Genomic DNA, 112915 nt, shown 5'->3' with positions numbered 1-112915 from the left:
CGGCTCCTGTTTCGGCGGGCTCGGCGACTCCGGGTGGTCACGACTCCCCGCTCAGTTCGCCCGAGCGGTCGTGAAGTGTCGGTTGCCCGTGCTCGAGCCGACGGATCGTGACCGGTCGGCGTGGTGCGGGCGGGGTGTTGTGACCGCGGTCTCGGCTCCGGCAGCCTGGCAGCCCCGCCGTCCGGCAGCCCGTGGTGGTCGGGACCCACCGCTCAGTTCTGCCGAGGAGGCGGGAACTGTCGGCCGGGCGGGCACGGTTCGGGGGCGGGGCCGCGGCGCGGGTAGCATTTCCCCCGACCCCCACGACCATCGGAGCCGCACCCGCATGACCGACGAGACCGTCACCCCCGACACCGCGATCGCCGACGCCGCCGCACTGGCCGAGCAGGAGACCAGCGAGCAGCGACAGGTCCGGCTCGACAAGCGGGCGAAGCTGCTGGAGTCGGGCATCGAGGCGTACCCCGCCGAGCTCCCCATCACCACGACGATCCCGGCCGTGCGCGAGCAGTACGCGCACCTGGAGACCGGCGAGGAGACCCAGGACGTCGTGGGCATCGCGGGTCGTGTGGTGTTCTCGCGCAACACCGGCAAGCTCTGCTTCGCGTCCCTGCAGTCGGGCGACGGCTCGCGCATCCAGGCGATGGTCTCCCTGGCCGAGGTGGGCGACGAGTCCCTCGCCCGCTGGAAGGAGTTCGTCGACCTGGGCGACCACGTGTTCGTGCACGGCCGCGTGATCTCCTCGCGCCGCGGCGAGCTGTCGATCATGGTCGACGACTGGGCGATCGCGGCGAAGGCGATCCTGCCGCTGCCGAACCTGCACAACGAGCTCAACGAGGAGACGCGGGTCCGCCAGCGCTACCTCGACCTCATCGTCCGCGACGAGGCCCGCGCCACCGTGCGTGCCCGCGCTGCCGTGATGGCCTCGCTCCGCCAGACCTTCACCGCGCACGAGTACCTCGAGGTCGAGACCCCGATGCTGCAGACCCAGCACGGCGGCGCCTCGGCCCGACCGTTCGTCACGCACTCGAACGCCTTCGACACCGAGCTGTTCCTGCGCATCGCACCCGAGCTGTTCCTGAAGCGCGCCGTCGTCGGTGGCATCGACCGGGTGTTCGAGATCAACCGGAACTTCCGGAACGAGGGCGCCGACTCGTCGCACTCGCCCGAGTTCGCGATGGTCGAGGCGTACCAGGCGTACGGCAACTACGAGCAGATGGCCGACCTGACGCAGGAGCTCGTGCAGAACGCGACCCGCGCGGTCACCGGTGGTGCGCTCGAGGTCACCCTGCCCGACGGCAGCACCTACGACCTGGGTGGCGAGTGGCCCCGCATCGACATGTACGGCTCGCTGTCCGAGGCCGCGGGGCGCGAGATCACTCCGGAGACCCCGCTGTCCGAGCTGCAGGCGCTCGCCGAGGCCGAGGGCGTCGAGGTCGCCCACGCCACGCACGGCAAGTACGTCGAGGAGCTCTGGGAGCACTTCGTCATCGACTCGCTCGACCGCCCGACCTTCGTGATGAACTTCCCGGTCGACACCTCGCCGCTCACCCGGCAGCACCGAACCCGTCCGGGCGTCGTCGAGAAGTGGGACCTGTACGTCCGCGGCTTCGAGCTCGGCACGGCGTACTCCGAGCTCGTCGACCCGGTCGTGCAGCGGGAGCGGTTCGTCGAGCAGGCGAAGCTCGCGGCCGGCGGTGACCTCGAGGCCATGCGCGTCGACGAGGACTTCCTGCGGGCCCTGGAACACGCGATGCCCCCGTCGGGCGGCATGGGCATGGGGATCGACCGCCTGCTCATGGCCATCACGGGCCTGGGCATCCGCGAGACGATCCTGTTCCCGCTGGTCAAGGGCGCTGGAGCTTAGGGCAGCGCGCCAGCGCTGCGCGACGCCAGCCCCGGACGAGCTTGCGAGTCCGGTCGGAACAGATAGTCGGGGTACGATGCTCGGGTGCCTGAAGGAGTCGTAAGCGGGATCGTCTTCGCCCTGACGCCGACCATCGTCGTCGGCCTGATCTTCTGGTTCGTGATGCGCGCGATCATGCGTGCCGACCGGACCGAGCGTGCCGCGTACGCGAAGGTCGAGGCCGAAGAGCGCGCCCGCTTCGAACGTGAGCACGGTCGCCCTGCGCCGACTCCGACGTCGGCCGAGTAGTCGCAGCCGCAGCACCCTGCACCGCGCGCTGCCCGGCGCGCACGTCCCCGCGCTGACTTCACCCGGCGTTCACCGCGCGGTGTGACGCTGTCGCGCATGCCGACCTTCCCGGAACCCGTCGAGGACCTCGACGACCTCGACGTGGAGGACGCCTTCGGGCACCCGGTGTCCGGCACGTCCGGCCTGCCTGACGGTGCCGATCGAACCGACCGCGGAGCCGACGGCGCACCCCTCGACGACGAGGGCGACGTCGACGACCTCGACGTCTGAGCGCCGACGGACCGTCACGCACCGTTCACCTCGCCGACGCGTGCCGGGGTGAGCATCGTCCGCATGGCAACCACCGCACATCCCTTCACGGGCCGCAGCCTCGTCGGTGACATCGAGAGCGAGTACGACGAGTTCGACCGAGACGCAGACCTCGAGGTCTCCAAGCGCCGGGACGGGTGGCTCGAACCCTCCTGGTGACCCCCACCCATTCGGTATTCGGGGTACGACGACCAGATCGCACTGATCCGGTCGGACGTACCCCTTTTGCATGTCCGGAGTACGCAGTCGCCTGGGGTACACGATCGGAAACGCTGGTGAAACACGCCTGCAACGCCGGAAACACGGCGTTATCCGCTTGATCCAGGGCCGATTGGGGGACCAGACTGGCGGTGGGCTGTACCCCGCGGGGGACGCTTTCGATGACGAAGCACGGAGAACCCTGAGAATCGCTCCGAACGATTTGTGGGGTACACCTCCGGGCCGCTTTACTCATCAGCACCCCCCGGCAACGCCCCACGAAGCCATCACCGTCGAACGCAGGGAGAAACACCATGACGATCGCAACGGCTGCACCCAGCACCACCCGCCGCACCGCCACCAAGAAGGCATCGGCATCGAAGACCGCGACCGCCGAGTCCGCCACCACCTCCCTCGACACCGAGGTCGAGGCCGACGAGCAGCTCGCCGGTGTCCGCGGTGCCTCGGTCGACCAGGTCGGCGACTACCTCCGTCACATCGGCCGTCTCTCGCTCCTCACCGCCGAGGAAGAAGCGCAGATCGCACGCCGCATCGAGGTCGGGCTCTTCGCCGAAGAGAAGCTCGCCACCGAGAAGGGTCTCGCGAAGACCCTGCAGCGTGAACTCCGCTGGCTCGTCCGTGACGGTGAGCGCGCCAAGGAGCGCATGATCACCTCGAACCTCCGCCTCGTCGTGAGCATCGCCAAGCGGTACTCGCAGCGCGGCCTGCCCTTCATGGACGTCATCCAGGAAGGCAACCTCGGCCTGGTCCGTGCGGTCGAGAAGTTCGACTTCACGCAGGGCTACAAGTTCTCGACCTACGCCACCTGGTGGATCCGCCAGGCCATCTCGCGTGGTCTCGCCGACAAGGCACGCACGATCCGCATCCCGGTGCACACCGTCGAGCTCATCAACAAGATCTCGCGCACCGAGCGTGACCTGACCGTCGACCTCGGCCGTGCGCCGATGCCGGAAGAGGTCGCCGCTGAACTCAGCATGAGCGTCGAGGAACTCGTCGACCTCAAGGGCCGCTCGCACGAGCCGGTCTCGATCCACACCGTGGTCGGCGACTCCGACGACAGCGAGCTCGGTGACTTCATCGAGGACGAGGACGCCGCGAGCCCGAACGAGCTCACCGAGACGACGCTGCTGCACCGCGACATCCGCTCCATCGTCGCCGAGCTGCCCAGCGACGAGGCGAACGTCATCCGCATGCGCTACGGCCTGGACGACGACAAGCCGATGACCCTCGACGAGATCTCGAAGATCGTCCACACGACCCGTCAGGCCGTCAGCCGCGTGGAGTCGCGCGCGAAGCTGCGTCTGTTCGCCAAGGCGGTCTCGCAGGACATGCAGCTGTACCTGACCGACTAGGTCAGTGGACTTCGGCCGGCACGTTCACCCGTGCCGGCGCGGGGAAACCGGGTCGTTCTGTGGGAAGACGATCCGGTGGGGTGATGGGACGGCCCGCTCGAGCACTGCTCGAGCGGGCCATTCACGTTCCCGGGGCAGGACCAGGGCCAGGACCAGGCCCAGGACCAGGACCAGGACCGGGCCCAGGACCGGGGTCAGGGCCAGCGCCGACGCGGCGTCAGTCGTCGATCTCGCGCCGGAGCTTCTGCCGCAGGTCGCTCGGGATGAGTTCGACCAGCTGGTCGGGCCGCACCGGCAGGTCGAGCAGGCTGAGCTTCACACGTCCGGTCCGCCCGTGCCGCTCGGCGTCCAGGCGCACCACGCTTCCGGCGTCCTTGCGGAGCCGCATGTCGATCTGCGCCCCGGTGGCCACCTCGCCGACCACGAGCCCGTCGACCTCGAGCGCTGCGCTCCTGGTGCCCTCGGCGATGTCGAACCGGTAGCGCTCCCGCGCGGCGAGCACCACGGAGCGGTCGATCCCGGCCATCGGCGCGACCGGCGTCACCACGGAGCCGGACAGCGCGGGGGAGAGCACCGGCCCACCGGCGGCGTAGTTGTACGCGGTGGAGCCGGCGGGTGTCGCGGCCACGATGGCGTCGGCCCGGTAGTACCCGTAGCCGAGGCCCCCGACGCTGAGGTCGGCCGAGACCTGCCCGGCGCCGGGCCGCCGCACGATGGTCAGGTCGTTGAACGCCAGGTAGTCGGTGCGGGCGCCGCCCCAGGACAACCGGGCCTCGAGCGCGTGGTGCGGCTCGAGCTGGTACTCGCCGGCGGATAGCCGTTCCAGCGCGCTCTCGAGCTCGGGCGGCTCGATCTCGACCAGGAACCCGACGTTGCCGTAGTTCACGCCGAGGACGGGCACCGGGCGCTTCGCCACGAGCCGCATCGCGCCGAGCATGGTGCCGTCACCGCCGAGGGCCACGACCAGGTCGACGCGGTCGGTGAAGTCGTCGTCGTCGACCACGTCGACCCCGCCGCCGATGCGCTGGGCGTCCGCGCGCCGGGCGAGCAGCTCGCCCTGGCCGGACGCGTTCCAGCGCTGCAGGGTCGTCACGGACTCCTGCACGTTCTTGGTCGGGTGGACGACGAGGCCGACGACGGGCTGCTCCATGAGCGGATCGTACCGAGCGGACCTCCGATGCGGGCTGGTCGTTCGCAGAGGTATGCGATATTCCGAATACATGCAGACCGCTCAACTCTCCGTCGCCCTCCCTTCCGTCCGGCACGGCCGCGAGATCGTGCTGCTCGCCGACCTCGAATCCCACGAGTCCGGCTTCGGCTTCGTCGACGCCGAACACCTGCTGCTGGCAGCCGTCACGCTCTGCGCCGGCATGCCCCGCTTCCGGCCCGTCCTCGACGCCCACCGGATCACCCCCGAAGCCGTCCGCTCCGGCATCCGCGCCTTCGTCGGCGCACACAGCACCTGCCCCGGCGAACACGACCGTGTCGCGTGCACGCCCGCTGCGATGCGCGTGCTCGCCCGCGCCGCGACGATCGCCGGGCGTTCGGAGCGCATCCGACCGCCGCACGTCGTCCTCGCCGTGCTCGACTCGGTCGACGATCCGCTCGCCGGATCCGGGCACGACGTCCTCGACGCCCTCGGCGTCGACGCGCGCCGCTTCCGACGCGACCTGCGTCGTGCGGTGCGGCGCTCCTGACCCAGCGCAACCGACAAGCGGACCGGAGGCCCGTGGCGATCCCGCCACGGGCCTCTCCCACCGGCACGGCCGAACCGCCGCTGGCGCGTCGGTCCGGTACCGGCGGCGGGGCCCAGTCCGTCTCGTCCGTCTCGTCGTTCGCTCACTGCGCACAAGACGCACCCTGGTCACGCCCACGGCGAACAGGGGCAGCCCCCGGGGGGAGCGCTGGTTACTCTCGAAGTACTTGGCCGGACTCACACGAGACCGGCACAGCGTCGGCTCCGCTCATCAGGGGCCAAGGGAGAGCACATGTTCGAGAGATTCACCGACCGGGCCCGTCGTGTTGTCGTCCTCGCTCAAGAAGAAGCGAAGATGCTCAACCACAACTACATCGGCACCGAGCACATCCTCCTCGGCCTCATCCATGAGGGCGAGGGCGTCGCCGCCAAGGCGCTGGAGTCGCTGGGCATCTCGCTCGACGCCGTGCGCGAGCAGGTCCAGGACATCATCGGGCAGGGCCAGCAGCAGCCGACCGGGCACATCCCGTTCACGCCGCGCGCCAAGAAGGTGCTCGAGCTGTCCCTGCGCGAGGCGCTGCAGCTCGGCCACAACTACATCGGCACGGAGCACATCCTGCTCGGCCTGATCCGCGAGGGCGAGGGTGTCGCAGCCCAGGTCCTCGTGAAGCTCGGCGCCGACCTGAACCGGGTGCGCCAGCAGGTCATCCAGCTCCTGTCCGGCTACCAGGGCAAGGAAGCGGTCGCCGTCGGCGGCGAGCAGCAGCAGAACGCGCAGCAGGGTTCGCAGGTCCTCGACCAGTTCGGTCGGAACCTCACCCAGGCCGCGCGTGACGGCAAGCTCGACCCCGTCATCGGGCGCGAGAAGGAGATGGAGCGGGTCATGCAGATCCTCTCCCGCCGCTCCAAGAACAACCCCGTCCTGATCGGTGAGCCCGGCGTCGGCAAGACCGCCGTGGTCGAGGGCCTCGCCCAGGCGATCGTCAAGGGCGACGTGCCCGAGACGCTGAAGGACAAGCAGCTCTACTCGCTCGACCTCGGGTCGCTCATCGCCGGGTCCCGCTACCGCGGTGACTTCGAGGAGCGCCTGAAGAAGGTCACGAAGGAGATCCGCACCCGCGGCGACATCATCGTCTTCATCGACGAGATCCACACGCTCGTCGGTGCCGGTGCAGCCGAGGGTGCGATCGACGCGGCCTCGATCCTCAAGCCGCTCCTCGCCCGAGGTGAGCTCCAGACCATCGGTGCCACCACGCTCGACGAGTACCGCAAGCACTTCGAGAAGGACGCCGCACTCGAGCGTCGCTTCCAGCCGGTGCAGGTCAACGAGCCGTCGCTGCCCCACGCGATCAACATCCTCAAGGGTCTGCGCGACAAGTACGAGGCGTTCCACAAGGTGTCCATCACCGACGGTGCGATCGTCGCCGCGGCGAACCTGGCGGACCGCTACGTGCAGGACCGCTTCCTGCCGGACAAGGCCATCGACCTGATCGATGAGGCCGGCGCTCGACTGCGTCTGTCGATCCTGTCGGCGCCGCCGGAGCTCCGCGAGTTCGACGAGAAGATCTCGACGGTCCGTGGGTCGAAGGAAGCCGCCATCGAGGAGCAGGACTTCGAGAAGGCCGCGAGCCTGCGCGACGAGGAGAAGAAGCTCCTCGGCGAGCGTCTCCGCCTCGAGAAGCAGTGGCGTGCGGGTGACGTCGCCGCGTCCGGCACCGTCGACGAGGGCATCATCGCCGAGGTCCTGGCCCAGGCCACGGGCATCCCGGTGTTCAAGCTCACCGAAGAGGAGACCTCGCGTCTCGTCTTCATGGAGAAGGCACTGCACGAGCGCGTCATCGGTCAGGAAGAAGCCATCTCGGCCCTGTCCAAGACCATCCGCCGTACCCGTGCCGGCCTGAAGGACCCGAACCGTCCCTCCGGCTCGTTCATCTTCGCCGGCCCCACGGGCGTCGGGAAGACCGAGCTCGCCAAGGCCCTCGCCGAGTTCCTGTTCGACGACGAGGGTGCGCTGATCTCCCTCGACATGTCGGAGTTCGGTGAGAAGCACACCGTGTCCCGCCTGTTCGGTGCCCCTCCCGGGTTCGTCGGGTTCGAGGAGGGCGGCCAACTCACCGAGAAGGTGCGCCGCAAGCCGTTCTCCGTGGTCCTGTTCGACGAGATCGAGAAGGCCCACCCGGACATCTTCAACTCGCTGCTGCAGGTGCTCGAGGAAGGCCGTCTCACCGACGGTCAGGGCCGCGTGGTCGACTTCAAGAACACCGTCATCATCATGACCACGAACCTCGGTTCGCAGGGCATCGCCGGTGGCCCGGTGGGCTTCCAGGTCGAGGGTGACTCGGCCGTCGGCTACGACCGCATGCGCGGCAAGGTCAACGAGGAGCTCAAGAAGCACTTCAAGCCCGAGTTCCTGAACCGTGTCGACGACACGATCGTGTTCCCGCAGCTGTCGCAGCCCGAGCTGCTGCAGATCGTGGACCTGTTCGTGAAGCGTCTGGCCGACCGCCTGCTCGACCGCGACATGACCGTCGAGCTCACGCTGCCGGCCAAGGAGCAGCTCATCAAGGTCGGGTTCGACCCGTCCCTTGGTGCACGGCCCCTGCGTCGCGCGATGCAGCACGAGGTCGAGGACCAGCTGTCCGAGCACATCCTGCAGGGTGAGCTCAACGCCGGTGACCACGTGAAGGTCGACTTCGTCGACGGTGCGTTCCACTTCGAGACCGGGCGTCAGCCGGGCCGCGAAGAGGTCCTCGCCGGTGCAGCCGCGGTCGAGGCCGCGACCGACACGCCCCAGGGCGAGATCGAGTCCTAGGACCTGACACCCCACGGACAGGAGGCTCGGTGCCAGCTGGCACCGGGCCTCCTGTCCGTTCTCGGGTCGCGTTCAGATCCCGCATCGCCGATCTGCGCGTCCTTCCGGCCACGGACCCCCGTCCGGGGGTACTGTGATGACAACGCGCGAGACGTTCCCCCCAACTCCTCGCGCGTCGCGCTCGATCGGTTCCCCCCAACGGATCGAGACGCAGCCGGCCCCGGTCTGTTCGCAGACCGGGGCCGTTGCACGTCCGGGGGTGGTGCCGGTCGGCGGTGCGGGCGGGTGCCCGCGGCGTCAGGCGGCGTCAGGCAGCTGTGCGGCGAAGTCGCGGACGGCGCGCTCCCAGCGCTCCGGGTCCTCGTTCCACTCGAGCGTGTGCGGTGCCGTGCGGAACGTGACCGTGGTGGCGCCCTGCCGCGCGGCGTCGGCGACGTCGTCGGCCGCGACCAGGGCGTCGGCCTCGGAATGGATCAGCAGCGTCGGCGTCGACGAGTCCTGCCACGTGGTCGTCGTCACGGGGGTCGGGGCCCCGGCGAGCCGTGACAGCACGTTCGTGGTCGCGATGCGGGCGGCGACCGTGCCGACGAACGCGGGCAGGTGCGCGCCACGGACGGCCCCGCGGAGTGCCGAGGTGACGTCGAGCAGGGGTGAGACGGCCACGATTCCGTCGACGTCGACGCGTGCGGCGGCGACGGAGCAGGCGAGCGCGCCGGCGGACCAGCCCTGCAGCACGACGCGCTGTGCACCACGGGCTCGGGCGGCGCGGACGGCGGCGACGATGCGGTCCGCTGCACCGGCGTCGAGGGAGCGGAGCGGGAGGTCGGTGGTGTCGACGACCTCGGACGAGGCGCCGAGCGCACGCCAGACCCCGACACCGCGCAGGACCTGGCGCGGGCCGAGGGACTGCCCGTGCACGTGGACCACGTGGGTCGTGGCGGCCTCGGGCTCGGTGCCGGGCACGTCGTCCGGTCCGTCGTACCGCAGGGCGTCCCAGGCCCACTCACCGGTCGCCACGGGGGCGGTGAAGCTGCGGCGCACGGTGTCACCGTCGCTGCCGGCCCCGGTCTCCGTGCTCGCGGTGGTGATCGCGCCGACCTGCACCCGGGTGTCGTCGCGCTGCAGGTCGTAGGTGCCCGGCAGGCGGGTGTCGCGGGTGGCGGTCAGCTCGACCTCGGTGTCGGTGGCGCTGCGGACCGTGGCGGTCGCCGTGTACGGCGTCGGGAACAGCAGCCGTCGTGCGACGAAGGCGCCGAGTCCGAGCGTGCCGACCGCTCCTGCCGCGGTGCCGAGTGCCGTGATACGTGCGCCGGTCATGTGATCTCCCTGAGTCGTGCCGTGGTGAGCGTCGCAGCGGCCGGAACGTCCTGCCCGGCCTCGCGCGCGCGGTCTTCGATCTCGACGGACAGTCGGTGCTGCCGACTCCGCCACTGGCGACGCTGCCACACGATCGTGAAGTAGAGCCCGGTGTTGCCCGATGCCGTCTCGAGTCGCCGGAGCTCCGGTTCGAGCACGCGGAACCGGCGTCGGGCGGCCCGCCAGTCGCGGAACTCCCGTGCGGCATCGGGCAGGACGCCGCCGGCCGCGCCGATCGCGAGCAGGACCATCGAGCCGAGGAACACCGGGGTGTAGAGCTTCGACAGGACCCCGACCGCACCGTCCGCGCCGGCGACGTGCACGGCGTCGAGGGCGATCGCGATGCCGGCGAGCAGCACGAGGCCGGCGGCACCGACGACGAAGAGCCGGTACAGGCGGCCGAGCCCGTCACCGCTCCGGAACCCGCGCAGCACGGCGACGGCCGACCGGGCGATCACGATGGCGATGTAGGTCATCTCCACCGCCGAGTACAGCGCGGTCGGCAGCTGGTCACCGTAGGCCACCATGAACTGCGCCGTCGGGGTCGGTGCGTCGATGAGGCTGAACAGCACGACCAGGGCGACGAGCACGAGCACGCAGCCGATGATGCGGCTGGCGCGCAGGAGCTTGGCGGATCGTGCCGCGGCCTCGACCGACTGCGCGAGGGCGAACATGCCGCACACCATCAGACAGCGGCCGATCAGGTCGGCGATGTTGGGCACGTGCGTCACACCGGCGAGGAACGTCGTGACGTCGGGCTGGTTGATCGTGAGTCCGACGGCGACGCAGCTGCAGCAGACCATCAGCCAGGTGACGCTGGCCGACTGGGTGCGCACCAGGAGCAGCCGGGCGACCAGCACCGCCAGGATGAGCCAGACCGGGATCGACCCCCAGACGTGCAGCGTCACCGCGTCACCGGAAGATCCCGGGCTGGCCCTCGGGGTCGAGCAGCCCGATCCGCAGCGCGAGCTGGTCGGCGACGAGTTCGACGGCCTGCTCGTGCGGGGTGTCGAGCGAGCGGGTGAACGCCGTCCGGCCGCTGAGCAGCCCCGTGTACGCCTGGTGGTCGCAGCCGGTGTCGTCCATGAACACGTGGGCGAGCTCGTGCAGCACGCACGCCACCCGGGAGCGCTCGGACAGCCCGGGGCGGGTCTCGAGCAGGGCGTGGTCGGCGCGCTGGATCAGCCGCGCGGACAGGTCGCCCGGCAGCTCCGTGGTGCGCACGTGGATCGGCTTGCCGAGCGCCGCCTCGGCGCGGGCGGTCAGCTCCGGCAGGGACAGCCGACGGGGGAGCCCGAGGCGCTGCACGCGGCGACGGGCCTCGGTCTGCCGACGCAGGGCGTCGAAGCGGTCGCGGTAGCCGCTCACGGGGCGCCGCCCGACTCGTCCAGGCGACGCAGGTGGTCGGTGAAGTCGCGGATCTCGTCCGCCGAGGCGAACTCGCCCAGACGCCGGGTCGCGAACGCCACGACCTCGCGCTTGCGGAGTTCGAGCACGAGCTCCAGCTGCGCCTGCACCCGCTCCGGCACGTCCGTGTTGCCGGCCGCGTCGGTCAGGTACTCCGCCGGGACGCCGAAGTAGGTCGCCAGGGCCGCCAGGAGTCGCTGGTCGCGGACGGCCGGACCGTTGCCGCCGAGCATGTAGCCCCAGCGCGGTCGACTCATCGACGCACCCTGCGCCTCGATCTCGGCGGCGATCTCCTTGTACGGGGGTCGCTGGCCCGAGTTGGCCTCGACGACGTCCATCAGGAGCTGCAGTTTGCGCGACAGTTCCCGACGGTGTGCGTCGTCGTCGTTGTACTCGATCACGTGTCCCCACTCTCACATCTGTCTCAGACATGATAAAACTGATCCAGCGCATCGGCCGGTGTCACCACTCTGCCAGGCTCGCGCTCGCTCGTCAGGTCGGCATTTCGATGGGGGGATGCCGAACGGGGGACGAACGAACGGGAGGCGCGGTGCCAGCTGGCACCGCGCCTCCCGTCCGTCGTGTGGTGCGGACTACGCCTGCACGTCGCCGCGCCAGCCCGGCTGGGTCGGTGCGTTCTCGACGCGTTCCTTGTAGTTCTGCAGGTCCTTCTTGACGGCGTGGCCACCGACGCCCACGGCGGAGCCGAGCTTCTCGAGGATGCCGGAGGGCTCCCAGTCGATCTGCACGGTGACGCGGGTCTCGGCGTCGGAGAGCTTGTGGAAGGTGACGACACCGGCGTGGTCGGTCTCGCCGTCCTTCACGGTCCAGGCGACACGCTCGTCGGGGTGCTGCTCCGTGATGAGGGCCCGGAACTCGCGCTCCTGGCCGGCGATCTTCACGGTCCAGTCGGTGGTCTTGTCGTCCACCTGGACGATCTTCTCGACCTCGTCGAGGAAGTGCGGGAACTCCTCGAAACGGGTCCACTGGTCGTAGGCCTGGCGGACGGGGACGTTGACGTCGACGGTTTCGATGATCTGAGGCATGCACCGGACGGTAGGCCGATCGACCTGGGCGGCACTCAGCAGGGCTGTCCCCCTGCGACCCCGGTAGTGTGAGGCGGATGACAGAGCACGGCAAGCACGCGTTCCACGAGCGCGACGACCACGGGATCCTCGTGCGTCCGGCGCTCGCCTCGGACGTCCCGCACATCCAGCGGCTCATCGCCCCCTACGTCGACCGGCGCATCCTGCTCGGCAAGGAGAACGTCGCCCTGTACGGCTCGATCCAGCAGTTCCGGATCGCCGAAGGGCCCGACGGCACCCCCATCGGGTGCGGCGCGCTCGCCGTCTTCTGGGACGACATCGCCGAGGTGCGCACCCTCGCCCTCGACGAGCAGTGGATCCACAAGCGCGTCGGGCACCGGATGCTCGAGGCCCTCGAGCACGACGCCCGCGAACTCGGCGTCGCCCGGATCTTCTGCCTGACCTTCGAGGTCGACTTCTTCGCGAAGCACGGGTACCTGGAGATCGGCGAGAGCGTCGTCTCACCGGACGTCTACGCCGAACTGGTCCGCTCGTCGGACGAAGGGGTCGCCGAGTTCCTCGACCTCGCACGGGTCAAGCCGAACACCCTCGGCAACACCCGCATGCTGAAGAACCTCTGACGCTTTCCCGTGCCGCCCGGCGGGGTGGCCGGGTGCAGCACGCGCCGTTGTCTACCCTGTGCGCATGTCGTCGTTGCGTCACCCCGTCGGGCCCGAGAAGCCGGTCGTCTACTGGCGCCGCCGGGCGCTCGTGCTCGGGGCGCTGCTGGTCGTCGTCCTGGTGGTCGTGCTCATCGTCGTCGGGCGGGGGAGCGGGGCCACGTCGGCGGCGCCGAGTGCGTCGGCCTCTGCTGGTGCAGGGTCCGCTGCCGGTGCATCGTCCGACGGGTCCACGGCCGGTTCCGGGTCCTCGCGGTCCGCTGCGCCGAAGCCGTCGGCTTCCGCCTCGGCTTCTGCGTCGAAGCCCGCTGCCGCCGACGGCTCGACCTGCACGAAGGACCAGATCGTCCTGACCCCCGTGCTCGACAAGTCGGCCTACGGCCCCACCGAGGACCCGAAGATCGCGATGTCGATCAAGAACTCCGGCACGAACTCCTGCCACCTGGACCTCGGATCGGCGCAGCAGGTGCTGACGATCAGCTCCGGCCAGGAGCAGTACTGGTCGTCGAAGGACTGCCAGACCGGCGGCACGAACCAGGACGTCACGATCAAGTCCGGTCAGACGCTCACGACCCCGGCGATCGCCTGGGACCGGACCCGCTCGTCCACGTCGACGTGTGACTCGTCACGGCCGGCGGTCACCGCGGGAGGGGCGAGCTACCACCTGCAGGTCGCCGTCGGGAATCTCGAGTCGAAGAGCTCGGTGCAGTTCATCCTGCAGTAGGCGGCGGCGGCGGGTTCGCGGTTCGCGGTACGCGGTACGCGGTTCCGATCCGTTCCGCACAACCGAAGTGCATTCGCGCCAGGCGCTCGCGTGGTTCGGCGTGGCTTTGGTTGTGCGAGATGCCGAGCAGCGCGCCAGGAACAGCAACAGGCCCCGTCGTCCGAAGACGACGGGGCCTGTTCAAGCTGATGTGATCAGCCGAGGACGGTGATGTTCTCCGCCTGCGGGCCCTTGCGGCCCTCGGTGATGTCGAACTCCACCTTCTGGTTCTCCTCGAGCGACTTGTAGCCGTTGCCAGCAATCGCAGAGAAGTGCGCGAAGACGTCAGCGCTGCCGTCGTCCGGGGCGATGAAGCCGAAGCCCTTTTCGTTGTTGAACCACTTGACGGTACCGGTAGATGCCATGATGGCGTTTCCTTAGCTTTCTTGCTTCCGCCAAGGTGCAGATGCACCGACGGAGACCCCGACGTACGTCGACGGGGGTAATGCGCCACGCGGGCAGGTGCCGGCGGGACGGGTTCGGGGTCAGGCCTGTCGGCCAGTGACCCTGGGGCCCGGGTTGAGGGGCAAACCACCTCGCCCGGACGTTGAGCGCCGCCGAAGCGGTCCCATCAGGCTAGCGTGCTCTGGGCCGACTGGCTACCCGTGCGTCACGGAACGACGAAAATCTGGTGGAATTGAGCTGATGGCAGACAAGGAACAGCGCTTCCGGAGCGAACAGCTCGAGGAAGCCCTCGCGAAGCAGGACGTCGCTGCTGTGGCGTTCGCGCTCCGCCACGACATCGTGATCGTCCCCCGACTCGTCACCGGCAAGAAGGACATGCAGGTGCGGGTGTTCGGCCGTGAGGGGTCGGACAAGCGCATCCTGCTGCTGTTCTCGTCGGCGGACGCCTACACGGCGATGGTGCCGGACGAGAAGATCCGGCAGGTCATGGTCTACGACGGGCCGCGGCTCGAGGAGTTCCTGGCCGCCCACCTCGACATGCTCGAGGGCGTGTTCTTCGACATCGCCGGCCCGCACACCATGCAGGCCGCGCCGGCGGACCTGCTGGCCGCTTTGCGCGCGTAGCGCCTCAGAACGCGCGGTCGAGCTCGCGTTCGCGCGGCGACTGCGTCATCGAGAACGCCACACGCAGGGCTTCGCGCAGGTGCCCGGAGTCCGAGCCGAGCACCGTCGTGAACCCGAGGCGGGTGGCCTCGTTCACGCGCTGCTTCGTGCCCGTGGCCGGACGGATCTCGCCGGCGAGGCTGATCTCGCCGACGGCCGCGAGCGTGTGCGGGTACGGACGGTCACGTGCGGCGCTCGCGAGGGCCAGTGCGATCGCCAGGTCGGCGCCGGGCTCCGTGAGCTTCATGCCGCCCACCGTGGACACGTAGACGTCGGCGTCGGACAGCTTGAGGCCGGCGCGGCGTTCGAGCACCGCGAGCAGCATCGCCACGCGTGACGCGTCGACACCGTTCACGACCCGGCGTGGCTGCGGCGCCGAGCTCGGGACGATGAGGGCCTGCACCTCGACCGGCAGCGCTCGGCGCCCCTCGAGTGCGACGGTGACGCACGTGCCGGACACCGGGGTGGCGTTCTTCGACATGAAGAGGCCGCTCGGGTCCGGGACCTCGTGGATGCCGTCGCCACCCATGTCGAAGCACCCGACCTCGTCGGTGGGGCCGAAGCGGTTCTTGAGCGCCCGGACGAAGCGCAGCGCGGTCTGCCGGTCGCCCTCGAAGTGGCAGACGACGTCGACCAGGTGCTCCAGGAGCCGCGGGCCGGCGATCGTGCCGTCCTTCGTGACGTGCCCGACGATGAGGACGGGCAGGGCGCGGTCCTTCGCGATGCGGATCAGGGTCGAGGCGACCTCGCGCACCTGGGACGTGCCGCCCGCGATGCCGTCGATCGAGCTCGACGAGATGGTCTGCACGGAGTCGGCGATGAGCAGGTCGGGCTGGACCTGGTCGATCTGGCCGATGATGACGCCGAGGTCGACCTCGCTCGCCAGGTACAGGTCGTCGTGCATCGCCCCGGTGCGTTCGGCACGGAGTCGGACCTGGTCGACGGACTCTTCGGCGCTGACGTAGAGGACGCGCTTGCCCGAGGCTGCGGCTCGCGAAGCGACCTCGAGCAGGAGGGTCGACTTGCCGACACCCGGCTCGCCGCTCAGCAGGACCGCGGCGCCCGGCACCACGCCGCCGCCGAGGACGCGGTCGAACTCGCCGATGCCGGTCTGCCAGCGCTGCACGGAGGTGCCGCGGGCTTCGGTGATCGGTCGCGCGGCCCGGGCGCCGGTGACGGCAACAGCCGAGGTACCCCGGGTGCTCGCCGACGCCGCAGAGCTGTCTTCGACGGTGCCCCAGGTCTGGCACTCACCGCACCGGCCGACCCACTTGATGCTGGTCCAGCCGCACTCGGTGCAACGGTAGAGGGACTGCGGGCGCGCCATGTCGTCGAGGCTAGGCCGTACGGCCGACATCACCGGCGTGGTCGCCCGGCTCGTCCGACTGGTCCCGTTCTTCGGGCACTGCGATCGAACCGGTCATCCGGTGGCGCAGGCGCTCGACCGGCCCCGGACCCTGGCGCGAGGCGTGGTCGAGTGCCTCGGCACCGTCGGTGTCCTGCTCGGCGCGGGCGTTCGCCACCGCCCCGGCTTCGCGACCGAGGTTCTCGGCCTCACGCACGGACAGGTAGTGCCGGATCGCCGCCACGGTGTCGACCCGGGCGTCGACCGCCGGCTCGAACGCGCTCGCCCAGACCTCGTAGCCGCGGTCGTTCGGGTGGAACAGGTCGCCGTAGCTGTTGAAGAAGGTGCGGCGGACCCCGACGCGCTTCGTGATCGTGTGCAGCGGCGCCACCGTCAGCCCGAACTCGTCGGCCACCCGGTGCACGATCTCGTTCGCCACCGCCACCTTGCGCTCCCGGTCCGGCACGAACATGCACGGCAGCTCGGCCACCACGGCGTGCGACGGCACCGCGCCGTAGATCGCCCGGATGTTCCGCTCGAACTTGTCCGGATCGAAGTCGGCGATGTCGTTCGCCCCGATCGACACCGTGCAGACGTCGGGCGCGTAGTGCCGGAGCTTCGGCAGCTGATCACGCTTCGCGCCCCACGTGGTCGAGCCGGAGACGCTGAGGTTCACCACGCGCACCGACATGTGGGAACGGTGCCGGATGCGCCGTGCGAGCAGCCCCACGTAGCCACGCCCGGGTGCGGTCGCACCGACGCCCTGCGCTGCCGAGTCACCGATCGCCACGTAGAGCAGCTGCCCCTCGTGCTGCTGTCGTTCCCGCCACCAGTCGGCGTGGATCGGGAGCATGTCGACGACCCGTTGCGCCGCTGCCCGTTGGCCCTTCACGCCGGCGCGGGCGCCGACGGCTGCGGCACCGACGACGCCGAGGCTGCCGACGACGGAGGTGAGGAGTGCGATGAGCGTGCGGGATCTCATGCCGTGGACGGTACGCCCGCCGGTCTTGCCGGAGACGAGGAGGACCTGTGGGTGTGGGGAGAGCCCTGCAGGGGACCGCCTGTGGAGGGGGAGCCGACCCGGGGTGTCATCACGGGCCTCCCGGATCGTGTAAACTCTTTCCCGGTACCGTGTCCGAGCGGCCGAAGGATCATGTCTCGAAAACATGTGTGGGGGCAACTCCACCGTGGGTTCAAATCCCACCGGTACCGCCAACAACACGACGAAGAGCCCCCGGTTTCGACCGGGGGCTCTTCTCGTGTCCGGCAGCTGTTTCGCGCTGGTCTCCACGCCGAGGGGTCACCCCGCTGTGCGCCACACCACTGCTCGAACGGATCGTCGCGTCGGATGCAAGAACGAACGTGCCGACCTCAACGCCGCGGAGACAGCGTCAACTTCTGATGTCGCACACTCGCTTCCGGTAAAGGAATCGCTCTCACCGCAACCCTCATCCGCCCGTTGGCTGATCTCGTTCACCGTCGGCGTATGCGTAAGTACCCTGGTTCATCAAGAGGCGAAGCTGACCCGTGGTCGCGATGCCCTGCGTGATGCTGACGTCAGCGATGTCACCATCGAACACGTCTGAAGGTCCACCACTGGAGAGAGCGCCGCCGACACGCAGGCCCCCCGAGACCGCAGCTTCGCCGGTGCCGAGGCTGTGTGCAACGCTGTGTGACCCGCCGGGAGAGGCGTTCATGTAGATGCGGACTTCCTGGTTCGCCGCGTCCCAGACGCCTGTGACGAAGTACCAAGCACCGTCGGTGGGCGCTGTCGTGTAAACCGTCCCAGTGGGAGAGGCACAGTCAGTCTTCGGAGCGTCTATTTGCTGCTTGACGCAGAATCGGAAGTTCCCATCGCCGTACTGGAGGTAGAACGCTGACGTTGCTTCCCCGTCGATGGAAACCGCTGTGTTGTAGTGGCTGGAGGCTCCACTTGTGAGGTGCATGAAGGCGGACACGGTGTAGCTCTTCGTCGTGTCGATCGGTGCAGCGCTCGTCCGCGTGGCACCGACGAGGGCGAAGTAGCCGAGGTCGTTCTTCACGGTCTTGCCTTCGCACGCTGACTGGGTCGAGTCGAAGTACTCCGACCCGGTCCAGCACGACCAAATGTGTCGCGCAGTCGTGCCGGCGGGAACATCATCGGCGGACGCCCACCCGTATCCGAGCAACTGGCTGGTGTCGGTGCCGGTCGGACAAGAGGAGCCGATGAGGGTGCGGTCCCCCCAATCGCCACGACAGGACCAGATTCTGTTGGTCCCGGCCGGTTGGTCGGCCTCAGAACTGACGAGTTCACCGAGAGTGACCTCGAAATGGGCCCCAGACGGGGCACCGCCGGCGATGGATGCGCGGTGTCCGTCCAGGCCGTTGAACCGGTTGATGCGCACAAGGTCGCCGAGATGCATGATCGTCGACGGGTACTTCAGTTTGTCCGGGTACGAGTCCGGTTCCGCCGTGTTGACGCTCGGGTCGACCGTCAACGGCAGCGGCGCGGACGATCCGGTGCTGCCGGATGCGCGGTCGTCGGCTATGACGGTTGGTGAGGCGGGGGTACCAGCACCCGTGACGGAGCCGTCGCTGATCCCGGTCCAGACGTGGCCGGTGGTGCCGGAAGTGGATCCAACCCGCGGATCCGCGTCGGCGATGATCGCAGCGCCTCCATCCGTGTTGGCGGAGCCGCCGACCTTCCCGGGCGCGGACACGTTGCCAGAGCGGTCAATCGCCCACACCCAGAGCGTGTTCGCGGTGTCGACCGGAGCGAAAGTCAGCGTTGCGGCGTGCGACGAGTTCGCGCATACGTAGGTGACGCGGCCGTCACTGAACGCGCAACTGGCGTAGCCGGTTGAGGTGTCCACCGCGTCGGAGAGCGGCTGCGTCAGAGTCCCGCTGCCGCTCGGAGCGACCCAGTACGAGAAGCCGCGCACGTCGGAGTCGGACGCCGTCACTGTGACTGTCATGTTCGTCCCGACGGTGTGCGAGCCGCTCGGAACGGCGACGGATGGTGAGGTCGGTGCGTGCGAGTCGGACGCGAAGTAGCACCAGCTGCTCCATCCACTCCACTCTGTCCGATCCCACGTCTTGGCGCGGAACATGTAGTTCCCGTCCGACAGCGTGCCAGCAGGAACCTCAGCTGTTTGTACGCCCCCATGCGCGTCCGAACTGGCCTTCGAGAAGACCGCGGTGTCCGCGTCCGTCGTGCGCATGACCTGGTAGGTGATGTGGGTCGTGTCGTTGTCGGCGTCGCTCGTCTTGGAAGAGAGGACGAGGTCTTGGGCTTTGTTGTTGACGCCTGCCGCGTTGGACGTCGATGTTCCGCAGGATCGCTGCGGTGACGCGATCGCGGCACCGCTGGGGGCGCTCGGTGGCGTGTTGTACGACACGGTCAGGGAAGCGTGCTGGTTGAAGTGCTTGCGGCTGATGCTGCCTTCGGTCGCGGAACGCAAGCCGATCTGCAGGGTGCCGCCGTTCACGGCGTCCACCGCTCGCGCGACGTCCCAACCGACTGCCTTGCCCGCCATCGCGCAGCCGCTGACTGCTGGAATGGATGCATCCGAGACGTGGTCACGCCACTGGCCCTGATTGCCCTGGTCCCAGTTCCAGTTCTGTCCTGCTCCGACGACGCCGTAGCGCCATGCCTGCACCGTCGCGTTGCCGCAGCTGTACGTGGCGACCGCGTTGAAGTGCGCGTCCACGATGTGCTTGCCGGCGAGACCGGCCGTGTCGAACTGCCAAAAGGCCCGAGAGACGTAGGTGTAGCCGTCTTGCTGCGCGTAGCCGACGCTCTGGTAGCCAGCTGAGTACTGCCCGTTCAGGTAGGACTGTGTTGGATACGCCGCGTCGTCGAACCAGAAGGCGCTGTCACCCGCAGACCAGTCGGGGTCGACGTAGAGCGGGTACTTCGGGGCATGAGCGGTGATCTCTGCGACATCGAGGGTGACGCCGTCGCTGGTGGTGGTGTGTGTCACCGGGCGGGGGCTGCCGTCGCCGCCGGGTCCGTCCGAATCGCCGCCATGGGACGAGTCCCACCAGGTGGGCGAAGCAGCCGACAGGGAGGAGCCGTCCGCCGTTGTCGCCGTCGACCCGGTCTGGGTGGCCGTGACCTTCGCGCCGTCGAGCTGGAGTTCGACTTCTCGGAGCTCCGGACTTGCCGCGGCTTCCGCGGTCTTCACGACGAGGACCTCTGACATCCCGGACGGAGTTGCCGTCAGCTGCAGGTCGACGTTCGGAGCCACGTCCGGGTAGACAGCGGTGGAGCCGTCGACGTCCGGAGGCGGCAAGGAGCCGCCGTCCGGCCAGGATTCCGAGACCCATGCACCCGTCTCCGTCTGCACCTGCGCGAGCGTGTCCGAACCACCTCGGGAGAACCGGACGTGCGTGTCGGTGGCGGAAGGAGTCAGCCACGTTCCGTCTGTCGCGAGGGAGGTGTCGACGGGCACCCAAGTGCCGTCCTGCTGGGTCCGCACTGGGACTGTGTCCTCGGTGCGCTCGAGCGTGCCGTCTGGCTTTGCCACCACCGACACCGTCGGGGTCAGCGAGGAGGAGACGATGACGTCATGGTCGTACGTCTCCGCCACCTCCTCAGCAGCGCTCGCATCGTCAACGGCCTGAACGTCGGCTACCGACGCCGGCTTGGCAGCCGCGTCCTCACCGTCCGCTGCCGCGCCAGCGCTGATGCTGGTGACGGATCCCAGGACGAGCACGGACGTGAGAATTGAGATGAGCGCTGATCTCCCGACCGGCATAAGACCCCCTAAGTCATTGCTGAAGCGCTCCCGCGCCGCCGTCACGTTAGCGACGATCGCGGAAGCCATACGGTGAGCGTCCATTCAGCATTCGACATCAGAAGCGCGATTTTCCGGGCAATTCGCTGCAATGCGCCCCGAATGGGGGGTCCATTCTTATGCATTCGCTCTCGGTACGATCCCGAAGCCGTGAAAGTCCGTTCGGACGCTTGACATGGTCAAAACTCCAGGGGGACCAGTGCGCGCTCGCACGTCACACGTCACGACTGCTGCTGCTGGGAGTGGCGAATGAGCCGGCATCGCAAGCACCTTCGTCCGTCAACTGCTCGACGGACACAGATGGTGATCGCCGCTGCGACGATCGCGGCCGTCGCGGTCGGATCGTTGGTGTTCGTTCAATCGCGCGACATCGCCGTCGTCGCCGACCTCGGTCGTTCAGTATCCGGCACCGCGGCATCGAGCGTGTCGAGTGCTGTCCGACCGGCATCATCGAAGTCAGTGCACACGCCGACGGCGCACCTGAAGAAGGGCAATTGGCACGTCGATCTTGCCGCTCGTAGCAGTCTCGGGCAGAGCAACGGACGAGCGGACAGTGCAGCAACGGTCGGAAGCGCTTCGACCGTCGCTGGGAAGTGGACGGCCGTCGGGAACACACCGATTGGTGTGGCCCCGGTGGATTCAGCGGGTCGAGTGACCTCGGCCTCTGTGCAGGGCCTCACCGTCGGGGTCCGCTCGCAAGCCGCAGCCTCCAAGCAGGGGCTGAGCGGTGTCGTGCTCACCCTTGCCCGCGATGACGGACGAACCGGGAAAGCCCCTGTGGCGGTCCGAGTGCCGACTTCGCTCCTCCGTCAACAGTTCGGAGCTGACTACGCCGCTCGCGTCCGATGGGTGCAACTCGATGGGGCACGCAAGTACTCGGCGACCGCCGCGACTCCTGTCGCGACGACCTCGACTGCCGACAATCTCGTGATGACGCCGATGGTCAGTAGCCGCATGGTGACCCTCGCGGCGACCAGTTCTCCGGTGTCGACGTCGGGGACTGGTTCGTTCTCGGCATCGACGCTGAAAGAAGCCGGTTCGTGGGATGTGTCGGCGCAGACCGGGGACTTCTCATGGCAGTACCCGATGACGGTCCCGCCGGCGGCTGCGGGCCCGGTGCCCTCGATCGGACTGTCGTACGATTCGCAGTCGATCGACGGCGAGACCGGGTCGACGAACAACCAGCCGTCGGCGATCGGTGACGGCTGGGACCTGAACGGTGGCGGGTTCATCGAACGTCAGTACGTTTCGTGTTCGCAAGACGACGGGGCCTCCGGCGCGGTCAAGACGTCCGGTGACCAGTGTTGGAAGACGGACAACGCGACGCTCTCCCTCGGCGGTCACAGCTCGGCGCTCGTGCGCGACTCAGCGACCGGCGACTGGAAGATGCAATCCGACGACGGATCACGGATCGAGCACCTGGTCGGCACCGCCGCAGGGTGTTCACCGAACGGCACCTACGACACCGACTGCTGGCGCGTCACCACGACGGACGGCACGCAGTACTACTTCGGCAAGAACCAACTCCCCGGATGGTCCACGGGGAAAGGGACGACGAACTCAGCGTGGACCGTTCCGGTGTTCGGCAACGACACCGGCGAGCCGTGCCATGCGTCGACATTCGCAGCGTCGTCCTGTGTCCAAGCGTGGCGGTGGAACCTCGACTACGTCGTCGACGTCCACGCCAACGCGGAAGCGTTCTACTACACAGCCGAGACGAACAGCTACGGCAAGAACGGTAGCGGCGCCACCGCCTACGTCCGCGGTGGGCAGCTCGACCACGTCGACTACGGGCTGACCAGCGCTTCGGTGTACGCCGCCAACGCTGCAACCGGTCGAGTCACCTTCGGCTATGACGCATACGGCCGTTGCAGCGACACGACCCACGCGAATTGCACGAAGGAGACCATCAGCGCCGCGGCGACGAAACCGGCCAAGCCAGCCTCCTACCCGGACGTGCCCTGGGATCAGTTCTGCACGACTGCGTGCACGGCGAACGCGGTCCCCTCCTTCTGGACAGACGGCATGCTCGACACCGTCACCACCGCCGTGAAGTCCGGAACCGCATACGCGACGGTCGACAAGTGGACGCTGTCGCACTCCTTCCCGAGCCCCGGCGACGGAACCACCGCCGCCCTCTGGCTGACGCAGGTCCAGCACACCGGCTACACGGGCAGCACCGGCGTCAATGAGCCGGCGGTGAAGTTCAGCGGCGTCCGCATGCAGAACCGCGTCTGGGCCGTCGACGGACTCGCTCCGCTCGACAAGCTCCGCATCGCATCGATCACCGCCGAAACGGGCGCGGTGACGTCCATCAACTACTCGGTGCAGGACTGCACCGCCGCCGAAGCCTCCGCGATCGAGGCTGCGGCGGCCACGAACTCCCGCCGCTGCTACCCGCAATGGTGGACACCGTCGATCACGCCGGCGCAAGAGCCGAAGCTGGACCTCTTCCACAAGTACGTGGTGACGAGCGTTCTCGACGACCCGAAAACCGGAGGGGCCACTGATCGCCCCCAGCAGACGTCGTACGTCTATACCGGCACGCCGGCGTGGAAGTACAACACTGCGACGTTCATGCCCGACAAGCGGCGCACCTGGTCGGTCTTCGCCGGGTACGACACCGTCGAGGTGCGGGACGGTGACGCGTCGGATCCGAAGTCGGTGAAGACGACGGCCTACACGTTCTACCGCGGCTTGAATGGCGACCGCGCCGGCACGAATGGTGGAGTGAAGTCCGTCAACGTGTCGGGGACGTCGAGCGTGACCGATGTCAGTTGGCTGGCCGGGCAGATCCGAGAGTCAGTCGTCCGGGCAGGCGTCGGCGGACCAGTCGTCTCGGACACGGTCAGCACGCCGTGGGCTTCCGGCGTGGAGGCGAACGACGGTGTGAACGCCGCTCGGCGTGTCGGCGACGGATCCACGCGGATGACAGAGCCGACGGCAGCGGGAACCGACCGGACCTCGGAGACGAACACGACGTACAACTCCGACGGGCTCCCGAGTACGGTTTCCCGCTCCGCGTCAGACGCAGCCGATACGTGCACGACGACGACGTACGCGTCGGCGAACCGCACCGCATGGCTGATCGGCCTCCCGGCTGAGCAGCGAGTCGTGAACGTGGGCTGCGGCAGCGAGCCGACTCTGCCGCGTGATGCCATCTCTGACGTTCGCACCTCCTACGACTCCGCTGCGGTCGGCGCAACGCCGACGAAGGGAGACACCACCAAGGTTGAGACGGTCACCTCTTACTCCGGGTCGAACCCGGTTTGGACGACGACCGCGACGAGCGCGTTCGACACTGTCGGGCGGGAGACCTCGAGCACAGACGAACTGGGCCGCACCACCAAGACTGCGTACACGCCGGCGACCGGTGGACCCGTCACCGGGGTGACGACGACGAACCCGAAGGGCTGGAAGGCAAGTCAGACACTCGACCCCGCACGTGGTGTCGTCCTGTCCGAAACGGCCGTCGACGGCGGAGTCACCAGTGCGACGTACGACCCGCTCGGGCGACGGACTGCAGTCTGGATGCCCGGTCGAGCAAAAGCCGACTACCCGTCAGCGCCCGACACCGCCTATGCGTACACCGAGTCGCAGACCGGCCCGCTCGCCGTTGCCACGACGACCCTCAACTGGGGCGGCACCATCACGAGGTACGACCTCTACGACGGTCTCGGTCGGGTCGTGCAGACGCAGGACCCCTCATCGAACAGCGGAAGTGTCATCACTGACACCGCGTACGACGAGCAGGGCCGGACGAGCTTGAAGAACAACTCCTACTGGGCCAGCGGGACGAAACCATCGGCCTCGTTGTTCGTCCCGGTCAGCCAGCAGCAGATCCAGTCGAGCACGGAGTTCGAATACGACGCCGTCGGGCGAACGACAGCGACCGTGGCGAACTCGTACGGCAAGGAGCAGTACCGGACGACGAACCGGTACGTCGGGGCCGACGAGGTCGACACCACACCGCCACAGGGGGGAACACCCAACACGACGTTCACGAACTCCCTCGGGCAGAAGACCCTGCTGAGGCAGTACCTCGCGGCGTCACCGACCGGAACCCATCAGGACACGCGGTACACGTACGACGGCCGGGGCGACATGGCGTCGATGACGGACCCCGCCGGGAACCGCTGGACATGGACGTTCGATCCGGTCGGCAACAAGACTTCCGCAACCGACCCGGACACCGGGACGACGACGTACACCTACGACAACGCAGGGAATGTGCTCTCTTCCAAGGACGCACGTGGGGTCGTCATCAGTGACGTCTACGACGTACTCGACCGGAAGACCGCCGAATACTCCGGCGGGACGGACGGCGCCCTCCTCAGCTCGTGGACGTACGACACTGTTCGCACCGGGGCGCTCACCGCCTCGAGCAGCTACGTCGGCTCGGCGCCCGGCGCTCCCGGAGCCGCCTACACAACCGCAGTGACCAGCTACGACACCGCCGGACGGCCCACAGAGCAGACCACCACGATCCCTGCGACCGCTTCGGCCTTCGGCGGAACCACCTACAGCACCAAGCAGACCTACAACCAGGACGGTTCGCCCTCAGCGACGACGATGCCGGCAGTCGGCGGTCTCGCAGCGGAACGCGTGACGACGACGTACGACGCGCTCGGCTTGCCGAGCAGCCTCTCCGGCACGAAGAGCTACGCCGGCGTCGTCTACGACGGGCTCAACCGCGTCGCGCAGGTGAACCGTGACGGCACCGTCGCAAACGTCTCGGCATACACGCGAGACGCAGTCACCGGGAACATCTCCGGGATCGAAGACCGAACCGGTACCGGCTCGAGCTCCGTCGTGCAAGCGAAACGGACCTACAATCGGAACGACGCCGGCGTGATCACATCGGCGACGACAACCGGGGCTGCCGGCAGCGAGACGCAGTGCTACAACTACGACGCGTTGCAGGAGCTCACCGAGGCGTGGACCCCCACGTCGGGAGCCTGCAGCAGCGCACCAGGCACATCTCTCGGCGGGCCGGCTCCGTACTGGTCGAGCTACACCTACGACACCGCAACCGGGAACCGGAAAACCGCCACCCAGCATGCGACAGCTGGTGGCACCGACCAGGTGACCTCGTACACGTACCCGGGCGCCGGCGCCCCTCACCCGCACGCGGTGCAGAGCACGTCGACGAGTACCGGCGACGAGGACTCGTCCAACGCGTTCACGTACGACGACGACGGAAACACGACCCAGTCCGGAGAGACGGCCCTCGCTTACGACGAGCACGGCAGGATCCTGTCAGCCACGGTCGGGCCGCAGCGACAGAGCAACGTCTACGACGCCGACGGCAACCTCCTCCTGCAAACCGACCCGAAGAACGGCGCGACGCTCTACCTCGGCGACACCGAACTCCACGTCGATGCAGGTGCATCCACGACCACGGCGACCCGGACCTACGCGCTCGCGGGTGTCACAGTCGCAGAACGAAACACCTCGACCGGTACGAGCACCGTCTCCGCTATCGACACGGACATCGACGGCAACGCCGATCTCGCAACCGACGTGCTCACCGGAGCCGTGACGCGACGCTGGTTCGACCCGTTCGGCAACCAGCGGGGAGGAGCGTCGAACTGGATCTCCGCGCACGGCTTCCTCGACAAGGCAACGTCTTCGTTCAGCGGCCTGACCCAACTCGGCGCACGCGCGTACGACGCAACGCTCGGACGGTTCCTCTCTGCAGATCCGGTCTTGAATCCTGACTCACCCCAACAGGTAAACGGATACGCCTACAGCGGTAACAACCCCCTCGCCAACGCCGACCCCACCGGACTCTGCCCACCGAGCCAATGCGCGATCGACGGGGGCAGCCGCCCCAAGCCAATGCCAGGGCCGGTGCCCTTCCCGTGGAAGGGCGCAACCACCGCACCGTCAACACACGCCCATCACGCCACACCGGTGCAGCCATACGGGCACGGCGGCAGCAAGAGCGCCAACTACCCCAGCGTCAAGAAGCAAGCGCAGACGTGGAAGGCGATCAGACACTGGGCGCCGGTGATCTTGCTCACTGCCCTCGACATCGCACTCACAGCCGGAGTCATCGCCTGCACGGTCGCTACCGCAGGCATCTGCGCCGTCGCCGGCGGCGGAGAACTCGAAGCGGCAGGGCTCGCCGCCGACGCCGACGCCATCGGAAGCACGATTGCTGCGGAGAGCGCGGAGCAAACGGCCGCAGCGGAGGCGGAACGACTCACGGCCAACCGGATTCCGGCGGGCGTCCGGGCAGCAGCCGAAGAGGCTGACGGCGTGCGCTTCGGGAAAACCGACAATCAGATCTTCCATGCCTTCCGGCATACGGACAAGGCTGGTCTCGACAGCGAGGACGTGGCATCAGCGGTGCGCTCTAAGCTCAACTCTGCACCCTTCAAGGAGGGGCAGCAAACGATCGAAGTTCGTGTTGGCGGCAAGCAAGTACAAGCGTCGGCCTTCGGAAGAAACGGTGCCTACAACGTGGGGCGACTTGTCATAAAGGGAGACGAGGGTTGACATCGAGAGCACTCAGCGCAGCAGAGTCGGAGTTGATCCGACGGTTGCTAGCGGACCACATGCCGCGAGGGGCCAAGCCGGTAGAAACCGACCTGTCCGCTGTGCTCGTCGATCGATACGACGAATCGGAGTGTCTCCGTTTCGTGGAGCCCGCTCCGTCAGATGAAGTTGGATTCAACTCGGACATGTACACGTTCGAGGACCGGGACGGCGTGCCGATCACCGCTTTCCTCATCTTTGATCCGCGGGGTATTATGCAGGAACTAGACCTCTGGAAGGCCGATGACTCCCCAATAGTCGGGCTACGCGATTCCTTCAGCTGAGTCGCTGCCTCAATCCTCGACGTTCACTAGAGGCCAGTGTGGGTAGGTCGTATTTTGGGCTTCCGGAATCGCTGAGGCGATTGTCGACCAGCAATGCAAGACGAGCGCAACCGCAACCGCAGAGGCAACTACCCGATCGACACCGGTACGACCCTCGTCCCGTCCTCGTCCCGCCAGCCGTCGGGTTCCGGGCGGACACCCCAACCGGTGAGGTGCATCGTCACGCGGAGCTCATCGTCCGGGTCGCGGATGTTCCCGCTGAACCCGATGAGGTCACCAGCATTGTCGCCGTCGCCCGTCGCGTCGGGGTCGAGGCGGAGGCGCCAGGCGCGGAGGTGGCGTTCGTAGTTGATGCGGGCGAGGCGGACGGTCATGATGTGGCTCCTGGTGTCATGGCCATGGGGTACTCGACCCCGCACGTGTACTTAGCGACCGCGAACGGCTCGGACTATTCCGCCGGGACTTTTCCGGAGGAAAGGCTCGCGTCGGGCATCGCCTTCGCCTGCGGGAACCCGCGGCGGTCATCAAGCTGTCGCAACCCTTGAAGGACGCAATTAGCAATCCGGCGAACAATTTCAATGTGAGATACATACCATGACGAACAACTCTGAAGAATCAACGCAGGAGTTTCTCGAACGGCTCGAAGCTAACCCTGTCCGCGTCGCAGCGAGAGCTGAGTTTGAACGGGCAGCTCAAACGCGCGTTGCCGCTGAACGAGCCGCTTCCAGCTCGATACTGAAAGACTTGGCTGATGTGGGACTGCACCTTTCGTCGATATGGGAGCTTGTGAATACAAGCGAGCCCTACCCGGAGGCTCTTCCGATCTTGATGGCGCACCTCGAGCAGGGCGGGTACCCCTCGCGAGTGATGGAAGGAATTGGCCGAGCGCTCGCGGTGAAGCCGGCCGTGAAATACTGGGACCGGCTGGTGGCGTCCTATCGAAATGCGACCGATGAGGGGGCACGCGAGGGGGCGGCGGTCGCGTTGGCTGCCTGCGTCACAAAGCAGCATATCGGCGACCTCATCGCTTTGACCCGCGAGCGCGGCGAGTTCGATGAAGATCCGATTTACTTTCTCAAGAGGATCATGCGGCTCGGCGGAGACGAAGGCCGTGATTTCGTCGCTTCGCTGGTTGATGATCGTCGGCTTGGGAAAGAGGTGACCGCATTGACAAAGCGGGCGCGAAAAGGGGTCGAAGAGCCCCCGAGGACTTGAGTAGAGTCCCGACAGTGCGACGAAGCCGCACGGAGTTCTAGTGAACACATCATTCTACTCTTCCCCTGAATGTCGGCGGCGCGGCGAACGGGATATATTCGGCGGGGTCCCGCGAGCGGGAGTTCGCGTTCCGCAATCTGGTCAGCATGTCTGCGACCGGATCGGTCATTCTTCATCGTCCACGGGCGAGATCTTCCCGCCGTGCGAGAGGTACAGACGTTCGTGGCACGCGACACCGGGATCTTTCCCGTCTCCCTTGCCGACGAACCCGGCCGCGGTGAGACGATCATTGCTGAGTGACCGCCTGCTTGACGATGTGCTTGGCGAGTCGCGCGGTTTCAGTGATTGCCGGGTAGATCGTGTCTTCGGCGATCTTGGGCTCGCTGTGCAGCCGCTGCAGTAGCCCACGCTTCCATTCCGCGGGGACCCTGATCACCCACCCTGCTCCACCCCACTCGTGACCGGTCTTCCCGGGGTGTTGCAGCAGAAGGTTCAACGCGAGATTCGACACGCCTGAGGGCGTGTCCGCCGGAACTGGACCTCATCGGTGTGGAACACCAGTCCGGGGTAGGGCCGGTACAGACCGCAAGCAGGGAACGTTCCGTTCTGGGCGCGCATCCGCGGGTCGAGTGCATCGTGCTGCAACGCAGCGGCGTTGTTGCCTCACGGCCTCGCCGGAGGCAGCTGGAGCGCAGGCGTCGCTTCCGAGGCTGCCGTCCATTCGTCCTTGACAACCTGGTGATGTGTGAAGGTAGGCTTCACATGTGTCCGACGACCTATACGAACTCGCCACCAAGCTGTACCGGGATGTCGGCGGGATCATCGCATCTCCCGTGCTGCAGGAAGCCGATCAGCCGCTCGACCGGATCGCCGCGGTTCGGGCGCTCGGCGACCAGACCACGGCTATGTTGTCCGCCGCGGTCGTGGCCGCGCGGCAGTCCGGAGTCACCTGGCAGCAGGTCGGAGAGGTCTTGGGAGTCAGCCGACAGGCGGCGTTCCAACGGTTCGGTCGGCCCGAGCCGGTGTCGGGACACGAAGCGGAGCCGCCGGCCGCTGCCGAAGGAGCGGCGGTCGAGCGTGCGACCGCCGTCGTCGACGAACTGGCCCACGGTTCCTGGCAGGCCGTCGTCGATCGGTTCGACGACGCGATGCGCGCCCGCCTCTCGGTGGACGGCCTTTCTGCGGCGTGGTCGCAGGTCGTGGCCGCTATCGGTGCGTTCGACCACCGTGGTGAAACTCAGGTGTCGCGCGCTTCCGGGTTCGCGATCACGACCACGCCGCTTCGGTTCGAGCAGGACGAGTGCACCGCCCGGATCAGCTTCTGGGACGACGGGCGCATCTCGGGGCTGTTCATCCTGGCGGGATCGCCGTCGTGACCGATCCGCAGCGCATTCCGGGAGAGCCGATGATTGACATCGACCGAGTCGCGGTCGCCGTGGACGACATGGTCCTGCTGCCGCCGACCAGTGCGTCCGTCCGTGCGGGGGAAGTGCTGGTGGTGCGAGGGCAAAACGGGGCGGGAAAGTCGACGCTGCTCAAGGTGCTCGCTGGAGTCCGCATGCCCACGGGAGGATCGGTGGCGATCGGCGGAGAACCGGTGAACCGCCGGGACCGGACCTTCCGCCGGCGGGTCGCGTCACTCCTCGGGCTGCCACCGACCGCGCCGGACCTGACCGTCGAGGACCACGTGCGTCTCGTCGCGGCGACGTGGTTCCGCGAGCGGGACGTCGCCGAGGAGACTGCTCTCGGTGTGCTGACAGAACTGGGGTTGAACGGGCTCCTCCGTCGGTTCCCGCATGAGCTCTCGTCGGGGCAGCAGCAGCTCTTCGCACTTGCGCTCGTGCTCGCGCGACCGTTCGACGTCCTCGTCCTCGACGAACCGGAGCAGCGACTCGACGACGAGCGCGTCGGGGTGGTCGGCGACGTGCTCGCCCGCCGGCGGTCGGGTGGCGCTGCGATCGTCGTCGCGACGCACAGCTCGGCCCTGATGGAGCGCCTCGCCGACCGCGTGCTCGAGCTGGACCGAGCATCGTGAACCCGCGTCTGCGAGCGGCGACGGCGATCTGGCGCGGGCGACAGCAACGAGCGGCCGGTGACCGGGCTTTCATTGCGTACTCGCTCGTCCTGTTCGCCCTCATCGTCGGCGCACCGGTGCTGCGAGCCGCCTGGTTGGCGGTCACTGCGCGGACCACCGCGGTCGCGATGACCGAACCGATCGCCGCGGTCACCGCAGCGGTGGTCGTGCTCGCGGTCTGGGCGACTGCACTGATGGTGGGCAGGAATCGCGGCCCCGCGGTCGCAGCGCCGTTCCTCGCCCACGTGCTGACGTCGAGTGACCTCCCCGGGCGGACCACATTCGGCCGCCAGACCCTGGTCGGGGTCGCAACTCTGGCGGCCGTGGGTGGCGGCGCGGCGACGTTCCTCGGGACAGCCTTGGTGTTCGTCGGCCTGGTGCCCGTTGGGAGCGCGATCGGCTTCGCGGTGCGTGGTTTGCTCATCGGCGTGCTGACCGGACTGTGCTGGCTCCTCGGACAGGCAACCCCGCGTGCGGCAGCGGTCCTCGCCGCAGTTCTCGTGGTCGGGGCTGCCGTGCTCGCGTTCCTCGGCACAAACGCTGCACCGAGCGCCTGGGCATGGGCCACCCCGACGGTCGACGTCCCGGGGATCGTCGTCCTTGGAGCGGTGGCGGTCGTCGGTGTCGTGGTGATGCCGTGGCTGCTCGACAGAGTCCGCGGGGCGACCATCACCGCGCAGTCGGCGCAGTGGGACGTCGCGATCGCCCACGCGGTCAGCCTCGACTTCGCTGCCGCTTCCGGGTCGTACGAAGCGGTCCCGACGGCGGGACGTCGCTTGCGCGCGGTCCGCGACGGCGCGCTGCCCGTGGTGATGGTGTTGGTCCGCGACGCCGTCGGCGCGGTACGAACCCCGGCTCGACTTGTCGGCGGTGTGCTCACGATCACTGCTGCCGGTCTGGCTCTCGTCCTCGCGGCGCAGAGCGCGACGGCAGCGCCCCTCCTCGGAGCGGTCGCCGCCGCCCTGGTGTACGTCGGGGCTGGCGCCTCGACCCGGGGTATCCAGCACGTCGCACAGGTCTCACGCGACCAGCCGTTGTACGGCTTCAGCGACGGTTCATTGCTCCTCCTGCACAGCATCTTCCCCGTCGCGTTCAGCGTCGTCATCACACTTGCGTCAACGGTCGTCGTCGGCACCGTCGTCGCTGCCAGCCCCGTTGCTGCGCCGATCTGGGGGGCGCTCGTGCTCCCGACGGTCGTGGTCTCGGCGCGGGTCAGCAATGCCCTCCGGGGCCCCTCGCCGGTCTTCTTGATGACACCGGCACCTTCCGCGGTCGGCGATCCGATGCCGTTGCTCCGGATCCTCTGGGCGCTCGATGCCCCGCTCCTCGCGGTCCTGGCGGGCTCGTCGACGGGGGCGGGATCCCTGCCGGCGCTCACGGCGGTCGCCGTGGTCATCGCTCTCTTCCTGCTCGTCCGGTGGGCACGCCGAGGTTGACCCTTCCGCGAGGTGGACAGGTCGTTCTTCGTCTGTTAGCGTCCCCGTGACGGCACCCTTTCGAGGGGGGAGTGGTGCCGAAGGCGCGAGACTTGTGGACCATGGCGGTCCACGGCCCGAAGCCTGGAACATGTCGATCGAGGGGGGCTTCGAGTGTTGTTCAGTACCGAGCGGTCTCAGCTGCCGCCGCTCTCATCGGAGCCGCGCGTGCTCGCCGTCTCGCACCCCGTCACGTCGAGCGTTGAACTGCAACGCCTGACGTTCCGTCGCACCCGCACCATCCGCGTCGCTGCCTGCCGCGCGCCCGGATGCCGGTCGATGCACGCAACGTGCTCCGACTGCGAGGCGCTTCGCCACTGCCACCTCCTCACGAGGTGCACCATGCCGGGACGGCCGTTCCGGCACACGAGAAAGGGAATCCGATGAACAGTGAAGTCCTCGAAGTCCAGGCGTTCGCGAACGCGGCGCTGTCGTCCGCAGAAGCAGGCGCACGCGCTGATGCCTCCATCCCGGCCATGACGACCCCGACGATCGTCGCCGCGGCCGAGTTCGTGGTCGCGGGCAGCACCATCTGCCTCATCTGCTAGGACTCGCGGCTCCCCGCTCGGCGACGAGCGGGGAGTTCCCCTCCTCGTCCGCACCCTCCGGAGGCCACTGTCTTGCTGCTGCACCGCATCCGTTCACCCCGCCGATCCGGCGACGACCCACGGCAACGCGCGATCAAAGCCACCATGGCACCGATCGCCGTCGGCCAGATCCTCAGCTCGGTCGAGGCGCTCACCATCGGACCCCTCTACCGGCGTGATGGGCTCCTCCGAGGAGTGTCCGCGCGGGGCACGGTTCCCGGGACGCTGCGGCACCGGCTGGCGACCGCCCTCGACGCCCCTGCCACCCCGAAGGTGCTGGCGGCAGTCAACTTGGCGGCGTCCGTCGTGCTCCTGTTCGGCCGGAACCGTCGCCCTGTGCAGATCGCCGCCTCGGCGGCGATCGGTGCATGCAACCGTTTGAACGAGGTGCGCACTCCGTACGGCCGGGACGGCGCTGACCAGATGACCGCCGTCATCACGCAGTACCGGACCGTCTCCGCGCTCATCCCGGACGCCGAGCGCTCGGACGACCTGTTCCTTCGTGCAGTGAACCTGCAGGCCGGGTTGAGCTACTTCGTCTCCGGGTTCGCGAAGTTGTTCGGGTCGAGCTGGGTGCAAGGCGATGCGCTCGGCGAGGTCGTGCAGACCCAGGCGTACGGCAGCGGTCCCGCAGCGAAGTTCCTCAAGTCACGACCCCGGCTGACCCGGGCGCTGACCTGGGCGACGCCGATCTGGGAGATCGCGTTCCCGGTCGTGTACGCCGTCCCCGAGCGGTGGGGCAACGTTCTGCTCGTTGGCGTCAAGGGCTTTCACGTCGCCGTCGCCGCGGTCATGGAGCTTCCGCGTTTCATCTGGGGCTTCACTGGTTCGCACGGGGCCGTCCAGTACGTGGTCGGTCGGCATGCGCTGCCTTCTTCCAAGCTCGAGCGTCTCGTCCTGACGGCTGCGGTCGCGATCACCGCGACGACGGCGACGTACGCGGCCGGACAACGGGCGATCGACGTCGAGCGGCGGCGTGGTCTGAAGGGGACGGCGCTGCTCCAGGTCGGCGACGGCGACGTCGAGTACCTGCACACCCCGCCGACGGCGGCCGGCACCGACCCAACGACGGCACCCGTCGTGATACTCGAAGCCGGCCTCGGCAACCCGCTTGACGCCTGGGACTGGGTGTCCGCGATGACCCGGTCCGACTTCCACCTGGTCGCGTACCACCGTCGAGGGTACGGTCAGACGACCTCGTCGGCGGATCCGCACACGGCCGTCGATGCGCTCGTTCGGCACACCGGGTCGTCCGGTCCGCTCGTCGCGGTGTCCCACTCGATTGGCGTGCTGGCGCTCGCCGGCTACGCCGACCGTGAGGTGGCCGGCCGGAGGATCACATCAGCGGTCGTGATCGACGGGACCGATCCCGACCTCTTCGCGACCGACCGACGAGACCGCAAGCGGGTCGGATCGTTCCTGCAGTCGCAGTTGCGCAGCATGTTCGCTGCGCTCACGGGAATCTACAACTTCGCCCCGCACGCCGTGGACCGCCAGTCCCGGTACGAACCGGACCAGCAGATGGGCACGGTGCAGTTCGTGTTCGGTCCGCGCAACATCTACCGCGCGACCCGCGAGTACTTCGAGTTCGACACGGATCGGGCACTCGACGTCCTCCGGGCCATTCCGAACCGGTACCTCGTCGCGTCACAGGAGAACGCTACGCAGCAGGCGGAACTCGCCCGAAAGCTCGGCGCGGGACACCGACTCGTCGCGGACTCGTCGCACCGATCGGTCATCGGGTACCGTCAAAACGCCAAACAGGTGGCAGCGGTCGTCGAGGAGGCCGTCGATGCCGCTGGATAAGGTTCGCGGAGCGATCGGTGCGGTGGCCGCCGGCGCGCTCACGGCACATCTCATCGCGACGACGTTGTTCAACACTCCGGACTCGTTCAACCTCGACCTCCGGCGGTACGTCGGTGGATGGACGCTGCCCGGCTGGCGGTTCTTCGCTCCGAACCCCGGCGTGCAGAACGTCCACCTCCTCGTCCGGACCGGGGACGGTGACACGACGGGGACGCCGTCCGAGTGGCAGGACATCACGCCGACGATCGGTCACCACATCACGAACGTCGTCTTCCACCCGCGGAGCCGCGGGCCGAAGGCGCTCTTCGACGCCATGCAACAGCTGTCCGTGATGAAGGCCAACTACTCACGGTTCGACTGGATCGTGTCGAGCACGCCGTACGAGCTCGTCACCGATGCCGCGCGCGCTCTACTCCCGATGCGCACGGACGAGCGCTTCCAGTTCCTGCTCGTCAATTTCTTCCCTTCCGCGGTCGGTGACCAGCGGGTACAGCCGATCCTGGTCTCCGAGTGGGAACACGTCCGGCCCTGGGGGTGCAATTGACCGTGCAGCCGACGCTCACGCCCTTTGCCGGCCAGGAGCTGCACCTGCACGTGTCGGGCTCGATCTCGGCCTCGCTCGTCCCCTGGTGGGTCAACTGGCTGCGCTTCACCACCCCGGACGTCGTCGTGAACGTGTCGGTCTCGTCCCGCGCGACGGCGTTCGTGTCGGTCGACGCGCTCCGAGCCCTCGCCAACGGCCAGGTCTGGCTCGATGAATGGGACGAGCCGTCGGTCCCGCACTCGTGGCGAGACGGACGAAGCGGTGCCTCGGAGTGCTTCGTGGTGTTCCCGGCGACGCTCGACACCGTGATGCGCCTGGCTCAAGGACGCGCTGATTCTCCAGCCCACATGATGCTGCAGATCACTGATCTGCCCATCGTCCTCGCCGACGTCTTCCCCGCTGAGAACGAGGTCATCGAACACTGGCGCGCGGTCCTGCTCAAGCGGACGAATGTGTCCTTCGCCCCACGCATCGAGACTCCTCGCGCGACCGATCGGTCGACCACCTTGAGCGGTTTCAACCTCCCCGGCGCGCTGGCGCTCGCGAACCGAGCCATCGCAGATCGTCGGGGGTGACGGCGCCACACACCTGAACATGACGACTGCGGACGTCAGGCGCGACGGCAAGGCTGACCGATTCCGACCAGGGCGAGTCAGCCCCGGTCAACACCGATGAGACGAGTGACTCAAGTCACCCGCGAGCATGGCGACGTCAATCTGCTGTGGAGTCACCGTCGGGCCTGCTCTTCGTCTCGCCTTCGCAGCGCTTCCTCTCCTACCTGCCGTGATGCCGGGAGTTGGCGATCTTCCCGCCGTCGAGCAGCAGCGACGAGCCGACCGCCTTCGAGGACTGCAGCCCAGGAGCGTTGCCATCCCCGATGGGTGAAACCGCCAGATCGTCATCCTGCTCAACAGGGGCTACACGGGGGCCGCCGAGATCGCAGGCCAGCTCCTACAGCGCGGTTCGAGGCGGCTCGCGAGGATGCGGGCCGATGCCGAGTAGTTCATCGGCGTGTAGTTCACACCCTTCCCGAGCGGGGCTTGTCCGAAGAAGGGGAAAATCCGAGTCAGCCCAGGGGAAACTCAGCCAGCGTTGCCGGGCGAGGGTGCCGAGATAGCAGATTGTTTGTCGTCGCAAGGGTCCCCCAAAGAGTTGCGATCGTCAGAACTGCCGGTTCGCCACATCCGCCCGGTGCGACACCGCCAGTATGTCTCGCAGCCGCTCGGCGGGCAATGGTGCTCCCTGATCCGCCAGGTAGTCCGCCGCGAACCCCTCGGCACTCGCCGCGTAGATCCCCGTGTAGGCCCCGGACTCCGGCTCGAAGCGCCACGAGTCGGCCAGGGTGCCGGCGTCCACGGTGTCGAACCCGAGCAGCTGCACGAGCTCGGCGACCACGGCCTTGGCCTGCTCGTCGTCGCCCGCGATCGGCAGCGCCGTGCGGGGAGTGGAGTCGGCGAGGTTCGGGATGTGGTGCGCGACGATGTTGTTGAACGCCTTGACGATCCGGGTGCCGGGCAGGAGCGTCTGCTCGTACTCCGCCGTGGTCGTCGCGAGGGTGTCGAGCTGCTCGATCCTGCCGTCGCGACCGGGGTAGTAGTTGCCCGTCGACAGCACGGTCCGCCCGGCGAAGGCGTCGAGGTCGGGGGCGAGCGCCGGGTAGGCGGTGAGCGGGATCGCGAGGACGGGCACATCGCCGAACTCGACGGCCTGCCGCACGGTGCCGGCCTGGGCGTGCGGGCCGAGCTCGGCGACGAGGTCCTGCAGCGACTCGGGGCCGCGCGAGTTCGCGATGAGGACGTCGAGTTCGGCGGCGACGGCCAGGCGTGCGATCGCGGTGCCGATGGCTCCGCTGCCGATGATGCCGATGCGGTTCATGTGGTGCCCTTTCAACAGTGGTGAAGGTCAGGGGAGAGCAGGGGCTTCCCAACCGCGCCGCGACAGGGCGGAGAGCGCGGCGGAGGACGAGTCGTCGGCCATCGCGGCACCCCGGACCCAGCTGGTCGCCAGCGCGGCGAGGAACAGGTCCCGCGCGCGGACGTCGGCACGCGCACGACCGGCACGCTGGGCGGCGCGGAGGAACTCGTCCGTGGTGGCGATGAACCCCTGGCACGTCAGGGCGAGCGGCGACGAGTCGGACGACGCGGCGGCGCGGAGCGGCTCGGGCAGTCCGTCGAACGTGCCAGCCCACTCGGTGACCGCGTCGAGCCAGCCGTGCAGGGCGTCGCCGGTGTCCACGGAGCCGTCGCGCAGCGCTTCGCGACGCGCCACCAGGTGCTCGTCGCGCGCGGCCAGGAGCTCGGCGAGCAGGGCCTCGCGCGTGGGGAAGTGCCGGTACAGGGTGCCGGCGCCGACGCCGGCCTGCTTGGCGATCGCGTCGAGCGAGCCGGTCACGCCGTGCTCGGCGAACGAGCGCTCGGCGACCCGCAGGATGTGGTCCCGGTTCCGCAGCGCGTCAGCGCGCGCGGGACGCGGCGGACGCGGGGAGTGCGGTGAACGCGGGGCGCGCCCGGCGGGAGCGGTCTGCTCGGGCATGGCGGGCCTCCAGGCTGTGGCTCAAGAACCGGAGAAGCTCTCCGGAACCACCACAGTACAGGAGACCCTCTCCGTTTCGTCGCTGCAGCGCGACGCCCAGGCGTCAGGACTCCTCGGCAGCCTCCGCCGCGTCCGCCAGGTCCGTCCGCGTGTTCGCGTGGATCGGCTCGCTGTGCCCGAAGGTCTTCGCGGCGGCGCGCAGCCGCCCGACGAACTCCCCGTTGTCCATCTCGAGTTCGTCCTCTTCCGCGTCCTCGATGACGATCTCGCTCGAGGGCCCGATGAGGATCTTCGTGGTGGTCATCGTCCCGTCGTCGGCCACGGCGGGCACGTCGACGGTGTCGGCTCGGTCCCCGCCTGCGAGGGCCGCGGCGTACTCGATCACGGCGTCGGCGACGTCGTCACCGACCAGGATCGTGGTGGCGTCGTAGTGGATGTGCTTCATCGCGTGCTCCTTCCCGAACCCATACAAACGCGCGGCGCGGGAACGGGCTTCAGGTTGACCGCTGCACGCGGTGGTCCGGGTCCGGGGATTCCAGGGCGTTCCACACGTCGCCCCAGATGAGCTCGAAGTCGACGGGGCGGATGCGGTCGGCCCGGAGCGCCTGCTCCAGGATCGACAGCGCGTCCAGGGAGCCGGTGAGCAGCCGCTCGTCGCCGTGGACCTCGCGGCGGCCGTCGCCCAGGAACGTCGTCACGGTGACGGACCGCACCCGCGGTCGCAGCGAGCGGGTGGCGCGGGCGAGGACCGCGAAGCCGCCGCCGTAGAGGAGCAGCGCGGTGGTCGTGCCGACGGCGGGGACCGAGACGGCGAGCACCAGGGCAGCGAGGGCGACGACCGCCCCGACGGCCGGCCAGACGTGCCAGGCACGCAGCAGCAGGCGCTCGCCGGTGGTCGTGCCGGGCGGGAACACGACGAGGGTCCGCGAGCTCCACAGCGTCCGCCCGACGGGTCGGATCGTGTACCGGCCCCACAGGTGGGTGCCGTCGAGCAGCCGGGTGCGGACCGGCAGCGCAGTGGTCATCGATCGACCGGCGCGAGTTCCGCGCGCACCGGCGCGAGTTCCGCCCGGACCGGCTCGACGACGTCGCGGTGCCGGACGGTCGCCAGGCACGGGAAGCAGACCAGGTCGCCTTCGCGGACGTCGGCGGGCAACGGAGCCGGGAGGCGGTGGAACGGACCGTCGGCCTGACCGTCACAGCGGGTGACGACGTACATCGGGGAGAGGGGAGCGGTGCTCCGGCGTCCGATCAGGCGCACCTGGTCGAGCACGGCGCAGGTCGGCAGGACCGCGTCGAGTTCCAGGAGCACGACCCCGGTGCGCGGTCGCCGCACACGGGTGACCGACGCCACGGCGACGCTCACGTCGCGGGGTGCCCAGCCGCGCGGGCGGTACCGGGGCGGGGACTGTTCGGCGGTGTGCACGGTCGGGGTGCCGGTGAGGTCGGCGAGCCGGACCATCGAGATCGCCGAGACCAGCAGGTCGTCGGTGGTCGCGACGGTGTGGGCCGGCCAGAGGAACGGGTCCATCGGATCGGGGAGCGACGCGCGGAGCGTCGGCATGATCGCAGTCAGGGTCACGACCACACGCTCTCGCGGGCTCGAACAGCGCGGAAGGCTTCCTGACGGAACCCCTACGGCCGGCGCCGGAGTCCTGACGGAGCGCTCACCGGCGGGTGGCCGAGCGCAGGGCTGCGGTCCACCCGAGCGAGATCACGCCGGCGCCGATCAGGGTCTTCACCACACCACCGAGGACGAACGGGTACAGCCCGTACTGCAGGGTCTGCTGCAGGTCGAGGCCGAGTGCCACCGCGAGCCAGGCCATCCCGGCGACGAAGGTGACGACGGTGCCGAGGGCGAAGGACAGCAGCGCGTTCCGCAGCGGGCGGTCGCCGAAGCGTTCGGCGACCCAGCCGACCAGGGCCGCGGCAGCGACGAAGCCGACGATGTACCCGCCGGAGGGGCCGACGAGCACGCCGACCCCGGCCGAGCCGTCCGCGAAGACCGGCAGCCCGACGACGCCGAGCAGTGCGTAGACGAGCATCGACAGGGCACCGCGACGGGCACCGAGGGCACTGCCGACGAGCAGCACGGCCAGGGTCTGCCCGGTGATCGGGACGGGCCAGATCGGCACGGACACCTGCGCGGCACCGGCGGTCAGCAGCGCGCCGCCGAGGACCAGCGCGGTGCTGACGACGGCGGTGCGGGGGAGCAGCGCGTCGGCGAGCGGACGGTGTGCGGCGGGGGTGATCGTGGTCATGGTGTTCCTCGCTGGGGAGAAGGAGCTGGGGAGACGGAGCTGGGGGAGAAGGAGCTGCGGGAGAAGGGGTCAGACCGCAACGGCGGCCAGCAGGGACTCGGCGTCGCGCCGGGCCCCCTCCACGGCGGCGGTGTCGAGGCCGCAGGCGCGCAGGCAGGTCGCGACGAGGGCGTCGCGGTCGGCGTCCTGCACGGGGCCGGACCGGCGGAGCTGGATGACGGTCTCGGTGATCTGGATGAGCACGGCACCGAGGCGCGACGGCGCGACACCGGCGGCGACGTCCGGGGTGGCAGCGCGCGAGCCGAGGCGCCCGTAGGCCTCCTGCAGTTCGACCCGCTCGGCCCGGAACCCGTCGTAGCGCTCGCCCTGCACCTCGGGCAGCAGGTACAGCGTGCCGATGTTGTGCGGCGTGCGGGCGAGGGTGTCCACGTCGGCGACGACCAGCGCGGCGAGGGCACCGGCGGCCGAGGCCGACTCCGGCACGAGCTGCTCGAGGCCGCGGACCAGCTCGAGGCTCGGGCGCACCGAGGTCGTGAGCAGCTCGACGAGCATGTCGTCCTTGCCGGCGAAGTGGTAGTACAGCGAGGCCTGCCGGATCCCGACCCGTTCGGCGATCGCCCGGGTGGAGGTCGCGCTGATGCCGTTCTCGACGAACAGCGCGGCGGCGGCGTCGAGGATCTGGTCGCGCGGGCTCAGCGCGGAGTCGGCGTTCGGCACGACCCGCGGTCGGCCGGGGCGCACGGGCCGGTCGTCGGGGGTCATGCCCCCATCCTGACAGCCGGTGTGCGTCACGACTGCTCCCGGTACGCGCGCCAGCCGCCGTGGTGGGTGATGTCCTCGGCCCCCTGGACCGCGAACGGCTCGACCAGGAACCCGGTGACCTCGGTGCCGTCGTCGAGCGCCACGGTGCCGATCGCCATCGGTGCCGGCAGGGCCGCGACGAAGGTGCCGAAGCCGGCGGCGGGCAGGCGCCAGACCTCCCCGACGATGCCCGAGCCCGAGCCCGAGCCCGAGCCCGAGCCCGAGCCCGAGCCCGACCCGGGCACAGCAGCGCCGGACGCGACCGGGCCCACCCGGACCAGCCCGGGCTTGGGCGGCACCGTGTCGAGGGCGTACAGCCGGTAGTCGGACGCGGTGCGGGCCTCCCGGACGAACGATCCGCCGGACGCGACCAGCTGCCCGTTCAGCGGCTGACCGCGCAGGTGCGCCCCGACGACCAGCAGGTCGACGGTCGGGGCGGCGAACGCGGCCGCCAACGCCGCCAGGCGGCGGTCACTGAATGCCGGACCGGTGAGCATGACGCCGAACGGCAGCCCGTCGACGAATCCCGCTGGCACGGCGAGCGAGGCCATGTCGAGCAGGTTCGCGAAGTTCGTGTACCGACCCATCCGGCTGTTCGCGCCGATCGGGTCGGCCGCGACCTGCTCGAGCGTCGGGTGCCACGTCGTCGTCGGGGTGAGCAGGGCGGTCGTGCCCTCGAGTGCGGCGCGACCCGCTGCCCCGAACGCGTCGAGCCGTTCCTGGTCGGCGAAGAGCTCCGCGGCGGTCGGTCGTGCGCCACCGAGCACGATCGCGGCGACCGACGGGTCGAGGTCGGCACCGACCTCGTCGCGGTGGGCCTCGATGTGGGCGCCGACGGCCGCGTACCGCTCGGCGACGAACGCGCCGTCGTAGAGCAGCGACGCGGCGTCGAGCAGGGGTGCGATGTCGACCTCGACCACCTGGTGTCCGAGCGCACGGAACCGGTCGACGGCCGCGGCGAACGCCTCGTCCCAGCCTGGTGCGAGTCCCTCGAGCTGCGACGGCAGCGGCACCGCGATGCGCGGGACGGCGGGCAGGTCGGCGAGGGCGAGGTCGGGCCGCGCGAGTGGGTCGACGCCGTCCGGGCCGGCCATCAGCTCGGCCGCCGTGCGCGCCAGGTCGAGCGACCGGGCGAACACCGTGACGCAGTCCTGCGAGCGGCAGGCGGGGACGACGCCCGTGTTCGGCACGAGTCCCTTCGTCGGCTTCACCCCGACCAGGTTGCCGAGCGCGGCGGGCACCCGGCCGGACCCGGCGGTGTCGGTGCCGAGCGCGAAGTCGACGATGCCCAGGGCGACCGCCGTGGCGGAACCGCTCGACGAGCCGCCGGAGATCCGCGTCGGGTCCCAGGCGTTCCGGACCGCACCGAAGGGCGAGCGGGTGCCGACCAGGCCGGTGGCGAACTGGTCGAGGTTCGTCTTGCCGACGACGACGGCGCCGGCGGCGCGGAGCCGGGCGACGGCGGTGGCGTCGGCTGCGGGGTCGTGGGCGTAGGAGCGGGCGGCTGCGGTGGTGGGCAGGCCGGCGACGTCGATGTTGTCCTTCACGGCGAACAGCAGGCCGGCCAGGGGCAGCGACGGGTCGACGGCTTCGGCCTCGGCCAGCACGTCGGCGCGGTCGCGCAGGGTGATCCAGACCTCAGGTCGGTCGACGGCGTCGATGCGGGCGAAGGCGTCACGGACGCGGGCCGCGGCGGACGTGGTGGCGGTCGCGGCAGCGACGGACGTCGTGGCGGCCGCGGTGGCGGCGGTCGGGCCGGTGCTCGCCGCGCCGATCCCGCTCACGCTGCCGCTCCGATCGCCGCGAGGACCTGGCCCGGCGCGACCTGGTCGCCCGGCTTGATGTACACCTCGAGCACGTGGCCCGGCACCGGTGCGTGCACCATCGACTCCATCTTCATCGCCTCCACGGCCAGCAGCTTCTGCCCCTCGTCCACGCGGTCACCCGGGCGGACGTCCACCTGCCACACGGTCGAGGTGAAGGGGGCGTACACGGCGGTCGACCCCTCGGGGACGGTCACGGCGTCGGCCACCACGGCGGCCGGTTCGTCACGGACGTCGAACTCGCCCGATGCCCGCCACCGCTCCTTCTCCTCGCCGAACGCCTGCGCCTGCTGCGCCCGGAAGTCGGCGATGGACCCGGCGTTGTCGGCCAGGAACCGGTTGTACGACGCGATCGAGAACTCGCCCTCGACGGTCTCGAACGAGCCCCGTCCGGCGTCCGTCTCGGCGCGCAGCTCGAGCAGCTCGTCGGCACCGACCGGGTACCACTCGATCCGGTCGAAGAACCGCAGCGCCCACGGGTTCTCCTGGAACAGCCCGCCCCGGCGGAACCGGTTCCAGATCTGCACGGTGCGGCCGACGAACTGGTAGCCGCCCGGACCCTCCATGCCGTAGATGCACAGGTACGCGCCACCGATGCCGACGGAGTTCTCGGCGGTCCAGGTGCGGGCCGGGTTGTACTTCGTCGTGACCAGGCGGTGCCGGGGGTCGAGCGGGGTCGCGACCGGGGCGCCGAGGTACACGTCGCCCAGGCCGAGCACCAGGTAGCTCGCGTCGAACACGGTGCGGAAGACGTCGTCGACGCTCTCGAGCCCGTTGATGCGACGGATGAACTCGATGTTCCACGGCGTCCACGGGGCGTCGTTCCGGACGCCGTTCATGTACCGCTCGATCGCCAGACGGGTGGCCGGGTCGTCCCACGACAGCGGCAGCTTCACGGTGCGCGACGGCACGACGAGCTGGTCGGTCGGCGGGATCTCGTCCTCGAGCTCGCGGAGCAGCCCCGCCACGTCGCGCGCCTTGAGCACGGACGCGTCGGTGTGCACCTGCAGCGAGCGGATGCCCGGCGTGATGTCGAGGATCCCCTTCGGCGTGTGCTCCTGCAGCTTCGTCATGAGCGCGTGCACGCGCATCCGCAGCGCGATGTCGAGGGTCATGTCGCCGTACTCGACGAGCACGTTGTCGTCGCCGTCGCGTCGGTACGCGACGCTCGGCCGCACGTCGGTCGCGTCCAGGCGGGCGATCACGCCGTCGTCGCCGTCGCCTCCGGTGCGCGGCACCGTCCTGGAGGCCCGGTGTGCGTCGAGCGCGGCGGCGTCGGCTTCGCGGACGGGGACGAACCGGACCGTGTCACCCGGTCGGAGCTGGCCCAGCTTCCACAGGTCGCCGCTGGCGACCACGGCGGGACAGACGAAGCCGCCGAGCGACGGCCCGTCCGGTCCGAGGATGATCGGGGTGTCCCCGGTGAAGTCGATGGCACCGACCGCGTACGGGGTGTCGTGGATGTTCGACGGGTGCAGACCGGCCTCGCCGCCGTCGGTCCGCGCCCACTCCGGCCGCGGCCCGATGAGCCGGATGCCGGTGCGCGCCGAGTTGTGGTGCACGGCGTAGTCGGTGGCGTAGAAGACGTCGAGGTCGGCGCGGGTGAAGAAGTCCGGTGCGGCGTGCGGCCCCTCGGTGACGGCGACCTCCCACGCGTCGGTCAGTGCGGTGCGGCGGTCGGCCGGGGTCGGACCGCCCACCAGGCCCAGACGGGTTCCGGACGGGAACGCCGGGTGCGGGGCGTCCGAGTCCGGGGAGCCCGGGCGCAGGACGTCGCCGGCGAGCAGGGCCCGACCGGCGTGACCGCCGAAGCCGCCGAGCGTGAAGGTCGCGGTCGAGCCGAGGTACGTCGGCACGTCGAAGCCGCCGCGGACCGCCAGGTAGGTGCGGAGGCCCGGACCGGGGGCCGTGCCGATCGCCAGGGTCTGGCCGGCGCCGACCTCGACGGGCTCCCACAGGGCCACGGGCTCCCCGTCGAGGGTGACCGGCGCCGGCGCACCCGTGAGCGCGACCACCGCGGCGGCCGAGAACCGGAGTGTCGGGCCGGTGGCGGTGACCTCGAGCGCGGGGGCACCGTCCGGGTTGCCCACGGCGCGGTTCGCCTCGGCGAAGGACGCCGCGTCGAACGGGCCGCTCGGCGGGACGCCCACCTGCCAGTACCCGACCCGGCCGGGCAGGTCCTGGATCATCGTCATGGTGCCGGGCGCGACGACGTCGATGCGCGGGTCCGGGTCCTCGGTCGCGTCGAGCGTCGAGGTGGAGTGCGTGGCGGTGCGGAGCTCGAGGTCGTCGGTCAGCGCGCGGAGGAGCCCGGCGTTCGTGACGATGCCGTCGATGCGGGTGGCCGCGAGCCCGTCGCGCAGCAGGTCGAGCGCGTCGTCGCGGGTCTCCCCGGTGGCGATCACCTTGGCGAGCATCGGGTCGTAGAACGCGGACACCTCGGAGCCGGTCTCGACCCAGCCGTCGACGCGGATGCCGGTGCGCTCGCCGGATGCCGTGGTCGCGCTCGGGAACACGGCCTGGGTGACGAGGCCACTGGAGGGCAGCGAGCCCTTCGCCGGGTCCTCGGCGTAGACGCGGGCCTCGACGGCGTGGCCGTTCGGGGTCCAGGTGCGGTCGAACACGTCGGGGTCGATGCCGGCGGCACCGTCGCGGGCCAGGCGGAGCATGAGCTCGACGAGGTCGACGCCGAACACTTCCTCGGTGACCGGGTGCTCGACCTGCAGGCGGGTGTTCACCTCGAGGAACGACGCCTCTTCGCGCACCGGGTCGTAGACGAACTCGACAGTGCCGGCGCTGCGGTACCCGACGCTCTCGGCCAGGCGGCGGGCGGACGCGTGCAGCTCGGCGCGGACGTGCTCGGGGAGTGCCGGTGCCGGGGCTTCCTCGATGACCTTCTGGTTGCGGCGCTGCAGGGAGCAGTCGCGGTCGCCGATCACCGCGACGCGGCCCTCGCCGTCGCCGAAGAGCTGGACCTCGACGTGCCGGGCGGGCCGGACCAGTCGCTCGAGGAAGATGCCGGCCGACCCGAAGTTCGCGGTCGCCAGGCGGACGACGCTCGTGTACGCCTCGCGGACCTCGTCGAGGGTCGAGCAGGCCTGCATGCCGATCCCGCCGCCGCCCCCGGTGGCCTTGAGCATGACGGGCAGCCCGATGCGCTCGGCCTCGGCCACGGCGTCGTCGACACTGGCGAGCAGCCCGGTGCCGGCGAGCATCGGGACGCCGGCGGCGGCGGCCAGCTCGCGGGCGGTGTGCTTCGCGCCGAACCGGACGATCTGGTCGGCGGTCGGCCCGACGAACCGGATGCCGGCGTCCTCGCAGGCCCGGGCGAAGTCGGTGTTCTCGGACAGGAACCCGTAGCCGGGGTGCACGAGTCCGGCGCCGGTGTCCTTCGCGGCCTGCACCACCGCGTCGATGCGCAGGTACGAGTCGCGGGCGGGGGCGGGTCCGAGCCGGACCGCTGTGTCGGCCTCGCGGACGTGGGGTGCCGCGCGGTCGGCGTCCGAGTAGACGGCGACGGTGCGCATGCCGAGCGCTTTGGCGGACCGGATGATGCGGCGGGCGATCTCACCGCGGTTCGCGACGAGGACGGTGTCGGTGCCGAGGGGTGTCTGGTTCACGGTGGCGGTCCCGGTGGGGTCGGGCGCGGCGGTCACGGCTGGACCACGATCATGCGCAGCGGTGTGCAGGAGAAGTCGTTGCAGGGGTTGTTCATCTGCGGGCAGTTCGAGACGACGACGAGCACGTCCCGCTCGGCCCTGATCGCGACCCGCTTGCCGGGGGCGCTCATGCCGTCGACGATCCCGAGGGCGCCGTCGGCCTCGACCGGCACGTTCATGAACCAGTTGAGGTTCGACACGATGTCGCGGGCACCGAGTCCGTGGCGGCCGGCCTCGGCCAGGAAGTTCTCGCGGCAGCCGTGCTGGTACCGGGTGTGGTGCCCGTACCGCAGGGTGTTCGACTCCTTCGAGCACGCGCCGCCGATGGTGTCCTGCCGGTCGATCTCGTTCGCGACGACGGTCATCAGCGGGCGGCCCTCGTTCGACATCAGGACGGTGCCGGTCCGGACGTACGCGTTGCCCTGTGCGGCGAGGGTGTCCGGCACGCTGTACCGCTCGTCGGGGTCGTGGGCGTCGTAGAGCAGGCAGTCGGCGCTCTGGTTGCCGCCGACGTCGACGATGGTGAGCACCTCGCCGGCGCGGACCACGGCGGACCACGGCGCGAGCGGGGCGACCCGGTCGTCGCGGACCACGGTGCCCGGCACCAGGGACTCGCTCCAGTCGAGGGCGACGTCCGGGTCGTGGACGGCTCCGACCGGGACGGTGGAGGTGGGGGTGTGGGTCGTCGTGTCGGTCATCACAGGCCTCGGGCTTCCGCGTGGTCGATCGAGTTCAGGTAGGCGCGGGTGAGCTCCGGCGTCGCGGTGAACCGCTCGTCGGCCGCGGTCGTCGGGGCCCCGCGCCAGGCGTGCACCCGCAGTGGTCCGACCAGGTAGTCCGGGCGCGGGTCGATCGGGTGCGCGACGTTCGCGACCAGCACGAGCAGCGGCAGCTCGGCGACGAGCGTGACGTGGGTGCCCGCGCCGGCCGAACCGGTGAAGGTCATCGCCCCCTCGGCGTCGATCCGCACGCCCTGGAAGAACGAGATGCTCGGCGGCAGGTCCCGTTTGGTGAGCCCGTGCTTGGCGGCGGCCTTCGCGAACAGCGACCGACCGCTCGGGGTGCGCCCCTCGGGTGCCGCGTCGCCGTACTTCCGCTCGTTCCAGGCGTCGGTCGAGGTGCCGCAGAACGCGTCGTGGTGCCCCGAGGTGTCCTCGAGCACGGTCGCGAGCGCTCGGCCGTCCCCGCTCAGCAGGGGGGAACCCTGGCCCAGGTACGCCTGCCACGGGATCTTCTGGGTGTCGGCGACGTTGAGCCGCTCCCACGGTTCGAGCGCGTTGAACACCAGGACGTTGGCGCAGGCTTCACCCGTTGGGTCGTCGAACCGCAGCCGTGACCCGCGGGCCAGCACCTTGTGCGTGTACCCGCCCGGCGCCACCGTCTCGGCCCAGACGAGCTGTGCGGGGTCGACGCCCTCGGGGGCGAACGGTGACGACGACGCCGGCAGGTACGGCATGTACTCGGACTGCGAGCCGGCCTGGGCGCGTGCGTCGGACCGGGAGGCGAGCACGCTGTCGGTCTGGTGGAGGTCGCGCATGGGGTTCCTTCCGGATCAGGCTTCGACGGAGGCGGCGGTCGGGCTCGCCGCAGTCGCGGCTGCGGGGACGGGCACCGCCGCGGTGGTGGGGACCTCGGCCAGGGTGATCGGCCCGTGCGTGCGGTGCCGCCAGCTCGACCACGCCCAGCCGACGAGCAGCACGCCGCCGATGAACAGCAGGGCGCTGTACTGCAGCCACCACGAGGTGCCGGTCAGGTCGTAGATCTCCGGCCGGGGCCAGATGAGGTTGATCGCCATCCCGATCTGGAACGCCACGGCCAGGGCGTTGAGCGGGATGCCCCAGCGACCGAGGGTGAACAGCGGCTTGCCGTCCTCGTCCACCCCGGTCGGCAGCCCGGTACGACGGAGCTTGATCCGCTGGACCAGCAGCGGCCCGGTGACCCCGAGGTAGGCCAGGTAGAGCATCGCGATGCACAGGCTCGACAGGGCGGTGAAGATCGCGGACTGCCCGATGTTGACGGCGAGGGCCAGCCCGGCGCCGACCCCGACGACGATCGACGCGGCGATCGGGGTGCCGGTGCGGGGCGAGACCCGGGCGAGGGTGCGGTGGAAGGGCAGCGCCTTCTCGCGGGCCATCGAGTAGACCATCCGGGCGCCGGCGGTCTGCACGGCGAGGGTGCACGCGAAGACGGCGACGGCGACGGTGCAGAGCAGGAGGCGCCCGAAGACGTCGCCGAGGGTCGACGTGATCACCCAGGCGAGACCCTGCGTGGCGAGCTTGCCGTCGGTCAGGCTCGGGGCGGCGACGAGGGCGCCGATGATGAGCAGCCCGCCGCCGAGTCCGGAGACCGTGAGTGCCCGGACGATCGTCTTCGGGGTGGTCCGGCGCGGGTTGTGGGTCTCTTCCGCGAGCTCACCGGCCGAGTCGAAGCCGACCATCACGTACGCGGCCATCAGCGAGGACGCCAGGAACGCCCACACGTACGGCTCGGTGCTGGTCGACCCGGCGGTCGTGAACACCACGGAGGCGCTGCGGTGCGGCAGGAGGAACAGGGCGCCGATGAGCACGACGACGCCGATGATCTCGATGAGCACGCCGAAGCTCGTCACGCGGGCCATCAGCCGGACGCTCGTGATGTTCACGATCGTCGTCACGGCGAGCATCACCAGACCGAGGATCACCGCGTTCGCGGCACCGGTCGGCGACGCGACGGACGGGTCCGCGCCCGGACCGCCGACGACCTGGAACCCGTCCCAGATCGCGGGGAGCACGGCCTGCACGGCGATGGCGGCCACCGCGACGGTGAGGATCTGGCCGATGATCATCGTCCAGCCGGTGAACCACCCGAACCGGGCTCCGGCCAGGCGGCTCGACCACTGGAAGATCGCGCCCGAGATGGGCCAGCGGGCCGCGAGCTGCGCGAAGTTCAGCGCGACGAGCAGCTGGCCGCCGAAGACGAGCGGCCACGCCCAGAAGAACGCAGCACCGCCGAGCCCGAAGCCGAGTCCGAACAGCTGGAAGACCGTGGTGAGGATCGAGACGAAGGAGAAGCCCGCCGCGAAGGAGGAGAACGAGCCGACCCCGCGGTGGAGTTCCTGCTCGTAGCCGAGGCGGGCGAGCCCCTGGGTGTCGACGTCGGACGTGGCGCGCGGTGCGTGGAGCGGTGCTTGCGGAGAACGCATGACTGCAGACCTTTCGCGGAGTACCTGTCGGGTGACAGGTAGTGCGACAAGTGTCTTGCGGCCCTGTGTCGTCGCCGTTGCCCGTCTGTTTCGAGTGCGTGACGGCAGGCCTCGGCGTGTAAACGTTCCGAGTCGGCGGGCGGATCAGCGGCGGGGGATCACCGGTGAGGCATCACCAGTGGGGGATCACTCGACGTCCACGTCCCGCTTGCCGCGGCGGACGATGAGCGGGTCCGGCTTGCCGATGACGTCGGCGGCCTTGTCCGGGTAGTCGAACTGCGTCAGGAAGTACCGCATGGCATTGAGCCGCGCGCGCTTCTTGTCGTTCGACCGCACGATCGTCCACGGCGCGTAGCGCTTGCTCGTCCGGGTGAACATCGCCGTCTTCGCCTCGGTGTAGTCCTCCCAGCGGTCGAGCGACAGCAGGTCGATGTCGGACAGCTTCCACCGCCGCACCGGGTCGAGCTGGCGCATCGCGAACCGGGTCCGCTGCTCGCGCCGGGTCACCGAGAACCAGAACTTCGTCAGGTGGATGCCGGAGTCGACGAGCATCCGCTCGAACTGCGGCACCTGGGTCATGAACGACTCGTACTCGTCGTCGCTGCAGAAGCCCATCACCCGTTCGACGCCGGCGCGGTTGTACCAGGAGCGGTCGAACAGGACCATCTCACCGGCGGCCGGCAGGTGCTGCACGTACCGCTGGAAGTACCACTCACCACGCTCGCGCTCGGTCGGCTTGCTCAGCGCGACGACCCGCGAGGTCCGGGGGTTGAGGTGCTCCGTGAACCGCTTGATCGTGCCGCCCTTGCCCGCGGCGTCACGCCCCTCGAAGAGCACGACGACCTTCTGGCCGGTGTCCTCGAGCCAGTACTGGCACTTCAGCAGCTCGATCTGCAGCAGGTACTTCTGGTACTCGTACTCGTCCCGCGGCAGGCGCTCCGAGTACGGGTAGTCGTCCTGCCAGGTGAGCACCGGGTTGCCGTGCGGGTCGATCAGCTCCGGGTCGGCCGTCTGACCGTCCGCGACGCTGTACCCCTCGGTCCGCAGCTGTTCGATGTACTCCCGCAACGGCTGCGAGTACGGCGCTGTGTCCACGGTGTCCTCCCTCTGCGAGCCGATCGGCTGTCGGCCCCAGGGCCATCCTGGCCCGGCCACCCGCACGACCGCCCCACGCCTCGCCCTGGACGCGACCCGATGACGGCCTGGAGGCGCGGTGCGGGCCCGCCCCGCGCCTCCCGACCGCATGTGGCCCTTCACAGGCATGATGGGGCCATGACGGACCAGGCCGAGATGATCCACCCCGAGATCGCACCGAGCGGAGACGGGTGCGTCGAGTGCGACGCGACCGGCTCGTGGTGGGTGCACCTGCGCCGCTGCGCGGCGTGCGGCCACGTCGGCTGCTGCGACGACTCCCTCAACACCCACGCGACGCGGCACTGGGAGGAGACCGGGCACGCGGTCATCCAGAGCTACGAGCCCGGCGAGACCTGGGCGTGGGACTACCGCGACGACGCCCGTTCCGAAGGGCTCGAGCTCGCGGCCCCCACCAGCCACCCCGTGACGCAGGCAGTCCCCGGGCCGGCGGATCGCCTTCCCGGGGACTGGTTGGAACTGCTCGGCGGATCGCGCTGATCCGCCGCGGTCGTCAGGTCAGTTCAGCCCGACCTGCGTCGCCGCGTACTCGGCCTGCGGCTGCGTGAACTGGTTCCCTGCGGACGACGTGAGCTGTGCGATGAGGCTCGCGCGCGAGAAGCCCATGCCCGAGGACATGTAGCCCTCCGCGGCGGTAACCGCCTGTGCGTTCCAGTCGGCCCCGGCCTTCGAGACGGCGTACTGCGCCTGCTCGGGGGTGAACTGGTTGCCGGCGCTCGACGTCAGCTGACCGTTCAGGCTGGCCTCGGAGAAGCCCATGCCGGAGTCGAGGTACCCCTTGGCTGCGGCGAGTGCCTGTGCGTTCCAGTCGGCACCGGAGTGGTCGATGGCCCACTGCGCGTCCGCCTGGGCGAATCCGTTGCCCGCGCTCGAGGTCAGCTGCTGGAGCAGGCTGGCGGCGGAGAAGCCCATGCCGGAGTCGAGGTAGCTCTTCGCAGCCGCAGCTGCCTGGAGCTGTCCGACGGTGCCGGATGCCTCGGCGGGCTTGTCGGCGGTCGCCTTCTCGGGGGTCTTCGGCTTCTCCGCCTTCTTCGACTCCTCGCTCGCAGCGGCCGGGCTGGCAGCGGCGACCTCGGTGGCAGCAGCAGCGTCAGGGGTGGCAGAGTCGTCGGAGGAGCCGCTGTACACGCCCGCGAGCATGGCGCCGAGGATCACTGCGACAGCGCCGACGACGGTCCCCGCGACGGCACGGCGCCCCTTGCGACGGATGCCGATGATGCCGAGCACCACCGCGACGACGCCGAGGAAGATGCCGAACCCGTTCGTCGGCGGGATCACCGCGAAGAGGATCCCGAGGATCCCCAGGACGACCGCTGCGGTGCCGAGGCGGGCTCGTGCCGGACGCGGCTCGGGAGCCGCGGGGACGTAGGCAGGAGGCTGCTCGGTGGGGGTGGTCTCGGGCATGTCGGGTTCTCCGGAAGTTCTGAGGATCAGCAAAGGCGAGCAAACGTTACAACCGGTCCGGACCCCGTTGCACCGCAGAGATCGAGTCAGCTCGGAACCTTGCGCGAACCCGCAGCGATGTGGTTCGGCGACCACCCAGAACTGGGGGACCACGCCGCTTTCGCGGCTCGCGTTCGGCGGACACGGCAAGAGGAAGAGGCACGGAGCCAGCTGGCTCCGTGCCTCTCAATTGTTCGTCAGGTCAGACGGCCGCGGTCGCCTCGTCGCGGTGCGGGAGCTTCCAGCCCGGACGCACGAAGTGGCAGGTGTAGCCGTGCGGGTTCTTCTCGAGGTAGTCCTGGTGCTCGTCTTCGGCCTCCCAGAACGGGCCGGCCGCGGTGACCTCGGTGACGACCTTGCCGGGCCAGATGCCCGACGCGTCGACGTCCGCGATGGTGTCGAGGGCGACCTGCTTCTGCTCGTCCGAGGTGGTGAAGATCGCCGAGCGGTAGCTGCGACCGATGTCGTTGCCCTGGCGGTCCTTCGTCGACGGGTCGTGGATCTGGAAGAAGAACTCCAGCAGGTCCCGGTACGAGATCTGGGACGGGTCGAAGACGATCTCGACCGACTCGGCGTGGTCGCCGTGGTTGCGGTACGTCGCGTTCGGCACGTCGCCGCCGGAGTAGCCGACGCGGGTGCTGACGATGCCGGGACGACGACGGAGGAGCTGCTGCGCTCCCCAGAAGCATCCGCCGGCGAGGATGGCGGTCTCGGTGGTGGTCATGGTGGCCTCCTGGGCTCTTGTGTCACTGGCTGCGACACCGTGTGGTGCAACCGGCAACAGGGACGATCTGTTCCCGTCGTCAGGTCCGCTGTGGGGCGCGGACCCACCCGGGTGTGCGGTCGGTACGACTCGACCCTACGAGTCCGTGCTCCGTGTCGCCCCTGCGGTACGGTCGGGCTCACATGAAGCGGTCATCCATCGACGAAGTCCGGCGCCGTCCCCGTGGCTGGTGGCTGCTCGGACTCGCGTTCTGTTTCCTCGTGTTCCTCGAGGTGTTCGCGGCGATCGGCTCGCTGCCGGGGATGGTCGCCGCGCAACTGGAGCAGTACACGCCCTGCGCTTTCGACGTGACGTTGCAGTGTTCGTACGCCGTCGGGGAGACCGCGCAGTTTCTCGTGCCGCTGGTCGCACTCGTCGTCGCGATCACGACCTGGGTCATCGGGGCGTCTGGTGCTCCCACGGTGCGGCGACAGGTGCTGATACCCACGATCGGCCTCGTGGTCATCGTCCTGATCTTCGTGCTCGGTGTCGTCGCGATCGATCTGTCGATCCGATGACCGTCGTCAAGCGAAATCGCCGCCCCACGCTCCGGGGGACCTGATGCCGTTCACTGCAGAAGAAGCCGCCGAGCAGTCGGCGATCCTGGCCGACCTCCGAGCGCTGGGGTACGACTTCCCGAGCCTGTCCGCCTTCGCTCAGTCGGGTGTCCGGTACAAGGACGCGGTGCCGACGCTGCTCGAGTGGTTGCGGAAGGCGCGGACGCCGATGATGCAGCGGGCAGTCGCTCGTACGCTGACGAACCCATCGGCAAAGGGCGCAGTCATGCCCGCGCTGATCGATGCGTTCCGGAACTTCACCGACGAAGCGGGTACTCGCTGGGCGGTGGGGAACTCGATCGAGACGGCGTACGTGGACAGGTACTTCGCTGACGTGGCAGCGCTTGCGCTCGATCCTCGGTACGGACGTGCACGGCAGATGGTGGCCCTCGCGCTGGGGAAGTCGAAGCGGCCTGAAGCGGTCGATGTCCTCCTGCAGCTGATGGACGACCACGACATCAGCGGGCATGCGGTGTTCGCGTTGAGCAAGCGGTCGAACCCGCGAGCGCGCGAGGCGTTCGAGGAGAAGCTGACCGACGACCGCCCGTGGGCGCGGAAGAAGGCTGCGCTCGGGCTGCGGAAGATCGGGTAGTTCTGACCCCGCTCGTTGCGAGAGACTGCTCTTCGCGTCGATTCTCGTGGAGGAGCGCTTCCAGCAAGCCGGAGCGGCGTCGATCGACCTGCGGTGATCGAGACCAAGAATGGCGCTCGCCGCCCCACGCTCCCGAGGACCTGATGCCGTTCACTCCAGAAGAAGCCGCCGAGCAGTCGGCGATCCTGGCCGACCTCCGAGCGCTGGGGTACGACTTCTCGAACCTGTCCGCCTTCGCGCAATCGGGTGTCCGGTACAAGGACGCGGTGCCGACGCTGCTCGAGTGGTTGCGGAAGGCGCGGACGCCGATGATGCAGCGGGTGATCGCGCATGCGCTGACGAACCCGTCGGCAACGGGCACGGCCATGCCTGCGCTGATCGGGGCGTTCCGGAACTTCACCGACGAAGCGGACACACGCTGGGCGGTGGGGGCCTCGATCGAATCAGCGTACGTGGACACGTACTTCGCTGACGTGGCAGCGCTCGCGCTCGACCGGAAGTACGGCGATGCTCGCCAGATGGTGGCCCTCGCGCTGGGGAAGTCGAAGCGGCCCGAAGCGGTCGATGTCCTCCTGCAACTCATGGACGACCACGACATCAGCGGGCATGCGGTGTTCGCACTGAGCAAGCGGTCGAACCCGCGAGCGCGCGAGGCGTTCGAGGAGAAGCTGACCGATGACCGCCCGTGGGTGCGGAAGAAGGCTGCGCTCGGGCTGCGGAAGATCGGGTGATACGGTCAGGCCGCGTGAAGCGGTCATCCATCCACGACGAGGGCCAGCGCCCGTGTGTTCGTGGCGTCTCGCTGGAGAAGGTCGCTTGACCGCACCTGACCCAGCTCGATGGGTGTTGCACCCGAACCCGGTGTGGGCCGGCCGAGTCGACTTCGTCGCAGACGCGATGATCGCTGAAGAGCCGACGAGTCCCCTTCGATTCGAGCAGCTCCTCTTCCGGGACCTCGGTGACGGCCTGCACCAGCTCTGCTGCATCCCGTTCTTCACGTACGGCTGGTCGCTCGGTGATGGAGTGCGTCTTGAGGAGCGTGAGGGAGTCGGTCCCACGCCGACTGCAGTTCTCGAACGAAGCGCATTCTGGGTTCTCCGAGCTTTCGTTGAGAGTGATGACGCAGCCGCAGCGCTCCTCGAGCTGTTGCAGCGGAATGACGCGCTCGTGGAAACGCGTGGACGTCTGGTCGCGTTCGCGGTCGAGGGTGCCCAGAGACTGGCTGCTGTCCGAGAGGAACTGGAAGCTCTGCAGCGTCCGGGTTTCCTGTCCTACGAGACCGGCTGGCTCTGACCCCGCTCGTTGCGGGAGACTGCTCCTCGTGTCGATCTTCATGGAGGAGCGCTTCCGGCAAGCCAGAGCGGCGTCGATCGACCTGCGGGGTACGACGGTCTGGGCGATCCTCGAGCTCCCGCCCGGGCACAGCAGCCCGTGAACCGAAGTCGCCGCCCCACACTCCGGAGGACCTGATGCCGTTCACTGCAGAAGAAGCCGCCGAGCAGTCGGCGATCCTGGCCGACCTCCGTGCGCTGGGGTACGACTTCTCGAACCTGTCCGTCTTCGCCCAGGCCCGGATTCGGTACAAGGACGCGATCCCCCTGCTGATCGAGTGGCTGGGGAAGGCGCGGACGCCGGCGATGCAACAGGACCTCGCTCATGCGCTGTCGAACCCGTCGGCAAAGGGCACGGCCATGCCTGCGCTGATTGAGGCGTTCCGGAACTTCACCGACGAAGCGGATACACGCTGGGCGGTGGGGGCCTCGATCGAATCAGCGTACGTGGACACGTACTTCGACGACGTGGCAGCGCTGGCGCTCGATTCGCAGTACGGACGTGCACGGCAGATGGTGGCCCTCGCGCTGGGGAAGTCGAAGCGGCCCGAAGCGGTCGACGTCCTCCTGCAGCTGATGGACGACCACGACATCAGCGGGCACGCGGTCTTCGCACTGAGCAAGCGGCCGAACCCGCGAGCGCGGGCGGCGTTCGAGGAGAAGTTGACCGACGACCGACCGTGGGTGCGGAAGAAGGCTGCCCTCGGGCTGCGGAAGATCGCGTGAAGCGTGCCATCTGACGGACCGGAGGCGACCAGCTCGAAGGGGAAAGGAATCGTAGGAATGCCGGACTACACCGTCGTCACGCACGAGAACCCAGTGCTCGGGGTCGAGAAGGTCGTCCGGGTGGAGCTTGACCCGTCGTGGGACACGATCCGCTACGAAGACCTGACGATCATCGTCCTCGACGACGGCCGCAACGTTGTCAGCTGCGTCCCCTTGTTCGCGAAGAACGTCCATCTCGGAGACATCATCAAGACGGTCGAGAACACTTCGACCGGACAGCTCGAGTACGGAGGACGTGTCGACCGGGGACAGTCTTGGGTCTTCAGGATCAGTCCTCGCGATGAAAGCGCCTTCCGCATTGCTCACGATGTCATCCACGAATTCGGCGGCGCCGTCGAGACGTGGGGCTCGATCACAGGAGTAGCGATCCGAGGGGATGCGGCCGCCGACCGGTTCGCGGACCGGTTGCAGCGGCTGGAGGACGACGGACTCCTCGAGTACGACACCGCAGAGCGCTGAGCGGGCGAACGTGTCATGGGGTGGCGAGCCCCTGATGCGGGACAGCGTCCGATGCTCGCGGCCCCCGCACCCGGCGAACGATCGACCGGTTGCGTACACCGACCTGGAGGCGCCGTGCCAGCTGGCACCGCGCCTCCAGGTCGGGGTTGGCCGGTGTCAGCTCACGGTGTGCTCGAGCGCGTCGAGTGCGCAGACCGCCGGCGCTCGGCACGAGGCGCGAGGTATCGCCGCTGTTGTCGCGGCCGCGGGGCTACTGTCGCGCAGGGTCTCACCAGCTCCTGCGCGGGCCTGAGTTGAGACGAAGCTCCTCAACCATCGACCATGAGAGACAGCCGGTGTCACTGAAGTGCAACCTGCCACCAAGTGCCCCGGTGAGCATCGTGGCAGGTCGCAAACTGGTGGAAGCAAGGGTGCGCCACTACGGCTTCAAATGCGAGTGAGGCCGCGATCATCGGAAGATGATCGCGGCCTCACTCGGCTGGAACTACATTTCACCTAGGAACAGCAAACTCGATGTTGCCCTAGGTGGCGTGGACTCACGCTGCCGCCTCTGTGAGCGTGACAATGAAGCCATCTACAGCTTGCGGTCCGGATGTTGTGGAATTGATTGACTGCATCTTCGTGCCACCAGGGGCAGGTTCGAGGCCAGATCCCTGCGCGGGAGCGAAACGGAATTTCACGGACCGAATCTCACTGATGACCCCGACCAGGCTTGCGGTTGCATCATCTTTGCTCATCTCGTAGACCCACGACACCGTCGCGCTCTCCAAAATCGCTGAAGCCCAGTCCGGTTCAAGTGCGGCGACTGGCCAACGAACCGCTTCCCCGGTTGTCAAGGTGGCGTCGGTGTCCTCGAGTACCCAAGCTGGCACGAAGGCGGATCCGCCGACCTCTCTCATCTCATCCATCCGGGGCACTTCTCGATCTTATTCTTTTGCCGGCAGTAAGCAGTAATAACACCGCTCGGTGCGCCGTCCCACTTATTCGCCCGCTTGTTGACGATAACGCGGAAGTGCGCTCGATCAACAATCTGGTAAGGATAGGTGGCTTTGAACTTCAAGAATTCAGTGTCGTACTGGTAAGTGTGTGAGTTCGGGTTCTTCCGCGTATCGAAATGCTGCGTCGCCTGCTTCGTGCGCGAAGCAGTCGTCGCGTGCTTTGAGACGATCTTATCCCGAACGTGCCTGCGAAGGTAAACGTGATAGCCGTACTTGTCGTCCCAGGAGCCGACGATGTAGCTGCTGGTGGGCTGCTGTGTCGTTTTGGCCGCACTGATGGAGTTCTCGACCGCTGAATCGTCGATCCGATCGCCACCCACGGTTTCGTAGGTTTCGGCTGCGCCGCCAGCAACTGCTGTGAATGAGCCGATATCTGACTTGAGTGTCACTGTCTCCTGGGAGGGACCAGAGGCACCTGTAACTGTCGCTGTCCAGTAGTAGTTCGTCCCTGCTGTAAGTGTTCCAGCAGGAACTTCCCAATTACCGTCCGTCGGGTCACTCACGATGATGGGAGCAGTCGATCCATCGGTGTGCGTGGAGATTGTGAACTGAACCTGCGTATCCACGGCAAGGGCGTCTGTTGACGAACCCACGCTGAGTGCTGCGGAGTCAGCGCCAAGTGGAGCTCCGTTCGCGGGCTCGAGGGTGAGGGGCGCTGATGCCCAGTCACCGAGACCGAACGTGAACTCGGTCGACTTCAGCGTATTTTCTTCACTGTCAGTCACCGAGGCGGTGATTGTGTTCAACCCTCCCATGGTGTCCATGGTGAATGTTCCCGTCGACGGGCCGCTCGCTTCCAAGGCGGTTCCCCAGACGGTGAGGCCGTTGTTGTCAATGATGAGAGAAGCGTCATCAGCAAATGCGGCACCAACTGAGTATGCGCACGTGATGCCATCCGTCGGATACTCGGTCGTCCAGGTGCCGGCGGAGTAGGGCGCGTCGCACGTGATCTCGGGAGCGTCAGGGTCGACGTACCAACCCTGCACGTCGATGAGATAGTGCGTCGGATCAGCGACATTGTTCAAATTAATCTTGCCGCTTGCGGCGAGCGGGACGGTGACCGTGTTGGTACGGATCTCGTCCTTGCGGAAATTGATCGACGTGGTATCCGGTTTGTCGGTTCCATCGGCCCAGACCGTTGCGCGTCCTTCGCTGCCCGCGTGGTACGCGGTGAGAGTGAGGACGACCGCATTGATACCGGACCCCATGACGGGGACGCCGGCCCTACCTGCAACCTGAACAGACCGGGTCTCGTTTTTCGCGACGATCGTATTACCGCTTGCGGTGGAGTTGTACACCCGGCCGATGCCGGGGACGAAGGTCGCTCCGGTGGTGCCAGCGGCGGTGAAGTACCCTTGCAGGTCGATGACGAGATTGATGGTGCTCGATCCGTTGTAGATCGTCATCCTCCCGTCGGCGGAGAGCCGCACTTGCGCCTGGATTGACGTGTTCGTCGAGGGTGCGTAGTGCAGCGCGTTAGCTGGGCGGGCGGTGCCGGTGGCGTACGGCGTGAGGTAGCCGTCCGAACTAGTGGTGTTGATCGGGAGCAGATTCACCACCGCCGCCGATGCGCCGTCCGCGACGCCGTTGGCGCCCGCCACCTGGATGTCGATGCTCTTCCCCGGCGCGAGGGTGGACTTGGTCACGCCAAGCCCAGAGCGGGTGTCGACGATGCGCTTACCAGCGACCGGGATGAAGCCTCCGGCAGCGGTGCCATCGTCATCCGTGGTGTAGTAGCCCTGCACATCGAGGATGAGTCGCGCGGAAGTCTCGGTTGCGACCTGGATCGTACCCTCAGAGCTGACAGCGACGATCGCGGAGTTGGAGACGTATTCACCGGTGGTGCCGTTGTAGATGAGCATCATGGTGCGCGAGGTGTCCGCGTCCGGGCGCCCGAACAGCGATCCGTTGGCGCTTGATCCGCTGACGGTGGCATTTAGCGATACGGCACCGACACTGCCGTCGCTCGGGATCCCGGCAAGCCCTGCGATCTTTACCGTCCGGTAGCTACCGGGTTGCATCGGCGTACTGTAGCCGCCTGTTCCCACCTTGGTGTCGAGTACACGTCCTGAGGCGGGGACGAATACACCACCGGTCCCGGTGTCGTTCACGGCCTGCGCCGGCGCGGTGACGAGAAGTGATCCGACAAGAGCCAGCGCGCCGAGAGCGGCAACGGCAAGACTCCGCCTTCTCGTACGCGGAGTGTGCAACATGGTGCGCACGAAAATCCCCTAAAGTTACTCAACAGCATCGTGCTGTCAATCCTCTGAGCTTAGAGGTCAGCGGATTCCAAGGTGCAGTCCCCAGATGGGGTACACCGCTGGCCTCCCCTTTGATCCGTGGCCACCCCCTTACCCCGCCGTCAACCGGAGGTCTTGCCGCAACGCCCTGCGACTGGCTCACTCCTACGTCGAAGCGCTCGGTACATCGTGGTTTGGCTGACGCCGAGCACGTTTCCGGTCTTCGCCACCGTCATGTCCAGCGGCTCCGATAGTCGACCAGCAGTCAGCATCTGGCCGGTCGACCGCTTTGGCGGGCGTTCGTCGGTTAGGCGAGCCCGGTGCGGTTCGCTCCTTGATGAGATCTCGCTCGAACTCGGCAAATGCGGCAAGACCTGGAAGACGAGCCGTCCACCGAACGAGTTCGTGTCGATCGTCTCTGCAACGCCCGGAACCACCACTCTGCTCCCCCATCGCCTGAAACTGGTCGATCAGATATCGAATGGATCGAAGCGGTGGCGACTCGTCTCGTCCGAGCTGCGGTCAAGCGCGTCGGACCGATGGGATCCCGTAGCACTCCGAGTCTCGCAACTGTGTGTCGCAACCCGCCGGCTCGACTGTTGTCTTCGACGTCGGTTGCGAGACAGCCGCCGTGATGGGCTGAAGCTGGTCGGGTGCCCGGAGCGACCAGGCGGCACGAAGCAGCTCGCCAGGCACGGTGCGAACGCACGGTGGGTGAGGCTTGCCCGTGATCTGGCCGTGTACGGACGGGAGGCGCAGTGCCAGCTGGCACCGCGCCTCCCGTCCGGGGTGGGGCCGCGTCAGCTCGCGGTGTCCTCGAGCGCGTCGAGCGCGGCCACGTCCTCGGCGGCGAGCACGAAGTCGACGTCGGCGTTCTCGGCGATGCGCGACGGGGTCGTGGACTTCGGGAGCGGCAGGACGTCCTTCTCGAGCAGGTAGCGGATCGCGACCTGGGCAACGGTCTTGTCGTACTTCGCCGCGATCTCGGCGATCTGCTCGTTCTCGAGCAGGCCACCGGTGGCGAGCGGGGAGTAGCCCTCGGTCAGGATGTCGTGCTCGCGGTCGAAGGCGGTCGTCTCGTCCTGGGTGTTGCCGATGAACCAACGGATCTGGTTGGCGTGCGGGACGACGTCCGTGCGGCCGAGCAGGTCCTCGAGGTCGGCGACGGCGAAGTTCGAGACACCGATGCTCTTGGTGCGGCCGGCGTCGTAGAGCTCCTCGAAGACCTTCCACACCTCGACGTTTCCGTCGCGGTGGTCGGAGCCCATGTCGCTCCAGGGCCACGGCGCGTGGATCAGGTACAGGTCGACGTGTCCGAGGTCGAGGTTGTTGCTCGACTCCTCGAAGGCGTCGCGGGCGCCCGAGGCCGTCTTGATCTCGGCCGGCAGCTTCGTGGTGATGAAGAGTTCGTCGCGGGGGATGCCGCTGTCGCGGACGGCCTCGCCGACGCTCGCCTCGTTGCCGTACGCCAGGGCGGTGTCGATGTGGCGGTAGCCGAGGTCGAGGGCGGTCTTCGTGGCGTCGTACGCGTCGGAGCCGGATGGGATCTGCCAGGTGCCGAAGCCGATCTTCGGGATGTGCAGACCGTTGGACAGGGTGAACGTGTCGATGAGTGCGGGCATGCAGCGGACAGTACGCCGCAACCGCACAGCGTTCCGAGGGGCTGCCGGGTTGCATGGCGCCCACCTCGAACGGACGGAAGGACGCCCCCATGCCCCTGAACCCCACCGTGCACGACCGGAAGACCGGTGTCACCCCGCCCGGAGCGGCCGGCGGCTTCGAGCTCGCCCTGCTCGACCGGGGCGCCGCCGTGCTGCAGACCTCGGCGCCGCTGCGGGGTTTCGACGTCTACGTGGTCGGCTTCCACTGCGTGAAGGGCGAGCCCGACGTGCAGATGGAGGCGCACCACTTCTGCAAGGTGGTGAACGCCGAGATGCTGCAGTGCGTGCTCTTCGACGGCAACACCGCCGACGCGAACCTGATCGGCATCGAGTACATCGTGTCCGAGCGGCTCTTCGAGTCCCTCCCCGAGGACGAGCAGGCGTCGTGGCACCCGCACAACCACGAGGTGTTCTCCGGTGAACTCGTCGCCCCGGGCCTGCCGATCGCGGTGGAGACCGAGCTGATGGGGCACCTGGTGAACTCGTACGGCAAGACCTGGCACACCTGGCACAGCACCCCGATGGGTTCGCAGCCCGCACACGACCTGCCGATCGGCGATCCGATGCTCATGTGGTCGTTCAACCGCGAGGGAGAGGTGGACAGCGCGCTGCAGCAGGACCGGAACCAGGCGATGCGCACCGATCCGGAACCGCGCAAGCAGTCGCGGGCGAAGTACCTGGACCGCGCCCACCCGCAGCGCGGTGTCGGCGCGATGCGCGACGCCTTCACCGGCACGACCCCGACCCCGGGTGTCGTCGACGCGGACGACGGACGCCCCTGACGACGGACGGGAGGCCCGTGGCGGTGTCGCCACGGGCCTCCCGTCCGTCGTTTGCTGGTTCAGCGCGCGGTGCGCGTCCCGATCCGCGGCAGGACGAAGCCGAGCACGATCATCGCGACGGCCAGGAAGGCGTGCAGCACGTTGTCCGCGCTGTTCAGCGGCACGAAGTTCGCGCCACCGGCCATGCCCGCGGTGAAGAGCCCGTAGACGAAGAGCACCGCGTAGACGATGCCGCCGGCGACGAGGTACAGGCGTGCGGAGGCTGCACGGCGGGCGGCGAGCAGCCCGACGATGCCGAAGAGCAGGTGCACGATGTTGTGCAGGACGGACACCTGGAACAGGCCCAGGAGCAGGGCCATGGAGCCGTGGCCGGCCATGGACATCGAGCCCATGTCCATGGTGAGTCCGGGGATGAACCCGGCGATGCCGACGATCAGGAAGACGACACCGAAGACGAACGCGCCCCGCTGGGTCCACGTCGAACCGGAGGTGGTGCGTGCGGTTGCTGCGCTGCTGGTCATGATCAGCCCTCTTTTCTGTACGCGCCGCGGTGTGCGGCACACATGACATTCGGAGCGCTTCCCCGGTCGGTTTGCAGGTCAGTGCTCGGCAGTCCCGGCGGCGGTCACGACGGCGGTCACCGCGGTGGTCAATCCGCGCACCAGCAACGCCCGCGATCGGGCGGTCGCGGTGCCGTCCGGATCACTCCACGCGGCGCGGGCGAGCCCGTCCACCAGGGTGATCACGGCGTCGGCGACGACGAGCACCGGCTCGGACGGCGCCGCCCCGTGCCGCGCGGTCCATCGCTCGATCCCGGCCACCACGCCGTCGCGCCAGAGCCGTCGTTCGGCGTCGAGCAGGTCCCCGTCGCCGTCCGGGGCGAGGGCTGTCGCGCTGAGGGCCTCGAGCACCCGGAACCGCTCGGGTTCGCGCCGTACCAGGTCGAGGTACGCCGAGATCCCCGCCTCGAGCGCGGTGGCGAGGTCGTCGTGCTCGTCGGCGGCCGCGAGCACCGGCGGCAGGACCGCACGCGCCTGCCGTTCGAGCAGCGCGACGACCAGGTTGCGCCGGGCCCCGAAGGCGTAGTGCACGACACCGTGGGCGACGCCGGCTCGGGCGGCGACGGCCCGGGTGGTGAGGCCGCGCAGGCCGTCGTCCCGCACGACCAGGGCGGCGGCGTCGAGCAGTTCCGCACGCCGGTCCTGTCGGCTGCGGTACCCGCGCGTCTGCTGCTCGTCGGTCATCACAGGAAGCGTACGGGGCGCGTGCAGGACCGGCCGCGAAGATGAAGTCGGCCAAGCGGCCAAATCAGCGAGCACCCGAGGAGTCAGCATGGAGACCGTCGTCCGAGCAGCAGGACCCGCCGAGTTCGAGGCGGCCGCGGCCGTCCTCGCCGAGGCGTTCGCCGACGACCCGGTGCTCGCCGAGTTCCGGCCGCCGCGTCCCGGCGAAGACCGCCCCGCCGTGCTGACCGGCCTGTTCGCCGCGCTCATCCGGTCGGTGCCGATGCCCGCGCGACGGGTGGACGTCGCCACGATCGGTGACCGGGTGGTCGGCGCCGCCTTCTGGCAGGCACCCGGTCGGCAGCCCGGAGGCGGCCGGGCCTTCGTGCGGCAGGTGCCGGCGTTCCTCCGGGTCCTGGGGCTCGGCGGGGCGCTCCGTGCGGTGGCGCACCTGCGCCGCATGGAGCGCGCCCGACCGGTCACCCCGCACTGGTACCTCGCCGAGATCGGGGTGTCCGCGTCAGCACGTGGTCGGGGCATCGGCGGACTGCTGCTCGGCCACGCACTCGAGCGCGCGGACCGGACCGCGGACGGCGCGTACCTGGAGTCCTCCACCCCCGTGAACCGTCGGCTGTACCGACGGCACGGGTTCACGGACGGTGCGCCGATCGCGGGGTTCCGAGCGGCGACCCCGATCAGCATGTGGCGTCCGGCGGCCGGCTGACCCGGCACCGGGGGACACCGAGCCTGTGCCCCCGCGCACGAGCGCTGCCTACCGTCCACGGCACACCACGACGAGAGGAAACACCATGGCAAGTGGAGTCGCAGCAGTCTGGGTCCCGGTCAGCGACATGGAGCGCGCCGTCGCGTTCTACCGCGACACGCTCGGTCTCACCGTCAAGGACCAGTCCGACGACTGGAGCGAGATCGACGCCGGCGGCCTGATGATCGGCCTGAACGGGCGTGAGTCCGCCAGCCAGTCGAGCGACGGCGGCGCCGTCGTGTCGTTCCAGCCGGACGGCAGCATCGAGGACGAGGTCGCCGCGCTCAAGGAGCGCGGCGCGGACATCCAGGGCGAGATCAGCGAGCACCCGTGGGGCAAGATCATCCCCTTCAAGGACAGCGAGGGCAACGGCCTGCAGCTGTACTCGCCCCCGCAGGGCTGACCCGGCCGGGTGCGGGACGCACCCATGGACGGACGGGAGGCCCGTGGCGACGCCGCCACGGGCCTCCCGTCCGTCCGCGGCCGGCTACGCGGACCCGCGCCAGACGACCTCCGTCGGCAACAGCAGACCGCGTGGACCGTCGTCGGTGCCGCCGATCTGCTCGAGGACCTGGTGCGCCGCCTGCTCGCCGAGCAGGCGCGCCGGCTGCCGCACCGTCGACAGTTGCGGGTCGCACCGCAGCGCCCAGGCACTGTCGTCGAACCCGACCACTCCGACGTCGGCCGGCACGCTCCGGCCGCTGCGCTGCAGGACGTCCATGGCACCGGCGGCGACTGCGTCGGACGCAGCGAACACCCCGTCGATGTCCGGGGCGCGCTCGAGCAGCTCGCGCATGCCCTCGGCGCCGGCGGTGTAGCTGAACAGGGGGTTCCGGGCGACGAGGTCGGGGTCGAAGCGCTCGCCGAGTGCCGCGGTGAACCCCGCCAGACGGTCCTGGCCGGAGTCGCGGTCGAGCCCGGACGCGAGCATCCCGATCCGGCGTCGACCGGTGTCGATCAGGCGCCGGGTGATCTGCTCGGCTGCGGCGCGGTTGTCGATGCCGATGTACGAGATGTTCGCGGCGTCGGACGGGTGCCCGACGAAGCACGCGGGCATGCCGATCTCCTCGATCGCGCCGGTGATCGGGTCGCCGTCGCGGGCGGACAGCACGATGGCGCCGTCGACGAACCCGCCGCGCAGGTACTCGACCACGCGCTCGCTGTCGCGGGCGGAGTCGACCATGATCGTGACGAGCTGCTGGTCGGCGTCGGACAGCACGGCGTTCGTGCCGATCAGGATGTTGCCGATGTTGGGGTCGTCGAGCACCACGACCGAGGGTTCGTGGACGATGAGCGCGATCGCTCCGGAACGCCGGGTGACCAGGCTGCGGGCGGCGGCGCTGCGCACGTAGCCGACGCGTCGGACGGCGTCCTGCACGGCCTCGCGCGCCTTCGGCGAGACGTACGGCTCGTCGTTGAGCACCCGTGAGACGGTGCCGCGCGACATCCCCGCTTCGTCGGCGACGTCCTGGATCGTGGCGCGCTGACGAGCGGATCGGACCTCGGACATGGGGCAACCATATCCGGCGCTGAGGAGCCCTCGGAACGCCTCGCAGTTGACAGGGTGCAGCCGCTGGTGTTTGATCTGGGAGCGCTCCCAGAAACTTCCAGCCCCGATCGGCCGGTGCGAACTGGGAGCGCTCCCAGAACACTGGGTGGCCTTCGCCGTCGAAGGGGTCGCACGCGACCGAGGCGGCCGGGGTCGCCCCGATCAGCGAGGATCCCCGTGACGACCACCACCCTGCCGACGACCGCCACCGGCGCGCTCGGCCTCGGCTCGACGGGCCTCGCGTTCGGGTGCGACTACAACCCCGAGCAGTGGGACCCCGAGGTGTGGGTCGAGGACGTCCGGCTCATGCGCGAGGCCGGCGTGAACCTCGTCGCGATCAACGTCTTCGGCTGGTCGCACGTCGAGCCGCGGCAGGGCGAGTACGACTTCGCCGCGCTCGACACCGTCATCGAGCTGCTGCACGGCGCGGGCATCGGGGTCGACCTCGGCACGGGCACCGCCTCGACGCCGCCGTGGCTCACCACCCGGTACCCCGAGGTCCTGCCCGTCGTCGCCGACGGCACCACCCGCTGGCCCGGTGGCCGCCAGGCGTTCTGCCCGAGCTCCCCGATCTACCGCGAGCACGCCCTCGCCCTGGTCCGCGCCACCGCCGAACGCTACGGCGACCACCCCGCCGTGCGGCTCTGGCACGTGTCGAACGAGCTCGGCTGCCACAACGCGCACTGCTACTGCGACGTCTCCGCCCAGGCGTTCCGCGGTTGGCTGCAGGACCGGTACGGCACGGTCGACGCGCTCAACGCCGCCTGGGGCACCTCGTTCTGGAGCCAGCGCTACTCCGCATGGGAGCAGGTGCTGCCGCCCCGCGCGACGCTGTCGTTCACGAACCCGGCGCAGACCATCGACTTCGACCGGTTCTCGTCCGACGAGCTCCTCGGCCACCACCGTGCCGAGGCCGCCGTCCTGCGCGAGCTGAGCGACAAGCCCGTCACGACCAACTTCATGGTCGCCGCGCACATCACGGCGCTCGACTACTGGTCGTGGGCCGGCGACATGGACGTCATCGCGAACGACCACTACCTGGACCACCGCCTGCCCCGGCCGCACGTCGAGCTCGCCTTCGCCGCCGACACCACCCGTGGCCTGGCCGGCGGCGCCCCCTGGCTGCTCATGGAGCACTCGACGGGTGCCGTCAACTGGCAGCCGCACAACGTCGCGAAGGCCCCGGGCGAGATGCTCCGGAACACCGCGGCGCACATCGCCCGCGGCGCCGACGGGGTCTGCTTCTTCCAGTGGCGCGCATCCGTGCAGGGCAGCGAGAAGTTCCACTCGGCGCTGCTGCCGCACGCCGGCACCGAGTCGAAGACCTGGCACGACGTGGTCGCGCTCGGCGCCCTGGTCGAGCGGCTCGGCGAACTGCGCGGGTCGCGTGTGGTCGCCGACGTCGCGCTCGTGTTCAGCTGGGAGAACCAGTGGGCCGCCGACCTCGAGGCCCACCCCAGCACCGCGCTCCGCTACCTGGAGCAGGTCCACGCCTTCCACGCCGCGCTCTGGGACCTCGGCGTGACCGTCGACGTCGTCGCCCCTGGGGCACCGCTCGACGGGTACGCGCTCGTCGTCGTCCCCGAGCTGTACCTGGTCCGCGACGAGCACGCGGCCGTCATCGCCGACCACGTCGCCGGCGGCGGGCACGCGATCGTCAGCTGCTTCAGCGGCATCGTCGACGAGCGCGACCGGGTCCGTACCGGCGGCTACCCGGGCGCCTTCCGTGACCTGCTCGGCGTGCGGGTGGACGAGTTCCTCCCGCTCGCCGCCGACGCCACGATCGCGCTGTCCGACGGCACGACCGGCAGCGTCTGGTCGGAGCCGGTCGAGCTGCGCGGTGCGACGAGCGTCGTCGACTACGCCGAGGGGCCGCTCGCCGGCCGCCCGGCCGTCACCCGCAACGAGCACGGCGCCGGGACCGCCTGGTACACGTCCACGGTGCTCGACGCCGGTGCGCTGGGCGGGTTCGTCCACCGCGTCCTCGACGAAGCCGGGGTGCGCGCCGACCCCGCCGTCCGCCCCGGACTCGAGGTCGTGCGACGCCGGGACGACACCCACGAGTGGGTCTTCCTGCTGAACCACTCCGACCGCACCGTGGAGCACCACGAGGCCGGCCACGAGCTCGTCGCCGACCGCCCCGTCACCGGGACCACCGCCATCGCCCCCGGCGGGACCCAGATCATCCGCACCGACAGGAACCGCTCATGACCACCACCGCACAGTCGCCCAGCGCGACCCGACGACGCCGGGGCGGCGGGTTCCGCTACCGCCGCGCGATCGCGATCTTCGTCCTGCCGTTCGCCGTCCTGTTCACGGCGTTCTACCTGGTCCCCATCCTCTACGCCGTGTGGGAGTCGCTGCAGAAGATCGAGCGGCAGGGCACGTTCGGCGCCCCGACGCAGGTCTTCGGCGGTCTGAGCCAGTACGCCCTGGTGTTCCAGGACGGCGAGTTCTGGAGCTCCGTGCTCCGCGTGCTGCTGTTCGGCGTCGTGCAGGTGCCGGTGATGCTCGGGCTCGCGCTCCTGTTCGCCCTGCTGCTCGACTCCCCGCTGCTCCGCGGCAAGCGGTTCTTCCGCCTGGCGTTCTTCGCGCCGTACGCGGTTCCCGGCGTCATCGCCGCGATCATGTGGGGCTACCTCTACGCCCCCGACCTGTCGCCGTTCTCCGCCGTGACCTCGCGGGTCGACCTGCTCGGCGGCAGCACCGTGCTGTGGGCCGTCGCCAACGTCGTGACCTGGGTCTACGTCGGCTACAACATGCTCATCATCTACTCGTCGCTCCTCGCGATCCCCGCCGAGGTGTACGAGGCGGCGAAGCTCGACGGTGCGTCCCAGCTCCGGATCGCCCTGTCGATCAAGATCCCGCTCGTGGTGCCGGCCATCGTCCTCACCGCGGTGTTCTCCGTCATCGGCACCCTGCAGCTGCTGACCGAGCCGACCGTGTTCCGCCAGTTCACCTCGACCATCTCGTCGACCTTCACGCCGAACATGCTCGTCTACTCGACGTCCTCGGTGCCGAACTTCAACCTCGCCGCGGCGTTCTCGGTCGTCCTCGCCGTCGCCACGTTCGTCCTGTCGATCGGGTTCCTCCGACTGACCCAGCGGAAGGTCGCCGAATGACCGTCAACGCCCCGTCCCAAGGTGACCTCGTCCGCGACGCCGGCCGACCGCTCGAGCCGAACCGGGCCTCCCGTCCGCAAGGGCGCGGAGCGCGCGGTCCCCGTGAGAGCGTCATCTCGCGCAGCGCCGCGATGATCGTGATGGGGGTCTTCACCCTCTACTTCCTGCTGCCGATCTTCTGGCTACTGGTCTCGTCCACCAAGACCGCCGCGAACTTCAACTCGACGTTCTCGCTGTGGTTCAGCGCCACCTCGGTGCAGGACTTCTTCGGCAACCTCGTCGAGCTGTTCACGCGGCAGGACGGCATCTACCTGCGCTGGCTGCTGAACAGCATCGCCTACGCCGGGGTCGCCGGCCTGCTCGGCACCGTGCTCTCCGCGATGTGCGGGTACGCCCTGGCCAAGTACCGGTTCCGCGGCCGCGAGGTCCTGTTCAACGTGTTCCTCGGCGGCGTGCTCGTGCCGGCGACCGCCCTGGCCCTGCCGCTGTTCCTCATCTTCAGCCAGGTCGACCTGACCGACACGTTCTGGTCGGTGTTCCTGCCGAGCATCGTCAGCCCGTTCGGCGTCTACCTGTCGCGGTTGTTCGCGGCGTCGAGCGTGCCCGACGAGATCATCGAGGCCGCCCGGATCGACGGCTCCGGCGAGGTCCGGACGTTCTTCACCGTGGCGGTCCGGCTCATGTCGCCCGCGCTCGTGACGATCTTCCTGTTCCAGTTCGTCGCCGTGTGGAACAACTTCTTCCTGCCGCTCGTGATGCTCCGCGACTCGTCGCTGTTCCCCGTCACCCTCGGCCTCTACACGTGGAACTCGAGCGTGAACCAGTACCCGGACCTGCGCACCCTCGTGCTCATCGGGTCGTTCGTCTCGATCATCCCGCTGCTCATCGCCTTCCTGAGCCTGCAGCGCTTCTGGCGCTCCGGCCTGGGCTCCGGCGGCCTGAAGTAGCCCCTCGACCCGCACCCCTTCCCGCACCAGCTCTCCCCACACCACATCCGAACGGAAACAGCATGAAGACAACGAAGTTCCTCAGCGTCGCCGCGATCGCCGTGGCCGCCACCGTGGCCCTCGCCGGCTGCAGCACGGGTGGCAGCAGCAGCGGCGGCGGATCCGACACCACGGCCGCCAGCTGCAAGCCCTCGGACGGCAAGGTCACCCTCGACTTCACGACCTGGGTGCCGAACATGGACAAGGTCGTCGCGATCTGGAACAAGGCCAACCCGGACATCCAGGTCAAGGTCTCGATCGTCGCGAACGGCAACAGCGGCACCTACCAGAACTTCTTCAACCAGCTGAAGGCCAAGCAGGCGCCGGACATCGGCCAGGTCGAGTACGACACCCTGCCGGCGTTCCGCGTGCAGGGCGGCCTCGAGGACATCGGCGCGTGCGCCGGCATCAGCGACGCGAAGAAGGACTTCTCCGACGGCCTGTGGAACCAGGTGACCTTCGGCGAGTCGAAGTCGGTCTACGCCGTGCCGCAGGACTCCGGTCCGATGGCGCTGTACTACCGCAAGGACCTGTTCGAGAAGGCCGGCCTCGACGCCCCGAAGACGTGGGAGGAGTACGCCGAGGACGCCGTGAAGATCAAGGCGCTCGGCGGCAACATCACCAACTTCGCCAAGGGAGACGTCAACCAGTTCGCGGGGCTCGTCTCGCAGGCCGGTGGCCAGTGGTTCGAGAACTCGGGCCAGGACTGGAAGGTCAACCTGAACGACGACGCGTCGAAGAAGGTCGCCGACTACTGGCAGGACCTGATCGACAAGAAGCTCGTCAACACCCTGCCGAGCTTCACCGACCAGTGGAACAGCGCCTACGACAGCGGCAAGGACTGGACCTGGGTCTCCGCGGTCTGGGGTGCGAACACCATCTCGAGCGGTGCGCCGTCGACCTCGGGCAAGTGGGCCGTCGCGCCGATGCCGCAGTGGAAGTCCGGTGAGACCAAGTCGGCCGCCTGGGGCGGTTCGTCGAACGTCGTCTTCGCGGGCAGCGAGCACCCGGCCGAGGCGTCGAAGTTCCTGGTCTGGCTGAACACCTCGACCGAGGCGCTCTCCGCACTGAACAAGGAGGCCAACCTGTACCCGGCCTCGACCACCGGCGCCGACCTGCCGGCCCTGACCGAGGGGCTCGACTTCTACGGCGGCCAGAAGATCTACGAGGAGTTCGCCACCGCGGCGAAGGACATCCAGCCCTTCACCTGGGGCCCGACGATGACGCAGACCTACTCGGACGTCTCCGACGGCTTCGGGCAGGCGGCGTCCGGCTCGGGCACGTTGGCCGAGGCGCTCGAGTCCGGGCAGTCCAAGACCATCGCGGCGCTCAAGGCGCAGTCGATCCCGGTCAAGGGCTGACGGACGGCGGCTGACGTCGCGCGGTCCACGCGCTGACAGCGGACAGGAGGCCCGTGGCGGGATCGCCACGGGCCTCCTGTTGCGTCTCGGGGTCGTGTTCCGGACCCCGTCGCGCTGGCGGCGTGCTCGTCGCGCGCTCGTCGCTACGCGACCGCGATCTCGTTGGGCACGCCCGGCAGTTCGTCGCTCGAGGCGATGACCTTGCCGGTGGTCAGGTCGACGGCGTGGACCTTCTGCTCGGCGGGGTCGGTGACGTAGGCGACGTCACCCTCGACCTTCAGGGCCGGGTGGGCGTCCTGCCACTCGGTCGGGCCCTCCCACGCGTCGATCACCGGGTACGACTCCAGCTGCTCGCCGGTGGTCTCGTCGAAGGTGTGCAGGGCGCCGTCGTCGCCGAGCACGACGGCCTCGTCGCCGGGGCCGCGGGCCAGGTCGCGGAACGTGAAGCCGACGCCGTCGGGCATGTCTGCGACGGTGTACTCGCCCGAGGCCGCGTCGATCAGGGCGATCTGGTCGAGCAGGTAGCCCTCGCTGTCGGGGTCGTCGTTGTAGTCGCCGACCGCGACGGACGAGTCCTCGGTGGTGAACAGGTTGCCGGTGCGGCCGTACTCGGTCGGGGCGTCGATCTTCTCGAACGCGCCGTCCTGGTAGACCAGCGCACCGTCGGTGCAGCCGAACACCGCGACCTCGCCCTTGACCGCACCCTCGCCGTGCACGTCGGGGCACTCCTCGGACCGGGTGGTCTCCTCGCCGTCGGCGTCCAGGGCGCGCACGCCGGAGCGGCTCTGCTCGGTGCCGATGGTGGTCAGGAGCGTGCCGTCCTCGAGCTCGATCGCGACGCCGTGGTGGGCGGCCTCGGACTTCGTCGTCTCGGCCTCGGGCAGGTCGGCGCCGTCGAGCTCCGTGTGGTCGAACGTCGTCACGTCGCCGGTGCCGTCGGCGAACAGGGCGGTGCGGTCGCCGTGGACGACCGCGTGGCCGCCGGTGTCGGCGGGGAACACCGCGTCGGTCAGGGCGGGCTCGGCCTGCGTGTCGAGGACCCGGAAGCCCTCGGGCACGGTGACGAGCACGTGGCGTCCGTCACCGGCCGGGTTGACCCGGGTGAAGCCGTCGATCGCGTCGTCGGCCACGACCCGCAGGTCCTGGTCGAGGACCAGCAGGCCGCCGTCGTGGGTCAGGGTGATGCGGGTCCCGTCGGCCTTCGGGCTAGCAGTGCTGTCGGACCCGGCGTCGGTGTTCGTGGCGCACCCGGTCAGGGCCAGTGCGGCCGCGCCGAGCAGGGCGGCGGGCCACACGGCCCGGAGCGTCTTCGTGTTCGTCATGCTGTTCACTGTATTGATTCTCATTCTCAATTACCAGTCGACAGGCCGTCGACGATGGCCTCGGTGTTCGAGCGCATCATGCCGAGGTAGGTGGAGGCGTCGCCGTCCTCGGTGAGGGACTCCGTCGCCAGCGGGCGGATCTCGACGTGCAGGTCGACCTCTTCGGCCAGCACCTCGGCCAGTCGCGCGGGCTGCGAGGCGTCGGCGAAGATCGTCCGGACCCCCGCTTCGTCGATCGCGTCGGCCAGGTCGCGCAGGTCGGCGGCGCTCGGGGAGGCCAGGGTGGTCCCGCTCGGGATCACCGCCCCGACGACCCGGAACCCGTAGTGGTCGGCCAGGTAGCCGAACACGTGGTGGTTCGTGACGAGCGCCCGGCGTTCCTCGGGCACGGTCCGGAACGCGGTCGTCATCGTGTCGTCCAGGTCGCGGAGCTCGTCCAGGTAGGCGTCGGTGCCGGTCGGCTCGATGCCGGCGTCGCGCAGGTCCTGGTCGAGGGCCTCGACCACGTCGACCATCCGGGCGGGGTCGGTCCAGAAGTGCGGGTCGGGGCCGCTGTCGTCCTCGGTGGTCCACTCCAGCGGGTCGAACGCGTCTCCGGCAGTGGAGACCGGCACGCCGTCCTCGGCCGCCGCCGAGACGTGACGGGCGACCCCTTCTTCGAGCCCGAGCCCGTTCTCGACCACCAGGTCGGCGCTCCGCAGTCGGGCGGCTTCCTGCGCGGAGACCTCGAACGAGTGGGGGTCGGCGCCCGGGGGCATGAGGACCATGACATCGGCCTGGTCCCCGACGACTTCGCTGACGACGTCGCCGAGGATGTTCGTGGTGACCGCGACGAGGGGGCGGTCGGAGCCTGCGGTGGTGCACCCGGTGGCGACGAGGGCGACTACCGCAGCGACGAGGCCCGCGGTCAGGGCCCTGGTGCCCGTCACAGTCCGACCTCGGCGAAGGCGACGGGGGCGACGGGGAGCTCGATCGTGCGGGCGACCCGGGCGCCGTCGGCGAAGTCGATCTCGTGCACGGTGCCGTCCGCGGGGTCGGCCAGGTAGGCGCGCTGGGCGTCGAGCTGCAGCAGCGGTGCGGGGTCGGTGCCGGTGTCGCCGGCTCGGGCGTCGATCAGTGGTTCGGTCGTGGCGACCTTCCCCGTCGCAGCGGTCACGACGACCACCCGCCCGGAGTCGTCGACCCCGACCACGTGCTCGTCCTCGTCGTCCACCGCGACCACGGCCCGCAGGGGGCGATCGGTCGGCACGAGCCGCCAGGAGCCCTGACGCACGTCGAGCAACCAGAATCCGGTGGCGCCCGCCAGGCCGGCGACGGTGGGCCGGCCAGCACGTGCGGCGAAGGCCGTCGGACGCTCGGCGCCGTCGGGCAGGTCGACGAACGAGGGCTCGCCGGTGTCGTCCACCACGACCGCTCCGTCGGCGCAGCCCACGACGGCACCGGCGCGGGTGACGATCCCGCCGGCGGGGTCGGTGCACGCTTGCTCAGCGGTGTCGGCGGCGTCGGTCGCCTCGCCGTCCGGGTCGAGCACGCGGACCGTGTCGCCGTCGGCCGCCACGAGCTGCTCGCCCATCGGCAGCAGGACGCTCGCGTCGATCCGGGCGGTCTCGTCGACCTCGCCCTGGCCCAGTGCCTCACGGTCGAGCACGACGGCCTCGGCCCGGTCCGGCCAGGTGATCGTCGTCATGGTCTCGGACGAGTGCACCTCGACCGGGCCACCGCCGTCGATCGTGCCGACGACCCGGGGCTCGGCGGCGTAGTAGTGCGTGTGGTCGCCGTGGTCGACCGTCCAGGACCCGCCGTCGACGATCGTGGTGCGGTCGGCATCGCTCGTCACGAGGAACCGGCCGTCGGTCGCCGAGTGCTCCGGTGCGTCCACGTCCTCGAGTTCGGTGGTCTCCTCGGTGAGCAGGTCGTGCAGCGCGGTCGCGCCGGTCGCCGACACGGCCAGGAGGCGCACCCGGGGTTCCTGGGACTCGCTCGCGCCCGCCACGTAGCCGTGGGGGCGGGCGGTGCCGGTCGAGCTGTCGGCCGACGGGGTGCCCGTGGAACAGGCGGTGACGGTGAGGGCCAGGCCGGTGGCGAGGCCGATGGTGGACAGGAGGCGCGCGGGGGCGCGGCTGGTGGTCGAGTGCTTCATGCTCCCTTTCGAGACGGTGCGGCGGATCGTGGTGCGGCCGGCGCGGCCGCACGCGCCGGTGTGGGGATCGGGGTGCGCCGCAGGACGACGACGGCCAGGGCGCGCGAGACCACCACGCTGCCGACGGCGACCGCGGCGATGCTCGCGCCGGCGGCGGTGCCGGCGTGCCAGGAGACGAGCAGCCCGACGAGCACGGCGGCGGCACCGATCCCGGCGCCGAGGAGCATCGTCGAGGCCACGTGCCGGGTCCAGGCGCGGGCGGCGGCCGCCGGCGCGAGCAGCAGGCCCACGACGAGCAGGGTGCCGACGGCCCGGTACGAGGCGACGACCGCCAGGGTGACGAGCCCGATGAGCACGACCTCGGCCAGGCGTGGGTGCAGTCCGAGCGTCGTGGCCTTGCGGGTGTCGAACGCCAGCGCGGTGAAGGGCCGGTGGAACGCCACGGCGACGGCCAGGGCCACGGCTGCGGCGAGCGCGAGGCCGCCGACGTCGGCTCGGGTGACGGCGAGGACGTCGCCGAACAGGATCGCGGTGACGTCGGTGGCGAACGACCGCGAGGACGAGACGATGATCACGCCGAGCGCGAGCATCCCGACGAACAGCAGGCCGATCGAGGTGTCGTACGACAGTCGGGCGCGACGTCGCAGTGCCCCGACGCCGAGAACCATCACGCCCGCACTCACCGCGGCACCGAGCACCGGCGGGATCCCGGTCAGGGTGGCGATCGCGACGCCGGGCAGCATGCCGTGCGAGAGCGCCTCGCCCAGGAACGCCATGCCCCGGACCAGCACCCACGTGCCGACCACGGCGCAGAGGACCGCCGCCAGGGAGCCGCCGACCAGGGCGCGCACCATGAAGTCGACGGAGAACGGATCGGTCAGCCAGGTCACGGTCCGAGACGCTACATGAAAACGAGTATCGATACTGATAGCGTGCTCAGATGCCTGCGACCGAGCCGACTGATCCCCGACCTGCCGTCCACCTGGACCGCGTGACGGCCGTCCTCGGCGACCGGACCGTCCTCGACGCGCTCGACGTGACGTTCCCCGCCGGGGTCGTCACCGCGCTCACCGGACCGAACGGATCCGGCAAGTCGACGCTGCTCGACGTGGTCGCGGACGTCGTGCGGCCGACCGCCGGGCGGGTGACGGGCCTCCCGTCCGACGGTGTCGCCTACGTGACCCAGTCCGTGCCGCCGACCACGCTCCCGCTCACCGTCCGCGCGGCCGTCACGATGGGGCGGTGGCGGCACCTCGCGTGGTGGCGGCCGCTCGGACGCGCCGACCGGGCGATCGTCGACGCGCAGCTCGAGCGGATGGCGATCACCGACCTCGCCGACCGGCCCGTCGAGGAGCTGTCGGGCGGGCAGCGTCAGCGGACGCTCGTCGCGCTCGGGCTGGCGCAGCGTGCCGGGGTGCTGCTGGTGGACGAACCGACCGCGGGGGTCGATGCCGAGTCGGCGGCGCTCGTGGTGGCGGCGCTCGCCGACGAGGCCGCGGCAGGGGTCGTGGTCGTGCACGCGGCCCACGACCCGGCGGTGATCGCCGCGGCCGACCGCGTCATCGCCCTGACCTGACCGATTCCGCAAAACACCGGTGTTCACCCGTTGAACCGCGGTCTGCGCGTGTTCAGTGCGCGAACACCGGTGTCTTGCGACCGATCCCGACCGGCGTCAGGGGCAGGCGACGGCCACCGGGCCGGTCGGCGTCGGCTCGGCCGAGACCGGCTCGACCACCGGCACGGCACTCGACTTCCGCAGCCCCATCGCGACGAGCACGACGGCGCCGACGATCGCGACCCCGCCGGCCAGCCAGAAGTCAGCAGCCAGACCGAACGACGACACCGCGGCACCGCCGAGCACCGAACCGGCGGCGATCGCGAGCTGGATCGTCGTGACGAACAGCGCGAGCCCGGTCTCGGACCCGGCCGGCGACGCCGTCGACATCCACGTCTGCATCCCGAGCGGCAGCGCACCCCACACCAGGCCCCACACGACGAGCAGCACGAAGACCCCCACGACGGAGTGGGCGAGCAGCGGCAGCAGCACGACGGCCGCCGCGAGCACGAACTTCGACGCCCCGATGGTGCCGAGGACACTGCGGTCGAGCGTGAAGCCCGCGGCGAAGTTCCCGACGATGCCCGCGACGCCGAACACCAGCAGCGCGATAGTCACGGTGTCCGGGCCGACGCCGACGAGCTGCTGCAGGTACGGCGCGATGTAGGTGTACGCAGCGAACTGGGCCGCGAAGACGAAGGCTGCGGCGATGAGCCCGACCCGGGCACGGGGCACGCGGAGCAACGACCCGAGCGTGGCGAACCGCACCCGCTGCTGCGCGGGGATCCTCGGCAGCATCGCCAGCTGCAGGACGAGCGCGACGACACCGAGCGCCCCACCGATCACGAAGCCGAGGCGCCAGCTGGCGAGCGACGACACCAGGGCGCCGAGCGGCAGGCTCACGACGGTCGCGACGGAGACGCCGGCCGTGATGAGCGAGGTCGCGCGGATCGTCAGCTCCGGCCGGACGAGTCGCCCTGCGATCCCGGCACCGATGGCCCAGAAGCCACCGATGCCGACACCGAGCAGCATCCGTGCGATGAGCAGCACCCAGAACGACGGCGCGATCGCGGCGAGGCCGTCGGCGACCACGAGCAGCACGGTCAGGGACACGAGCACCACCCGGCGGTCGAGTCGCGAGGTCAGGACGGTGACGACCGGTGCCGCGACGGCGCCGACCAGTCCGGTGGCGACGACCATCAGGCCGGCGGTGCCGATGCCGACGTCCAGGTCGTCGGCGATGGCGGGGAGCAGTCCGATGGGCAGGAACTCGGACAGGACGAGCACGAACGACCCGAGTGCGACGGACGTGACGCTGAGCCACCCGGGGCGCGCTGCTGACGATGTCATGGGGGCATCAAGCCCCGGAGTGCGACGATCCATTCCCGGCCTCGCCGAGTCCGCTCCACAGGTGCGCGATCGTCGTCGCACCGTCGAGCAGGGTGCGCAGGTCGACGCTCTCGTCGCTGGCGTGCCAGTGGTCCTCCGGCAGCCCCGTGCCGACGAACAGGACGGGGGCATCGAACACCCGGCCGAGCAGCTCCGCGGGACCGCCCCCGGCGTTGCCCATCCGCCCGGCGGTCTCGGTGCCGTGCCCGAGTTCCATCGCCCGCACGAGTGCGTCGAGCTCGGGGCCCGACGGGGCCACGTACGGGTCCTGCCCGGTCTCCTCGGGGATCGTCAGCTCGTAGGTCACGCCGTCGGGCATCGTGTCCCGGACGAACCGGCGCAGCTGCTCGGCGACGGCCTGCACCCGCTGCCCCGGCACGGTCCGGATGCTGATCTCGGCCGTTGCCGCACGCGGGACCACGGCTCGTGGGAACCCGGTGGGGTCGCCTGCGAGCAGGGTCAGCACCTCGATCGACGGTCGTGCCCAGAGCCGCTCCTCGACCGAGTACCCCGCCTCGCCGGTGATCGCCCGGGTCTCGGTTCGCTCGACCCAGACCTCGGGGTCGAAGTCGAGTGCCTGCAGCTCGGCACGGCGTTCGTCCGTGAGCGCGTCGACGTCGTCCAGGAACCCGGGGATCGTGATGCGACCCTGGTCGTCGTGCAGGGCCGCGAGCACGGTGACGAGCGCGTGCACCGGGTTCGGCGCGGGACCGGACACGGCACCGCTGTGGACGTCACGCGCTGGCCCGGTGACGGTGAGGGTCGCGCCCGTCATGCCGCGCATCGACGTGACGACGGCGGGGTTGCCAGCCTTCCACTGCAGCGTGTCCGAGAACACGACGACGTCGCACGCCAGCCGCTCCTGCTCGGCGTCGAGCAGGTCGGCGAAGTGGCTGGAGCCGAGCTCCTCTTCTCCTTCGACGAGGAACTTGAGGTTCACGGCCGGGGTGCCGTCCGGTCGGGTGGCGAGGTGCGCGCGCAGCCCCCACAGGTGGGCGAGCACCTGCCCCTTCGCGTCGGACGCCCCGCGCCCGTACAGGCGTCCGTCACGAAAGACGGGTTTCCACGGCGAGGTCTCGTGCCACTCCTCGGGCTTCGCGTGCCGGACGTCGTGGTGGCTGTAGACGAGCACGGTCGGCAGCGCCGGGTCGACGAGCAGCTCGGCGTACACGGCCGGTGCGGGACCGGCCTGCAGGATCTCGGTCTCGAGGCCGACCTCGCGCATCGCTCCGGCCAGCCAGTGCGCGGACCGTTCGACGTCGATCGCGCGCTCGGGTTGTGATGCGACGGACGGGATCCGCACCCACTCGCTGAGTTGCCGCACCAGGTGTTCGCGGCGCTCCTCGAGGAACCGCGCGACCTCGGCGCGACGGGTGTCGGGTTCGGTGCTGTCGGTCACGGGAGCGGACACGGTTCTCCGTTCGGTCAGGTGGTGCCGACCGTAGGAGCGGGTCCCTCCGGGTGGTCCCGGATTGGCCTGGAGGCGCGGTGCGCGTCCGCCACGCGCCGCACCACGGACCCGGTGCGGGTCCGGAGCCCGGTGTGGGTCCGGGGACCCGGTGCGGGACCGGGACCCGGTGCGGGTCTGGAACGACTCAGGCGTCGAGCGCGCGCCGTGCGGCCGCGACGACCTCGGCGTCGGTGACGAAGTGCGCGGAGCCGTCGTCCCCGGCGCCCATCGGCACCCCGGCGTGCGTGCTGTCCGCGGCCGGTCGCTTGGCCGACAGGTGCACGGCGGCGGCGCCGGTGGCGAGCAGCGCGCGGACGTCGGCGGGGGTGACCCCGGCGCCGGCCATCACCTGCACGGGCCCGGCGGCCTCGACCATGCGCGCGATCGTCTCGGCGCCGGCGACCGCGGTGGGGGCGGCACCCGAGGTCAGGACGCGGGTGAACCCGAGCGCCGCGAGCGACCCGGCAGCGGCGACGGGGTCGGTCGCGTGGTCGATCGCGCGGTGCAGGGTGACCTCGGCGGTGGCGCTGACGGAGCGGGCGGCGTCCACGAAGCGGCGGAGGGCGTCCTCGTCCAGGGTCCGGTCGGGGCGCAGGGCACCGACCACGACGCCGGCGGCCCCGGAGCGCAGGACCGTGCGGACCTCGCGCACCATGAGCTCGACCTCGTCGGGGGAGTGCACGAACCCGCCCGGACGGCAGCGGACCAGCGCGTGCGCCGGGATCCCGGTCTCGTGGGTCGTCTCGACCAGGGCCTGCGACGGGGTGAGCCCGCCGAGCTCGAGCCCGACGCAGAGTTCGACGCGGTCGGCGCCGCCGTCCCGCGCGGTGATCGCACCCGCCGGTGAGGTGACGGCGATCTCGAGTGCGGCGGTGGTGCTCATGCAGGGGCTCCGAGCGGTTCGTTGGAGGCGGGGACGATGCGGGCGCGGAGGTCCGGTGCCGTCGGGAACACTCGATCGTAGGGGAACATCGGGCGCTCGATCCTGTGGTGCCCGAGGCGCAGCAGATCCTGGTCCACACCGCCCGGGGTGAGGGCGAGCATCCAGTCGGCGGACATGTCGAACAGCTCCGGTTCGAGGTACCCGATCTTCACGATGACGACGTCCGCCTGCCGCGGTGCCAGGTCGAGATCGGTGAAGTCGTGCTCGTGGTGGTAGGGCTTCCGCAGCTTCGTCAGGATCGCGAAGACGCTGCCGACCTGCAGCACGACCTCGGTCTCGGCGTCGCGGTCACCGTGCTTGATCGCGTGCACCCGACCGGTCATCGTGATCGGGCCCGCGTGCACGTGGTCGACCTCGGCACCGGCGGTCACGGTGATCGTCGCACCGACGCCGGCGTCCACCGCCGCGGCGACGGCGGCCGGTCCGGGCACGCTCGCGTAGATGACGGTCGGGCCGGACGGGTCCTGGAACTCCGGGCGGGCGAGCACCTGCGTCAGGCCCCAGGTCATGTCCCCGGAGCCGCCGGCAGTGGGGTTGTCACCCGAGTCCGAGACGAAGTACGGCTTCGCGGCGCCCGGGGCGAGCGCGGCGTCGAGGCACTCCTCGAACGTGCCGGTGGGGGCGACGAACACGAAGTCCTCGCGGACGTCCCAGAACGCACGTGCGAGCCGCTCGGCACCGGCGGCGGCGGCGGCCTCGTCCCACCCGGTGACGACGGTGACGGCCTGGTCGCGGGGCTGGTCGGCCCACGCGTACCCGACCCAGATCGCGGCGTCGAGCACGCCCTCGGTCTGCTCGACGACCGGGACCTGCGCGTACAGGGACTTCGCCGGCTCGAGACGGGTCGAGGTCTGCTCGCCCGGCAGCAGGACGGGGATCGGGATCCAGGCCTTCACGGGTCGCTGCGCACCGACGGGTCGTTCGGTGAGCACCTCGACGAGGTTCCGGACGGCACGCTCCTTCGTCTCGAGGGTGTCCTCGTGCGGGGCCATCCGGTAGCAGGTGACGAGGTCGACCCGGTGGGCGAGCTCGCGCGTGACGTTGCCGTGCAGGTCCATCGAGGCGGACACGATGACGTCTGGGCCGACGACCGCGCGGATGCGGCCGAGCAGGTCCGTCTCGGCGTCGTCGAGTCCCTCGACCACCATCGCGCCGTGGATGTCGTACCAGAGCCCGTCGACCGGACCCATCGCACGCAGCCGCTCCACGATCTCGTCGGCCAGGGTTTCGTACGACGCCCGGTCGACGATCCCGCCGGGCAGCGCGTGCCCGATGAGCGCCCCGCGGAAGTCCGCCCGGTCCGCCATGGTCGCCAGGAACGGGTAGCGGGCGACGGCTTCGTCGCCGCGGTCCGGGTGGAACGCGGGGGCGTGGGTCCGGGTCGGCGTGAACGTCGACGTCTCGATGGCGAGCCCGGCGATGGCGATGACCGGGCGACGGACGCCAGCGGCGCCAGCGGTGCTGGCTGCGGTGACGGGGACGGCTGGGGTGACGGGACCGGTCTCAGACACGGACGCTCCTGTTCCTGGTGGTGGACTGGGGGATGGGCGCGGAGAGCTCCTCGAGCGAGGCGGCGAGGCCCCGCTGCAGCGCGAACTGCCCGGCGCCGACGAGCCCGGCGTCGGCGCCGAGCGACACCGGCTCGATGGCCAGGTGCTGGGTCATCAACGGGTGGCAGCTCTCGTAGAGCTGGCTCCGCACGGCGGCGATGAACGGGTCGAGGGTCGACAGGATGCCGCCCAGGTACACGGCGTCCGGGTTGAAGAAGTTCACGTTGGCGGCGAGCACCTCGCCCAGGTACTTGCCCGCCATCCGCACGGCACGGGTGGCCTCGGGGTGCGCGTCCGAGGCGAGCCGGACGACGTCGGCGGTCGACGCGACGTCGACCCCGGCGTTCGACAGGATCCGGACCAGGGCGGCACCGGACGCCACTGTCTCGAGGCAGCCGGTGTTGCCGCACGAGCACGGGGTGTCCCCGGCGGCGTCGATCCGCACGTGGGTGATGTCCCCGGCGGCCCCGGTCGACCCGCGGTAGAGCCGGCCGTCGATGACGATGCCCGCGCCGATCGCCGATCCGGCCTTGATCGTGATGGTCTGGCGTCGAGCCGGGTCCTGCACGGTCTGTTCACCCGCCGCCATGCAGTTCGCGTCGTTGTCGACGATCGCCGGCAGGCCGAACCGGTCGCTCAGCCACGCGGCCACGGGGAACCCGTTCCACCCCGGCATCCGGCTCGGCAGGTCCACGACGCCGGCGACGACGTCGACGGGCCCGGGCAGGCTGAGCCCGACGCCCCGCAGCCCCTCGCGACCACGGTCGTCGGCGAGCCGCTCGAGCAGCGCGGCCAGGCGCTGGAGCCCGGCGGTCGGACCGTCGGAGAGCGCGAACGGGACGTTCGCGACCGACTCGAGCGCGCCTCCTGGCAGGACCACGCCGATGCGCGCGTGCCCGCCGCCGACGTCCGCGGCGACCGCGTACTCGTCGACGCCGCCGATGCGGAGCACCTTGCGGGGACGGCCGCCGGTCGAGACGTCCGTGCCTTCCTCGGCGAGGATCCCGTGCTCCAGGAGCTGCCCGACGACGTGCGAGACGGTCGAGGGGGCGGCTCCGAGCACCTTCGCGATCTCGGTCCGGCTGGCGGCCTGCCCCGAGGCGACGAGCTCGAGGACGCGGGCGCTGAGATCGGCCACGACTTTCTCCAATCCGGGCGGAACGGGAGCGGAACACCGGTCGGTGGTCCGTTCTGCCGCGAGCCTACGGGGCGGATCGAGCGGTCCACCCTTTCGTCCGTTCCGCAGTAACGCAGTTTTTACATCGAGATGTTTGTTTTTCCAATCGCTTTGGTCCTTGACTGTCCTCGTGCCGCTCGGCACCCGTGCTCCACCTCCCCGAAGTCCCTCGCACAAGGAGACACCGCATGTCCAAGCCCCGTCGCTGGGCGCTCCTCACCGGAGCTGCGATCGCCGTGAGCGCGCTGCTCGCCGGCTGTTCCGGAGGCGGCAACGCCTCGCAGGGATCGACCGACGAGATCGACTACGCGCTCCCCGCCAACTTCACGCCGAACTGGATCCTGCCGATCGGCACCGCCGCGCACCTCAACACGAACAACGGCTCCATCGCCCAGTCGCTGTACGAGCCGCTCGTCGCGTACGACGGCTCCACCGGCAAGATCGCGTGGAACAAGGCCGGCTCCGTCGCCACCGATGCGGAGTTCGCCGACGACGGCAAGAGCGTCACCATGACGCTCGGCGACCGACACTGGTCGGACGGCGAGGCGATCACGAGCCGCGACGTCGGGTTCTGGTTCAACCTGATCAAGGCGAACAAGGACCAGTGGGGCTCGTACTCCAAGGGCAAGGCACCGGACAACTGGACGTCGTTCAAGGCCGTCGACGACACGCACTTCACCATCACGTTCGACAAGGCCTACAACTCGGACTGGATGCTCGCCAACCAGCTGAGCCACATCATCCCGCTGCCCCAGCACGCCTGGGACAAGACCAGCGCGACCGCGAAGGTGACCGACGCCGACGAGACCACCGCCGGCGCGAAGCAGGTGTGGAAGTACCTCAACACCGCAGCCGGCAAGATCTCCGACTACGCCACCGACGACCTGTGGAAGACCATCTCCGGCCCGTACGGCGTCAAGACCTTCACCACGGCCGGCAAGGTCACCCTGACGGCGAACAAGAAGTACGACGGTGGTGAGAAGCCGTCGATCACGACGGTGAACCTGCTGCCCTTCACCACGGCCGACGCCGAGGTGAACGCCGTCCGCTCGGGCGAGGTCGACTACGGGTACATCAACGCCACCGACATGGACCAGGAGTCTTCCTTCACGGGGAAGGGCTACGAGGTCGAGCCGTGGACCGGCTGGGCCATCACGTACATGCCGTACAACTTCAACAACCCGACGATGGGCGCCGTCTTCAAGCAGCTGTACGCCCGTCAGGCCGTCCAGATGTCGATCGACCAGAAGTCGCTGTCGAAGGTCGTCTTCAACGGCACCGCCACCTCGACGTACGGTCCGATCCCGCAGGCACAGGAGTCCGACTACGTCTCCGACGTGCAGAAGTCGAACCCGTACCCGTTCAGCACCTCGAAGGCCAAGGACCTGCTGACCAGCCACGGTTGGGAGGAGCAGGGCGGCACGATGGTCTGCACTGACCCGGGCACGTCCGCCAGCCAGTGCGGCGAGGGCGTCGAGCAGGGCACGAAGTTCTCGATGCAGGTGCTGTCGCAGTCCGGCTCGACCGTGACCGACAACATGATGAGCGCGATCCAGTCCTCGCTCGCGAAGACCGGCATCGACTTCACCATCAAGACCGCACCGGTGTCGAGCGTGCTGTCGCAGACCCCGACCTGCACCTCGGACGAGGCCAGCTGCGACTGGGACCTGTCGTTCTTCGGCACCGCGGGCAGCTGGTACTTCCCGGCCTACCCGACCGGTGAGTCGCTGTTCCAGACCGGCGGTTCGGCGAACTTCGGCAGCTACTCCAACAAGGAGGTCGACTCCCTGATCGACGCGACCACCACCTCGACCGACGCCACCGCCGTGCAGGACTACAGCGCAGCGGTCGCGAAGGACCTGCCGGTGATCTGGCTGCCGAGCCCCGACTACCAAATCTCGGTCGTCAAGAAGGGCCTGTCCGGCTTCGACCAGGACTCGCTCGCCAACTTCCACCCGGCCCAGTGGAAGTGGAACAAGTAAGACCGTGACCACGGATGGGAGGCGCGGTGCGCGTCCGACGCGCACCGCGCCTCCCGTCCCTCGCACGTCTCCAATCCGACCATCGGAAGCCGCATGACCACAGCTCTCTACCTCACCAGGCGCGTCCTGCAGGCGCTCGCGGTGATCCTCATCGTCACCGTCGTGGTGTTCTGCCTGCTGCACGCGCTGCCCGGCGGCCCCGCCCGCGGCGTGCTCGGCGTCTCCGCGACCCCGACGCAGATCGCCCAGTTCAACCAGGCGCAGGGGCTGGACCAGCCGCTGCCCGTGCAGTACCTGCGGTTCCTCGGTCGTCTGCTGACCGGCGACCTCGGTACCTCGTACACGCTCAACGAGCCGGTCTCGCAGCTCATCGCCGAGCGTCTGCCGAAGACCCTCGTGCTCACCGGCATCTCCGCGGTGCTCGGACTCGTCGTCGCGATCCCGGTCGGGATGCTCCAGGCGGCCCGCCGCAACGGTGCGGTCGACTACGCGGCCACCGCCCTGGCGTTCGTCTTCTACTCCACGCCGGCGTTCTTCCTCGGCCTCGTCCTGATCATCGTCTTCAGCCAGCAGCTGCCGTGGCTGCCGTCCCAGGCCCCGAGCGGCACCACCCTCGCCGAGGTGTTCCAGGACCCCGCCGGACTCGTGCTGCCCGTGGTGACCGGAGCCCTCGCGATGATCGCGGTGTTCAGTCGGTACATGCGCGCCTCGACGCTCGAGAACCTGCAGGAGGACTACGTCCGCACCGCCCGTGCCGGCGGCGCCTCGACCGCGACGATCCTGCGACGGCACGTGTTCCGGAACTCGCTGACCCCGGTCGTCGCGATGCTCGGGTACTACCTGCCGGTGCTGTTCGGCGGCGCCCTGGTGACCGAGCAGCTGTTCAACTACCCCGGCATGGGGCTGCTGTTCTGGAACGCCGCACAGTCCTCCGACTACCCGACGCTGCTCGGCTGCGTGCTCGTCATCTCCATCGCGACCGTCATCGGCACCCTGCTCGCCGACGTCGCACAGTCCCTCATCGATCCCCGAGTGAAGGCGAGCCGCGCATGACCGCCGTCCAGATGGCCCCCGAAGCCCCTGGTGCCCCCGTCACCGTCGCGGCCACCGGGTTCCGGCTCGCCGCCCGACGGTTCCGGGGCAACACCCTCGCCGTGATCGGCCTCGCCCTGATCGTCGTCATCGTGCTGTTCTGCTTCGTCGGCCCGTTCGTGTACCCGACCGACCAGACCCACACGCTGCTCGAGCAGGCCAACCAGGGCCCGAGCGCCGCGCACTGGCTCGGCACCGACGCCGTCGGCCACGACGTCCTCGGCCGCCTGATGTACGGCGGCAAGGTCTCCCTGATGGTCGGCATCGCTGCCGGGGTCCTGGCCACCGTCGTCGGCACGCTGTGGGGTTCCGTCGCCGGGTACGTCGGCGGCTGGGTCGACGCCCTGATGATGCGCGTCGTCGACGCCGGCATCGCGATCCCGGCCCTGTTCATCCTGCTCGTCATCTCGGCGATCACGAACCCCGGGGTCGGCGGCCTCATCGTCATCCTCGGCCTGGTGTCGTGGCTCGTGCCGTCCCGTCTGATCCGCGCCGAGACCCTGACGCTCAAGAACCGCGACTACGTCCTGACGCTGCGCGCGATCGGCGGCTCGCACGCCCGCGCGATCGGCAAGCACCTGCTGCCGAACTCGGTCTCGACGATCGTCGTCGCGGCGACGTTCCAGGTCGCCGACGCGATCCTGCTGGTCGCCTACGTCTCGTACCTCGGGCTCGGCGTGCAGCCGCCCGCGACGGACTGGGGCGGCATGCTCTCGGCGGGTCTCACCGCCGCCTACTCCGGACGCTGGTGGCTCATCGTGCCGCCGGGTCTGGCCGTGATCCTGGTCGTCTGCGCGTTCAACGCGGTGGGCGACGGACTGCGGGACGCCTTCGACGTACGGGGCCGCTGATGACGACCGAACCGATCCTGCGGACGACCGACCTCGGCGTCTCCTTCAGCACCGAGTCCGGCACCGTCGACGCCGTGCGGGGGGTGTCCCTGACGGTCGCCCCCGGCGAGACCCTCGCCCTGGTCGGCGAGTCCGGCTCCGGCAAGTCGACCGTCGCCCTCGCCGCGATGGGCCTGCTCTCCGGCAACGCGACAGCATCGGGCAGCGCCGTCGTCGCCGGCCACGAGGTCGTCGGCGCCGGCGAACCCGCGCTCCGGGCACTGCGCGGCTCGACCGTCTCGATGGTCTTCCAGGAGCCCGCGACCGCCCTCGACCCGCTCACCCGCGTCGGTGCGCAGATCGCCGAGGTGATCCGGAACCACCGTGACGTCTCCGCGTCCGCCGCCGCGGCCGAGGCCGTCGACCTGCTCCGTCGCGTCGGCATCCCCGACCCCGAGTCGCGCACCCGGTCGTTCCCGTTCCAGCTGTCGGGTGGGCAGCGTCAGCGCGTGGTCATCGCGATGGCGATCGCGAACGCGCCGAAGCTCCTCATCGCGGACGAGCCGACCACGGCCCTCGACGTGACGGTGCAGGCCGAGATCCTCGAGCTCCTCCGCGCGCTCGCCGTCGAGACCGGCACCGGCGTGCTGCTCGTCACGCACAACATGGGTGTCGTCGCGGACTTCGCCGACCGGGTCGCGGTGATGCTCCAGGGCGAGATCGTCGAGACCGGCGGGGTCGAGGACGTCCTGCTCCGCCCCGAGCACGAGTACACCAAGCGGCTGCTCGCCGCGGTGCCGCGGCTCGACGTGGCGGGCGATCGTCCGTCGGCTCCCGTCGCCGACACACAGACCGAGACGGCCGGGAGGCCCGGTGCGGCCCCGGTGGTCGACCTGCGGGACGTCTCGGTGACGTTCGGGCGCGGGGCGCGCGCCGTCCACGCGCTCGCGGGCATCGACATCGCGGTGCACGCCGGTGAGACCGTCGGCCTGGTCGGCGAGTCCGGCTCCGGCAAGTCGACCGCGGCCCGGGTGGCGCTCGGGCTCATCAAGCCGACATCCGGCACGGTGTCGCTGTTCGGGCAGGACCTGCGGACGGCGAAGGGCCGTGACCGTCGTGCGCTCCGCTCCGGCATCGGCGTGGTGCTGCAGGACCCGGTGGCGTCCCTCGACGCCCGGATGTCCGTGGCCGAGTGCATCGCGGAACCCCTCGCCGTGCACCGTCGCGGGATGTCCTCGGCCGACCGCCGTCGCCGGATCGACGAGGTGCTCGACGCCGTCCGGCTGCCGCGGACCCTGGCGTCCCGTGCCCCGCGCGAGCTCTCCGGCGGGCAGCGCCAGCGGGTCTCGCTCGCCCGGGCGCTGGTGCTCGAACCGCGGTTGCTCGTCGCCGACGAACCGACCTCGGCGCTCGACGTCAGCGTGCAGGAGACCGTGCTCGAGGTCCTGGGCGAGCTGCAGGACGACCTGGGGTTCGCGTGCCTGTTCGTCTCGCACGACCTGGCCGTCGTGCAGCACTTCGCCGAGCGCGTCGTGGTGATGCGCCAGGGCGTCGTCGAGGAGCAGGGCACCACCGGCACGACCCTCCTGCACCCCACCACCGACTACACCCGGCGGTTGCTCGCCGCGGTACCGGTGCCCGACCCCGTGCTGCAACGGCAGCGTCGGACGGCGCGCCTCGCCTCGCTCGCGGCGGTGACCGCGTGACCCGGGTCCTGGCCGGGGTCGACGTCGGCGGCACCAACACGAAGGTCGTCCTGACCACGCCCGACCTCGAGGTCATCGACCGCCTCGACCTGCCGACGCCCGCCCACGCGGGCGGGGCGGCGATCGTGACGGCCGCACTCGGGGCCGTGACGGGTCTGCTCGAGACGCACCGGGCCTCCTTGGCGGGTGTCGGGGTGGGCGCAGCCGGCGTCGTCGACCGGACCACGGGGACCGTCCTGGTCACCGGCAACTCGTTCACCGGCTGGGCGGGGTACGGCGTGACCCGGGCGGTGACGGACGCCCTCGGCGTCCCCGCGACCCTCGACAACGACGTGAACGCGTTCCTGCTCGGCGAGATCGCCACCGGCGCGGTCGTGGGCGAGTCCGACGTGCTCGGGATGACCCTCGGCACCGGGGTCGGCGGCGCGCTCGTGCTCGACGGACGCCTCTTCGCCGGCCCGCGCGGTGCCGCGGGTGAGATCGGCCACGTCCCCGGCTTCGGCGATGCCCGGTGCACCTGCGGACAGACCGGGCACCTGGAGACCATCGCGGGCGCACGCGGCATCGCCGACCGCTACGCCGAGCGCTCCGGCCGGATGCTCTCGGCACGGGACGTCGCCGTCGCCGCACGCGGCGGGGACGCCGACGCGGCCGCCGTCTTCGCCACCGCGGGGTGGGGTCTGGCCCGTGCCGCACTGCTCACCGCGGGGATCCTCGACGTCACGACCGTCCTGATCGGCGGGGGGATCGCACGGTCCTGGGACCTGCTCGAACCGGCCATCACGGCGGCGATCGCCGCGGAACCGCCGGTCAGCGGGGCGACGATCCGGCTCGCACAGTCGACGCTCGGGTCCGACGCCGTCGCACTCGGTGCGGCGGCGCAGGTGCGAGCGCGCGTGCTGGAGCCGGAGACCGCGTAGCGGGGGAGCGCCCGGTCAGGGCACCCAGACGACGATGCCGCGCAGGTCGTGGAGCACGGCGGCGATCCCGGCGCGCAGACCACGACCCGCGCGGTCCTCGGTGAAGGTCTCGGGGTCGTAGTGGCTCGACGGGCCGAGGCCTTCGCCGCGGAATCCGCCGCCCGTCCAGTCCGCCGCCGTGACGTTCGACGTCGGCTCGGCGATCTCGGCACCGACGACCAGGAACTGCTGGTGGAGCGCGGTCGGCGAGACGGCCGCGAGCGGGTCGACCATGTGGTTGCCGACGGCGATGACCAGGTCGGGCTCGGCGTCGACGGCGCGCAGGACCGCGGCGATGCGGTCGTCGGCGTCCTTCGCCGAGACGGGGGTGACGGTGACGTCCTCGTCCGCGGCCCACGACTCGACGGCGTCGAGCAGGGTCCGGGTCGGGGCGTCGGCGGCGTCACCGGCGTCGGAGAGCAGCACGACGTCGTAGCCGGCGGGGGCGTGCACACCGGACCACGAACCGGGCTCCGGGTGGATGGTGGCCTCGGGAGCCGGCGGCTGGTCGGGGTCCGAGAACCCGGCGCCCAGGACCCCTGCCGAGGCGTGCGCCGACGCGGTCGCCGTCGGGCCGGTGCCGCCGGTGGTGTCGTCCGACGCCCCGGAGCAGCCGGCCAGCAGGACGGCGCCGGCACCCGCGAGGGCGACGGCGGTCAACAGGACGGTCGTCCGGGTGGCGAGGCGGGTCACGGAACCATGCAAGCACGCCCGCCGGCCGCCCCGGGCCGGGCGGGGGACCTGTCCAACACCCGTCCCGTTGCTGGTCACCGGCTGTTCACCTGCCGGTCGCCTGCGGGCCGGATCGTCTGCGCGTGCCCTCCGGAACCACCGCCGCGCTCCTGCGCGCCCGCCCTGCCCACTCGTCTCCCGCGTCCGCGCTCGTCGCACGGGTCGTCGCCGCGCTCGTGCTGCTCGGGGTGGTCGTGATCGGTGTGCTCGCGGGCGCGGCACCGGCATCGGCGCACGGGTTCAGCTCGGTGCTCTACGCCGACGTCACGTCCACGAAGCCGACGGTCGTGCAGGCGAAGCTCGGGCTCGAGTACGACCTGATGCTCGTCTCGGTGGCCACGAGCGAGCACGACGACGCGCTGCACGAGCAGGGGCAGAAGGCCTGGGACGACGGGGACTTCCCCGGGATGGTGACGGCTGCCGAGGCGCACACCGACGCGATCGGGAAGTACGTGTTCGACCGCTTCACGGTGACCGGAGCCGGCGGGCAGGCCTGCACGGGCACGCTCGACGACGCCGTCACGGTCGACCTGCAGGACGAGGTGCCGTACGCCCACGTGACCGCGGACTTCACCTGCCCGGAACCGTCCGAGACGCAGTCCGGGCACGTGGTGTCGTCCGAGCTGTTCCCGGACGACGAGACCTTCGTGCGCGACACCAAGACGATCGTCACCTACGACGTCGACGACCGGACGGGTTCGGCCACCCTCGACGCCTCGCAGCGCACGTTCTCGACCGAGCAGTCGGCGGGGGAGCGCTTCTGGGAGTTCTTCCGCCTCGGCGCCGAGCACCTGCTGACCGGGATCGACCACATCCTGTTCCTCGTGGCGCTCATCGCCGGGTCGCGTCGACTGCGCGAGGTCGTCTACACGGCGTCCGCGTTCACGATCGCCCACTCGATCACGTTCATCCTCGCCGCCCTCGGAGTGGTCAGCCCGCCCGCGATCGTCGTGGAGCCGCTCATCGCCCTGTCCATCGCCGCGGTCGCCGGCTGGTACCTGTGGCGGCTCTGGCGTCGTCGATCTCGGGCCGACGAGTTGGTGGTCGGCGAGCACGGACACTTCTCGCTCGACCGTGCCGGGTGGACCCGCCTGGCCGTCGTCTTCGCGTTCGGGCTCATCCACGGGCTCGGGTTCGCCGGGGCGCTGGGCATCCACGAGGCGTTCTCGTGGCAGCTGCTCGTCTCGCTCCTCATCTTCAACGTCGGGATCGAGGCCGTGCAGCTCGCGATCATCGTCATCGTGTTCCCGCCGCTCTCACTGCTGCGGCGGAAGGCGCACCGGGTGTCGCTCTGGGTGACGGGTGCCGTGACCGCCGGCGTGTTCGTGATGGGGATGATCTGGTTCGTCGAACGGCTGGCTGCGGGCTGACGCTCGCCGAGGACCCGCTGACAGGTCGAGCTCGTTCCTGAACGGCGACGAACGGTCACTCAGCGTTTACCAAGACGTTTTGCAGTGCATGCAGAGTCTTCCGTGCTGCACCATCCCACGTCTGAGAAACGGACCCTCATGAGTCTCCTGTCCGGCGCCACTACCCGGCGCAGAACCACCACCCTCCGCGTCTGCGGAGCCGTCCTCGGGGCGGCGCTCATCGCCGGTGCCTCGATGGTCGGGACGAACGCCGCCACCGCTGCGACGAACACCCCCACCACCAACATCTCGACCGGTGGCCCGATCCACGTCCTGCTCGGCGTCGGCGCGACCGAGAGCCAGCGCATCGCCTCGTGGTACTTCCCCACGAACGTCGCGCAGTCGCTCGAGATCCAGAAGACCGCGTCCATGACGGACGGGGTCTTCACCGACGCCAAGCAGACGATCGCCGCCTCGGAGGCCGCGAACACCGCGGCCGACTCGAGCGCGACCGACTCGAACACCAAGAGCATCCCCGGCATCGCCGCCGAGTCGGGCTACATCAACGCCCACGCGACCATCTCGGCCCTCGAGCCGAACACCTCGTACACGTACCACGTCGGTGCGGCGGACGGTTCGGCCTGGTCCGCGTCGTACACCTTCACCACGAAGAGCTTCTCCGGCGACTTCGACTTCCTGTTCTTCGGCGACCCGCAGATCGGCTCGTCGGGCTTCACCGACGACGACGGCGCCGGCTGGGCGGACACGCTCAAGTACGCCACGTCGACCGAGCCGGACGCCGAGCTCCTGGTCTCCGGTGGCGACCAGGTCGAGCACGCCAACAACGAGTACGAGTGGAGCGCGTTCGCCGACAGCAGCGACGTGCTGAAGCGCTACCCGTGGGCCTCGACCATCGGCAACCACGACGTGGGCGGCAAGGCCTACGAGCAGCACAACCAGGTGCCGAACTCCCTGAAGGTGCCGGACTTCTACCCGGGCGGCAACACGACCGCGAACTCGGGTGGCGACTACTGGTACATGTACAAGGGCGTCCTGTTCATCGACATCAACTCGAACGCCTACGCGGCCGGTTCGGACGCTGCCCACGTGAACTACGTGCGCGACGTCATCACCCGTCACGGCGACGACGCGAAGTGGACCACGCTGGTCTACCACCACTCGATCTACTCGCCCGCCGACCACGCGAACGACAAGGACAACCAGCAGCGCCGGTTCGACTTCACGCGTTCGTTCTCGGACATGGGCGTCGACCTCGTCCTGCAGGGCCACGACCACTCCTACTCCCGCAGCTACGCGATCAAGAACGGCAAGAAGGCCAACGTCAACGAGCAGCCCGCTGCTCCCGACGTCTTCTCCGGCCCCGGCGGCGTCATCTACATGACGGCGAACTCGGCCTCGGGCTCGAAGTACTACGACCTCACCACCCCGGACGCCACCCAGGGCGGCTACGGCTCGGACCCGCTCGACCCGACGGGTCAGCGTCACTTCGCCAACTCGGTCGAGAACCAGGAGCACGTCCGCACCTTCGTGAAGGTCTCGGTCACCGACGACAAGCTCGCCGTCGAGAACATCCGTGCCAGCGACTGCACGACGCTCAACTCGGCGGTGCAGCACGGCAAGGTCGACAGCTGCGGCGTGACGCTCCAGCCGACGGCCACGGCCGACCCGGCTGCGATCGGTTCGACGGTCGACAAGTTCAACCTGCACGCCACGCTGCCGAAGACGACCACCACGCTCTCGGTGTCGGCTGCGACGCAGACGTACCGCACCAAGACGCCCGCCACGGTCACCGCGACCATCGGCGGCGGGGTCGGTGCCCAGCAGGGCACCGTGACCTTCCGTGACGGCAAGACGGTGCTCGGGACCGCTCCGGTGAAGAACGGCACGGCCAGCATCACGCTGCCGAGCGCTCTCGCCATCGGCAAGCACTCGGTGACGGCCTCGTTCGTGAACGCCGACACGACCTACTCGGGCACGGACTCGACGACGGCCAAAGCGACGACGGTGACCGTTTCGAAGGCCCCGTCCCGCGCCGTCCTGCAGTACAGCGGCGGGAAGGCGAGCGTGCAGGTCGGCGCCACCGGCTTCCGGGTCGACGGCACCGTGCGGATCTACGAGGGCTCGAAGCGCCTCGCCGACGTCAAGGTGTCGCACGGCACGAACACCTCGGCGCTCAAGCTGAAGAAGGGCACGCACAAGCTGCACGCCGTCTTCCTCGGCACCTCCGAGATCGCCACGAGCACCAGCCCGACCATCACGGTCGTCATCAAGTAGCACCAGGCACGAGCAAGGGCCCCGCGATCCCGATCGCGGGGCCCTTCGCCGTGCGGCCGGGGGTGGGCGCCCTGTCCTACCCGGGACCGGCGCCGCACCGGCTGACGGGAGACCCGAACTCCCTACCCGGCCGCTGGTGAGAGCGACCGGTCAACCTGTGGTGAGCATGCGCCCACAGGCCGGGATCGCCTAGACGGCCAGGTCAATTGCCAGGCTTTGAGCGAATGTTCAGACATTCCTAGGTAATCGCTCTGGGGAAGCGCATACTTCGAGCCACCGAGAATGCGCGCTCGTCGTCGACGTCACCCCGCCTCTCCTTGCAGGAAGAGGCCGGACCATGCAGGCTCGCCATCTCAGACGCAGTTCCCTCCTGGTCGTGTCGGCCGCCGCCGTCGCGCTGATCACCCTCGGCACCGGCGGTGGGGCATCGGCCGCCACGGTCATCGACGGCCCCGTCAACCTCGGCACCGCCTCGACCTACGGCGTCCTCGGCGCGAGCGCGGTCACGAACACCGGCCCCTCCGTGATCAACGGCGACCTCGGGTTGTCGCCGGGGACGTCCATCACCGGCTTCGGCGGCGCACCGAACGGCGTCGTCAACGGCACCACGCACCAGACCGACGCCGCAGCCGCACAGGCCCAGCGCGACACCACCACCGCGTACAACGTCGCCGCCTCGCTCTCCCCGACGCAGACGGGTCTGACCGAGCTGAACGGCCTCTCGCTCTCACCCGGCGTGTACTCCGGCGGCGCCCTCGCCCTGGCGAACAACGGTGCGCTGACCCTGGCCGGCAGCGCGAACTCCGTGTGGGTGTTCCAGGCCGCGTCGACCCTGACCATCGGGTCCGCCAGCCAGATCGTGATCACCGGCGGTGCCAGCTCGTGCAACGTGTTCTGGCAGGTCGGCAGCTCCGCGACCGTCGGCACCGGCGCCCAGTTCCAGGGCACCGTCCTGGCGCAGCAGTCCGTGACCGCCACCACCGGCGCGACCGTGCAGGGCCGACTGTTGGCCCGCACCGGCGCAGTGACCCTCGACACGAACACGATCACGGCATCGAACGGCTGCCCCGCGCCGGGCACCCCGTCCGAGTCGCCGACCATCACCTCGGGCACCCCGTCCGACGGCACCGTGGACGTGCCCTACTCGTCCACCGTGACCGCGACCGGCACCCCGAACCCGACCTTCACCGCCACGGGCCTGCCCGATGGCCTGACGATCGACAGCACCACCGGCGTCATCTCCGGCACCCCGACCACCCCGGGCACGTCGACCGTGACGATCACCGCGTCGAACGGGACCAGCCCGGACGACACCAGCGTCGTCACGATCACCGTCCGCGCCCCGGCCCCGGTGCCCACCGCGACGCCCACTCCGACGGCACCCGCAGTGGCACCCACCGGCACCCCGAGCGGCCCCGCAGGCGCCGGCGGTGGTGGCGGCGGAACCGGCCAGCCCACCGGTGAGCTCGCGTTCACCGGCTCGGACCCGACCGTCCCGCTGAGCATCGCCGCCGCGCTGCTCGCCGCGGGTGCGACGCTCATGGTCCTGCTCCGTCGTCGCCGTCGCACCGTCGGCCGCATCTGACGAACCCCCGAAGGACCCCGTGACCCCGGTCGCGGGGTCCTTCGCCGTTGCCAGCACCCCGCGAGCAGTGCACATCCGGCGACGGTGCGCAGGCGCCGCGACACGTCTACGCTCCACTGCAACGGGGTCAGGGGCGGCCCCGCAAGGGGAGCAGGGGTACGCGATGACGACTCGACGACGCACGGTGGTCGGCATCACGACCGTGTTGACGCTGGTCGGGGTGATCCTCGCACCGACGACCGCGGCCCTGGCAGCACCGGACGACGGCGCGCTCACCGTGATGCTCACCGACCCGGAGAAGCGTCCGCTGCCGATGTCGGGGGTGGTGGTTGACCTGCGGACCCCGGAGGGCGCGACCACGGCCTCTGCCTCGAGCGACGCACGCGGGCGGCTGACGTTCGACGCCGTCCCGTCCGGCACGTGGAGCCTGCACGGCGAGCGCGAGGGCTCGTACGGCTTCGACGACGTGCTCCCCGCCGAGCGCACCGGCATCACGGTCGGCCCCGGAGCGCACGAGACCGTCGTCCTGGTCGTGCGTCGCGGCGCATCGATCGGTGGGACCGCACACAACCCGTACGGCGCCGACCTGTCCGGGGCGGCCGTCGTCGTGCGCGGCTGGAACACCGGAACGGTGCGTCGCACCGTCACCGCCCGCGACGGGCACTACTGGGTGCACGGCCTGCCGAGCGACGACTACAGCGTGCAGGTCAACGCGCACGACGAGTCCCTCGACTCGTGGCCGGCGCTGCGCGGTCAGTCGTGGGGGTTCCACCGCGACCCCGGCTCCACCGCGCCGCGCTCCTACGTCCGCGTCGCGAACCAGGCGGGCGGCCGGGCCGAGACCGTGCTGGACGACGTCGACGCGAGCTCGACCGTCGGGGTCACCCTGTCCGCCATCGTGAACCCGCAGCTCGACACCGACTTCACCGGGGCCACGGTGCACGTGTACGGCGAGTCGATCGGCAGCACCTTCGACACCCGCCTGGTCTACTGGTCGCCGGGGCGCGGCGGCATCTTCGGCGTGGTCCTGAGCCCCGGCCGGTACAAGGTCGAGGTGGTCGGATGGTCACCCAGCCAGAACCGGTACGTCTCCTACTGGTACGGCGGCGAGGGCAACCGCCCGGTCGCCGACCGGGCGTCGTCGCACACCGCGGTCGTGCGGGACGAGAGCCGGACCATCTCGTTCTGGAGCACGCGCTGATCCCCGAACCCGACGCCGGAGAACGTGACGACGCGCTCACCGGATGCGTCTTCGACGACGTGCCACGGGCCTCCCGGCTCGTCGAGGACGACCTGGTCGTGGCGGTGCTGGACGCGAACCCGGTCTCGACCGGGCACAGCCTGGTCGTCCCGAAACGCCACGTGGTGTCGTGGTTCGACGCCACCGCGGACGAAGTCGCCGCGATGACGCGGCTCGTCCGCGCACTCAAGCTGGTGCTCGACGACCGGTACCGACCCGACGGGTACAACGTCGGGTTCAACGACGGCGCGGCAGCCGGGCAGACGGTGTTCCACGCCCACCTGCACGTGATCCCGCGGTACGGCGGCGACGTGCCGGACCCGGCCGGGGGCATCCGGCACACGATCCCGGGCCGGGCCGCTACCTGACCGGCACCCGCGCGTCGCACCGGTGAGGACCGTCCCGAGGGAACCCTCAGGACACTCCGGCCCCGATGAGGTCGGCGAGCGGGACGTCGTCGCGTGCCACGGCTGCGGCGACCTGGCTCAGGGAGCGCTGGTGTGTGCGGGCGTAGCGACGGATCATGCCGAAGGCCTCCTCGACGTCGACCCCGGCCGCACGTGCGAGGTACCCCTTGGCCTGTTCGATGGCGACCCGGCTGTCGAGCGCACGCTGGAGCTGCTCCGCGGTGAGTGTCGCGTGCTCGAGGGTCCGTTGCTGCAACAGGCTGATGGTCGCGACGTCGGCGAGGGCCTGCGCGGCTCGGGCGTCGGCACCGTTCAGCGCTCCCTCCGTCTCGCGGAACAGGTTCAGCGACCCGACGGTGGTGTCCCGCAGCCGGAGCGGGATGGCGTGGACGCCCGCGTAGCCGCGAGCCCTCGATGCCTCGGCGAACCGGGGCCAGTGCTGCCGCAGGTCGTCGGCGTTCTCCGAGGTCACCAGCCGCCCGGTGGTCACGGCGGTGATGCAGGGCCCCTCACCGGCGTTGAGCTGGAGCAGACCGATGAAGCTGCTGCGCTCGCTCGTCGACGCGACGACGCGCAGCTCGTCCTGCTGGTCGAGCAGGTGGATCGCGCCCGCGGCGGCGTCGAACAACTCCACTGCCCGGTCGACCAGGGTCTGCAGGACGTCGACCACGTCGTAGTCCGCCACCAGGCTGTCGGTGAGGGTCACGAACGTCTCGACCAGTCGTGCTTCGCGTACCTCGGTCATGTGGAGCGGTCCTTCCGTCGAGCAGGCGGGACAACCGTAACCGAGCAGCGGACACGCGGACCTGTGGCTTGCACCCGGGAGCGCGGCGGCTCTAGCGTTGGAGCAGCTGCCCCAGACCCCGGCCGCCGGAACGTTCCTCCATTCCGTCGACGACCAGGGAACCCATGACGACGCAGCACGCCGGTACCAGCCCGCAGCGGGAGACCAGCTCGAAACCCCTCGCCAGCGGCTACCGGAAGACCGGCTCTCCGGTCGGACCCCGGACCGGCGGCACCTCGTCCTACTCCGCGCTGCTGGCGCAGGTGAAGGAAGCCGGGCTGCTCGAGCGCCGACGGGGGTTCTACTGGGCGCTGTTCTCCGCGCTCGTCGTGGCGACGGCCGCGTGCTGGGTCGCGTTCGCGTTCCTGGGTGACTCGTGGTTCCAGTTGATCGTGGCCGGTGCGCTGGGTGTGCTGTTCACACAGTTCGCGTTCCTGTCGCACGAGGCTGCGCACCGTCAGGTGTTCGAGTCCCAGAAGTGGAACGACCGCGCGGGCCGCTGGCTCGGCACGTTCCTCGTGGGCCTCAGCTACTCGTGGTGGATGAACAAGCACACCCGCCACCACGGCAACCCCAACACCGTCGGCAAGGACCCGGACATCGCGCCGGACGCGATCCGGTTCCTGCCCGAGGACGCCGCCGCCGTGACGAACGGGCCGCTCCGGGTGTTCGTGCAGTACCAGGGCTGGTTGTTCTTCCCGTTGCTGACGCTCGAGGGGATCAACCTGCACCGGGCCGCCGTCATGTCGGTGCTCCGGGGCACCGGCGGCCGCAGCGACACCCGGGGGCGGGTCCTCGAGGGCATCCTGCTCGTGGCTCGTTTCGCGATCTACCTGACGGTGGTGTTCTGGTTCCTGCCGTTCGGGATGGCGTGTGCGTTCCTCGGGGTGCAGCTGGCCGTGTTCGGCGTGATGATGGGCGCCTCGTTCGCCCCGAACCACAAGGGCATGCCGACCATCGCGCACGACGCGAAAGTCGACTTCTTCTCCCGTCAGGTGCGCACCTCGCGCAACATCCGCGGCGGCTGGTGGGTGTCGTTCCTGATGGGCGGGCTGAACTACCAGGTCGAGCACCACCTGTTCCCGTCGATGCCGCGTCCGGCGCTGAAGCAGGCCCGCCTGCTCGTCCGTGACCACTGCGACACCCTCGACGTGCCCTACACCGAGACCACGCTGCTGCGTTCGTACGGCATCGTCGTCCGGTACCTCAACCGCGTCGGCCTCGCCGCCCGCGACCCCTTCGTCTGCCCCATGGTGACCGAACTCCGGATCCACTGAGCCCCGCCCCGCCCTGCCCCGTGCCGAACCTCCCGAACGACGCCCACCAGCTGCGAGCAGCGGTGGTCGTGAACCCGACCAAGATCGACCAGGCGCGCCTCCGATCGGTGCTCGGCACCGAGGAGCGCGCCCACGGATGGGCCGAGTCGCTCTGGTTCGTCACGAGTGCCGACGACGACGGTCGGGCTGCCGCACGGGCCGCGCGCGACGCCCGCCCGAGCGTCGTCCTCGTCGCCGGCGGGGACGGCACGCTCCGGGTCGTCGCCGAGGAACTCCGCGGCACCGGGACGCCGGTCGCGCTCGTCCCCAGCGGCACCGGCAACCTGTTCGCACGGAACCTCGGGCTGCCCCTCGGCGACCTGGTGCGCTCCGTCCGTGCGGGCTTCGGCGGGACGGACCGTCCGATCGACGTCTGGCTGGCCGACCTGACCGACCCGTCGGGCACCACGACGTCGCACGCGTTCCTGGTGATGACCGGCATCGGGCTCGATGCGAGCATGGCCGCGGACACGAACGCGTGGGTGAAGAAGCGGTTGGGGTGGGTGGCCTACTCGGATCCCATCGCCCGGTCCGTGATCGGCAACCGGCAGATCCCGGTGCACTACGGGATCGACGACGGCCCGCTCCGCAGCATGAGCGCGCACACGATCATCGTCGGGAACTGCGGCACCCTGACCGCGGGCATCCTGCTGCTCCCCGCTGCCCGCCCGGACGACGGGATCCTCGACGCCGTGGCGTTCCGGCCGGCCGGGTGGTTCGGGTGGACCAAGGTCGGGTACGCCCTGACGCTCAACCGGTTCTTCGCGCGCACCCGGTTCGGGCGACTCCTCGCTCGCGTGCTGCCGACCTCCCGTGCGCTCCGGTACACCCGGGCACGGACGCTGCGGCTGACCGTCGACACCCCGGAGCGTGTGCAGCTCGACGGCGATGCGTTCGGCGAGGTGGTCGCGGTGTCGCTCACCACGCACCACCACGGACTGGTCCTCCGGACGGAACCGGTCTAGCCGGTGCTGCCGAGGTCGGCACCCCGGTGCACGACGTCCTCCGCCATGGCCCGGATCCCGCGGCCCGCACCGGCAGCAGCACGTCGCAGGATCTGGAACGCCTCGTCCATCCGGATGCCCCGTCGGTACGCGAGTGCGCCCTTGGCCTGTTCGAGGAGCACCCGGGCCTCGAGCGCGTCCTCGACCTGTTCCTCGATCGTGGTCGACACCCCGCGGTCGCGCTGTCGGACCAGGGCAGCCGAAGCCGCGTCAGCGAGCAGCTGGAGCAGCACGACGTCCTGGTCGCTGTGCCCGCGGGTGTGGTCGGCGAAGACGCACAGGGAGCCGATGGTCCGGTCCCGCAGACGGATCGGCTCGGCGAACGTGCCCTGCAGCCCCCGTTCGCGCATCGTCGCCGCGAACGTCGGCCACTCCGACTCGTGCGTGGACACGTCGGGCACGTCGATCGTCTTCCCGGTCCGGTAGCAGTCGAGACACGAGCCCTCGTTCGTCCCGAGCTGCGCTTCCTCGGCCTCGCTGCTGCGCTCGCTCGTCGAGGCGACGACCTGCAACACACCGGACCGGTCCGCCAGCACGACGCCCGCCTCCGTCGCTGAGGTCCCCTCCACGCACGCCGCGATGACACGGTCCATGGCGTCGAGCACCTCGAGGTCGGCGTCCAGGGCCGGAGTCAACCGATCCGGCAGGTTGATCGCGTCACTGGTCGTCATGCTTCGACGCTACGACCAGACCGATGGCGCACGGCTCAGCCAGTTCGCGTACCGGATCACGGCTCTCGAGTCCGCAAGCAGGCGCGTCCGTCGAAGTGCGGACTGGTGCGACCCCCGGACAGGGGGTCAGGATGACGCATCAGTTGCACAGAGCAACTGGCAGGTGCTTCACCGACAGAGGAGTCGTCATGAAGAAGTCCATCGCAGCCGCGTTCGCCGCGGTCGCCGTCATCACCGCCGGCGTGTTCGCCGCTTCGCCCGCGTCCGCGCTGCCCGTCAGCACGAAGGTCGTCGGCGGCGAGAAGGCCCCCACCACCTCGTGGGCGGTGCAGCTCGAAGCCTCGGGCGGGAGCATCCCCGCAGGCTACGTCAGCAACTGCACCGGCGAGCAGCTCAACGCCTCGTGGATCCTCACCGCCCGGCACTGCATCGACGGCATCGGTGCGATGAACGTGTACCACTCCAACTCCACCGTCAACCGCGGCGCGGCCGTCGCCGTCGACCGGGTCAGCACCTCGCCGGCGGGTGACATCGCGCTCGTGCACCTGCGGACCGCCTACTCGCTGTCCACCTACGCACCCCTCGACCTCACCGCGACGGCCAAGTCGACCGGCACCGGCACCATCCAGGGCTACGGCCTGCGCGCCAACGCGACCCAGTCCGACGGCCTCTACCAGGCCACCGTCTCGCTCACCGGCGCGAGCACCGACGCCTTCGGCGGTCGTGCCCAGCACCTCACCGGCGTGACCGGCGCCTCGAACCACGGTGACTCGGGCGGCCCGCTGCTCGTGAACGGCAAGGTCGTCGCCGTCTGCTCCACCGGCGACAGCGCCGACCCCGGCGCGAACACCAAGGCCGGCTCGAACTACGCCCTGCTGTCGCAGGCCTCGTCCTGGATCCGGACGACAGCCGGCGTCTGAACCACCTGACGGACGGGAGGCGCGGTGTCAGCTGGCACCGCGCCTCCAGTGGCGTCCCCACCCGTCTCCAGAACCGGGGTCGCCTGCTCGGCGTCCGTCACCCACCAGCTGAGCGCCCGTGCGGGCGCCGCGACGACAGTGGGGCCATGAGCCAGTACGAGAAGCGCGATCCGAACACCCTCTACCCGGCACCGCCGTACCCGAAGCAGGAGCAGTCGCTGCCGGGCGCCGCGTGGAAGATGGACCCGAAGCCCGACCACGGCGAGGAGAGCTACGTCGGGTTCGGACGGCTGAAGGGGTACCGCGGCATCGTCACCGGTGCCGACTCCGGCATCGGCCGTGCCGCCGCCATCGCCCTGTCGCGCGAAGGCGCGGACCTGGTGCTCTCGTACCTGCCGGACGAGCAGGAGGACGCGGAACAGGTCCGCGACCTGCTCGAGTCCGAAGGCCGTCGGGCCGTGCTGTTCCCCGGGGACATCTCCGACGAGCAGTACTGCACCGACCTGGTGCAGAGGGGCGTCGACGAGTTCGGCGGCCTCGACACCCTGGTCATGGTCGCGGGGCGCATGGAGAGCAACGAGGACATCCTCACGCTCGACACGTCGATGTTCGACTCCACCTTCAAGACCAACATCTACTCGCTGTTCTGGCTGACCAAGGCTGCGGTGCCGCACCTCGAGCCCGGGTCGACCATCGTGACGACCGGTTCGATCCAGGCGTCGACGCCCTCGCCGGACAAGATCGACTACGCCGTGTCGAAGGGCGCGATCAAGCTCTTCACCGAGGCCGTCGCGCAGCAGCTCGCGCCGAAGGGCATCCGCGTGAACTCCGTCGCGCCGGGGCCGGTGTGGACGCCGCTGCAGCCGGGTTCCGACGATGCCGAGACGGTGTCGCACTTCGGGGAGAGCTCGCCGTTCGGCCGTCCCGGGCAGCCCGCCGAGCTCGGTGCCGCCTACGTGCACCTGGTCAGCCCGGAGTCGAGCTACCAGTCCGGGTCGACGATCACGATCGCCGGTGGGACGCCGGCGTTCTGAGGTTCTGAGGTTCTGAGGTTCTGAGGTTCTGGGTTTCGTGTTCTTGCGTTCGAGGAAGGGGACCACGTGTCCGGAGTGACGCACACCGTGCTGGTCGAGTGGGACGGGGAGGACCGGTCGTCCGAGGCCTCGGCCCTGTCGCGTGAGAACCTGCCAAGGATCGAGGGGGTCGAGTCGGTGCAGTCCGGAACGAGCGTGAGCACCGAGGGGCTGGAGGGCGGTTTCCACTGGATGCTCGTCGTCCGGTTCCGCGATCGTGCCGCGCTCGCCGGGTACCTGCCGCACCCGGAGCACCGGCCGGTGGCCGAGTTCATCGGTGCGGCGAGTGCGCGGGTCGTCGTGTTCGACGTCGAGGACGCCGACTGACCGCTGCGGCCGAGTCCTGCGTCGCAGACGGGCCGGATGCCTAGGACCGGACCTGCTCGGCTGCGAGCAGCCCGAGGAGTGCCAGGGCATCCGCGTCGGGTGAGCCGACCGGGGCCGTGTAGAGCACCAGGTGCTGGTCGCGGTCGGTGAGCGCGAGACTGTCGCAGTCGACGGTGACCGATCCGACCGACGGGTGCTGGAAGGTCTTGGTGAGCACGGGCGTCATCTGCACGTCGTGCTGGTCCCAGAGCCGCCCGAAGTCGCTGTCGCCCGCTCCGAGCTCCTCGATCAGGTCGCCCACGGCGGGGTCGTCCGGGTACCGGGTCCGGGCCGCCCGGAGCTGCATGACGACGTGGCGCCGGAACTCGGCCCCGTCGGAGATCCCGTACGGCGGGGGAGTCTCCGGCCCGGGGTGTGCGGGGAACGCCCGCCGGGCCAGGTTGCGCTCGGCCGGATCGAGCTCCGAGAAGTCCTCCATGAGCGCTGCGGCGAGGGGGTTCCACGCGAGCACGTCGAAGGTGGCCGACAGGACGATCGCCGCGGTCTGCGGCAGCCGGTCCACGAGCGCGAGGATGCTCGGCCGGACGTCGCGGCGCACCCGGCCCAGCTGCAGTGCGGCCGTGCCGGCCAGTGCGTGCAGGTGGTCGGACTCCGTCGGGGTGAGCCGGAGCGACCCGGCGATGCCCGCGAGGACCTCGGCAGAGGGTCGGGGTGCGCGTCCCTGCTCGAGTCGGACGTAGTACTCGGTGGAGATGTGGGCGAGGACCGCGACCTCCTCGCGACGGAGCCCGGGCGTCCGACGTCGTGGTCCCGACGGCAACCCGACGTCCTCGGGGCGCAGGCGTTCGCGCCGTGAGCGGAGGAACGCGGCGAGTTCCGGCTTGTCCATGTCACGAGTCTCCACCGGTTCGGGGCCCGGATCCTGGTACCGCTCGTACCTGTATCCGGGCAGTCGTCCGGCGTGACGCTGATCCCGTGAACAACGAAACCACCACCACCAGTCCCATCGGCCTCCTGTCCGACAAGGTCGTCCTCATCACCGGCGCGAGCCGCGGCATCGGTGCGGCGGCCGCCCGGCTCTTCGCTCGGGAGGGTGCCCGGGTCGTCCTCGCCGCCCGCAGCACCGCCGCACTCGACGCCGTCGTCGCCGACGTCCGAGCGGCTGGGGGCACCGCCGATGCCGTCGCCCTCGACCTCGCCGACCCCGCCAGCATCCGTGCCGCGGTGGCCCGCGTCGACGAGCTGCACGGTCGGCTCGACGGGGCCTTCAACAACGGCGCGACCATCCAGCAGCCCGGGCCGCTCGACACCACCAGCGACGAGGACATCGACACCCAGTTCGCGGTGAACTTCCGCGGACACTGGGTGGCGATGAACGCCGAAGCCGAACTGATGCGTCGCAGCGCAGGCGGCGCCATCGTCAACACCTCGAGCATCGGCAGCCGCCGGGCCAACCCGGCGTTGCCCGCCTACGGTGCGATGAAGCGTGCGCTGAACAGCATCACCGAGACCGCGGCCGTCACCTGGGCGCCGGCGCACATCCGGGTGAACGGCATCACCCCCGGTGGCACCGCGACCGAGATGATCGACGCCTGGGAGGCCGCGACACCGGGCATCGTCGACCAGATCAACGCCACGGTGCCGCTCGGTCGGATGGCCGAGCCCGAGGAGGTCGCCGAAGTCGCCGCCTGGCTGCTCAGTGATCGCGCGTCGATGGTCACCGGGGCGATCGTCCCCGTGGACGGTGGCGCGGGCGCCTGACGCCGAACGCGCCGGCCCTCCTGGCAGGATGACGGGCATGGCCAGCGCTGTCCGTCTCATCCGGTCCGACGTCCTGAGCGACGCGGCGCAGTACGCGTACGCGTCCACCGTGCCGGCCGGGACCCGGCTCGTGTTCCTCGCCGGGGCCTGCCCGCTCGAACCGGACGGGTCCACGGCGGCGGTCGGGGACTACGCGGGGCAGGCGGCGCGGTGCATCGAGACGATGCGGGAGGCGCTCCGAGCCGCCGGTGCGTCGATCGAGGACGTCGTGAGCACCCGGGTGCTCGTGGCGTCCTCGCGGCAGGCCGACCTCGTCGCGGCATGGCAGGTGGTGCGCGATGCCTTCGGCGCGCACGACGTGCCGAGCACCCTGCTCGGGGTCACGGTGCTCGGCTACGACGACCAGCTGGTCGAGATCGAAGCCGTCGCGGCCGTCGCCGACGGTCAGCCCGCGTGACGGCGCGAGGCGTCGAGGCTCCCGCGCTCCCGCGCTCCCGCGCACGCTCGCCTCAGAAGCCCGGACCCGCTTTGACCAGCGCGATGCCGACACCGACGAGCGCGAGGACGAGGCCGGCCACGAACGTCCGCGGGGACGGGTTCTCCCCGCGGAGCCTGGCCACGACGGGCCCGAGGAGGGCGAGCCGGACCACGAGGTACGCGATCGCGATGACCTCGGCCGCGAGCCCGGATGTGCCGGTCAGCCAGGCGTAGGCGAGGACAGCAGCCGGCAGGAAACCGGAGGTGAGGACGGGCAGCGAATCCCGGAGCTCGGCGCGGACGGTCTCCCCGGTGAGGCGGTGGTCACTCCGCGCACGACGGCCGACCGACTCGGCGAAGGTGTGTGCGAGGAAGGTCGAGAACGCGGTGGCGAGGACGTACCAGAGCCCCCGACCGCTCTCGGCGGTGTCCGGGACCATCGGAGCGATCGTGCCGAGGATCACGATGTTGCCGTACACGAACGCGGTGATGCGGCTCGAGGCGTCCTCACGCGACAGGCGGTTCCTGCCCACGGAAGTCCTCTCGTGCGGGCTCAGTAGTACTCACCCTGCCGGTAGTCCCAGCTCGTGAACGTGTCGGCGAGCAGTCCCATGATCCGGTCGACGTCGAGCCCCTTGCGGATCAGCGTCGGAGCGGGGACGACCGATCGACGTCCGTCCTGCAGCGGGATCAGGGTCCCCGTGCTGTCGACCATCGACACCATGACGCCCTGCTCGTACCGGGTCTCGGCACTCTGCTCCGGCTGGATGGACGCGACGTAGTCGTCCGCCTCGACGATCACGTCGGCGCGCTCGGCGATGCGCTCGCCGATCCCGTCCACCACGCCACGGTTACCGGTACCCGACGGGTTGGCGGAACTCGCGAAGGCGAACCTGCCGTGCTCGGTCCAGAGCTCGCGGGCGGCGAGCTCACCGGGGACGCCGAACTTGATGACGAAGCAGGACGTTCCGCGGGTGTCCATCATGAGTTCGTCGGAGCCGTCCGTCGGCAGTGCCGCTCGACCCTCGTCGCTCCAGGGCAGGATGCACCCGAGCAGGATGTCCTCGTCCCAGCACCGCTGGTACAGGGCGTCGATCTCGGGGGTGAGCTGCGCGATGCTCCGGAGCATCTCGAGCGAGCTCACGAGCACGACGCCCGGCTTGTTGCGGTTGCGTTCCTTCGCGTCGAACTTCCGCTCCAGACCCGCGCGGTCCGAGGTCATCAGGATGTAGCCGACCTTGGTGGGGACCACCGCCAGCCCGCCGTCGTGCAGCAGGGCGTCCACCGCACTGCGCGGCACACCACCGGTCCAGTGCACCCGGTTCATGCTGACCTGCGTGTCGTCGTTCATGCCAGTCCTCGTCCCGCTCGTGAGCCAGACGATCGTCTGACAGCGGGAGCCTAGGGATGGCGTCTGAGTCGGACAAGGGCGTCGGCGCCGACCTGTGGGCCTTCTCCGGAGGGTTCAGGCGGGCTCGCAGCGAAGGGCCGCGGCTCCCTTCGGGCGTTCATTCGTCGAGCGTCGGTACCGCTTTCATCGATGAGCCTGCAGGACGATCACGCTGACGTCGGTCAGAGAAACGCGCAGTCCAGGGCGACAGGCGCGTCGCTACATCTCTTACACTGGACTTGGGAATATGCCCGACCCGGGTATATGGTTTCCGTCATGCGAACAGCAGAGTTACGAGAGCCGGCATTCTGGGTCATGACCACCCTCGCTCGGGGACGGCTCCACGGGTACGGCATCATCCAGGCCGTCGCCGAGCTCACGGGGGGCGACATCAGCCTGCCGGTGACCACGCTGTACAAGACGCTGGAACGTCTCGAACAGGACGGGCTGGTGACGGGCGCCGGAGATGAAGTCGTTGGGGGGCGTCTCCGGCGCTACTTCGCCCTCACCACGCAGGGCGAACAGCGGCTTGCGCTGGAGACCGAGCGACTCGAGGTCAGGCTCCGCGCGGTGCGTGCACGTCTGCCGCGGACGTCGAGCATCTGCGGAAACGCTGCCGGAGCATGAGCGCCGAACTCGAAGCTCGGTACCGGCGACTGCTCGCTTGGTACCCGGCTGCGTGGCGGTCCGTGAACGCCGACGCGCTCGTCGGGACACTTCTCGACGTCGCCGAGGGGGAAGGCCGAGAGGGACCGACCCGCCAGGAACGTTGGGCCATCGCCGAGCACGGCGTGGGCCTGCGGCTCGACGGGCTCGTAGCGCCCGAAGTGCGGAACCCCGCGAGCACAGTGGCCCTGACCCTCGGCACTGGGCTTGCTCTCAGCGAGTTCCTGTTCTCGAGTTGGGCGCCGTGGATCACCGGCAACCCGGCTCCGGGATCGATGGTGCAGGTCGGACCGTTCCGCGACACGGGTTTCGTGTTCGCCGCGCTCTGGGTGATCGCCCTCGTCGCCGCACTCTCCGGCCGGTGGAACGTCGGTCGCGTCGTCCTCCTGGCGTCCGTGATGCTCGGGACCGTGTCGCCGTACCTCCTGAACCGGTACCCGGGGGTTTGGACTGTCGACCGGGGGACCTTGCTCCTGTTCAGCGCGTGTGCGGTCGTTGCGGTCCTCGGGCGCCCGCACCGCTCCCAGCACACCGCGGCAGCAGCCGTCGGATGGTTCCTGCTCGGCGCCCTCAGCTACTGCAGCGTCAATGATCCCGGACAGTGGCAGTACAGCCGGTCCCTGTGGGACGGAAATCTCTACGCCTGGTACGGAACGGCAGCGCTCGAGATCATCGCCGTCGCTCTCGCGATCATGCGGTGGTGGCGGACAGCGTTCACGATCGTGCTGAGTCTCGTTCCGTACGTCGGGGCGCTCGCCGTGAACGAAGTTCGTGCGCTCGACGTCGGGAGCGGGTCCGTCACGTTGGTGGCACTCCCGGTGGCCCTCGGGCTGCTCCTGCTCGTCCTCCACAGTCGTGGTTCTCTTGAGCTCTCACCGCGGGAACCGGTGCAGCCAGCTCGCTAGTGCGGCCACAGCCGCGGCTGGTCGCCGCCGAGCCGCGCACAACCAAAGTGCATCCGCGCCACGTGGTCGCGTGGTTCGAGGTCACTTTGGTTGTGCGACGCCGCCGGACGCCGGCCGACGGCCGACCGCCCGACCGCCCGACCGCCCGACGGTGCCCCCGCTCACCCCACCAACGACTGCGTCCCCACCACGATCGCCAGGGCCAGCCGCTCCGCGTCCACCGACCCGGGCTCGGCCGTGTACGCCAGGATCCGCAGGTCCTCCGGCCCGACGACCAGGGTGTCGCAGTCGAGCGTGATCCGCCCGACGTCCGGGTGGTCGATCACCTTCCGGCGGGCGGCCTCGCCGAGCGTGGTCGCGCCCGAGTCCCACAGCTCGACGAACCGCGGGCTCGCCGCCCGCAGGTCCCGCACGAGCTGCTGCAGCTGGCGGTCGAGCGGGTAGCGGGCCGCGGTCATCCGGAGCCCGGCCACCAGGTTCGCCTCGAAGGCCGCCTGCTCCTCGGGCGTGTGCACGGCTCGGCTGCCGGACCCGACCAGGTGCCGCCACGCGGTGTTCCGGTCGTTCCCGCGGAGTGCCCCGATCGGCCCCATCAGCGCGTCGTACGGGGCGTTGGCGACGAGCAGGTTCCCCGCGGCGTCGAGCACCGCGACGGGGGTGTCCGCCAGTCGGTCGAGCAGCCGCTGCACGCTCGGCGGGATCCGTGACGGCACCACGTCGGCGCCGGGGACCGCGTGCCCGGCGAGCCGGTAGAGCAGCTCGCGGTCGGCATCGGCGACCCGCAGCGACCGCGCGAGCGCCTCGACCACCTGGGCGGACGGCGAGGTCGCCCGCCCCTGCTCGAGCCGGGTCAGGTAGTCGGCCGAGATCCCCGCGAGGCCGGCCAGCTCCTCACGCCGCAGACCGGTCGCGCGCCGACGCGGCCCGACGACCATGCCCGCCGCCTCGGGGGAGACGTGGTCGCGCAGCCGCCGCAGGGTGTGCCCGAAGTCCGTGTCCGCCATGTCCCCAGTCTGCGCGCGACGGGCGACCGGGTCCTGGCCCTGCCGGTCCTACGACAACCGGGTGACTCCCTGCGGTCGTCGCCGAGCGTGACGCTGGACCCATGACAACGACACTCATCACCGGGGCCACCCGCGGCCTCGGCAAGGAAACCGCCCGCCAGCTCGTCGAGGCGGGCCACACCGTCTGGATCGGGGCCCGGGACGCCGACCAGGGCGCCGCGGTCGCCGCCGAGATCGGCGCCCGCTCCGTCCAGCTCGACGTCCGCGACGACGACTCGGTCGCCGCGGCCTTCGCCCACGTCGACGCGAACGGCGGACTCGACGTGCTGGTCAACAACGCCGGCATCGCCGTCTGGGGGCAGAGCGGCCCGGACGCACTCGCCGTCTTCGACACGAACACCGTCGGCACCATCCGCGCGACCGAGGCCGCGCTGCCGCTCCTGCGTCGCTCCGCGAACCCGATCGTGGTGAACCTGTCGAGCGCGCTCGGCTCCTTCACCGCCACCCACGACCCGTCGAAGCCGGCGTTCACCGTGCCGGCCGTGGTCTACGGCGCGTCCAAGGCCGCCGTCTCGATGCTGACGGTGCAGTACGCACGCGTCGTGCCCGAGGTGCACTTCGTCGCGATCGAGCCCGGCTACACGGCCACCGAGTTCGGTGGCATGCCGAACCCGCACGGTCGCCCCGTCGAGGTCAGCGCCGCGACGATCGCGGCCGCCGCGAGCGCGGGCCCGGAGGGCCCCACCGGCGTGTTCCTGGAGGACGGCCAGACGCTCGGGTGGTGACGTCGTGACGGCCGGGAGGCGCGGTTCCAGCTGGCACCGCGCCTCCAGGCCGTCGTCCGGTCGCGTCTACAGCAGCTGGCGCGCGTTGGTGGACGCGAGGTCCAGCAGCTCGTCGCCGCGACCCGACAGCACCGTGCGGATGGCGTAGAGCGTGAAGCCCTTCGCCTGCTCGAGCGTGACCGCCGGGGGCATGGAGAGTTCCTGGCGGTTCGCGCGGACCGACACGAGCGCGGGACCGTCGTGCGCGAGCGCGGCGGCCATGGCGTCCTCGAAGTCGTCGGACACGTCGACGTGGAACCCCTTGATGCCGATCGCCTCGGCGACGGCGGCGAAGTCCGGGTTCTGCAGTTCGGTGCCGTAGTTCACGAAGCCGGCGGCCTTCATCTCGAGCTCGACGAAGTTGAGCGACGAGTTGTCGAACACGACGATCTTCACCGGCAGCTTGTTCTGCACGATCGTGATGAGCTCACCGAGGAGCATCGTCAGCCCGCCGTCACCGGCCAGGGCGATCACCTGCCGGTCCGGGAACGCCGTCTGCGCACCGATCGCCTGCGGGACGGCGTTCGCCATCGTGCCGTGCACGAACGAGCCGATCAGCCGGCGCTTGCCGTTCATGGTGAGGTAGCGCGAGGCCCAGACGACGGGGGAGCCGACGTCGGGGATGAAGACGGCGTCCTCGGCGGCGAGCCGGTCGAGCACCCGGGCGACGTACTGCGGGTGCAGCGGCTTCTTCCTGCCGGCCGGCACCGCCAGGTCGTCGAGCTTCTCGCGGGTCTTCCGGTAGTGCTTGAGCGAGTCCTCCAGGTGCTTCGTCGGGTGCGAGCCGGTCAGCAGCGGGATGAGTGCGAGGGCGGTGTCCTTGACGGTGCCGACCAGCCCGATGTCGACGGGGTGCCGTCGGCCGAGCTGCGAGCCGCGGATGTCGACCTGCACGTGCTTCGCCTTTGCCGGGAAGAACTGCTGGTACGGGAAGTCCGTGCCGAGCATGAGCACGACGTCGGCGTCCTCCATCGCGCGGTACCCGGAGGCGAAGCCGAGCAGCCCCGTCATGCCGACGTCGTACGGGTTGTCGTACTCGATGTACTCCTTGCCGCGCAGTGCGTGCACGATCGGGGCCTGCAGCCGCTCGGCCAGGGCGACGACCTCGTCGTGGGCGTCCGCGACGCCGGCTCCGGCCAGGATCGTGATCCGGTCGGCACCGTTCAGCAGGTCGGCGGTGCGCTGCAGCTCGGCCTCGCTCGGCACGATCCGCGGGGTGGCCCGCTCGATGCGGGTGGCGCGGTCGTCCTTCGCCTCGGCGAGCAGCACGTCGCCCGGGATCACGAGCACCGCGACGCCGCGCTTCTCGATCGCCTCACGCATCGCGATCTCGAGCAGGCGGGGCATCTGGACGGGGTCGGCGACGTACTCGACGTAGACGGAGCACTCGCGGAACAGCTCCTGCGGGTGCGTCTCCTGGAAGTAGCCGGAGCCGATCTCCGCCGTGGGGATGTGCGCGGCGATCGCCAGCACCGGCACCCGCGAACGGTTCGCGTCGTACAGGCCGTTGATCAGGTGCAGGTTGCCGGGCCCGCAGCTGCCGGCGCAGACGGTCAGGTCACCGGTCAGGGCGGCTTCGGCAGAGGCGGCGAACGCGGCCGCTTCCTCGTGACGGACGTGCTCCCACCGCATAGTGCCGTCCTTGCGCAGGGCGTCGGTGAAGCCGTTCAGGGAGTCCCCGGGCAGGCCGTAGACCCGGTGGATGTCGTTGGCGCGGAGGGTGGCGACGATGTTCTCGGCAACGGTTGGCATGTGCCCTGTCTACTCGCGACCGCTGCGCTGAACGCTTTCGGAGTTTTGTGAGGCTCACTCGCCCTGGGATGCCGGGGTCGTGCTGCGACGATGGCGGGATGACCGACGACGCGCCGCTCCTCCGTCCCCGCCGACGGGAGCCCGCCGCGTACGGGATCCTCGAGCGCTCGCCGTACCCGCTCGTCTCGGTGGCGATCGCCGTCATCGCGGTCGTCGTCATCACCATCGTCGGGTTCACCCTCGGCACCGTGGACCTCGGATTGTCCAAGGCCCTCAACGCGCTGCACACCGGGTTCATCGGGGCGTTCAGCACGGCGGTCTACCACGTGATCAGTCCGGCACCGGCGATCGGGATCACGGTCGTCGTCGTCGCCGTGATCTGGTGGCGCACGCGAGACCTGCGACCGGCCCTGGCGTTCGGCGGCACCATCGCGATCACCTGGGTGCCGTCCGCGATCGTGAAGGAGATCGTGCACCGCGCCCGGCCCGACGTCGCCGTGCTGCCGCACCCGTTCCCCGTGCAGCCCGACCCCGGGTACCCGAGTGGGCACACGGTCTACATCACGGCGTTCGTGGTCGCCCTGATCTGGCTGCTCCGCGAGACCCGCTGGCACCGGCTCGCCCTGACGCTCGGGGTCGTGGCCATCGTGATCGTGTTCTTCGCGGTGTCGATCGATGCGGTCCACTACCCGACCGACGCCGCTGCCTCGATCCTGTGGGCGCTCGCCGTGGCGCCGGGGGTGCGGGTGGTGTGGGTCGACTGGCTCATGCCGCGGGTGCCGTTCCTGCGGCCGGGGCGGGGCTGACGCCGGGCGGGTTGGGC

General features: G+C 69.8%; 106 protein-coding genes and 1 tRNA gene. 57 read left to right on the top strand and 50 right to left on the bottom strand.

All coding sequences use genetic code 11. The annotated features are described in order from the left end of the window. Positions 1-325 precede the first annotated feature (325 nt). The 5 genes from lysS to DEJ00_RS12410 all read left to right on the top strand — a co-directional run bounded on the left by lysS (position 326) and on the right by DEJ00_RS12410 (position 4032). Positions 326-1864, top strand: coding sequence for a lysine--tRNA ligase (lysS, locus tag DEJ00_RS12425; protein WP_111057558.1), 1539 nt, complete (start codon positions 326-328; stop codon positions 1862-1864). 84 nt (positions 1865-1948) lie between these two features. Next, the gene (locus DEJ00_RS12420) at positions 1949-2152 is read left to right on the top strand and encodes a hypothetical protein (protein ID WP_111057557.1); all 204 of its coding nucleotides are present in this window, start codon (positions 1949-1951) and stop codon (positions 2150-2152) included. A 96-nt stretch (positions 2153-2248) separates the two neighbouring features. Next, entirely contained in the window at positions 2249-2422 is a 174-nt protein-coding gene (locus tag DEJ00_RS18565) for a hypothetical protein (RefSeq protein ID WP_155896920.1), read from the top strand. Between the two features lie 63 nt (positions 2423-2485). After that, complete coding sequence (locus DEJ00_RS18815) at positions 2486-2620, top strand: hypothetical protein (protein ID WP_258320880.1); 135 nt, start codon at positions 2486-2488, stop codon at positions 2618-2620. 353 nt (positions 2621-2973) lie between these two features. Further along, positions 2974-4032, top strand: coding sequence for a sigma-70 family RNA polymerase sigma factor (locus tag DEJ00_RS12410; protein ID WP_035809350.1), 1059 nt, complete (start codon positions 2974-2976; stop codon positions 4030-4032). A gap of 217 nt (positions 4033-4249) precedes the next feature. On the opposite strand, the gene DEJ00_RS12400 is transcribed toward DEJ00_RS12410, so the two are convergent. Next, positions 4250-5182 (bottom strand): NAD(+)/NADH kinase, encoded by a 933-nt coding sequence (locus DEJ00_RS12400; RefSeq protein WP_027467066.1) that lies wholly within the window; start codon positions 5180-5182, stop codon positions 4250-4252. Between the two features lie 70 nt (positions 5183-5252). Here DEJ00_RS12400 and DEJ00_RS12395 point away from each other — a divergent pair, with 70 nt between their 5' ends. Next, positions 5253-5729 carry a Clp protease N-terminal domain-containing protein gene (locus DEJ00_RS12395; protein WP_181440176.1) on the top strand — a complete coding sequence of 159 codons (477 nt, stop codon included), beginning with the start codon at positions 5253-5255 and terminating at the stop codon, positions 5727-5729. A 291-nt stretch (positions 5730-6020) separates the two neighbouring features. After that, positions 6021-8540, top strand: coding sequence for an ATP-dependent Clp protease ATP-binding subunit (locus tag DEJ00_RS12390; RefSeq protein ID WP_027467068.1), 2520 nt, complete (start codon positions 6021-6023; stop codon positions 8538-8540). Between the two features lie 297 nt (positions 8541-8837). Here the strand turns inward: DEJ00_RS12390 and DEJ00_RS12385 are convergent, their stop codons facing one another. The 5 genes from DEJ00_RS12385 to DEJ00_RS12365 form a co-directional block, all read right to left on the bottom strand. Then, positions 8838-9857 (bottom strand): hypothetical protein, encoded by a 1020-nt coding sequence (locus tag DEJ00_RS12385; protein ID WP_111057555.1) that lies wholly within the window; start codon positions 9855-9857, stop codon positions 8838-8840. Further along, the gene (locus DEJ00_RS12380) at positions 9854-10804 is read right to left on the bottom strand and encodes a hypothetical protein (protein WP_111057554.1); all 951 of its coding nucleotides are present in this window, start codon (positions 10802-10804) and stop codon (positions 9854-9856) included. Before DEJ00_RS12380 ends, DEJ00_RS12385 begins: the two co-directional genes overlap by 4 nt. Before the next feature lie 4 nt (positions 10805-10808). Then, the gene (locus DEJ00_RS12375; RefSeq protein ID WP_111057553.1) at positions 10809-11264 is read right to left on the bottom strand and encodes a hypothetical protein; all 456 of its coding nucleotides are present in this window, start codon (positions 11262-11264) and stop codon (positions 10809-10811) included. Next, positions 11261-11704, bottom strand: a complete 444-nt coding sequence (locus DEJ00_RS12370; protein ID WP_111057552.1) for a hypothetical protein — start codon at positions 11702-11704, stop codon at positions 11261-11263. The genes DEJ00_RS12375 and DEJ00_RS12370 overlap by 4 nt, the downstream gene beginning before the upstream one ends. A gap of 192 nt (positions 11705-11896) precedes the next feature. After that, positions 11897-12349 carry an SRPBCC family protein gene (locus DEJ00_RS12365; protein ID WP_027467072.1) on the bottom strand — a complete coding sequence of 151 codons (453 nt, stop codon included), beginning with the start codon at positions 12347-12349 and terminating at the stop codon, positions 11897-11899. A 77-nt stretch (positions 12350-12426) separates the two neighbouring features. Here DEJ00_RS12365 and DEJ00_RS12360 point away from each other — a divergent pair, with 77 nt between their 5' ends. Both DEJ00_RS12360 and DEJ00_RS12355 read left to right on the top strand, forming a co-directional pair. Next, the gene (locus tag DEJ00_RS12360) at positions 12427-12969 is read left to right on the top strand and encodes an amino-acid N-acetyltransferase (RefSeq protein ID WP_071245253.1); all 543 of its coding nucleotides are present in this window, start codon (positions 12427-12429) and stop codon (positions 12967-12969) included. Between the two features lie 64 nt (positions 12970-13033). Next, the gene (locus DEJ00_RS12355) at positions 13034-13732 is read left to right on the top strand and encodes a hypothetical protein (RefSeq protein ID WP_111057551.1); all 699 of its coding nucleotides are present in this window, start codon (positions 13034-13036) and stop codon (positions 13730-13732) included. A gap of 194 nt (positions 13733-13926) precedes the next feature. Here the strand turns inward: DEJ00_RS12355 and DEJ00_RS12350 are convergent, their stop codons facing one another. Continuing rightward, a complete protein-coding gene (locus tag DEJ00_RS12350; protein WP_017887662.1) occupies positions 13927-14136 on the bottom strand; it encodes a cold-shock protein in 210 nt (69 codons plus the stop codon). Between the two features lie 280 nt (positions 14137-14416). Between DEJ00_RS12350 and DEJ00_RS12345 the strand changes: the two genes are divergently transcribed. Next, complete coding sequence (locus DEJ00_RS12345; protein WP_017887661.1) at positions 14417-14800, top strand: SseB family protein; 384 nt, start codon at positions 14417-14419, stop codon at positions 14798-14800. A 4-nt stretch (positions 14801-14804) separates the two neighbouring features. Here the strand turns inward: DEJ00_RS12345 and radA are convergent, their stop codons facing one another. Together radA and DEJ00_RS12335 are read right to left on the bottom strand one after the other, a co-directional pair. Beyond that, on the bottom strand, positions 14805-16166 hold the full coding sequence (radA, locus tag DEJ00_RS12340; protein ID WP_027467076.1) for a DNA repair protein RadA: 1362 nt from the start codon (positions 16164-16166) through the stop codon (positions 14805-14807). Between the two features lie 10 nt (positions 16167-16176). Next, on the bottom strand, positions 16177-17166 hold the full coding sequence (locus DEJ00_RS12335; RefSeq protein WP_111057550.1) for an SGNH/GDSL hydrolase family protein: 990 nt from the start codon (positions 17164-17166) through the stop codon (positions 16177-16179). A 143-nt stretch (positions 17167-17309) separates the two neighbouring features. On the opposite strand from DEJ00_RS12335, the gene DEJ00_RS12330 reads away from it, so the two are divergent. Beyond that, positions 17310-17399 (top strand) — tRNA-Ser (locus DEJ00_RS12330). A gap of 233 nt (positions 17400-17632) precedes the next feature. Here DEJ00_RS12330 and DEJ00_RS12325 read toward each other — a convergent pair. Next, entirely contained in the window at positions 17633-20992 is a 3360-nt protein-coding gene (locus tag DEJ00_RS12325; protein ID WP_111057549.1) for a hypothetical protein, read from the bottom strand. Between the two features lie 270 nt (positions 20993-21262). Between DEJ00_RS12325 and DEJ00_RS12320 the strand changes: the two genes are divergently transcribed. Beyond that, positions 21263-27466 carry an RHS repeat-associated core domain-containing protein gene (locus DEJ00_RS12320; RefSeq protein WP_181440175.1) on the top strand — a complete coding sequence of 2068 codons (6204 nt, stop codon included), beginning with the start codon at positions 21263-21265 and terminating at the stop codon, positions 27464-27466. Continuing rightward, positions 27463-27789, top strand: coding sequence for a DUF6984 family protein (locus DEJ00_RS18945; protein WP_375537593.1), 327 nt, complete (start codon positions 27463-27465; stop codon positions 27787-27789). The genes DEJ00_RS12320 and DEJ00_RS18945 overlap by 4 nt, the downstream gene beginning before the upstream one ends. Before the next feature lie 128 nt (positions 27790-27917). Here the strand turns inward: DEJ00_RS18945 and DEJ00_RS12310 are convergent, their stop codons facing one another. Further along, a complete protein-coding gene (locus DEJ00_RS12310; protein ID WP_111057546.1) occupies positions 27918-28163 on the bottom strand; it encodes a hypothetical protein in 246 nt (81 codons plus the stop codon). Positions 28164-28383: 220 nt separating this feature from the next. On the opposite strand from DEJ00_RS12310, the gene DEJ00_RS12305 reads away from it, so the two are divergent. Continuing rightward, on the top strand, positions 28384-29004 hold the full coding sequence (locus DEJ00_RS12305; protein WP_146247960.1) for a hypothetical protein: 621 nt from the start codon (positions 28384-28386) through the stop codon (positions 29002-29004). A 286-nt stretch (positions 29005-29290) separates the two neighbouring features. Here the strand turns inward: DEJ00_RS12305 and DEJ00_RS18560 are convergent, their stop codons facing one another. Next, positions 29291-29440, bottom strand: coding sequence for a hypothetical protein (locus DEJ00_RS18560; protein ID WP_181440174.1), 150 nt, complete (start codon positions 29438-29440; stop codon positions 29291-29293). A 328-nt stretch (positions 29441-29768) separates the two neighbouring features. On the opposite strand from DEJ00_RS18560, the gene DEJ00_RS12300 reads away from it, so the two are divergent. From DEJ00_RS12300 to DEJ00_RS12275, 7 genes are all read left to right on the top strand, one after another. Then, a complete protein-coding gene (locus DEJ00_RS12300; RefSeq protein ID WP_111057544.1) occupies positions 29769-30380 on the top strand; it encodes a DUF3887 domain-containing protein in 612 nt (203 codons plus the stop codon). A 29-nt stretch (positions 30381-30409) separates the two neighbouring features. After that, complete coding sequence (locus DEJ00_RS12295; protein WP_027467258.1) at positions 30410-31039, top strand: ABC transporter ATP-binding protein; 630 nt, start codon at positions 30410-30412, stop codon at positions 31037-31039. Continuing rightward, positions 31036-32514 (top strand): hypothetical protein, encoded by a 1479-nt coding sequence (locus DEJ00_RS12290; protein WP_111057543.1) that lies wholly within the window; start codon positions 31036-31038, stop codon positions 32512-32514. Before DEJ00_RS12295 ends, DEJ00_RS12290 begins: the two co-directional genes overlap by 4 nt. A 422-nt stretch (positions 32515-32936) precedes the next feature. After that, positions 32937-33101, top strand: coding sequence for a cypemycin family RiPP (locus tag DEJ00_RS18555; protein WP_181440173.1), 165 nt, complete (start codon positions 32937-32939; stop codon positions 33099-33101). Positions 33102-33245: 144 nt separating this feature from the next. Then, entirely contained in the window at positions 33246-34946 is a 1701-nt protein-coding gene (locus DEJ00_RS12285; protein WP_220038872.1) for a hypothetical protein, read from the top strand. After that, positions 34933-35490, top strand: coding sequence for a DUF5819 family protein (locus DEJ00_RS12280; RefSeq protein ID WP_111057542.1), 558 nt, complete (start codon positions 34933-34935; stop codon positions 35488-35490). Before DEJ00_RS12285 ends, DEJ00_RS12280 begins: the two co-directional genes overlap by 14 nt. 2 nt (positions 35491-35492) lie before the next feature. Further along, positions 35493-36065 (top strand): CypD family RiPP peptide-cysteine decarboxylase, encoded by a 573-nt coding sequence (locus DEJ00_RS12275; protein WP_111057541.1) that lies wholly within the window; start codon positions 35493-35495, stop codon positions 36063-36065. 586 nt (positions 36066-36651) lie between these two features. Here the strand turns inward: DEJ00_RS12275 and DEJ00_RS12270 are convergent. The 13 genes from DEJ00_RS12270 to ppk2 all read right to left on the bottom strand — a co-directional run bounded on the left by DEJ00_RS12270 (position 36652) and on the right by ppk2 (position 50842). Next, on the bottom strand, positions 36652-37365 hold the full coding sequence (locus DEJ00_RS12270; protein ID WP_111057540.1) for an NADPH-dependent F420 reductase: 714 nt from the start codon (positions 37363-37365) through the stop codon (positions 36652-36654). A 27-nt stretch (positions 37366-37392) separates the two neighbouring features. Further along, positions 37393-38022 carry a TetR/AcrR family transcriptional regulator gene (locus tag DEJ00_RS12265; RefSeq protein WP_111057539.1) on the bottom strand — a complete coding sequence of 210 codons (630 nt, stop codon included), beginning with the start codon at positions 38020-38022 and terminating at the stop codon, positions 37393-37395. A gap of 103 nt (positions 38023-38125) precedes the next feature. Beyond that, positions 38126-38467: a hypothetical protein gene (locus DEJ00_RS12260; RefSeq protein ID WP_051597132.1), complete on the bottom strand. Its 342-nt coding sequence runs from the start codon at positions 38465-38467 to the stop codon at positions 38126-38128. Positions 38468-38516: 49 nt separating this feature from the next. Next, positions 38517-39047, bottom strand: coding sequence for a DUF6611 family protein (locus DEJ00_RS12255; RefSeq protein ID WP_111057538.1), 531 nt, complete (start codon positions 39045-39047; stop codon positions 38517-38519). Beyond that, positions 39044-39604, bottom strand: a complete 561-nt coding sequence (locus DEJ00_RS12250) for a hypothetical protein (protein ID WP_146247958.1) — start codon at positions 39602-39604, stop codon at positions 39044-39046. Before DEJ00_RS12250 ends, DEJ00_RS12255 begins: the two co-directional genes overlap by 4 nt. 85 nt (positions 39605-39689) lie before the next feature. Beyond that, a complete protein-coding gene (locus DEJ00_RS12245) occupies positions 39690-40283 on the bottom strand; it encodes a biotin transporter BioY (RefSeq protein ID WP_071245214.1) in 594 nt (197 codons plus the stop codon). A gap of 69 nt (positions 40284-40352) precedes the next feature. Further along, positions 40353-41045, bottom strand: coding sequence for a TetR/AcrR family transcriptional regulator (locus tag DEJ00_RS12240; protein ID WP_111057536.1), 693 nt, complete (start codon positions 41043-41045; stop codon positions 40353-40355). Between the two features lie 26 nt (positions 41046-41071). Next, positions 41072-42868: an allophanate hydrolase gene (gene atzF, locus DEJ00_RS12235; RefSeq protein ID WP_258373674.1), complete on the bottom strand. Its 1797-nt coding sequence runs from the start codon at positions 42866-42868 to the stop codon at positions 41072-41074. Continuing rightward, a complete protein-coding gene (gene uca, locus DEJ00_RS12230; RefSeq protein WP_220038870.1) occupies positions 42865-46563 on the bottom strand; it encodes an urea carboxylase in 3699 nt (1232 codons plus the stop codon). Before uca ends, atzF begins: the two co-directional genes overlap by 4 nt. Then, complete coding sequence (locus DEJ00_RS12225; protein ID WP_111057535.1) at positions 46560-47264, bottom strand: urea amidolyase associated protein UAAP2; 705 nt, start codon at positions 47262-47264, stop codon at positions 46560-46562. The genes uca and DEJ00_RS12225 overlap by 4 nt, the downstream gene beginning before the upstream one ends. Continuing rightward, a complete protein-coding gene (locus tag DEJ00_RS12220) occupies positions 47264-48103 on the bottom strand; it encodes an urea amidolyase associated protein UAAP1 (protein WP_111057534.1) in 840 nt (279 codons plus the stop codon). The genes DEJ00_RS12225 and DEJ00_RS12220 overlap by 1 nt, the downstream gene beginning before the upstream one ends. A gap of 15 nt (positions 48104-48118) precedes the next feature. Then, positions 48119-49747: an APC family permease gene (locus tag DEJ00_RS12215; RefSeq protein ID WP_111057533.1), complete on the bottom strand. Its 1629-nt coding sequence runs from the start codon at positions 49745-49747 to the stop codon at positions 48119-48121. A 186-nt stretch (positions 49748-49933) separates the two neighbouring features. Further along, a complete protein-coding gene (gene ppk2, locus DEJ00_RS12210; protein ID WP_027467245.1) occupies positions 49934-50842 on the bottom strand; it encodes a polyphosphate kinase 2 in 909 nt (302 codons plus the stop codon). A 177-nt stretch (positions 50843-51019) separates the two neighbouring features. On the opposite strand from ppk2, the gene DEJ00_RS12205 reads away from it, so the two are divergent. Then, entirely contained in the window at positions 51020-51379 is a 360-nt protein-coding gene (locus tag DEJ00_RS12205; RefSeq protein WP_111057568.1) for a UBP-type zinc finger domain-containing protein, read from the top strand. An 18-nt stretch (positions 51380-51397) separates the two neighbouring features. Here the strand turns inward: DEJ00_RS12205 and DEJ00_RS18550 are convergent, their stop codons facing one another. Both DEJ00_RS18550 and msrA read right to left on the bottom strand, forming a co-directional pair. After that, positions 51398-52303, bottom strand: a complete 906-nt coding sequence (locus DEJ00_RS18550; protein WP_181440172.1) for an Ltp family lipoprotein — start codon at positions 52301-52303, stop codon at positions 51398-51400. Positions 52304-52544: 241 nt separating this feature from the next. Further along, positions 52545-53066 (bottom strand): peptide-methionine (S)-S-oxide reductase MsrA, encoded by a 522-nt coding sequence (gene msrA, locus DEJ00_RS12195; protein WP_110858541.1) that lies wholly within the window; start codon positions 53064-53066, stop codon positions 52545-52547. A 182-nt stretch (positions 53067-53248) separates the two neighbouring features. Between msrA and DEJ00_RS12190 the strand changes: the two genes are divergently transcribed. The 6 genes from DEJ00_RS12190 (at position 53249) to DEJ00_RS12165 (ending at position 56830) form a co-directional block, all read left to right on the top strand. Further along, entirely contained in the window at positions 53249-53623 is a 375-nt protein-coding gene (locus DEJ00_RS12190) for a hypothetical protein (protein WP_111057532.1), read from the top strand. A 166-nt stretch (positions 53624-53789) separates the two neighbouring features. Then, positions 53790-54254 carry a HEAT repeat domain-containing protein gene (locus DEJ00_RS12185; protein ID WP_146247957.1) on the top strand — a complete coding sequence of 155 codons (465 nt, stop codon included), beginning with the start codon at positions 53790-53792 and terminating at the stop codon, positions 54252-54254. Between the two features lie 143 nt (positions 54255-54397). Beyond that, positions 54398-54985 (top strand): HEAT repeat domain-containing protein, encoded by a 588-nt coding sequence (locus DEJ00_RS12180; protein WP_111057530.1) that lies wholly within the window; start codon positions 54398-54400, stop codon positions 54983-54985. An 85-nt stretch (positions 54986-55070) separates the two neighbouring features. After that, on the top strand, positions 55071-55547 hold the full coding sequence (locus DEJ00_RS12175) for a DUF4265 domain-containing protein (RefSeq protein ID WP_181440171.1): 477 nt from the start codon (positions 55071-55073) through the stop codon (positions 55545-55547). A gap of 176 nt (positions 55548-55723) precedes the next feature. Further along, positions 55724-56311, top strand: a complete 588-nt coding sequence (locus tag DEJ00_RS12170; RefSeq protein WP_111057528.1) for a HEAT repeat domain-containing protein — start codon at positions 55724-55726, stop codon at positions 56309-56311. A gap of 57 nt (positions 56312-56368) precedes the next feature. Beyond that, on the top strand, positions 56369-56830 hold the full coding sequence (locus DEJ00_RS12165) for a DUF4265 domain-containing protein (protein ID WP_071245188.1): 462 nt from the start codon (positions 56369-56371) through the stop codon (positions 56828-56830). A 536-nt stretch (positions 56831-57366) separates the two neighbouring features. Here the strand turns inward: DEJ00_RS12165 and DEJ00_RS18295 are convergent. The 3 genes from DEJ00_RS18295 to DEJ00_RS12155 all read right to left on the bottom strand — a co-directional run bounded on the left by DEJ00_RS18295 (position 57367) and on the right by DEJ00_RS12155 (position 61690). Beyond that, a complete protein-coding gene (locus DEJ00_RS18295; protein ID WP_181440170.1) occupies positions 57367-57738 on the bottom strand; it encodes a DUF6578 domain-containing protein in 372 nt (123 codons plus the stop codon). Further along, positions 57726-60050 carry a hypothetical protein gene (locus DEJ00_RS12160; protein ID WP_146247955.1) on the bottom strand — a complete coding sequence of 775 codons (2325 nt, stop codon included), beginning with the start codon at positions 60048-60050 and terminating at the stop codon, positions 57726-57728. Before DEJ00_RS12160 ends, DEJ00_RS18295 begins: the two co-directional genes overlap by 13 nt. Before the next feature lie 818 nt (positions 60051-60868). Next, positions 60869-61690, bottom strand: a complete 822-nt coding sequence (locus tag DEJ00_RS12155) for an aldo/keto reductase (RefSeq protein WP_111054772.1) — start codon at positions 61688-61690, stop codon at positions 60869-60871. Between the two features lie 89 nt (positions 61691-61779). Between DEJ00_RS12155 and DEJ00_RS12150 the strand changes: the two genes are divergently transcribed. Next, on the top strand, positions 61780-62511 hold the full coding sequence (locus DEJ00_RS12150) for an OBAP family protein (protein WP_111057526.1): 732 nt from the start codon (positions 61780-61782) through the stop codon (positions 62509-62511). 59 nt (positions 62512-62570) lie between these two features. On the opposite strand, the gene DEJ00_RS12145 is transcribed toward DEJ00_RS12150, so the two are convergent. Both DEJ00_RS12145 and DEJ00_RS12140 read right to left on the bottom strand, forming a co-directional pair. After that, positions 62571-63032: a DUF4383 domain-containing protein gene (locus tag DEJ00_RS12145; RefSeq protein WP_027467234.1), complete on the bottom strand. Its 462-nt coding sequence runs from the start codon at positions 63030-63032 to the stop codon at positions 62571-62573. Between the two features lie 78 nt (positions 63033-63110). After that, positions 63111-63755, bottom strand: a complete 645-nt coding sequence (locus tag DEJ00_RS12140; protein ID WP_181440169.1) for a TetR family transcriptional regulator — start codon at positions 63753-63755, stop codon at positions 63111-63113. Positions 63756-63843: 88 nt separating this feature from the next. Between DEJ00_RS12140 and DEJ00_RS12135 the strand changes: the two genes are divergently transcribed. Then, a complete protein-coding gene (locus DEJ00_RS12135; protein ID WP_111057524.1) occupies positions 63844-64458 on the top strand; it encodes a GNAT family N-acetyltransferase in 615 nt (204 codons plus the stop codon). An 85-nt stretch (positions 64459-64543) separates the two neighbouring features. Next, positions 64544-64900, top strand: coding sequence for a VOC family protein (locus DEJ00_RS12130; protein WP_111057523.1), 357 nt, complete (start codon positions 64544-64546; stop codon positions 64898-64900). Positions 64901-64984: 84 nt separating this feature from the next. Here DEJ00_RS12130 and DEJ00_RS12125 read toward each other — a convergent pair whose 3' ends face one another. Beyond that, positions 64985-66007 carry a LacI family DNA-binding transcriptional regulator gene (locus DEJ00_RS12125; protein ID WP_111057522.1) on the bottom strand — a complete coding sequence of 341 codons (1023 nt, stop codon included), beginning with the start codon at positions 66005-66007 and terminating at the stop codon, positions 64985-64987. Positions 66008-66223: 216 nt separating this feature from the next. On the opposite strand from DEJ00_RS12125, the gene DEJ00_RS12120 reads away from it, so the two are divergent. The 4 genes from DEJ00_RS12120 to DEJ00_RS12105 all read left to right on the top strand — a co-directional run bounded on the left by DEJ00_RS12120 (position 66224) and on the right by DEJ00_RS12105 (position 71515). Further along, complete coding sequence (locus DEJ00_RS12120) at positions 66224-68257, top strand: beta-galactosidase (protein WP_111057521.1); 2034 nt, start codon at positions 66224-66226, stop codon at positions 68255-68257. Beyond that, entirely contained in the window at positions 68254-69168 is a 915-nt protein-coding gene (locus tag DEJ00_RS12115) for a carbohydrate ABC transporter permease (RefSeq protein ID WP_111057520.1), read from the top strand. The genes DEJ00_RS12120 and DEJ00_RS12115 overlap by 4 nt, the downstream gene beginning before the upstream one ends. Then, positions 69165-70115 (top strand): carbohydrate ABC transporter permease, encoded by a 951-nt coding sequence (locus DEJ00_RS12110; RefSeq protein ID WP_258373673.1) that lies wholly within the window; start codon positions 69165-69167, stop codon positions 70113-70115. The genes DEJ00_RS12115 and DEJ00_RS12110 overlap by 4 nt, the downstream gene beginning before the upstream one ends. A 62-nt stretch (positions 70116-70177) precedes the next feature. After that, positions 70178-71515 (top strand): ABC transporter substrate-binding protein, encoded by a 1338-nt coding sequence (locus tag DEJ00_RS12105; RefSeq protein WP_071245168.1) that lies wholly within the window; start codon positions 70178-70180, stop codon positions 71513-71515. A gap of 143 nt (positions 71516-71658) precedes the next feature. Here DEJ00_RS12105 and DEJ00_RS12100 read toward each other — a convergent pair whose 3' ends face one another. The 4 genes from DEJ00_RS12100 to aztB are packed head-to-tail and all read right to left on the bottom strand — an operon-like array spanning position 71659 to position 75867. Then, entirely contained in the window at positions 71659-72837 is a 1179-nt protein-coding gene (locus DEJ00_RS12100) for a hypothetical protein (RefSeq protein ID WP_111057519.1), read from the bottom strand. A 26-nt stretch (positions 72838-72863) separates the two neighbouring features. Beyond that, a complete protein-coding gene (locus DEJ00_RS12095; protein ID WP_258373672.1) occupies positions 72864-73766 on the bottom strand; it encodes a metal ABC transporter substrate-binding protein in 903 nt (300 codons plus the stop codon). Further along, the gene (locus DEJ00_RS12090) at positions 73763-74977 is read right to left on the bottom strand and encodes an ABC transporter (protein WP_111057518.1); all 1215 of its coding nucleotides are present in this window, start codon (positions 74975-74977) and stop codon (positions 73763-73765) included. Before DEJ00_RS12090 ends, DEJ00_RS12095 begins: the two co-directional genes overlap by 4 nt. Continuing rightward, positions 74974-75867 (bottom strand): zinc ABC transporter permease AztB, encoded by an 894-nt coding sequence (aztB, locus tag DEJ00_RS12085; protein WP_111057517.1) that lies wholly within the window; start codon positions 75865-75867, stop codon positions 74974-74976. Before aztB ends, DEJ00_RS12090 begins: the two co-directional genes overlap by 4 nt. A gap of 50 nt (positions 75868-75917) precedes the next feature. Here aztB and DEJ00_RS12080 point away from each other — a divergent pair, with 50 nt between their 5' ends. Next, positions 75918-76553, top strand: coding sequence for an ATP-binding cassette domain-containing protein (locus DEJ00_RS12080; RefSeq protein WP_111057516.1), 636 nt, complete (start codon positions 75918-75920; stop codon positions 76551-76553). 96 nt (positions 76554-76649) lie between these two features. Here DEJ00_RS12080 and DEJ00_RS12075 read toward each other — a convergent pair whose 3' ends face one another. From DEJ00_RS12075 to DEJ00_RS12055, 5 genes are all read right to left on the bottom strand, one after another. Further along, positions 76650-77882 carry an MFS transporter gene (locus DEJ00_RS12075; protein ID WP_111057515.1) on the bottom strand — a complete coding sequence of 411 codons (1233 nt, stop codon included), beginning with the start codon at positions 77880-77882 and terminating at the stop codon, positions 76650-76652. Between the two features lie 7 nt (positions 77883-77889). After that, the gene (locus DEJ00_RS12070) at positions 77890-79320 is read right to left on the bottom strand and encodes a M20/M25/M40 family metallo-hydrolase (protein ID WP_111057514.1); all 1431 of its coding nucleotides are present in this window, start codon (positions 79318-79320) and stop codon (positions 77890-77892) included. Positions 79321-79516: 196 nt separating this feature from the next. After that, the gene (locus tag DEJ00_RS12065) at positions 79517-80254 is read right to left on the bottom strand and encodes a copper homeostasis protein CutC (protein WP_071245156.1); all 738 of its coding nucleotides are present in this window, start codon (positions 80252-80254) and stop codon (positions 79517-79519) included. Continuing rightward, positions 80251-81825: a M81 family metallopeptidase gene (locus DEJ00_RS12060; protein ID WP_111057513.1), complete on the bottom strand. Its 1575-nt coding sequence runs from the start codon at positions 81823-81825 to the stop codon at positions 80251-80253. The genes DEJ00_RS12065 and DEJ00_RS12060 overlap by 4 nt, the downstream gene beginning before the upstream one ends. Then, positions 81818-83002, bottom strand: coding sequence for an ROK family protein (locus tag DEJ00_RS12055; RefSeq protein WP_083404204.1), 1185 nt, complete (start codon positions 83000-83002; stop codon positions 81818-81820). Before DEJ00_RS12055 ends, DEJ00_RS12060 begins: the two co-directional genes overlap by 8 nt. 227 nt (positions 83003-83229) lie before the next feature. Here DEJ00_RS12055 and DEJ00_RS12050 point away from each other — a divergent pair, with 227 nt between their 5' ends. The 5 genes from DEJ00_RS12050 to DEJ00_RS12030 all read left to right on the top strand — a co-directional run bounded on the left by DEJ00_RS12050 (position 83230) and on the right by DEJ00_RS12030 (position 89571). Then, positions 83230-85023 carry a peptide ABC transporter substrate-binding protein gene (locus DEJ00_RS12050; protein WP_111057512.1) on the top strand — a complete coding sequence of 598 codons (1794 nt, stop codon included), beginning with the start codon at positions 83230-83232 and terminating at the stop codon, positions 85021-85023. A gap of 93 nt (positions 85024-85116) precedes the next feature. Further along, on the top strand, positions 85117-86076 hold the full coding sequence (locus DEJ00_RS12045) for an ABC transporter permease (protein ID WP_027467218.1): 960 nt from the start codon (positions 85117-85119) through the stop codon (positions 86074-86076). Further along, the gene (locus DEJ00_RS12040) at positions 86073-86966 is read left to right on the top strand and encodes an ABC transporter permease (protein WP_027467217.1); all 894 of its coding nucleotides are present in this window, start codon (positions 86073-86075) and stop codon (positions 86964-86966) included. The genes DEJ00_RS12045 and DEJ00_RS12040 overlap by 4 nt, the downstream gene beginning before the upstream one ends. After that, positions 86966-88651 (top strand): ABC transporter ATP-binding protein, encoded by a 1686-nt coding sequence (locus tag DEJ00_RS12035; RefSeq protein WP_111057511.1) that lies wholly within the window; start codon positions 86966-86968, stop codon positions 88649-88651. The genes DEJ00_RS12040 and DEJ00_RS12035 overlap by 1 nt, the downstream gene beginning before the upstream one ends. Beyond that, positions 88648-89571, top strand: coding sequence for an ROK family protein (locus DEJ00_RS12030; protein WP_027467215.1), 924 nt, complete (start codon positions 88648-88650; stop codon positions 89569-89571). The genes DEJ00_RS12035 and DEJ00_RS12030 overlap by 4 nt, the downstream gene beginning before the upstream one ends. A 15-nt stretch (positions 89572-89586) precedes the next feature. Here the strand turns inward: DEJ00_RS12030 and DEJ00_RS12025 are convergent, their stop codons facing one another. Beyond that, the gene (locus tag DEJ00_RS12025) at positions 89587-90303 is read right to left on the bottom strand and encodes a hypothetical protein (RefSeq protein WP_111057510.1); all 717 of its coding nucleotides are present in this window, start codon (positions 90301-90303) and stop codon (positions 89587-89589) included. A 122-nt stretch (positions 90304-90425) separates the two neighbouring features. Between DEJ00_RS12025 and DEJ00_RS12020 the strand changes: the two genes are divergently transcribed. From DEJ00_RS12020 to DEJ00_RS18710, 5 genes are all read left to right on the top strand, one after another. Further along, on the top strand, positions 90426-91712 hold the full coding sequence (locus DEJ00_RS12020) for a HupE/UreJ family protein (protein WP_111057509.1): 1287 nt from the start codon (positions 90426-90428) through the stop codon (positions 91710-91712). A gap of 138 nt (positions 91713-91850) precedes the next feature. After that, the gene (locus DEJ00_RS12015) at positions 91851-93986 is read left to right on the top strand and encodes an Ig-like domain repeat protein (protein WP_111057508.1); all 2136 of its coding nucleotides are present in this window, start codon (positions 91851-91853) and stop codon (positions 93984-93986) included. A 376-nt stretch (positions 93987-94362) separates the two neighbouring features. Next, positions 94363-95571, top strand: a complete 1209-nt coding sequence (locus DEJ00_RS12010; protein WP_173032357.1) for an ice-binding family protein — start codon at positions 94363-94365, stop codon at positions 95569-95571. Positions 95572-95734: 163 nt separating this feature from the next. Beyond that, a complete protein-coding gene (locus DEJ00_RS18715; RefSeq protein WP_111057506.1) occupies positions 95735-96772 on the top strand; it encodes a carboxypeptidase-like regulatory domain-containing protein in 1038 nt (345 codons plus the stop codon). A gap of 59 nt (positions 96773-96831) precedes the next feature. Next, positions 96832-97179, top strand: coding sequence for an HIT family protein (locus DEJ00_RS18710; RefSeq protein WP_220038868.1), 348 nt, complete (start codon positions 96832-96834; stop codon positions 97177-97179). Positions 97180-97225: 46 nt separating this feature from the next. Here the strand turns inward: DEJ00_RS18710 and DEJ00_RS11995 are convergent, their stop codons facing one another. Beyond that, on the bottom strand, positions 97226-97963 hold the full coding sequence (locus DEJ00_RS11995; protein WP_110858563.1) for a GAF and ANTAR domain-containing protein: 738 nt from the start codon (positions 97961-97963) through the stop codon (positions 97226-97228). 164 nt (positions 97964-98127) lie between these two features. Here DEJ00_RS11995 and DEJ00_RS11990 point away from each other — a divergent pair, with 164 nt between their 5' ends. Together DEJ00_RS11990 and DEJ00_RS11985 are read left to right on the top strand one after the other, a co-directional pair. After that, positions 98128-99279: an acyl-CoA desaturase gene (locus tag DEJ00_RS11990; RefSeq protein ID WP_111057504.1), complete on the top strand. Its 1152-nt coding sequence runs from the start codon at positions 98128-98130 to the stop codon at positions 99277-99279. Positions 99280-99347: 68 nt separating this feature from the next. After that, entirely contained in the window at positions 99348-100283 is a 936-nt protein-coding gene (locus DEJ00_RS11985) for a diacylglycerol kinase family protein (RefSeq protein ID WP_258373671.1), read from the top strand. Here DEJ00_RS11985 and DEJ00_RS11980 read toward each other — a convergent pair. Continuing rightward, entirely contained in the window at positions 100280-100993 is a 714-nt protein-coding gene (locus tag DEJ00_RS11980; protein ID WP_111057502.1) for a GAF and ANTAR domain-containing protein, read from the bottom strand. The two genes, DEJ00_RS11985 and DEJ00_RS11980, sit on opposite strands and share 4 nt — an antisense overlap. A 188-nt stretch (positions 100994-101181) precedes the next feature. On the opposite strand from DEJ00_RS11980, the gene DEJ00_RS11975 reads away from it, so the two are divergent. From DEJ00_RS11975 to DEJ00_RS11965, 3 genes are all read left to right on the top strand, one after another. Then, positions 101182-101913 (top strand): trypsin-like serine protease, encoded by a 732-nt coding sequence (locus tag DEJ00_RS11975; protein WP_111057501.1) that lies wholly within the window; start codon positions 101182-101184, stop codon positions 101911-101913. 146 nt (positions 101914-102059) lie between these two features. Then, positions 102060-102947 carry an SDR family oxidoreductase gene (locus tag DEJ00_RS11970; protein ID WP_111057500.1) on the top strand — a complete coding sequence of 296 codons (888 nt, stop codon included), beginning with the start codon at positions 102060-102062 and terminating at the stop codon, positions 102945-102947. 66 nt (positions 102948-103013) lie between these two features. Beyond that, positions 103014-103313, top strand: a complete 300-nt coding sequence (locus DEJ00_RS11965) for a Dabb family protein (protein ID WP_111057499.1) — start codon at positions 103014-103016, stop codon at positions 103311-103313. Positions 103314-103353: 40 nt separating this feature from the next. On the opposite strand, the gene DEJ00_RS11960 is transcribed toward DEJ00_RS11965, so the two are convergent. Continuing rightward, positions 103354-104202 carry a helix-turn-helix transcriptional regulator gene (locus DEJ00_RS11960; RefSeq protein WP_111057498.1) on the bottom strand — a complete coding sequence of 283 codons (849 nt, stop codon included), beginning with the start codon at positions 104200-104202 and terminating at the stop codon, positions 103354-103356. Positions 104203-104288: 86 nt separating this feature from the next. Between DEJ00_RS11960 and DEJ00_RS11955 the strand changes: the two genes are divergently transcribed. Continuing rightward, positions 104289-105074, top strand: coding sequence for an SDR family NAD(P)-dependent oxidoreductase (locus DEJ00_RS11955; protein ID WP_111057497.1), 786 nt, complete (start codon positions 104289-104291; stop codon positions 105072-105074). 37 nt (positions 105075-105111) lie between these two features. Further along, positions 105112-105531 carry a Rid family hydrolase gene (locus tag DEJ00_RS11950; RefSeq protein ID WP_111057496.1) on the top strand — a complete coding sequence of 140 codons (420 nt, stop codon included), beginning with the start codon at positions 105112-105114 and terminating at the stop codon, positions 105529-105531. A gap of 52 nt (positions 105532-105583) precedes the next feature. Here DEJ00_RS11950 and DEJ00_RS11945 read toward each other — a convergent pair whose 3' ends face one another. Further along, positions 105584-106084, bottom strand: coding sequence for a hypothetical protein (locus DEJ00_RS11945; protein ID WP_258373670.1), 501 nt, complete (start codon positions 106082-106084; stop codon positions 105584-105586). A 20-nt stretch (positions 106085-106104) separates the two neighbouring features. Continuing rightward, positions 106105-106902: an L-threonylcarbamoyladenylate synthase gene (locus tag DEJ00_RS11940; protein WP_071245796.1), complete on the bottom strand. Its 798-nt coding sequence runs from the start codon at positions 106900-106902 to the stop codon at positions 106105-106107. Between the two features lie 315 nt (positions 106903-107217). Between DEJ00_RS11940 and DEJ00_RS11935 the strand changes: the two genes are divergently transcribed. After that, positions 107218-107568, top strand: coding sequence for a PadR family transcriptional regulator (locus tag DEJ00_RS11935; protein ID WP_111057564.1), 351 nt, complete (start codon positions 107218-107220; stop codon positions 107566-107568). Beyond that, positions 107565-108512, top strand: a complete 948-nt coding sequence (locus tag DEJ00_RS11930) for a hypothetical protein (RefSeq protein WP_111057495.1) — start codon at positions 107565-107567, stop codon at positions 108510-108512. Before DEJ00_RS11935 ends, DEJ00_RS11930 begins: the two co-directional genes overlap by 4 nt. A 161-nt stretch (positions 108513-108673) precedes the next feature. Here the strand turns inward: DEJ00_RS11930 and DEJ00_RS11925 are convergent, their stop codons facing one another. Further along, the gene (locus DEJ00_RS11925; RefSeq protein ID WP_111057494.1) at positions 108674-109516 is read right to left on the bottom strand and encodes a helix-turn-helix transcriptional regulator; all 843 of its coding nucleotides are present in this window, start codon (positions 109514-109516) and stop codon (positions 108674-108676) included. Between the two features lie 101 nt (positions 109517-109617). Here DEJ00_RS11925 and DEJ00_RS11920 point away from each other — a divergent pair, with 101 nt between their 5' ends. Further along, on the top strand, positions 109618-110301 hold the full coding sequence (locus DEJ00_RS11920) for an SDR family NAD(P)-dependent oxidoreductase (protein WP_111057493.1): 684 nt from the start codon (positions 109618-109620) through the stop codon (positions 110299-110301). Positions 110302-110367: 66 nt separating this feature from the next. On the opposite strand, the gene poxB is transcribed toward DEJ00_RS11920, so the two are convergent. Continuing rightward, complete coding sequence (poxB, locus tag DEJ00_RS11915) at positions 110368-112092, bottom strand: ubiquinone-dependent pyruvate dehydrogenase (protein ID WP_111057492.1); 1725 nt, start codon at positions 112090-112092, stop codon at positions 110368-110370. A gap of 98 nt (positions 112093-112190) precedes the next feature. Between poxB and DEJ00_RS11910 the strand changes: the two genes are divergently transcribed. Beyond that, complete coding sequence (locus tag DEJ00_RS11910) at positions 112191-112898, top strand: phosphatase PAP2 family protein (RefSeq protein WP_181440168.1); 708 nt, start codon at positions 112191-112193, stop codon at positions 112896-112898. Positions 112899-112915 lie beyond the last annotated feature (17 nt).

Origin of the sequence: Curtobacterium sp. MCLR17_039 (genome assembly GCF_003234745.1) — a bacterium.
In the GTDB taxonomy this organism is placed as follows: Bacteria; Actinomycetota; Actinomycetes; order Actinomycetales; family Microbacteriaceae; genus Curtobacterium; species Curtobacterium flaccumfaciens.
This window is presented reverse-complemented; position numbering and strand designations above follow the sequence as displayed.

What these genes read in the sequence shown, in the direction of transcription:
- msrA (WP_110858541.1), bottom strand. Translation starts at nt 53,066, where the DNA reads ATGACCACCACCGAGACCGCCATCCTCGCCGGCGGATGCTTCTGGGGA.
- DEJ00_RS12015 (WP_111057508.1), top strand. Translation starts at nt 91,851, where the DNA reads ATGAGTCTCCTGTCCGGCGCCACTACCCGGCGCAGAACCACCACCCTC.
- DEJ00_RS12335 (WP_111057550.1), bottom strand. Translation starts at nt 17,166, where the DNA reads ATGAGATCCCGCACGCTCATCGCACTCCTCACCTCCGTCGTCGGCAGC.
- DEJ00_RS12035 (WP_111057511.1), top strand. Translation starts at nt 86,966, where the DNA reads ATGACGACCGAACCGATCCTGCGGACGACCGACCTCGGCGTCTCCTTC.
- DEJ00_RS12390 (WP_027467068.1), top strand. Translation starts at nt 6,021, where the DNA reads ATGTTCGAGAGATTCACCGACCGGGCCCGTCGTGTTGTCGTCCTCGCT.
- DEJ00_RS12360 (WP_071245253.1), top strand. Translation starts at nt 12,427, where the DNA reads ATGACAGAGCACGGCAAGCACGCGTTCCACGAGCGCGACGACCACGGG.
- DEJ00_RS12245 (WP_071245214.1), bottom strand. Translation starts at nt 40,283, where the DNA reads ATGACCACGATCACCCCCGCCGCACACCGTCCGCTCGCCGACGCGCTG.
- DEJ00_RS18555 (WP_181440173.1), top strand. Translation starts at nt 32,937, where the DNA reads ATGAACAGTGAAGTCCTCGAAGTCCAGGCGTTCGCGAACGCGGCGCTG.
- DEJ00_RS12225 (WP_111057535.1), bottom strand. Translation starts at nt 47,264, where the DNA reads ATGACCGACACGACGACCCACACCCCCACCTCCACCGTCCCGGTCGGA.
- DEJ00_RS12310 (WP_111057546.1), bottom strand. Translation starts at nt 28,163, where the DNA reads ATGACCGTCCGCCTCGCCCGCATCAACTACGAACGCCACCTCCGCGCC.
- DEJ00_RS11960 (WP_111057498.1), bottom strand. Translation starts at nt 104,202, where the DNA reads ATGGACAAGCCGGAACTCGCCGCGTTCCTCCGCTCACGGCGCGAACGC.
- DEJ00_RS11920 (WP_111057493.1), top strand. Translation starts at nt 109,618, where the DNA reads ATGACAACGACACTCATCACCGGGGCCACCCGCGGCCTCGGCAAGGAA.
- poxB (WP_111057492.1), bottom strand. Translation starts at nt 112,092, where the DNA reads ATGCCAACCGTTGCCGAGAACATCGTCGCCACCCTCCGCGCCAACGAC.
- DEJ00_RS12260 (WP_051597132.1), bottom strand. Translation starts at nt 38,467, where the DNA reads ATGAAGCACATCCACTACGACGCCACCACGATCCTGGTCGGTGACGAC.
- DEJ00_RS12395 (WP_181440176.1), top strand. Translation starts at nt 5,253, where the DNA reads ATGCAGACCGCTCAACTCTCCGTCGCCCTCCCTTCCGTCCGGCACGGC.
- lysS (WP_111057558.1), top strand. Translation starts at nt 326, where the DNA reads ATGACCGACGAGACCGTCACCCCCGACACCGCGATCGCCGACGCCGCC.
- DEJ00_RS12215 (WP_111057533.1), bottom strand. Translation starts at nt 49,747, where the DNA reads ATGCGTTCTCCGCAAGCACCGCTCCACGCACCGCGCGCCACGTCCGAC.
- DEJ00_RS12065 (WP_071245156.1), bottom strand. Translation starts at nt 80,254, where the DNA reads ATGAGCACCACCGCCGCACTCGAGATCGCCGTCACCTCACCGGCGGGT.
- DEJ00_RS11930 (WP_111057495.1), top strand. Translation starts at nt 107,565, where the DNA reads ATGAGCGCCGAACTCGAAGCTCGGTACCGGCGACTGCTCGCTTGGTAC.
- DEJ00_RS11980 (WP_111057502.1), bottom strand. Translation starts at nt 100,993, where the DNA reads ATGACGACCAGTGACGCGATCAACCTGCCGGATCGGTTGACTCCGGCC.
- DEJ00_RS12150 (WP_111057526.1), top strand. Translation starts at nt 61,780, where the DNA reads ATGCCCCTGAACCCCACCGTGCACGACCGGAAGACCGGTGTCACCCCG.
- DEJ00_RS12220 (WP_111057534.1), bottom strand. Translation starts at nt 48,103, where the DNA reads ATGCGCGACCTCCACCAGACCGACAGCGTGCTCGCCTCCCGGTCCGAC.
- DEJ00_RS18565 (WP_155896920.1), top strand. Translation starts at nt 2,249, where the DNA reads ATGCCGACCTTCCCGGAACCCGTCGAGGACCTCGACGACCTCGACGTG.
- DEJ00_RS12295 (WP_027467258.1), top strand. Translation starts at nt 30,410, where the DNA reads ATGATTGACATCGACCGAGTCGCGGTCGCCGTGGACGACATGGTCCTG.
- DEJ00_RS12165 (WP_071245188.1), top strand. Translation starts at nt 56,369, where the DNA reads ATGCCGGACTACACCGTCGTCACGCACGAGAACCCAGTGCTCGGGGTC.
- DEJ00_RS12255 (WP_111057538.1), bottom strand. Translation starts at nt 39,047, where the DNA reads ATGACCACTGCGCTGCCGGTCCGCACCCGGCTGCTCGACGGCACCCAC.
- DEJ00_RS12045 (WP_027467218.1), top strand. Translation starts at nt 85,117, where the DNA reads ATGACCACAGCTCTCTACCTCACCAGGCGCGTCCTGCAGGCGCTCGCG.
- DEJ00_RS12305 (WP_146247960.1), top strand. Translation starts at nt 28,384, where the DNA reads ATGACGAACAACTCTGAAGAATCAACGCAGGAGTTTCTCGAACGGCTC.
- DEJ00_RS12190 (WP_111057532.1), top strand. Translation starts at nt 53,249, where the DNA reads ATGAAGCGGTCATCCATCGACGAAGTCCGGCGCCGTCCCCGTGGCTGG.
- DEJ00_RS18295 (WP_181440170.1), bottom strand. Translation starts at nt 57,738, where the DNA reads ATGGATGAGATGAGAGAGGTCGGCGGATCCGCCTTCGTGCCAGCTTGG.
- DEJ00_RS12075 (WP_111057515.1), bottom strand. Translation starts at nt 77,882, where the DNA reads ATGACATCGTCAGCAGCGCGCCCCGGGTGGCTCAGCGTCACGTCCGTC.
- DEJ00_RS12410 (WP_035809350.1), top strand. Translation starts at nt 2,974, where the DNA reads ATGACGATCGCAACGGCTGCACCCAGCACCACCCGCCGCACCGCCACC.
- DEJ00_RS12285 (WP_220038872.1), top strand. Translation starts at nt 33,246, where the DNA reads ATGGCACCGATCGCCGTCGGCCAGATCCTCAGCTCGGTCGAGGCGCTC.
- DEJ00_RS12365 (WP_027467072.1), bottom strand. Translation starts at nt 12,349, where the DNA reads ATGCCTCAGATCATCGAAACCGTCGACGTCAACGTCCCCGTCCGCCAG.
- DEJ00_RS12145 (WP_027467234.1), bottom strand. Translation starts at nt 63,032, where the DNA reads ATGACCAGCAGCGCAGCAACCGCACGCACCACCTCCGGTTCGACGTGG.
- DEJ00_RS12180 (WP_111057530.1), top strand. Translation starts at nt 54,398, where the DNA reads ATGCCGTTCACTCCAGAAGAAGCCGCCGAGCAGTCGGCGATCCTGGCC.
- DEJ00_RS12170 (WP_111057528.1), top strand. Translation starts at nt 55,724, where the DNA reads ATGCCGTTCACTGCAGAAGAAGCCGCCGAGCAGTCGGCGATCCTGGCC.
- DEJ00_RS11925 (WP_111057494.1), bottom strand. Translation starts at nt 109,516, where the DNA reads ATGGCGGACACGGACTTCGGGCACACCCTGCGGCGGCTGCGCGACCAC.
- DEJ00_RS12240 (WP_111057536.1), bottom strand. Translation starts at nt 41,045, where the DNA reads ATGACCCCCGACGACCGGCCCGTGCGCCCCGGCCGACCGCGGGTCGTG.
- DEJ00_RS12350 (WP_017887662.1), bottom strand. Translation starts at nt 14,136, where the DNA reads ATGGCATCTACCGGTACCGTCAAGTGGTTCAACAACGAAAAGGGCTTC.
- DEJ00_RS12080 (WP_111057516.1), top strand. Translation starts at nt 75,918, where the DNA reads ATGCCTGCGACCGAGCCGACTGATCCCCGACCTGCCGTCCACCTGGAC.
- DEJ00_RS12105 (WP_071245168.1), top strand. Translation starts at nt 70,178, where the DNA reads ATGAAGACAACGAAGTTCCTCAGCGTCGCCGCGATCGCCGTGGCCGCC.
- DEJ00_RS12205 (WP_111057568.1), top strand. Translation starts at nt 51,020, where the DNA reads ATGACGGACCAGGCCGAGATGATCCACCCCGAGATCGCACCGAGCGGA.
- DEJ00_RS12090 (WP_111057518.1), bottom strand. Translation starts at nt 74,977, where the DNA reads ATGAAGCACTCGACCACCAGCCGCGCCCCCGCGCGCCTCCTGTCCACC.
- DEJ00_RS18815 (WP_258320880.1), top strand. Translation starts at nt 2,486, where the DNA reads ATGGCAACCACCGCACATCCCTTCACGGGCCGCAGCCTCGTCGGTGAC.
- DEJ00_RS12265 (WP_111057539.1), bottom strand. Translation starts at nt 38,022, where the DNA reads ATGCCCGAGCAGACCGCTCCCGCCGGGCGCGCCCCGCGTTCACCGCAC.
- DEJ00_RS12040 (WP_027467217.1), top strand. Translation starts at nt 86,073, where the DNA reads ATGACCGCCGTCCAGATGGCCCCCGAAGCCCCTGGTGCCCCCGTCACC.
- DEJ00_RS12100 (WP_111057519.1), bottom strand. Translation starts at nt 72,837, where the DNA reads ATGACGAACACGAAGACGCTCCGGGCCGTGTGGCCCGCCGCCCTGCTC.
- DEJ00_RS12115 (WP_111057520.1), top strand. Translation starts at nt 68,254, where the DNA reads ATGACCACCACCGCACAGTCGCCCAGCGCGACCCGACGACGCCGGGGC.
- DEJ00_RS12320 (WP_181440175.1), top strand. Translation starts at nt 21,263, where the DNA reads ATGGTGATCGCCGCTGCGACGATCGCGGCCGTCGCGGTCGGATCGTTG.
- DEJ00_RS11940 (WP_071245796.1), bottom strand. Translation starts at nt 106,902, where the DNA reads ATGAACGACGACACGCAGGTCAGCATGAACCGGGTGCACTGGACCGGT.
- DEJ00_RS12325 (WP_111057549.1), bottom strand. Translation starts at nt 20,992, where the DNA reads ATGGCTTCCGCGATCGTCGCTAACGTGACGGCGGCGCGGGAGCGCTTC.
- DEJ00_RS12130 (WP_111057523.1), top strand. Translation starts at nt 64,544, where the DNA reads ATGGCAAGTGGAGTCGCAGCAGTCTGGGTCCCGGTCAGCGACATGGAG.
- DEJ00_RS12345 (WP_017887661.1), top strand. Translation starts at nt 14,417, where the DNA reads ATGGCAGACAAGGAACAGCGCTTCCGGAGCGAACAGCTCGAGGAAGCC.
- DEJ00_RS11970 (WP_111057500.1), top strand. Translation starts at nt 102,060, where the DNA reads ATGAGCCAGTACGAGAAGCGCGATCCGAACACCCTCTACCCGGCACCG.
- DEJ00_RS12110 (WP_258373673.1), top strand. Translation starts at nt 69,165, where the DNA reads ATGACCGTCAACGCCCCGTCCCAAGGTGACCTCGTCCGCGACGCCGGC.
- DEJ00_RS18550 (WP_181440172.1), bottom strand. Translation starts at nt 52,303, where the DNA reads ATGCCCGAGACCACCCCCACCGAGCAGCCTCCTGCCTACGTCCCCGCG.
- DEJ00_RS11990 (WP_111057504.1), top strand. Translation starts at nt 98,128, where the DNA reads ATGACGACGCAGCACGCCGGTACCAGCCCGCAGCGGGAGACCAGCTCG.
- DEJ00_RS12400 (WP_027467066.1), bottom strand. Translation starts at nt 5,182, where the DNA reads ATGGAGCAGCCCGTCGTCGGCCTCGTCGTCCACCCGACCAAGAACGTG.
- DEJ00_RS11995 (WP_110858563.1), bottom strand. Translation starts at nt 97,963, where the DNA reads ATGACCGAGGTACGCGAAGCACGACTGGTCGAGACGTTCGTGACCCTC.
- DEJ00_RS12385 (WP_111057555.1), bottom strand. Translation starts at nt 9,857, where the DNA reads ATGACCGGCGCACGTATCACGGCACTCGGCACCGCGGCAGGAGCGGTC.
- DEJ00_RS12270 (WP_111057540.1), bottom strand. Translation starts at nt 37,365, where the DNA reads ATGAACCGCATCGGCATCATCGGCAGCGGAGCCATCGGCACCGCGATC.
- DEJ00_RS11975 (WP_111057501.1), top strand. Translation starts at nt 101,182, where the DNA reads ATGAAGAAGTCCATCGCAGCCGCGTTCGCCGCGGTCGCCGTCATCACC.
- DEJ00_RS12280 (WP_111057542.1), top strand. Translation starts at nt 34,933, where the DNA reads ATGCCGCTGGATAAGGTTCGCGGAGCGATCGGTGCGGTGGCCGCCGGC.
- radA (WP_027467076.1), bottom strand. Translation starts at nt 16,166, where the DNA reads ATGGCGCGCCCGCAGTCCCTCTACCGTTGCACCGAGTGCGGCTGGACC.
- DEJ00_RS12125 (WP_111057522.1), bottom strand. Translation starts at nt 66,007, where the DNA reads ATGTCCGAGGTCCGATCCGCTCGTCAGCGCGCCACGATCCAGGACGTC.
- DEJ00_RS11935 (WP_111057564.1), top strand. Translation starts at nt 107,218, where the DNA reads ATGCGAACAGCAGAGTTACGAGAGCCGGCATTCTGGGTCATGACCACC.
- DEJ00_RS18715 (WP_111057506.1), top strand. Translation starts at nt 95,735, where the DNA reads ATGACGACTCGACGACGCACGGTGGTCGGCATCACGACCGTGTTGACG.
- DEJ00_RS12155 (WP_111054772.1), bottom strand. Translation starts at nt 61,690, where the DNA reads ATGCCCGCACTCATCGACACGTTCACCCTGTCCAACGGTCTGCACATC.
- DEJ00_RS11950 (WP_111057496.1), top strand. Translation starts at nt 105,112, where the DNA reads ATGGCCAGCGCTGTCCGTCTCATCCGGTCCGACGTCCTGAGCGACGCG.
- DEJ00_RS11910 (WP_181440168.1), top strand. Translation starts at nt 112,191, where the DNA reads ATGACCGACGACGCGCCGCTCCTCCGTCCCCGCCGACGGGAGCCCGCC.
- DEJ00_RS12050 (WP_111057512.1), top strand. Translation starts at nt 83,230, where the DNA reads ATGTCCAAGCCCCGTCGCTGGGCGCTCCTCACCGGAGCTGCGATCGCC.
- DEJ00_RS12355 (WP_111057551.1), top strand. Translation starts at nt 13,034, where the DNA reads ATGTCGTCGTTGCGTCACCCCGTCGGGCCCGAGAAGCCGGTCGTCTAC.
- DEJ00_RS12140 (WP_181440169.1), bottom strand. Translation starts at nt 63,755, where the DNA reads ATGACCGACGAGCAGCAGACGCGCGGGTACCGCAGCCGACAGGACCGG.
- DEJ00_RS12135 (WP_111057524.1), top strand. Translation starts at nt 63,844, where the DNA reads ATGGAGACCGTCGTCCGAGCAGCAGGACCCGCCGAGTTCGAGGCGGCC.